98 protein-coding genes, 1 tRNA gene and 6 pseudogenes (2 of these 105 running past the window's edge) are annotated in these 115,343 nt (G+C 70.8%); 61 read left to right on the forward strand and 44 right to left on the reverse strand.

Going from position 1 to position 115,343, the window contains the following annotated elements:
- A protein-coding gene (locus tag ACIOHC_RS21580; RefSeq protein ID WP_401843568.1) for a MarR family winged helix-turn-helix transcriptional regulator crosses the window boundary here: on the forward strand, window positions 1–270 show its 3' portion. 228 nt of this gene lie to the left of the window's left edge; 270 of the gene's 498 nt are visible here — the last part of the coding sequence; the start codon falls outside the window, past its left edge; its stop codon occupies window positions 268–270.
- Between the two features lie 48 nt (window positions 271–318).
- Here the strand turns inward: ACIOHC_RS21580 and ACIOHC_RS21585 are convergent, their stop codons facing one another.
- Window positions 319–1,104 (reverse strand): hypothetical protein, encoded by a 786-nt coding sequence (locus ACIOHC_RS21585; protein WP_351077871.1) that lies wholly within the window; start codon window positions 1,102–1,104, stop codon window positions 319–321.
- A gap of 364 nt (window positions 1,105–1,468) precedes the next feature.
- Between ACIOHC_RS21585 and ACIOHC_RS21590 the strand changes: the two genes are divergently transcribed.
- The 6 genes from ACIOHC_RS21590 (at window position 1,469) to ACIOHC_RS21615 (ending at window position 7,662) form a co-directional block, all read left to right on the forward strand.
- Window positions 1,469–4,414 (forward strand): nitrate- and nitrite sensing domain-containing protein, encoded by a 2,946-nt coding sequence (locus ACIOHC_RS21590; RefSeq protein ID WP_401843570.1) that lies wholly within the window; start codon window positions 1,469–1,471, stop codon window positions 4,412–4,414.
- Window positions 4,411–4,890: a roadblock/LC7 domain-containing protein gene (locus ACIOHC_RS21595; protein ID WP_351077866.1), complete on the forward strand. Its 480-nt coding sequence runs from the start codon at window positions 4,411–4,413 to the stop codon at window positions 4,888–4,890. The genes ACIOHC_RS21590 and ACIOHC_RS21595 overlap by 4 nt, the downstream gene beginning before the upstream one ends.
- Window positions 4,887–5,300: a DUF742 domain-containing protein gene (locus ACIOHC_RS21600; protein ID WP_351077864.1), complete on the forward strand. Its 414-nt coding sequence runs from the start codon at window positions 4,887–4,889 to the stop codon at window positions 5,298–5,300. Before ACIOHC_RS21595 ends, ACIOHC_RS21600 begins: the two co-directional genes overlap by 4 nt.
- Complete coding sequence (locus tag ACIOHC_RS21605) at window positions 5,281–5,931, forward strand: ATP/GTP-binding protein (RefSeq protein ID WP_365690109.1); 651 nt, start codon at window positions 5,281–5,283, stop codon at window positions 5,929–5,931. The genes ACIOHC_RS21600 and ACIOHC_RS21605 overlap by 20 nt, the downstream gene beginning before the upstream one ends.
- A 130-nt stretch (window positions 5,932–6,061) precedes the next feature.
- Window positions 6,062–7,300: a styrene monooxygenase/indole monooxygenase family protein gene (locus ACIOHC_RS21610; protein WP_401843574.1), complete on the forward strand. Its 1,239-nt coding sequence runs from the start codon at window positions 6,062–6,064 to the stop codon at window positions 7,298–7,300.
- A gap of 209 nt (window positions 7,301–7,509) precedes the next feature.
- Entirely contained in the window at window positions 7,510–7,662 is a 153-nt protein-coding gene (locus tag ACIOHC_RS21615) for a hypothetical protein (RefSeq protein WP_351077858.1), read from the forward strand.
- An 88-nt stretch (window positions 7,663–7,750) separates the two neighbouring features.
- On the opposite strand, the gene ACIOHC_RS21620 is transcribed toward ACIOHC_RS21615, so the two are convergent.
- From ACIOHC_RS21620 to ACIOHC_RS21640, 5 genes are all read right to left on the reverse strand, one after another.
- Complete coding sequence (locus tag ACIOHC_RS21620; RefSeq protein WP_401843576.1) at window positions 7,751–8,929, reverse strand: NlpC/P60 family protein; 1,179 nt, start codon at window positions 8,927–8,929, stop codon at window positions 7,751–7,753.
- Between the two features lie 247 nt (window positions 8,930–9,176).
- The gene (locus ACIOHC_RS21625) at window positions 9,177–11,771 is read right to left on the reverse strand and encodes a PQQ-binding-like beta-propeller repeat protein (protein ID WP_401843579.1); all 2,595 of its coding nucleotides are present in this window, start codon (window positions 11,769–11,771) and stop codon (window positions 9,177–9,179) included.
- 93 nt (window positions 11,772–11,864) lie between these two features.
- A complete protein-coding gene (locus ACIOHC_RS21630; RefSeq protein ID WP_351077849.1) occupies window positions 11,865–12,131 on the reverse strand; it encodes a hypothetical protein in 267 nt (88 codons plus the stop codon).
- Between the two features lie 17 nt (window positions 12,132–12,148).
- Window positions 12,149–12,898: a TetR/AcrR family transcriptional regulator gene (locus ACIOHC_RS21635; protein WP_351077846.1), complete on the reverse strand. Its 750-nt coding sequence runs from the start codon at window positions 12,896–12,898 to the stop codon at window positions 12,149–12,151.
- A 94-nt stretch (window positions 12,899–12,992) separates the two neighbouring features.
- Window positions 12,993–13,928: a diiron oxygenase gene (locus ACIOHC_RS21640; RefSeq protein ID WP_351077844.1), complete on the reverse strand. Its 936-nt coding sequence runs from the start codon at window positions 13,926–13,928 to the stop codon at window positions 12,993–12,995.
- A gap of 178 nt (window positions 13,929–14,106) precedes the next feature.
- Between ACIOHC_RS21640 and ACIOHC_RS21645 the strand changes: the two genes are divergently transcribed.
- Window positions 14,107–15,228 carry a ferritin-like domain-containing protein gene (locus tag ACIOHC_RS21645; RefSeq protein WP_351077841.1) on the forward strand — a complete coding sequence of 374 codons (1,122 nt, stop codon included), beginning with the start codon at window positions 14,107–14,109 and terminating at the stop codon, window positions 15,226–15,228.
- Here ACIOHC_RS21645 and ACIOHC_RS21650 read toward each other — a convergent pair.
- The 10 genes and pseudogenes from ACIOHC_RS21650 to ligD form a co-directional block, all read right to left on the reverse strand.
- A pseudogene (locus tag ACIOHC_RS21650) lies at window positions 15,220–15,399 on the reverse strand (DUF3291 domain-containing protein); the annotation flags it as partial. The gene ACIOHC_RS21645 and the pseudogene ACIOHC_RS21650 overlap by 9 nt on opposite strands.
- 39 nt (window positions 15,400–15,438) lie before the next feature.
- Window positions 15,439–16,501: pseudogene (locus ACIOHC_RS21655) on the reverse strand (amidase).
- Window positions 16,502–16,505: 4 nt separating this feature from the next.
- Window positions 16,506–17,963, reverse strand: coding sequence for a penicillin-binding transpeptidase domain-containing protein (locus ACIOHC_RS21660; protein ID WP_351077837.1), 1,458 nt, complete (start codon window positions 17,961–17,963; stop codon window positions 16,506–16,508).
- Window positions 17,964–18,060: 97 nt separating this feature from the next.
- Window positions 18,061–19,440, reverse strand: a complete 1,380-nt coding sequence (locus ACIOHC_RS21665; protein ID WP_351077836.1) for an FtsW/RodA/SpoVE family cell cycle protein — start codon at window positions 19,438–19,440, stop codon at window positions 18,061–18,063.
- Between the two features lie 133 nt (window positions 19,441–19,573).
- Complete coding sequence (locus tag ACIOHC_RS21670) at window positions 19,574–20,887, reverse strand: HAMP domain-containing sensor histidine kinase (protein WP_351077915.1); 1,314 nt, start codon at window positions 20,885–20,887, stop codon at window positions 19,574–19,576.
- A 32-nt stretch (window positions 20,888–20,919) separates the two neighbouring features.
- A complete protein-coding gene (locus tag ACIOHC_RS21675; RefSeq protein WP_401843583.1) occupies window positions 20,920–21,669 on the reverse strand; it encodes a hypothetical protein in 750 nt (249 codons plus the stop codon).
- A gap of 179 nt (window positions 21,670–21,848) precedes the next feature.
- Window positions 21,849–22,190 (reverse strand): zinc-ribbon domain-containing protein, encoded by a 342-nt coding sequence (locus ACIOHC_RS21680; protein WP_351077830.1) that lies wholly within the window; start codon window positions 22,188–22,190, stop codon window positions 21,849–21,851.
- Complete coding sequence (locus tag ACIOHC_RS21685) at window positions 22,187–24,361, reverse strand: PBS lyase (protein ID WP_401843585.1); 2,175 nt, start codon at window positions 24,359–24,361, stop codon at window positions 22,187–22,189. The genes ACIOHC_RS21680 and ACIOHC_RS21685 overlap by 4 nt, the downstream gene beginning before the upstream one ends.
- A 220-nt stretch (window positions 24,362–24,581) precedes the next feature.
- Window positions 24,582–25,151 (reverse strand): WHG domain-containing protein, encoded by a 570-nt coding sequence (locus tag ACIOHC_RS21690; protein ID WP_351077825.1) that lies wholly within the window; start codon window positions 25,149–25,151, stop codon window positions 24,582–24,584.
- 238 nt (window positions 25,152–25,389) lie between these two features.
- Complete coding sequence (gene ligD, locus ACIOHC_RS21695) at window positions 25,390–26,286, reverse strand: non-homologous end-joining DNA ligase (RefSeq protein ID WP_351077822.1); 897 nt, start codon at window positions 26,284–26,286, stop codon at window positions 25,390–25,392.
- 61 nt (window positions 26,287–26,347) lie between these two features.
- On the opposite strand from ligD, the gene ACIOHC_RS21700 reads away from it, so the two are divergent.
- Window positions 26,348–27,430 carry a Ku protein gene (locus ACIOHC_RS21700; protein ID WP_351077819.1) on the forward strand — a complete coding sequence of 361 codons (1,083 nt, stop codon included), beginning with the start codon at window positions 26,348–26,350 and terminating at the stop codon, window positions 27,428–27,430.
- Window positions 27,431–27,535: 105 nt separating this feature from the next.
- On the opposite strand, the gene ACIOHC_RS21705 is transcribed toward ACIOHC_RS21700, so the two are convergent.
- The 4 genes from ACIOHC_RS21705 to ACIOHC_RS21720 all read right to left on the reverse strand — a co-directional run bounded on the left by ACIOHC_RS21705 (window position 27,536) and on the right by ACIOHC_RS21720 (window position 34,857).
- A complete protein-coding gene (locus tag ACIOHC_RS21705; protein WP_351077913.1) occupies window positions 27,536–29,794 on the reverse strand; it encodes an ATP-binding domain-containing protein in 2,259 nt (752 codons plus the stop codon).
- A gap of 185 nt (window positions 29,795–29,979) precedes the next feature.
- Window positions 29,980–30,891 carry a class I SAM-dependent methyltransferase gene (locus ACIOHC_RS21710; protein WP_389636464.1) on the reverse strand — a complete coding sequence of 304 codons (912 nt, stop codon included), beginning with the start codon at window positions 30,889–30,891 and terminating at the stop codon, window positions 29,980–29,982.
- Between the two features lie 334 nt (window positions 30,892–31,225).
- Window positions 31,226–33,175, reverse strand: coding sequence for a protease pro-enzyme activation domain-containing protein (locus tag ACIOHC_RS21715; RefSeq protein WP_401843588.1), 1,950 nt, complete (start codon window positions 33,173–33,175; stop codon window positions 31,226–31,228).
- A gap of 206 nt (window positions 33,176–33,381) precedes the next feature.
- On the reverse strand, window positions 33,382–34,857 hold the full coding sequence (locus ACIOHC_RS21720) for a hypothetical protein (protein WP_401843591.1): 1,476 nt from the start codon (window positions 34,855–34,857) through the stop codon (window positions 33,382–33,384).
- 438 nt (window positions 34,858–35,295) lie between these two features.
- On the opposite strand from ACIOHC_RS21720, the gene glyA (ACIOHC_RS21725) reads away from it, so the two are divergent.
- The 4 genes and pseudogenes from glyA (ACIOHC_RS21725) to ACIOHC_RS21740 all read left to right on the forward strand — a co-directional run.
- A complete protein-coding gene (glyA, locus tag ACIOHC_RS21725) occupies window positions 35,296–36,597 on the forward strand; it encodes a serine hydroxymethyltransferase (RefSeq protein WP_401843739.1) in 1,302 nt (433 codons plus the stop codon).
- Window positions 36,598–37,025: 428 nt separating this feature from the next.
- Complete coding sequence (locus tag ACIOHC_RS21730; RefSeq protein WP_351077805.1) at window positions 37,026–37,403, forward strand: hypothetical protein; 378 nt, start codon at window positions 37,026–37,028, stop codon at window positions 37,401–37,403.
- Between the two features lie 23 nt (window positions 37,404–37,426).
- Window positions 37,427–37,519 (forward strand): annotated as a pseudogene (locus ACIOHC_RS21735) (hypothetical protein); the annotation flags it as partial.
- Window positions 37,520–37,581: 62 nt separating this feature from the next.
- Window positions 37,582–37,958: pseudogene (locus tag ACIOHC_RS21740) on the forward strand (hypothetical protein); the annotation flags it as partial.
- 493 nt (window positions 37,959–38,451) lie between these two features.
- Here the strand turns inward: ACIOHC_RS21740 and ACIOHC_RS21745 are convergent.
- Window positions 38,452–38,523, reverse strand: a tRNA-Arg gene (locus tag ACIOHC_RS21745).
- A gap of 218 nt (window positions 38,524–38,741) precedes the next feature.
- On the opposite strand from ACIOHC_RS21745, the gene ACIOHC_RS21750 reads away from it, so the two are divergent.
- The 25 genes from ACIOHC_RS21750 (at window position 38,742) to ACIOHC_RS21870 (ending at window position 64,773) form a co-directional block, all read left to right on the forward strand.
- Window positions 38,742–39,176, forward strand: coding sequence for a response regulator (locus ACIOHC_RS21750; RefSeq protein ID WP_351077803.1), 435 nt, complete (start codon window positions 38,742–38,744; stop codon window positions 39,174–39,176).
- 55 nt (window positions 39,177–39,231) lie between these two features.
- Complete coding sequence (gene nrtL, locus ACIOHC_RS21755; protein ID WP_351077801.1) at window positions 39,232–40,230, forward strand: ArgS-related anticodon-binding protein NrtL; 999 nt, start codon at window positions 39,232–39,234, stop codon at window positions 40,228–40,230.
- 26 nt (window positions 40,231–40,256) lie between these two features.
- A complete protein-coding gene (gene lysA / locus ACIOHC_RS21760) occupies window positions 40,257–41,648 on the forward strand; it encodes a diaminopimelate decarboxylase (RefSeq protein ID WP_401843594.1) in 1,392 nt (463 codons plus the stop codon).
- 125 nt (window positions 41,649–41,773) lie between these two features.
- Entirely contained in the window at window positions 41,774–43,129 is a 1,356-nt protein-coding gene (locus tag ACIOHC_RS21765; protein ID WP_365690098.1) for a homoserine dehydrogenase, read from the forward strand.
- A gap of 6 nt (window positions 43,130–43,135) precedes the next feature.
- The gene (gene thrC, locus ACIOHC_RS21770; RefSeq protein WP_351077794.1) at window positions 43,136–44,206 is read left to right on the forward strand and encodes a threonine synthase; all 1,071 of its coding nucleotides are present in this window, start codon (window positions 43,136–43,138) and stop codon (window positions 44,204–44,206) included.
- A 374-nt stretch (window positions 44,207–44,580) separates the two neighbouring features.
- A complete protein-coding gene (gene thrB, locus ACIOHC_RS21775; RefSeq protein ID WP_351077792.1) occupies window positions 44,581–45,498 on the forward strand; it encodes a homoserine kinase in 918 nt (305 codons plus the stop codon).
- A 384-nt stretch (window positions 45,499–45,882) separates the two neighbouring features.
- A complete protein-coding gene (rho, locus tag ACIOHC_RS21780; RefSeq protein WP_401843598.1) occupies window positions 45,883–47,895 on the forward strand; it encodes a transcription termination factor Rho in 2,013 nt (670 codons plus the stop codon).
- Window positions 47,896–48,321: 426 nt separating this feature from the next.
- Window positions 48,322–49,425, forward strand: a complete 1,104-nt coding sequence (locus tag ACIOHC_RS21785; protein WP_351077787.1) for an LCP family protein — start codon at window positions 48,322–48,324, stop codon at window positions 49,423–49,425.
- Between the two features lie 142 nt (window positions 49,426–49,567).
- Window positions 49,568–49,792, forward strand: a complete 225-nt coding sequence (gene rpmE / locus ACIOHC_RS21790) for a 50S ribosomal protein L31 (protein ID WP_019764351.1) — start codon at window positions 49,568–49,570, stop codon at window positions 49,790–49,792.
- A gap of 150 nt (window positions 49,793–49,942) precedes the next feature.
- A complete protein-coding gene (gene prfA, locus ACIOHC_RS21795) occupies window positions 49,943–51,019 on the forward strand; it encodes a peptide chain release factor 1 (RefSeq protein ID WP_093894461.1) in 1,077 nt (358 codons plus the stop codon).
- A gap of 43 nt (window positions 51,020–51,062) precedes the next feature.
- Window positions 51,063–51,908, forward strand: a complete 846-nt coding sequence (gene prmC / locus ACIOHC_RS21800) for a peptide chain release factor N(5)-glutamine methyltransferase (RefSeq protein ID WP_365690095.1) — start codon at window positions 51,063–51,065, stop codon at window positions 51,906–51,908.
- Between the two features lie 64 nt (window positions 51,909–51,972).
- Window positions 51,973–52,620 carry an L-threonylcarbamoyladenylate synthase gene (locus ACIOHC_RS21805; RefSeq protein ID WP_351077780.1) on the forward strand — a complete coding sequence of 216 codons (648 nt, stop codon included), beginning with the start codon at window positions 51,973–51,975 and terminating at the stop codon, window positions 52,618–52,620.
- Window positions 52,617–53,258 (forward strand): protein-tyrosine-phosphatase, encoded by a 642-nt coding sequence (locus tag ACIOHC_RS21810; RefSeq protein WP_351077777.1) that lies wholly within the window; start codon window positions 52,617–52,619, stop codon window positions 53,256–53,258. Before ACIOHC_RS21805 ends, ACIOHC_RS21810 begins: the two co-directional genes overlap by 4 nt.
- A gap of 181 nt (window positions 53,259–53,439) precedes the next feature.
- The gene (gene glyA / locus ACIOHC_RS21815; RefSeq protein WP_351077775.1) at window positions 53,440–54,705 is read left to right on the forward strand and encodes a serine hydroxymethyltransferase; all 1,266 of its coding nucleotides are present in this window, start codon (window positions 53,440–53,442) and stop codon (window positions 54,703–54,705) included.
- Between the two features lie 92 nt (window positions 54,706–54,797).
- Window positions 54,798–56,183 carry an MraY family glycosyltransferase gene (locus tag ACIOHC_RS21820; RefSeq protein ID WP_351077772.1) on the forward strand — a complete coding sequence of 462 codons (1,386 nt, stop codon included), beginning with the start codon at window positions 54,798–54,800 and terminating at the stop codon, window positions 56,181–56,183.
- A gap of 262 nt (window positions 56,184–56,445) precedes the next feature.
- Window positions 56,446–56,889, forward strand: a complete 444-nt coding sequence (locus ACIOHC_RS21825) for a hypothetical protein (RefSeq protein ID WP_351077770.1) — start codon at window positions 56,446–56,448, stop codon at window positions 56,887–56,889.
- A gap of 210 nt (window positions 56,890–57,099) precedes the next feature.
- Window positions 57,100–57,936: a F0F1 ATP synthase subunit A gene (atpB, locus tag ACIOHC_RS21830; protein ID WP_351077911.1), complete on the forward strand. Its 837-nt coding sequence runs from the start codon at window positions 57,100–57,102 to the stop codon at window positions 57,934–57,936.
- A gap of 72 nt (window positions 57,937–58,008) precedes the next feature.
- On the forward strand, window positions 58,009–58,236 hold the full coding sequence (locus ACIOHC_RS21835; protein ID WP_351077768.1) for a F0F1 ATP synthase subunit C: 228 nt from the start codon (window positions 58,009–58,011) through the stop codon (window positions 58,234–58,236).
- 38 nt (window positions 58,237–58,274) lie between these two features.
- Window positions 58,275–58,820 (forward strand): F0F1 ATP synthase subunit B, encoded by a 546-nt coding sequence (locus ACIOHC_RS21840; RefSeq protein ID WP_266912128.1) that lies wholly within the window; start codon window positions 58,275–58,277, stop codon window positions 58,818–58,820.
- Window positions 58,817–59,632: a F0F1 ATP synthase subunit delta gene (locus ACIOHC_RS21845; RefSeq protein WP_351077766.1), complete on the forward strand. Its 816-nt coding sequence runs from the start codon at window positions 58,817–58,819 to the stop codon at window positions 59,630–59,632. Before ACIOHC_RS21840 ends, ACIOHC_RS21845 begins: the two co-directional genes overlap by 4 nt.
- 136 nt (window positions 59,633–59,768) lie before the next feature.
- A complete protein-coding gene (gene atpA / locus ACIOHC_RS21850) occupies window positions 59,769–61,340 on the forward strand; it encodes a F0F1 ATP synthase subunit alpha (protein ID WP_351077764.1) in 1,572 nt (523 codons plus the stop codon).
- Between the two features lie 3 nt (window positions 61,341–61,343).
- On the forward strand, window positions 61,344–62,258 hold the full coding sequence (locus ACIOHC_RS21855) for a F0F1 ATP synthase subunit gamma (RefSeq protein ID WP_351077762.1): 915 nt from the start codon (window positions 61,344–61,346) through the stop codon (window positions 62,256–62,258).
- Window positions 62,258–63,700, forward strand: a complete 1,443-nt coding sequence (gene atpD, locus ACIOHC_RS21860; RefSeq protein WP_351077760.1) for a F0F1 ATP synthase subunit beta — start codon at window positions 62,258–62,260, stop codon at window positions 63,698–63,700. Before ACIOHC_RS21855 ends, atpD begins: the two co-directional genes overlap by 1 nt.
- A 110-nt stretch (window positions 63,701–63,810) precedes the next feature.
- On the forward strand, window positions 63,811–64,185 hold the full coding sequence (locus tag ACIOHC_RS21865; RefSeq protein ID WP_351077758.1) for a F0F1 ATP synthase subunit epsilon: 375 nt from the start codon (window positions 63,811–63,813) through the stop codon (window positions 64,183–64,185).
- Between the two features lie 141 nt (window positions 64,186–64,326).
- Window positions 64,327–64,773, forward strand: coding sequence for a DUF2550 domain-containing protein (locus ACIOHC_RS21870; RefSeq protein WP_351077908.1), 447 nt, complete (start codon window positions 64,327–64,329; stop codon window positions 64,771–64,773).
- 201 nt (window positions 64,774–64,974) lie between these two features.
- Here ACIOHC_RS21870 and ACIOHC_RS21875 read toward each other — a convergent pair whose 3' ends face one another.
- The 3 genes from ACIOHC_RS21875 to ACIOHC_RS21885 all read right to left on the reverse strand — a co-directional run bounded on the left by ACIOHC_RS21875 (window position 64,975) and on the right by ACIOHC_RS21885 (window position 68,921).
- Window positions 64,975–66,852, reverse strand: coding sequence for a glycoside hydrolase family 18 chitinase (locus tag ACIOHC_RS21875; protein ID WP_351077756.1), 1,878 nt, complete (start codon window positions 66,850–66,852; stop codon window positions 64,975–64,977).
- Window positions 66,853–67,077: 225 nt separating this feature from the next.
- Window positions 67,078–67,728, reverse strand: coding sequence for a response regulator transcription factor (locus ACIOHC_RS21880; RefSeq protein ID WP_351077753.1), 651 nt, complete (start codon window positions 67,726–67,728; stop codon window positions 67,078–67,080).
- Window positions 67,725–68,921 (reverse strand): histidine kinase, encoded by a 1,197-nt coding sequence (locus ACIOHC_RS21885; protein ID WP_351077751.1) that lies wholly within the window; start codon window positions 68,919–68,921, stop codon window positions 67,725–67,727. Before ACIOHC_RS21885 ends, ACIOHC_RS21880 begins: the two co-directional genes overlap by 4 nt.
- Window positions 68,922–69,072: 151 nt before the next feature.
- Between ACIOHC_RS21885 and ACIOHC_RS21890 the strand changes: the two genes are divergently transcribed.
- A complete protein-coding gene (locus tag ACIOHC_RS21890) occupies window positions 69,073–69,615 on the forward strand; it encodes a hypothetical protein (RefSeq protein ID WP_351077749.1) in 543 nt (180 codons plus the stop codon).
- A gap of 53 nt (window positions 69,616–69,668) precedes the next feature.
- On the opposite strand, the gene ACIOHC_RS21895 is transcribed toward ACIOHC_RS21890, so the two are convergent.
- From ACIOHC_RS21895 to ACIOHC_RS21905, 3 genes and pseudogenes are all read right to left on the reverse strand, one after another.
- Complete coding sequence (locus ACIOHC_RS21895; protein ID WP_351077747.1) at window positions 69,669–70,241, reverse strand: cob(I)yrinic acid a,c-diamide adenosyltransferase; 573 nt, start codon at window positions 70,239–70,241, stop codon at window positions 69,669–69,671.
- A gap of 61 nt (window positions 70,242–70,302) precedes the next feature.
- A pseudogene (locus ACIOHC_RS21900) lies at window positions 70,303–71,052 on the reverse strand (ABC transporter permease).
- Window positions 71,053–71,126: 74 nt separating this feature from the next.
- Window positions 71,127–71,906 (reverse strand): annotated as a pseudogene (locus tag ACIOHC_RS21905) (ABC transporter ATP-binding protein); the annotation flags it as partial.
- Window positions 71,907–71,988: 82 nt separating this feature from the next.
- On the opposite strand from ACIOHC_RS21905, the gene ACIOHC_RS21910 reads away from it, so the two are divergent.
- The 4 genes from ACIOHC_RS21910 to ACIOHC_RS21925 all read left to right on the forward strand — a co-directional run bounded on the left by ACIOHC_RS21910 (window position 71,989) and on the right by ACIOHC_RS21925 (window position 76,957).
- Entirely contained in the window at window positions 71,989–72,630 is a 642-nt protein-coding gene (locus tag ACIOHC_RS21910; protein WP_351087232.1) for a TetR/AcrR family transcriptional regulator, read from the forward strand.
- 166 nt (window positions 72,631–72,796) lie between these two features.
- Window positions 72,797–73,645, forward strand: a complete 849-nt coding sequence (locus tag ACIOHC_RS21915; RefSeq protein WP_401843607.1) for a 3-hydroxyacyl-CoA dehydrogenase family protein — start codon at window positions 72,797–72,799, stop codon at window positions 73,643–73,645.
- Between the two features lie 236 nt (window positions 73,646–73,881).
- Window positions 73,882–74,205: an STAS domain-containing protein gene (locus tag ACIOHC_RS21920; protein WP_072486732.1), complete on the forward strand. Its 324-nt coding sequence runs from the start codon at window positions 73,882–73,884 to the stop codon at window positions 74,203–74,205.
- A 250-nt stretch (window positions 74,206–74,455) separates the two neighbouring features.
- Complete coding sequence (locus ACIOHC_RS21925) at window positions 74,456–76,957, forward strand: ATP-binding protein (protein WP_365690086.1); 2,502 nt, start codon at window positions 74,456–74,458, stop codon at window positions 76,955–76,957.
- A 66-nt stretch (window positions 76,958–77,023) separates the two neighbouring features.
- Here ACIOHC_RS21925 and nucS read toward each other — a convergent pair whose 3' ends face one another.
- A complete protein-coding gene (nucS, locus tag ACIOHC_RS21930) occupies window positions 77,024–77,695 on the reverse strand; it encodes an endonuclease NucS (protein ID WP_365690084.1) in 672 nt (223 codons plus the stop codon).
- A 263-nt stretch (window positions 77,696–77,958) separates the two neighbouring features.
- Between nucS and ACIOHC_RS21935 the strand changes: the two genes are divergently transcribed.
- Complete coding sequence (locus ACIOHC_RS21935) at window positions 77,959–78,351, forward strand: SCO5389 family protein (protein ID WP_030971516.1); 393 nt, start codon at window positions 77,959–77,961, stop codon at window positions 78,349–78,351.
- 306 nt (window positions 78,352–78,657) lie between these two features.
- Here ACIOHC_RS21935 and ACIOHC_RS21940 read toward each other — a convergent pair whose 3' ends face one another.
- Window positions 78,658–79,701 carry an LLM class flavin-dependent oxidoreductase gene (locus ACIOHC_RS21940; RefSeq protein ID WP_351084976.1) on the reverse strand — a complete coding sequence of 348 codons (1,044 nt, stop codon included), beginning with the start codon at window positions 79,699–79,701 and terminating at the stop codon, window positions 78,658–78,660.
- A gap of 211 nt (window positions 79,702–79,912) precedes the next feature.
- Here ACIOHC_RS21940 and ACIOHC_RS21945 point away from each other — a divergent pair, with 211 nt between their 5' ends.
- Window positions 79,913–80,242: an ATP/GTP-binding protein gene (locus tag ACIOHC_RS21945; protein ID WP_351084974.1), complete on the forward strand. Its 330-nt coding sequence runs from the start codon at window positions 79,913–79,915 to the stop codon at window positions 80,240–80,242.
- A gap of 33 nt (window positions 80,243–80,275) precedes the next feature.
- Here ACIOHC_RS21945 and ACIOHC_RS21950 read toward each other — a convergent pair whose 3' ends face one another.
- The 7 genes from ACIOHC_RS21950 to mce all read right to left on the reverse strand — a co-directional run bounded on the left by ACIOHC_RS21950 (window position 80,276) and on the right by mce (window position 90,001).
- Window positions 80,276–81,133 (reverse strand): ABC transporter permease subunit, encoded by an 858-nt coding sequence (locus tag ACIOHC_RS21950; protein WP_365690079.1) that lies wholly within the window; start codon window positions 81,131–81,133, stop codon window positions 80,276–80,278.
- A complete protein-coding gene (locus ACIOHC_RS21955) occupies window positions 81,130–82,308 on the reverse strand; it encodes an ABC transporter ATP-binding protein (protein WP_351084970.1) in 1,179 nt (392 codons plus the stop codon). Before ACIOHC_RS21955 ends, ACIOHC_RS21950 begins: the two co-directional genes overlap by 4 nt.
- A 203-nt stretch (window positions 82,309–82,511) precedes the next feature.
- Window positions 82,512–83,291 carry an ABC transporter permease subunit gene (locus ACIOHC_RS21960; protein ID WP_351084968.1) on the reverse strand — a complete coding sequence of 260 codons (780 nt, stop codon included), beginning with the start codon at window positions 83,289–83,291 and terminating at the stop codon, window positions 82,512–82,514.
- A 5-nt stretch (window positions 83,292–83,296) separates the two neighbouring features.
- A complete protein-coding gene (locus ACIOHC_RS21965; protein WP_401843611.1) occupies window positions 83,297–84,328 on the reverse strand; it encodes an ATP-binding cassette domain-containing protein in 1,032 nt (343 codons plus the stop codon).
- A 129-nt stretch (window positions 84,329–84,457) separates the two neighbouring features.
- Entirely contained in the window at window positions 84,458–85,396 is a 939-nt protein-coding gene (locus tag ACIOHC_RS21970; protein ID WP_351084964.1) for a cellulose-binding protein, read from the reverse strand.
- A gap of 184 nt (window positions 85,397–85,580) precedes the next feature.
- Window positions 85,581–89,408, reverse strand: coding sequence for a polarized growth protein Scy (gene scy, locus ACIOHC_RS21975; protein ID WP_365690074.1), 3,828 nt, complete (start codon window positions 89,406–89,408; stop codon window positions 85,581–85,583).
- A gap of 164 nt (window positions 89,409–89,572) precedes the next feature.
- On the reverse strand, window positions 89,573–90,001 hold the full coding sequence (mce, locus tag ACIOHC_RS21980) for a methylmalonyl-CoA epimerase (protein WP_351084960.1): 429 nt from the start codon (window positions 89,999–90,001) through the stop codon (window positions 89,573–89,575).
- Window positions 90,002–90,136: 135 nt separating this feature from the next.
- Here mce and ACIOHC_RS21985 point away from each other — a divergent pair, with 135 nt between their 5' ends.
- From ACIOHC_RS21985 to ACIOHC_RS22000, 4 genes are all read left to right on the forward strand, one after another.
- Window positions 90,137–91,336 carry an acetyl-CoA C-acetyltransferase gene (locus tag ACIOHC_RS21985; protein WP_389636471.1) on the forward strand — a complete coding sequence of 400 codons (1,200 nt, stop codon included), beginning with the start codon at window positions 90,137–90,139 and terminating at the stop codon, window positions 91,334–91,336.
- 73 nt (window positions 91,337–91,409) lie between these two features.
- On the forward strand, window positions 91,410–92,366 hold the full coding sequence (gene meaB, locus ACIOHC_RS21990) for a methylmalonyl Co-A mutase-associated GTPase MeaB (RefSeq protein WP_351084955.1): 957 nt from the start codon (window positions 91,410–91,412) through the stop codon (window positions 92,364–92,366).
- 252 nt (window positions 92,367–92,618) lie between these two features.
- A complete protein-coding gene (locus tag ACIOHC_RS21995) occupies window positions 92,619–95,090 on the forward strand; it encodes a protein kinase (RefSeq protein WP_401843615.1) in 2,472 nt (823 codons plus the stop codon).
- A gap of 31 nt (window positions 95,091–95,121) precedes the next feature.
- Complete coding sequence (locus tag ACIOHC_RS22000) at window positions 95,122–97,419, forward strand: protein kinase (RefSeq protein ID WP_401843618.1); 2,298 nt, start codon at window positions 95,122–95,124, stop codon at window positions 97,417–97,419.
- Between the two features lie 19 nt (window positions 97,420–97,438).
- On the opposite strand, the gene ACIOHC_RS22005 is transcribed toward ACIOHC_RS22000, so the two are convergent.
- Complete coding sequence (locus tag ACIOHC_RS22005; protein WP_351084949.1) at window positions 97,439–98,065, reverse strand: PepSY domain-containing protein; 627 nt, start codon at window positions 98,063–98,065, stop codon at window positions 97,439–97,441.
- A gap of 120 nt (window positions 98,066–98,185) precedes the next feature.
- Between ACIOHC_RS22005 and ACIOHC_RS22010 the strand changes: the two genes are divergently transcribed.
- Window positions 98,186–98,848, forward strand: coding sequence for a response regulator transcription factor (locus ACIOHC_RS22010; RefSeq protein WP_351084947.1), 663 nt, complete (start codon window positions 98,186–98,188; stop codon window positions 98,846–98,848).
- The gene (locus ACIOHC_RS22015; protein WP_401843620.1) at window positions 98,845–100,293 is read left to right on the forward strand and encodes an ATP-binding protein; all 1,449 of its coding nucleotides are present in this window, start codon (window positions 98,845–98,847) and stop codon (window positions 100,291–100,293) included. The genes ACIOHC_RS22010 and ACIOHC_RS22015 overlap by 4 nt, the downstream gene beginning before the upstream one ends.
- A 134-nt stretch (window positions 100,294–100,427) precedes the next feature.
- Here the strand turns inward: ACIOHC_RS22015 and ACIOHC_RS22020 are convergent, their stop codons facing one another.
- From ACIOHC_RS22020 to ACIOHC_RS22035, 4 genes are all read right to left on the reverse strand, one after another.
- The gene (locus ACIOHC_RS22020) at window positions 100,428–100,904 is read right to left on the reverse strand and encodes a MarR family transcriptional regulator (protein ID WP_351084943.1); all 477 of its coding nucleotides are present in this window, start codon (window positions 100,902–100,904) and stop codon (window positions 100,428–100,430) included.
- A gap of 125 nt (window positions 100,905–101,029) precedes the next feature.
- Window positions 101,030–101,794: an AIM24 family protein gene (locus tag ACIOHC_RS22025; protein WP_351084941.1), complete on the reverse strand. Its 765-nt coding sequence runs from the start codon at window positions 101,792–101,794 to the stop codon at window positions 101,030–101,032.
- Window positions 101,791–102,441, reverse strand: coding sequence for an AIM24 family protein (locus ACIOHC_RS22030; protein ID WP_351084939.1), 651 nt, complete (start codon window positions 102,439–102,441; stop codon window positions 101,791–101,793). Before ACIOHC_RS22030 ends, ACIOHC_RS22025 begins: the two co-directional genes overlap by 4 nt.
- Window positions 102,441–103,073: an AIM24 family protein gene (locus ACIOHC_RS22035; protein ID WP_351084978.1), complete on the reverse strand. Its 633-nt coding sequence runs from the start codon at window positions 103,071–103,073 to the stop codon at window positions 102,441–102,443. The genes ACIOHC_RS22030 and ACIOHC_RS22035 overlap by 1 nt, the downstream gene beginning before the upstream one ends.
- A 351-nt stretch (window positions 103,074–103,424) precedes the next feature.
- Between ACIOHC_RS22035 and ACIOHC_RS22040 the strand changes: the two genes are divergently transcribed.
- The gene (locus tag ACIOHC_RS22040) at window positions 103,425–103,775 is read left to right on the forward strand and encodes a DUF3817 domain-containing protein (RefSeq protein ID WP_351084937.1); all 351 of its coding nucleotides are present in this window, start codon (window positions 103,425–103,427) and stop codon (window positions 103,773–103,775) included.
- On the forward strand, window positions 103,772–104,065 hold the full coding sequence (locus ACIOHC_RS22045; RefSeq protein ID WP_014048385.1) for an MTH1187 family thiamine-binding protein: 294 nt from the start codon (window positions 103,772–103,774) through the stop codon (window positions 104,063–104,065). The genes ACIOHC_RS22040 and ACIOHC_RS22045 overlap by 4 nt, the downstream gene beginning before the upstream one ends.
- 93 nt (window positions 104,066–104,158) lie before the next feature.
- Here ACIOHC_RS22045 and ACIOHC_RS22050 read toward each other — a convergent pair whose 3' ends face one another.
- A complete protein-coding gene (locus ACIOHC_RS22050) occupies window positions 104,159–105,145 on the reverse strand; it encodes a DUF5937 family protein (RefSeq protein WP_351084933.1) in 987 nt (328 codons plus the stop codon).
- A 72-nt stretch (window positions 105,146–105,217) separates the two neighbouring features.
- Between ACIOHC_RS22050 and ACIOHC_RS22055 the strand changes: the two genes are divergently transcribed.
- The 4 genes from ACIOHC_RS22055 to ACIOHC_RS22070 all read left to right on the forward strand — a co-directional run bounded on the left by ACIOHC_RS22055 (window position 105,218) and on the right by ACIOHC_RS22070 (window position 109,611).
- Window positions 105,218–106,687 carry an MFS transporter gene (locus ACIOHC_RS22055; protein WP_351084931.1) on the forward strand — a complete coding sequence of 490 codons (1,470 nt, stop codon included), beginning with the start codon at window positions 105,218–105,220 and terminating at the stop codon, window positions 106,685–106,687.
- Between the two features lie 32 nt (window positions 106,688–106,719).
- A complete protein-coding gene (locus tag ACIOHC_RS22060; RefSeq protein ID WP_327278025.1) occupies window positions 106,720–107,229 on the forward strand; it encodes a MarR family transcriptional regulator in 510 nt (169 codons plus the stop codon).
- 76 nt (window positions 107,230–107,305) lie between these two features.
- Window positions 107,306–107,638 (forward strand): DUF3817 domain-containing protein, encoded by a 333-nt coding sequence (locus ACIOHC_RS22065; RefSeq protein ID WP_351084929.1) that lies wholly within the window; start codon window positions 107,306–107,308, stop codon window positions 107,636–107,638.
- 272 nt (window positions 107,639–107,910) lie between these two features.
- Entirely contained in the window at window positions 107,911–109,611 is a 1,701-nt protein-coding gene (locus ACIOHC_RS22070) for a methylmalonyl-CoA mutase family protein (protein WP_351074725.1), read from the forward strand.
- Between the two features lie 121 nt (window positions 109,612–109,732).
- Here the strand turns inward: ACIOHC_RS22070 and ACIOHC_RS22075 are convergent, their stop codons facing one another.
- Window positions 109,733–110,362, reverse strand: a complete 630-nt coding sequence (locus ACIOHC_RS22075) for a TetR/AcrR family transcriptional regulator (RefSeq protein WP_365690060.1) — start codon at window positions 110,360–110,362, stop codon at window positions 109,733–109,735.
- A gap of 318 nt (window positions 110,363–110,680) precedes the next feature.
- Between ACIOHC_RS22075 and ACIOHC_RS22080 the strand changes: the two genes are divergently transcribed.
- The 4 genes from ACIOHC_RS22080 (at window position 110,681) to ACIOHC_RS22095 (ending at window position 114,815) form a co-directional block, all read left to right on the forward strand.
- Complete coding sequence (locus ACIOHC_RS22080; RefSeq protein ID WP_401843624.1) at window positions 110,681–111,658, forward strand: tetratricopeptide repeat protein; 978 nt, start codon at window positions 110,681–110,683, stop codon at window positions 111,656–111,658.
- A 599-nt stretch (window positions 111,659–112,257) separates the two neighbouring features.
- Window positions 112,258–112,899 (forward strand): DUF6230 family protein, encoded by a 642-nt coding sequence (locus tag ACIOHC_RS22085; RefSeq protein WP_351074719.1) that lies wholly within the window; start codon window positions 112,258–112,260, stop codon window positions 112,897–112,899.
- Between the two features lie 97 nt (window positions 112,900–112,996).
- Window positions 112,997–113,563 carry a DUF6114 domain-containing protein gene (locus ACIOHC_RS22090; protein WP_351074717.1) on the forward strand — a complete coding sequence of 189 codons (567 nt, stop codon included), beginning with the start codon at window positions 112,997–112,999 and terminating at the stop codon, window positions 113,561–113,563.
- Window positions 113,553–114,815: a hypothetical protein gene (locus ACIOHC_RS22095; RefSeq protein ID WP_351074716.1), complete on the forward strand. Its 1,263-nt coding sequence runs from the start codon at window positions 113,553–113,555 to the stop codon at window positions 114,813–114,815. Before ACIOHC_RS22090 ends, ACIOHC_RS22095 begins: the two co-directional genes overlap by 11 nt.
- Window positions 114,816–114,989: 174 nt before the next feature.
- Here ACIOHC_RS22095 and pyk read toward each other — a convergent pair whose 3' ends face one another.
- Window positions 114,990–115,343: the 3' end of a pyruvate kinase gene (gene pyk / locus ACIOHC_RS22100; RefSeq protein WP_351074715.1), read on the reverse strand. It continues 1,077 nt past the right edge of the window; 354 of the gene's 1,431 nt are visible here — the last part of the coding sequence; its start codon lies off the right edge, out of view — the gene reads right to left on this strand; the stop codon is at window positions 114,990–114,992.

A 115,343-nucleotide genomic window follows, 5' to 3' on the forward strand; every position in this document is an offset into this window, starting at 1 on the left:
GATCTGGCCGCCTACTTCGGCGTCGGCAAGGCGACCATGAGTCGTCAACTCCGCGCCCTGGAAGACCTCGGACTGGTGGCGCGCGAGCCCGACCCGGCGGACGGCCGCGCCTATCTCGTCCACCTCACCGCCGAGGGGCTGGCCCGCTATCGCAGCGTCCGCGACGCCCGCCGCGAGCGCTATGTGCGCAAGCTCGCCGACTGGGACCGGGTCGAGGTGGCCGAACTGGCCCGGCTGTTGCATCACCTGAACGCCCGCGCCGAGGGCTGACATCCGCACCGGCCCGCTCCGGGCGGCACGCCCCGTCCCGGTACGGCGTCACAGCACCGCGTAGACCGCCGTCGCGTCGTCGTGGGTCTTGCTGCGGCGCAGGCGCGTGCGCTCCGTGTCCGCGTCCTCCAGGGCCCGGACGCGGTCGACCAACCCCTGCGTCCCCTCCTTGCGGAGCACCCCGAGGCAGTCCGCCCAGTCGCCTTCGCGGAACATCTCGGTCCAGCGAGCCGCCCCGTCGGTCAGTGCGGCGAGCGCCCGCACCCGGCCGATGGGGGTGCGCCCGGTGACCGCACGGGCCGCCACGGACGGGTCCGCGGCGGCGGTGAAGAAGCCGCCCTCCTTGTTCCGTGCCTGTGCGTCGGCGATCGCCTCGTCGGCGAGCGTGCCCGGTGGCAGGCGGTCCAGTCGGTCGTCGAGCAGGGGGCGCACGCTTCCGTCGGGAGCCTCGAACAGCAGGACGGAATCGGACAGTACGAGGTGCTCGATCTCGCGTTCGTCCCAGCGCGCCATGACGACCGTCGCCTGCGGTGTTCGCACGTGAGAAAGGTCACACAGGGAGCGGTGCGCGTCGGCGGTGCGTCGAATGGACTCGGCCAGGATCTCCTGGAGGGTCAGGCCTCGCCGCGAACCGGACAGTTCGACCAGCGCGCCGCCGAGCCGTGCGGTGAACCACGGCACCGAGTGCACACAACCGTCGTCGCTCCTCGGCGGGGTCACCCCGTCGAGCAGGACCAGCGCCCCGCCCTGGCCCGAAGCGGGGACTGTCGTGGCCGCCCAGTCCTCGTTCGGGCGGTCGGGGCTGCCGGCGGCGGTGGCGAGTTCGATGCGCATGCGGTCAGTCTGCACGATGTCTTCACGGGCCCTGCATGGATCAGAATTGGCCTGTACCACCAGGTCAGGCGGGTGTCCCGAGCGGAAGGAATGGCTCCGGGCGGCGTGCGGGCGGGCATCCTGCCAAAGCCGGGGCGGAAGTTCCAGCCGAAGCTCCAGGTGTGCCGCACGCGCCTCGGGGGGAGACTTGTTCGTCAACTCCGGAGTGATGTTCACTCGTTCAGGTGGCGGAGTGGTTGATGCGCGCCCCCCTCTCAAAAGCACTGGAATGGTCAGAAGCCGTACAGGGGTCGGGGCGCTCGTTCACATGTGATCGTGCGTCACCTCTGCTTCAAGGGCGGACGAGTCAAGATTGCGAGCACCGGTGCAGAAGAAGCGGCCTCGGAGCAAGGGCAGCAAGCACAGCGGTTCCGGGGTGACGCCACCGGTACCCGCCGAGAGCGAGGGCACCCGGCGCACCGTGCGCGTACGCAGCCGGCTGGTCGCCGGTGTCGCGGTGGTCGGTATCACCGTCATCGCCGCGGGCGCGCCCGCGGCCCTCAGCGCCTCCTCGGACCTGAACGAGTCGCAGCGGCTGGTCACCCTCGCCGAGCTGAACCAGCAGGCCATCGCACTCGCCCACGCCCTCGCGGACGAGCGTGACGAGGTCACCGCCTACATCGCGGCCGGCCGTGACGAGCAGTCCGGCCCGGCGGCGAAGGGCAAGGGCGACTCCGGCAGCCGGAGCGCCCGCGTCGATCAGCAGGTGGACGAGATCAGGGACGCGGCCCCGGCCGCGCTGCGCCGCGATCTCTCGACCATCCCCTCGCTGCGCCGCGACGCGCTCAGCGGCAAGGGCTCGGCACTGCAGGCCCATCAGGCGTACACCGAGGTCATCACCAAGCTCCACGACCTCGCCGACGAACTCGCCGAGAAGACCCCGCCACGCGCCGCCGGGGCCACCCGCGCGCCGCTCGCGCTCGGCCGGGCCACCGAGCAGGCCTCCGCCACCCGCGGGCTGCTGCTCGCCGCGCTCTCCGTGCCCCGTCCCGTCACGACCCCGCAGATCGACCCGATCACCGGACTGCCCGTCCAAACCCAGGACCAGGGCAGCAGCAAGGACGACCGCACCCGTGACGAGCTGAGCGCCGCCGCCCAGCAGGCCCGCGTCGGCGAACTCGCCTCGCTCGCCGACTTCGACCAGGCCGCGGGCACCACCGCCCGCGACAAGCTGTCGTCCACCGTCACCGGCCCCGAGGTCGACAGCGCGGAGAAGTACCTCAACTCCCTCACCGACCGCCCCGAGCTGTCCGCATCCGACCAGCAGACCAACAGCAAGAAGGTCGCGGCGGCGCTCTCCGCCCGGATCGACCGGATGCGGGGCGTCGAGTCCGCCCTCGGCACCGCACAGGTCCAGCGCCTGGAGGAACTGCGCGACGACGACGTCACCGCGCTCGAACTGCGGATCGCGCTGCTCGGCGGCTGTCTGCTGATCGCCGTCGGCGTCTCCACCGCCGTGGCCCGCACCCTCACGCAGCCGCTCGCCGTCCTGCGGATCGGTGCCGCCCGCCTCGTCGCCGAGCCCGACAACGCCGAACCGATCCGCTACACCGGCCGCAACGACGAGTTCGCCCAGGTCGTGCGGTCCATCAACGCCCTGCACGGCAAGCTGCACGGCCTGCTCCACCAGTTCAACGGCCGCTTCGAGAGCCTGCAGAACGAGCGCGCCGAGCTGATCGCCGGACGCGAGGCCCTCACCGTCCAGCGCGCCGAGCTCCAGGTCCTGACCGCCGACCTGACGGCCCAGCTGGAGCGGCTGAAGAACACGGTCCACCACACCTTCGTCAACCTCTCCCTGCGCACCCTCGGCCTCGTCGAGCGTCAGCTCGGCGTCATCGAGAGCCTGGAGGAGAAGGAGCACGACCCGGACCGGCTGGCCACGCTCTTCAAGCTCGACCACATGGCCACGGTCATGCGCCGGCACAGCGAGAACATGCTGGTACTCGCGGGCGCCGAGCACGGACACGGGCACGCGGGTCCGATCCCGCTGGTCGATGTGGCGCGCGCGGCCGTTTCCGAGATCGAGCGGTACGAGCGGGTCACCATCCAGTCCCTGCCGCCGCACGCCCAGATCGCCGGTTTCGCCGCCGACGACCTCAGCCACCTCATCGCCGAACTCCTGGAGAACGCCACCTCCTTCTCGCCGCCGGACTCCCATGTCCAGCTCTCCGGCTGGCTGCTGGAGACGGGTGAGGTGATGCTCTCCGTCCAGGACGAGGGCATCGGGATGTCGGCCGTACGGATGGGCGAGCTCAACGCCCGGCTCGGCGACCCGACGCTCTTCGACATGGGTGAGGGGGACGACAAGGGGGCGCCCGGGGCCGGACTCGGCCTCCAGGTCACCTCGCTGCTGGCCGCGCGCCACGGCGTACGGGTCCAGCTGCGCGACCACAAGGGCAGCGGGGTCACGGCCGTCGTCGTCCTGCCCAAGGTCCTGCTGCCGAAGGCACCCCCGGCCGCCACACCGCCGCCGGTGACGGTACCCGGGGAAGCGCCCGCGCTGAATCTGCCGGGGTCGGTCGCCGAAGCCAACTCCAACGCCCTGCCGACGCGTACGCTCGCCCTGCCCGGCGACCCGCTGATCGCTGCGGCCGAGCAGACGATCCGCGAGTCCGGGGCCGCTGTCGAGCCCGAGGCCGGGCCCCAGCCCGGACAGGCGGCGGACGCCGTGCCCGCTCCGGCCGCCGCCGAGACCGAGGCCGAGACCACGATGCAGGTCCGGCTCCCGGTGGCGCCGGAAATCGCGGACGGCCCCGAGCCCACGACGCCGGTCCCGTACGTCATCGGTCCCGACCGCCATGAGCGCACCGTCGACGAGTCCGCGGAGCCCCGTACCGCCCCGGAGCCCGCGGCACACACCGCACCGGTCCCCGCGCCCGGCCCGGAGCCGTACACCGCTCCGGCCCCCGCGCCCGTCGCCGACGCCCTGCCGGGCCCCCGGCAGCCGGAGCAGCAGGAGCGCATCACGGACAAGGGGCTGCCCAAGCGCACTCCCAAGGTCGTGAAGCCCGCCACGGCACCCGCCTCCGAGCGCAAGGGCAGCCTGGACAAGGAGGCCCTGCGCCGTCGGCTCGGCGGCTTCCACCAGGGAGCGAAGGACGGCCGCCGGGACGTCGAGGCGGAAATCGCCGAGATGACGGCGACCCAACCGTTCCCCGGAACCGCCGTACACGCCGGACGCCCCGCACATACCGACCACAGTGACCCGGCCGACCGCAATGACGGCCGAACCGATGAGACGGGGGACACAGTCGAGGAGGCACGCAGTTGACTGCGCCCAGCACATTCGGGCTGAGTACCGAGGCCCGGAACCTTCACTGGTTGCTCAGCAATTTGGTGGAGGAGGTGCCAGGGGTCCACTCGGTCACCGTCGTCTCGTCCGACGGACTGATGCTGCTCTCCTCCGACCCCGGCCACCAGACCGCCCGCGTCACCGGTCGGCAGGACGGTCCCAGGGGCTCCAGCGCCGACCTGGCGACCATCGTCTCCGGCATCGGCAGCCTCACCTCCGGCGCCGCCAAGCTGATGGACGGCGGTGGCGTCAAGCAGACCATGGTCGCCATGGACGAGGGCAGCGTCTTCGTCATGTCGATCAGCGACGGCTCGCTGCTCGGTGTGCACGCCACCCCGGACTGCGACATGAGCGTCATCGCGTACCACATGGCGCTCTTCGTCGGCCGAGCCGGACACGTACTCACCCCCGAACTCCGCAGTGAACTGCGCAAATCGATGGAGAGCACCCAGTGACGTCCGCTGCTGAACCCGCCCGCAGGCTGCCCGTCCGCGGGTCCGACCGAAGGCCCGCACGGGTCCGCCCGTACTCCCTCACCGGCGGCCGTACCCGCTTCGGCCACGTCCTGCTCGTCGAGACGTTCGTCGCCGCGCTCGAAGCACCCGAGGAACGCCGTGAACTGACCAACGGCAACCTGGCCACCCGCGTCATGCCGGAGCTCCAGGCCATCGTCGAACTCTGCCGCCGGATGCGTACGGTCGCGGAGATCTCCGCCCTGTTGAAGATGCCGCTCGGTGTGGTCCGGGTGCTGCTCAGCGACTTGGCCGACCAGGGAAAGATCCGCGTGTACGGGACCGGTCACGGCACCGGCCAGCCCGACCGCGCACTGCTCGAAAGGGTGCTCAATGGACTCCGCCGTCTCTGAGTCGCCACTCTTCGCCCCGCGCCAGCCCGGGGCCAAGGACCAGGCCGAAGAATCGCTGCAGGCCTGGCAGTTGGATCACACCAGGGCTCCCATCGCCACGAAGATCGTGGTCGCGGGCGGGTTCGGCGTGGGCAAGACGACCTTCGTGGGGTCGGTCTCCGAGATCACTCCGCTGCAGACCGAAGCGATGATGACGCAGGCCAGCGAGGAGACCGACGATCTCACCGCGACGCCCGACAAGGTCACCACGACCGTCGCGATGGACTTCGGCAGGCTCACGCTCGACGACGACCTCGTGCTGTACGTGTTCGGCACACCGGGCCAGCAGCGTTTCTGGTTCATGTGGGACGACCTGGTGCGCGGCGCCATCGGCGCGGTCGTGCTCGCCGACACCCGGCGGCTCGCGGACTGCTTCCCCGCGCTCGACTACTTCGAGAGCTGCGGACTGCCGTACATCGTCGCCGTCAACCACTTCGAGGGCACACCGGGGTACGAGGCCGAGGACGTCCGGGAGGCCCTGACCGTACCTCCGCACGTACCAATTGTGATCATGGACGCGCGTAACAGGATCACTGTCGTCGAGTCGCTGTTGGCCCTCGTCGGTCACGCCCTCGACGCCACCCCGGCCTAAGGGCCTTTCGTTCGGATCGGGCCGGACCGGTGAGCGGTGCACACGAGCCCGGCGTGATCCAATCGAGAGGCCCTGGGAGCGCGCCGAAGCGCCCTCCCGGCTCGCACGTCACACGTAACGGAGAACCGCGATGCGGAAGATACTCATAGTCGGAGCCGGCCAGTCCGGTCTCCAGCTCGCCCTCGGACTGCAGTCCAGAGGCTACGAAGTCACCCTCATGTCCAACCGGACCGCCGACGAGATCCGCTCCGGCCGGGTCATGTCGACGCAGTGCATGTTCCACACGGCGCTGCAGTACGAGCGCGACTACCAGCTCAACTTCTGGGAGTCCCAGGCCCCGCGCATCGAGGGCCTCGGCGTCTCGGTCGCCGCGCCGGACTCCTCGCGCGCCGTCGACTGGGTCGGCAAGCTCGACGGCTTCGCCCAGTCCATCGACCAGCGCGTGAAGATGGCCGGCTGGATGGAGACGTTCGCCCAGCGCGGCGGACAGCTCGTCATCCACGGCGCCGCCGTCTCGGACCTGGACTACTTCTCCCGCACCTACGACCTGGTGATGGTCTCGGCGGGCAAGGGTGAGCTGGTCTCGATGTTCGGCCGGGACGCGTCCCGTTCGCCGTTCGACGCCCCGCAGCGCGCACTGGCCGTCGCGTACGTCCACGGAATGGGTCCGCGCCCCGAGCACCCCGAGTTCGACGCGGTCCGCTGCAACCTGGTCCCCGGCGTCGGCGAGCTCTTCGTGATGCCGACACTGACCACCTCCGGCCGCGCCGACATCCTGTTCTGGGAGGGCATCCCGGGTGGCCCGATCGACGCGTTCCGGGACATCAAGGACCCCTCCGAGCACCTCGCCAAGACGCTGGAACTCATGGAGCGTTTCCTGCCCTGGGAGTACGCCCGTGCCACCAAGGTCGAACTGACGGACGCCAACGGCACCCTGGCGGGCCGTTACGCCCCGACCGTCCGCAAGCCGATCGGCCGGCTGCCCGGCGGCGGTCTGGTCCTCGGCGTGGGCGACGTGGTCGTCGCCAACGACCCGATCACCGGCCAGGGCTCCAACACGGCCTCCAAGTGCGCGAACTCCTATCTGAACTCGATCATCGAGCACGGCGACCGTGAGTTCGACGCCGAGTGGATGCAGGCCACGTTCGACCGGCACTGGGGGAACACGCAGCACGTCGTGAAGTGGACCAACGCGATGCTCGGTGTACCGCCGGAGCACGTGCTGAACCTGATCGGCGCCGCCGGCCAGCTCCAGCCGGTCGCCGACCGCTTCGCCAACGGCTTCAACAACCCGGCGGACTTCGAGAACTTCTTCTTCGACCCGGAGAAGACGAACGCGTACCTCGCGGAGGTGTCGGGCGCCGCGTAAGCGTCCGAGCTGCCAAGCGGCGGTCGACGTCGGTGAACGTCGGTGTCCGTGGGCCGCCTTCGGACGGCCCACGGACGGCCCGCTCGTCGGGCGGACCGCCACCCGCCGCGAGGCGGGACCCGGCGAGGGCGTCACGGACCGGGGCTCATGCGGGGCGTTACGGCATCGCCGCGCACCGTGCAGCCCTCCCGGAAATATCACCGCTCAACATGACCAGGACAACCACAGTCAAGGTGGGCGGCATGCAGGAGATCAGGGTTCACATCCTGACCCTGATGCTGGTGTGGGCCACCGTGAGGCAGAAGCCGGGCCCGCCCCGTCCGGCGCAGTGGATCGCCGTGTACGACGGCTTCAGGCAGTGAGCGGCCCACTGAACGTCAGGAGCCCCTCGTCTGTCGAGGGTTCGCAGGTGGGGCGCACGCGATCCCGGCGTGATGCACACGAAAGACCCTAGGTCTGGGGCGCCGACGACGAGCTGTATCCCGAGTCCGATCCGGCGGACGCGCTCTGCGGGAGCTGCGGCAGCTGGTAGGCGGAGAGCGGCTCGCTCTGCGGATCCGGCCGTACGGCGCCCAGCAGCGGATTTGACGCCACGGGCGAGACCTTCACCTGGGAGCCGGGCCGTGGTGCCTGGACCACCAGCCCGTTGCCGATGTACAGCGCCACATGAGTGGCCTTCGGGAAGTAGATCACCAGGTCACCGGGGCGCAGCGCGTTCAGCGGCACCTTCGGCAGCTGCCCCCACTGTTCCTGCGAGGTCCGCGGGATTGCCCGGCCCGCCTTCGCCCAGGCCTGCGAGGTGAGTCCCGAGCAGTCGAACGAGTCCGGCCCCTCCGCGCCCCACACGTACGGCTTCCCGATCTGCCCGATCGCGTACCTCACCGCCGCGCCGCCCGCCTCGGACGGTGGCCTGGTCGAGGACAGGGCGCCCGAGGTGACCAGGGCGCCCTGAGCCTTCGCCATGCCCTGCTGCTCCAGCCGGGACAGCTCGGCGAGCTGCGCGGCGGAGAGCGTGGCCAGCTTCGCCTCGACGGATCTGAGCCGCGACCGTACGTCGTCCCGCTGCTTCCTCTGCCTCGCGGCCAGGACCTGCTGCCGGTCCAGTACCTTGCGGGATTCGGTTGCCAGGTCGTGGGCGCGTTCCTCGGCGCCGGTGAGCCGCTTCACGGTCGCCGCCCGCTCGGCCGCCGCACGCCGCAGCACATGCTCCTGGTCCAGGAGGTGCTCGGGATCGCGGGCGAGCAGCAGCTGCAGGTACGAGGAGAAGCCGGACCGCCCCTGGTACTGCTCCCGGGCCAGCTGCCCCGCCTGGTCGTGGCTGTCGGACAGCGCGCTCCGGGCGGCGGCCAGGGAGGCGTTGAGCCGCTTCGCCTCCGTCGTGCGCTTCTTCAGCTCCGCCGCGGTCCCGTTGTACGTCTCGGTCGCCTCCTCGGTCTGCTGGTACAGCTTCTGAAGCTGGGTCAGCAGCTGGGCGACGCTCGTGTTCCCGGCCGTCGGGGCAGGGGCGGACGGCTTCGAGCTGCCGCTCCTCACGGGGTCCGGGACCACCGGCGCGGCAGCTGCCTGCGGGGTTACGAGGAGCGTGGCCAGGGCCGCGGTGCAGACCGCACACAGGACTCTGCCTGACACGACATCACCTCCGTTGACGGGGCGAATCACAGGGATACCCCAAAAGTGAGCGCAACGGAACAATACGGTCACTCGGTGTCGGGAGATGCAAGAACCCCGCGGTGTGGCGGCCCGGGGTTCGCCCGGAAGGCGGCGGGCGGATGCGTTCCCAGGGGCTTCGGGCAGGGGCTGCCCTTCTTCCGGAACGGACCGGACCGGACCGGGTCACGTTCGGACCGAGCCGGACCGGATCGGACCAGGGCAGCCGTCAGGCCACCGGGAACGCGTAGAAGATCCGGTCGCGCCGGACGACGACCGTTCTCCCGGTCGCCAGCACCCGGTACGGCGCGGTGACCGTGGGTCCCTTCGGGTCCTGGGACCCGATGTCCTGGAACTTCCACAGCCGCCGCCCGTCCTCCGCCGCGAACGCCGTGACCTGGGCCGTGTCCGCGGCCAGCAGCGTCTTTCCGGACGTGCTGAGCGTCACCGCGGGGGCGGCGGGGCCCGGTGCCGCCTCCGTCGAGCGCCGCCAGCGCAGCCGCCCCGACTCCCGCTCGACCGCCCCCACTTCCTGGTTGCGGTTGGTGGTGTGCAGCAGGGTCCCGGAGGCGACGGAGGTCCCGTACGCGGTCCCGGCGGTGCCGTTCACCGTCCACTTCGGCTTGCCCTCCGGGAGTTCGAACGCCTGGAGGTCGTCGCCCACCGCCGCGTACACGACGCCACGGTCGTCGCCCATCGCCGCGGCGTCGGGTGCGACCGCGCCGAACGACCTGCTCCACAGCAGCTTCCCGGTCTTCCGGTCGAAGCCCCGGAACACGGCTTTCCCCTTGGCGGACTTCACGTCGCCGGAGGTGAGGGTGGCCGGGCTCTGACGTACGACGAGGTCGTCCCGCCCGACCGCGATCAGCCGGTGGACGGGGGCGGCGGGGCCGCGCCCGGTGGGTACGACGGTCCGCCACAGCTCCTTGCGCCGCAGGATGTCGTAGGCGAAGAGATAGGACCTGACCACCTTCTGGTCCTTGCCGCGCTTCTTGCCCTTCTTCGGGGGCGGGGCCTTGACGGTGACTTCGTTCGAGCCGGTGAACCAGACCACCGGTCCAAAGCCGCCGACGATCTCCGCCATCGCGAGATTCGGCACCCCGCTGAACTGGTCCGCGTAGCCGACCCGGTGGGCCACCTTGCCGTCCTTCGGCGACAGCCACAGGAACTCGGACGGGCCGGCGACGAAGCAGAGTTCCTTCCCGGCCGGCAGTGCGGCCTGCCCCTTGGCGGCGTCGGCGCTCTCCCAGACTCGGCGCCCGGTGCGCAGATCGACGCCGGCGGCCCCGTTCTCGCCGGTCAGCACGAGCAACCGGTCGTTCCAGAGGGCGGCGGTGAGCGGTGACGGTTCGGCCGCCGGGTGCGTGTACACCCAGCGCGGCTGCGGGGGCAGCCCCGCGACGGCGGGGCCGCTGCGGCTCGGCACGGGCTTGGGGTCGTCCGTCGTGCCGCCGTCCCCGGACCCGAACGCGAGCACCCCGCCTCCGCCGACGACCAGCCCCGCGGCCCCGGCGGCGAGCCCGATGAACAGACCGCGCCGGTCGACGGCGGGGGAGGGGGAGGGCGTGGGACGAACGGGGACCGGCAGCGGCACCGGCGGGAGTACGGCGGGGAGCGCGACGGGGGGGTCGGCGGGCGTCCCCGCGCCGGGTCCGGTGAGCTCGCGCGGAACGGACAGCTGGGTCGTGGGCCGGTCGGTCCTCGACGCCCGGCGCCCGATGTCCCCGAGCTGCGCGGTACGGGTGTCCTGGGCGGGGAGGGGCTCCACGGCCGGGGCGGGTCCATGGGCGGCCGGGCCGACCGTCCCGTCCGAGGGCGTGGTGACGGGAGTGTCGGCCGACTCACCGGCCGGTGCGGCATCCTCGGGTCCGTCGACGGCTCCGTCGGCCGGTCCGCGCACCTGCGCATCGACCGGATGACCGGTAGCGGCCAACTCCTCTACTCGTACGCCCTGTTCCTTCACCGCGGCCGCCACCTGCCCGGGCAGCCAGCCGCCCTTCGCCGAACCCGCCGCTCCCTCCAGGGCGAGTTCCGCCGCGACCGTTCCCGCAGTCGGCCGGTCGGCCGGGTCCTTCGCCAGACAGCGCGCGATCAGACCGCGCAACTGCGCCGGTACGGCGCCGAGTTCGGGATCGGTGCGGGCGATCCGCTCGGCGCCCTGTGCGGCCGGACCGTCGGCGAGCGGGGTCGTGCCGGTCGCCGCGTACGCCAGCAGCAGGCCCAGTACGAAGAGATCGGAGGCCGGCCCGGGTTCCTCGCCCTCGACCTGTTCCGGGGTGAGATAGCCGAGTCGTACGGACAACTGCCCACCGGACCGGGCCTCGGCGGCTGCCGCGGCGCCCAGCGGGCCGAACGCGGTGAGCCGCGGCCCGTCCTCGGCCAGCAGCACCGTCCGGGGGGCGAGGCCCTGGAGCACGGCTCCGGTGGCGTGCACCCGGGAGAGCGTCTCGGCGATGCCCGCGCCCAGTATCCGTACGGCACGCTCGGGGAGCGGACCCGTGACCTCGATCGCCTCGGCGAGCGTCAGAGCGGGGGTGTAGGGGACGGCCGTCCACGGCGGGACGTCGTCCGCGTCTTCGGGACCGCCCAGCGGCGGCTGGACCCAGCCGCCCGCCAGCCGCTCCGCGGTGCGGGCCTCCGCCTGGAAGCGGCGCCGGAAGGCGGGCAGCGCGGCGAGCCGGGGACGGGCGGCGGTCACCACCACGGGTCTGTCGTCGGCCGGGTCGTGTGCGAGGTACTGCACGGCGCTCGCGGTCTCGCGGAACCGCGCCAGTACGGCGTACGGACCGATGCGGCGTGGATCGTCCTGACGCAGCGCCTCCATGGCGCACCCCCTTGCTGACCGTGCCCGGCACCAGAGCGTCGATCTTAGACCGGCCGGTCCGAGCGGCCTCGCGGCCGCGCGGGCCCGCTTTCCTCAGTCCGGCTTCGACCAGGGCCACTTGGGGCTGTGCCGCTCACGGCCCTCGGGGGCGTACTCGTACACCCAGCCGCGCGGGATCCCCAGCCGCTTGGAGTGACCGGCCGGGACCCTGCGGTACGTGTACACGGTGGCGGGTCCGCCGTCGGCGGCCGGTACCGGGACCTCGTACCACTTGGGCGGATGGCCGGTCGGGCCGACGAGGACGGGCAGGACCCGCCCGTCCAGGGGGCCGCCGGTGAAGGGGGTGTTCTCGCTTCGCACCGTCCCAGTCTGACCGATCAGTTCTCGGGCAGCAGATGGGCCGCTCCGCCGACCACCGGGATCAGCCGCTCCGCCAGCCGTCCGGCCGGGCCCGCGGCGGTCTCCAGCGGCAGCAGCTCCGTGACCGTCGAGGCGGTCTCCGGGTCCGTCGCCGCCGTGGCGGCCAGCAGCACGATCAGCTGGTCGACCAGCCAGTCGCGCAGATCGGACGCGGCGGGCCGCTTCCCCTCGTCCAGCCAGATGAGTGACGCCGCCTCGACGGCCGCGATCCAGGTGCGCACCATCATCCGCAGCCGGGGCCCTGGAGCCGTGCCGTCCCGGCCCAGGTGCAGCAGGATCTGCTCGGCCGCCGCCCGCCGCACCTCGTCGACGATCGCCGTCGTACGGGAGGTCCCGACGACACTGCCGCCGCGCAGCAGTGCGCTGAACCCGGCGTCGTGCTCGTCGACGAAGGCGAGATAGCGGTCGAGCACCCGCTGCACACGCTCGGTCGGCGGTCCCGCGGGCGGCTCGCTGAAGCACAGGATCAGCTTCTCCGCGGCGGAACGGAGCGCGGCCTCGTACAACTGCTGCCGCCCGCCCGGGAAGTAGCGGTAGACGAGGGGGCGGGAGACCCCGGCGACCGCCGCCACCTCGTCGAGCGAGACCTCGTCGGGGGCCCGGTGGGCGAAGAGGGTGAGCGCCGCACCGAGGAGCTGGGTGCGGCGTTCCTCGACGCTGAGCCTTCGGTAGGCGCGGGTCGGCGGGGTTGTGGCGGCGGAGGTCATATGTCGAAGCCTAAGGGCCGTCCCGTCACCCCCGGCGGGTGCACGACGACGGCTACGGCACAGGCCATCCGATCCGAGGTCACCCGACAGGCTCTCAGGCCAGCAGGCCCGAGCTCTTCCACAGCCTGCGTCCCACTCCGTTGAGCACCCCGATGTCGTCGAGGAAGTCCGTCAGCCGCTTCGCGCCGCTCTGCATCACCTCCGCCCGGTGGCCGCTCGCCTTCACCTGGGCGACGGCCTCGCGCCGGTCCAGGCCGACGTTCTCGTAGGCCTGTGGATTGATGAAGCAGACGCTGAAGACCCGGGCCGCTTCGCCGCAGCTCACCCGGGTGAGCTCGCGCTCCCAGCGAGGGGCGGTCACCATCTGGCGGCGCAGCTCCTCGCGGGCGTACCGGACGTGCCGGGCCTCCTCGACTACATGGATGCGGGTCACTCCGCGCACCAGCGTCTGGACGCGCTCGTCCGGGAACGTCAGCCGTTGCATCCAGTCGAGGATCTCCTCGCCGAGCAGGGTCGCCGCGAACGAACCGGGCGTGGTGGAGATGGTCTTCAGTACGCGTGCGAGGTTGTGATAGACGCGCGGCACGGGGTAGTCGGGCGTCCGGCTCCACTTGATCATGCGGCCGAACATCATCGAGTGCCGGCACTCGTCGGCTATCTCGGTGAGCGCGTATCGGACGTGGTTGCTGGTCGGCGGCCTGTCGTAGATGTGCCGGACCAGCAGCTGCATGAGGATGATCTCGAACCAGATGCCCAGCGAGGCCAGTGATGCCGCCTCGTGCCTGGACAGGTCCATCCGCTGCTCCTCGGACATCTTCCGCCACAGCGGGGTGTCGTAGAGCGAGACGAGCTCGGGCGGCCAGAACCATTTGCCGTCCTCGGTCGGCGCGTCCCAGTCGAGTTCCTTGTCCGGGTCGAACGAGTGCTTGGCCGAGGATTCGAGCAGCCGCTCGGCGATCTGTTCGCGGTCCCGGAGCGGGCCGAGTGCGTCGCGGAGCAATCGCACGTCGCGTTCGGACACTGTCGTCATGGCTGGGGGCACCTCACATGTGGGTTACCTACGGTCACTTCTTATGAGACTGCTCGTCAGCAAGGCCGTCAATCCCTTGCGCGTCACTTGTTGACCCGGTGTCTAGCAACGTGTGAACCTGCCAACTGAGGCAACCGCCGCGGAACTTATCGGAGCACGCAAGGCGAAGGAGCCGTCCGTGTCGACACACGACCTCTACACCACCGCCCCCGACACGCCGCTGTGGCAGGTGCCCGCCTCCGGCGCCGCCCGCTTCAGCTGGGACTACGACGACGGCCGCGAACGCCTGCTCGCCCTCTACCAGAAGGGCAAGGACAAGCAGTGGGACGGCAACAAGCGCATCGACTGGTCCCTTGAGGTCGACCCCGCCGACCCGCTCGGCACCCCCGACGAGGCCCTCACCCTGTACGGCACCCCGCACTGGGTGAAGATGACCGAGAAGGACCGGGGCGAGCTGCGCAAGCACTACACCGCCTGGCAGTTCAGCCAGTTCCTCCACGGTGAGCAGGGCGCCATGGTCTGTGCGGCCAGGATCGTGGAGTCCGTGCCCGACCTGGACGCGAAGTTCTACTCCGCGACCCAGACCATGGACGAGGCCCGGCACGCGGAGATATACGGCCGGTTCCTGCACGAGAAGGTCGGGATGCTCTACCCGATCAACGACAACCTCCAGGGGCTGCTCGGCGACACCCTGCGCGACTCGCGCTGGGACATGCCGTACCTCGGCATGCAGGTCCTCATCGAAGGGCTCGCCCTGGCGGCGTTCGGGATGATCCGCGACACGACGAACAAGCCGCTGCCCAAGCAGATCCTGGCGTACGTCATGCAGGACGAGGCCCGGCACGTCGCCTTCGGGAGGATGGCGCTGCGGGACTACTACAAGCAGTTGAGCGACGCCGAACTGCGCGAACGCGAGGAGTTCGTCATCGAGGGCTGCTACCTGATGCGGGACCGGCTCCGGGGCGTCGAGGTGCTGGAGAACTTCGGCATCGGCAGGCAGGAGGCCGACGCCCTCGCGGAGCAGTCGCCGTTCCTGCAGCTCTTCCGCAAGCTGCTGTTCAGCCGGATAGTGCCGTGCGTCAAGGACATCGGCCTGTGGGGCGAACGGCTTCAGAAGGCCTACGTCGACATGGGCGTCCTCGAACTCGGCGACTCCAGCCTGGACCTGCTCATGGCCGAGGACGAGGAGACCGCCGAGCGACTCGACCGCGACCGGTTCGCGGCCGAGGAGCAGGCCAGGGTCGCCGAGGTCGAAGAGGCGATGGCGCAGGGCGCCGCGGCGGACCCTTCGGCGCCATGAGGCGGCGGGCGCGGCCACCGGGGGGCCGCCTTCGTCGGCGATCGCGTTCACCGGGTCGAGGGCGTCGACGAAGTCCTTCGGCTCGGGGGAGTCCAGGGGGAACCCGAGGTGGGCTGTGTTCACCTGGGCCAGTTCATGGCCGGTGCCGGTCCGGCGGTCGCCGAATGTCATGGCCGCGCGCCGACGGCCTGGTGCACGACAGAGAGTGGTTCAGGCCGTGATCAGCGCGCTCTCCACCGCACGGGCCATTCCGAGCAGCGAGACGTCCGCCCCGCGCTCCGCGACCAACTGGAGGCCGACCGGGCAGCCGTCCGCCGTGAATCCCGCGGGCACGCTCGCGGCGGGATGCCCGCTGAGGTTGAACGCCCAGGTCAGCGCGGTCGAGTAGAGCTCGCCCGGACCGTCGTGCCCATGCGGGCGGTTGGGGGTGGTCGGGGGTGAGCAGCAGGGGCGTACGGGCGAACAGGGCGTCGAGCCGCAGGTCGTTCTCGCGTCGGAGCTCCGAGGCGGCCGGGGTCGGCTCCCCGCTGCGGACCGCCTGCCACGCCTCTCGCGGATCGAGCAGCCCGCACGTACGGTCCACGAGCCGCACCACTTCGGCCGTCACGAGCCGCCGCACCGCCCGCCGGACGACGGCCCCGACCTCCGGGTCGACCTGCGCGTACCCCAGGTCGGGGCTGAACACGGCAGGGACGGGAAGAGCCGCGGTGGCCGGTTCGTAGTCGTCCAGCACACAGCGCAGGAACGTCTGGGCGTGCACCGCCGAACGGGCCAGCACCCCGGCGGACGCGAGCCCGGACCGGTCGGGCGACGGCAGCAGGCCGTTCGTCGTCTTCAGGCCGAACACCCCGCACCACGCCGCCGGAATCCGGACCGACCCCGCCCCGTCGCTGCCGGTCGCCAGGTCCACCAGATCCGCCGCGACCGCCACCGCCGAACCGGCCGAGGAGCCGCCCGGGGTGCGGTCGGGACGCCATGGGTTGACCGTACGGCCGTGCGCGCCCAGCCCCCACGTCTGCCAGGGCGTACCGGGGCCGGGCACCGAGGTCGCGCCGACCGGGAGGCCACCGGCGGCGATCAGCCGCCGAGCCGTGTACGAACGGATGCCGACAGGGCCCTTGACCGCGAACGGCATTCCGCCCAGCGGGAGCCGGCGCGCACATTCGGCCCCGGCGGCCACCCTCTCGTGCCACACCTCGATGAACGCGCACAGGCGCGGATCCTCCCGATCGATCCGCTCCAGTGCCGAGGCCGCCCCACCCGCATCCCTCACATGCTCAGCCTCCCAGAGCCGCCCGCATGACGGAACGGGCGATCGGGGCCGCGCTGCCACCGCCGCTGATGTCGGCCCGGTCGGCGGCGGCGTCCTCGACCACCACGGCGACCGCGACGGCCGGCTGCCCCGAATCCGGCGCCTGCGCCCAGGAGATGAACCAGGCGTACGGCCTGCCCGAGTTGTCGATGCCGTGCTGCGCGGTGCCGGTCTTGCCGCCGACCGTCACCCCGTCGATGGCCGCGTTGGACCCGGTGCCCTGCTCCACGACGTCGACCATCATCCTCCGCAGCTGCGAGGCCGTCCGCGGGTCCATGGCCCGGTGGTAGGTGTGCGAGCCTTCGCGACGGACGGTCGAGCCGCCTCTCGTGGTCGTACGGTCGACCAGATACGGGTACTTGAGGTCGCCGCCGTTCGCCACGGCCGAGGCCACCATCGCCATCTGGAGCGGTGTCGCCGTCGTGTCGAACTGGCCGATCGACGAGAGCGCCAGTTGGTCGTCCGACATGTGTGTGTCGAAGTTGCTCTTCGCCACCCCCGACGGGATCTTCAGCCCGGTGTCGTTGAAGCCGAACTTCCGCACCGCGTCCACCATGCCCTTCAGTCCGACCCGTACCCCCAGTTCCGCCATCACCGTGTTGCAGGAGACCCGGATCGCCTCGGCGAGCGGGGCGTTCTCGCAGCCTTCCGCCTCGTTGGGCAGTGTGGTCGTCGTGCCCGGCAGCACATAGGGGGACGGGGTGTCGGTCTCGGTGTCGGGATCGGTGACGACGCCCGCGTCGAGCGCCGCCGCCGCGGTCACGATCTTGAAGGTGGAGCCCGGCGGATAGGTCTGCCGGATCGCCCGGTTCAGCATGGGCTGGCTCCTGTCCGCGTTCAACCGCCGCCAGGCGTCGGTCACGGAGGAACCGGTGCCGGAGAGCAGCCCGGGATCGTACGAGGGGGACGAGACCAGCGCCAGGATCCGGCCGGTCGACGGTTCGACGGCGGCGACCGCGCCCCGCCGTCCGCCGAGCCCGTCGTAGGCGGCGCGCTGCACCGCGTCCTTGATGGTCGTGACGACGTTGCCGCCGGGCTGCCGGCCGCGGGTGATCTCGTTCCACAGCGGGAGTGGGGCGAGCATCGGGTCGGTGCCGGAGAGGATCTCGTCCTCGGCGTGCTCGATCAGGGTCGTGCCGTACGTCTGCGAGGCGTAGCCGGTCACCGGCGCGTACAGCGGGCCGTCCTTGTACGTGCGCTCGTAGGCGAGCTGCTCACCGGTGTTCTCGGAACCGGTCACGGACTTGCCGCCGACCAGGATGTTGCCGCGCGGCTGGTGGTAACGGGCGATCGTGAGACGGCGGTTGGCCGGATTGTCGTCCAGACTGTCGGCCTCGAAGACCTGGATGCGCGCGGCGTTCAGCAGCAGCGCGACGAGCAGCAGCAGAAGGAGCGCGGCGGCCCGGCGGATGTAGCGGATCACGGCCTGACCTCCGGGGCCGGCGGCGGGTGGGGGGTCTCGGCTCGCGGGTGCGGCGGCACCGCCCGCTGGTGCGTGCGGACGGCTCGCGGGCACGGGGTCACGGCTCGTCCTCCGCCATCGGTGCGACGATTCCGGTCTCCACATGTTCGGGGTGAGGTCTGCGGGCCTGGTCGCTGACCCGGATCAGCAGCGCCACGATGATCCAGTTGGTGACGACGGACGAACCGCCCTGGGCGAGGAACGGCATCGCCATGCCGGTCAGCGGGATCAGCCCCATCACCCCGCCCGCGATCACGAACACCTGGAGGGCCAGGATCGAGGCGAGACCGATCGAGAGAAGTCGCCCGAAGGGGTCGCGCAGGGCGAGGCCGGCCCGGTAGCCGCGGGCGACGAGCAGCGCGTACAGCAGGAAGACCGCGGTCAGCCCGGTCAGCCCGAGCTCCTCGCCCGCGGTCGCCAGAATGAAGTCGGACTTGGCGGCGAAGCCGATGAGGATGGAGTGCCCGAGCCCGAGCCCGGTGCCGAGCATCCCGCCCGCGGCGAACGCGAACAGCGACTGGGCCAGCTGACTGGGTCCCTGGCCCGCCTTGATGGTGGCGAACGGGTCGAGCCAGTCCTGGACCCGGCTGTGCACATGCGGTTCGAAGGAGCCGACCACGAACGCGCCGACGGCGGCGAGCAGCAGGCCGACCGCGATCCAGCCGGTCCGGCCGGTCGCCACGTACAGCATGATCACGAAGAGGCCGAAGAACAGCAGTGACGTGCCCAGATCGCGCTCCAGGACCAGCACACCGACGCTGAGCAGCCAGATAGCCACGATCGGGCCGAGCACCCGCCCGGTGGGGAGCTGGAGCTTCCAGATCCTGCGGCCGGTGTGGGCGAGGGCGTTGCGGTTCGCGGCGAGATACGCGGCGAAGAACACGGCGAGCAGGATCTTGGCGAACTCGCCCGGCTGGAAGGAGAATCCGCCGACCCGGATCCAGATCTTGGCACCGTTCACCGCGGGGAAGAAGATCGGCACGATCATCAGGGCCAGGGCGGCGGCGACCGAGAGATAGGCGTACCGCTGGAGCACCCGGTGGTCGCGGAGGAAGACGACCACCACGATGAAGAGCGCCACCCCGAGCGTGGACCAGATCAGCTGGGTGGGGGCCGCGTGGTCCTTCGGAGTCTCCAGATCGAGCCGGTAGATCAGCACCAGACCGAGTCCGTTGAGCAGTACGGCGATGGGCAGCAGCAGCGGATCGGCGTACGGGGCCCGGAAGCGGACCGCGAGATGGGCCAGAAGGGCGAGCAGCCCCAGGCCCGCGCCGTATCCGGCCACATCGGGCGGGACCGCGCCGTTCCTGGCCAGGCCGACGGCGGCGTAGCCGTAGACGGGGACGAGGACGGCCCCGATGAGGAGCAGGAGCTCGACCCCGCGCCGCTTGGGCAGGCGTGGGTCGGGCGGGGGTGCGTCCGCCGTCGTTGCGGTCATGTTCCGCAACGTAGCAAGAGGTGGTGTCTATTTCTCTTATGTCATAGCGGGTATGTCTGGATATCCGTAAAGATGTGCTCGGTGTCCGGTATCGGTGCGGTGCGGTGCGGTGCGGTGCGGCGCCGAAGCGCCGTCACTGCTCGTGACGCGGAGAGGAGTCGGGATCGTCGCGGCTCCGGGCGCCCCCGTCGTCGAGCGGTACGTACTCGGGGAGCGTCAGCCGCGCCACCGCTCCGCCGTCCGGGGCGTTGGAGAAGTCCAGACCGGCGCCGATCGCCGCCGCCTGCCCGACGGCGATGGTCAGCCCGAGACCGTGTCCCCTGCCGCCCTCGGTACGGAACCGCTGCGGACCGTCCTCCAGCAGGTAGTCCGGAAAGCCCGGCCCGTGATCGCTTACGGTCACCGTCGGCCCGTCGACCGTGAGTACCACCGGGGGCCGGCCGTGCCTGTGCGCGTTGGTGATCAGATTGCCCAGCACCCGCTCCAGGCGGCGCTTGTCGGTCTCGACCCGCACGGGCACGTGCGGGCCTTCCCGGCCGCCCTCCATGGAACGGACCGTGGTCTTCGTCCCGGAAGCGCGCACCACGCGCTCGACGAGCGGTGCCAGTTCGTGAACGTCGAGATCGACCTGTTCCGTACGGGCGTCGAGCCGGGAGATCTCCAGCAGGTCCTCCGTCAGTGCCCGCATCGCTTGGACCCGGTCCCGCACCAGCTCCGACGGCCGCCCCGGCGGCAGCAGTTCGGCGGCGGCCGAGAGGCCGGTCAGCGGAGTGCGGAGCTCATGCGCCACATCGGCGGTGAACCGCTGCTCCGTCTGCAGCTTGCGCTGGAGCGTGGACGCCATCGTGTCCAGCGCGCCCGCGACGACCGCCACCTCGTCCTGGGGGCGCGAGGGGTCCGCCGTGCGCGGGTCGTCGACGCGGGCGTCGAGGTCGCCCGCGCTGATCCGGCCGGCCACCCGGGCCGTCTGGTGCAGCCTCCGGGTGACCCGGGTGACGGCGAACGCGCCGACCAGCAGCGTGGCCCCGGTGGCCAGCAGGGAGGAACCGACGATCGCCCCGTCGAGATCGTTGATCGTGCGGGCGCTCTGGCTGTAGTCCACCGCCGTGGCCAGCGCGCGGCCGTCGGCCGGAGCCGCTGCCCACATGGCCGGACGCCCGTCGTGATAGGCGACGAGCGTGCCGCGTCGACCGCCCTCGGCCAGTGTGCGCAGGGAGTCGGGCAGCCCCGGCGGATCGATGCCGGAACCCGGGGGGAGCGCCTCGCCCGTCTCGTACGCGACGGTGACGTCCGCCAGTCGCGACAGCGCCTTCTCGCGGGCCTGGCTGACGGTCTGATGCGTCACCTCGCCGTGGACCAGCACGCTCAGCAGTGCGGCGAGGGCGCAGCACATCACGGTGATGAAGACGGCCGACTTCCAGGTGAGTGTCGCGGTCCAGGAAGGCATGCGCGGCCCGCGCCGCGCCGTCCTGTGGCGGCTCACCGGCGCTCCGCGGAAACGCCGGCGGACGGCTTGGCGGTCGGCGGGGCGGTCGTGGTGTGCGGTCGAGGGGCCGGGGACGGAGGCGTCCGCAGGATCTCGTCCCGGGTGGGCAGCATCGCGCGCTGCCGGCTGTCCCAGGACCAGGCGGTGCGGTACTCGTAGCCGGTGATGGCCGACGGGGCCCGCATGATCAGGTCCCGCCCGGCCAGCTGGACGCTGATCACGGCGTCCGAGGTGGACAGGATCCGGGTCAGGCCGCCCCCCTCCGGCATGTAGACCCGTACGGAGAGCTGGTGGTCCGGCAGCCGGATGCCGACCACCAACTCGTCCTTGCCGTCGCCCGTCAGATCACGGAAGTAGGGCCGCAGCACGGGGCAGGAAGCCGGATCGGAACGGCACGCGCCGATGAGGCGGACCGTTTCGGCCGGCAGTTCGGCCGCGCCGCTGGAGCGGTCGGGCCGGGCCTTCAGGCCGGCCTGCACCACCGCCACCGGATCCAGCCGGTGCACATCGTCGTCCGGCACCTTGATCCCAGGGATGCGCGCGGTCTCGCCCTCGCCGTAGTCGTACGGCGCGGCGGAGGCGGGCGGCAGCTCGGGCCAGAGCAGGGCGGGCCCGACGGCGGCCGGAGCCCGCCCGGCGCTCTGCAGCCCGCCGCCGACACCGCAACCGGCCAGCAGTGCCGCGCCGACGGCGACCCCGACGGCCGCCGCGGCGCGGCTTCGCACCCGGCGCTCCCGACGCATGACACCCTCCCTTCCCGTGGTCCATACCTCATAGACCTTATTCGGAAGGAAGTCCTTTATGCCTATTTAGTGCTGAGAAGCTACCGGGAGCGGCCGTCCGAACGGTGCCGGGAACGGCTGTCCGGCCGGTGCGCGGCACCGGGAGCGACCGCCCGCGGCACCGGTGCGGAAGTAACGGTTCAGCGCTGGTAAGGGTTCTGGCCCTGTCCGCCCGGCGCGTATCCCGGCTGTCCCTGGCCCTGCCCCTGAGCCTGCGCCTGCCCGAACGGATTGCCGTCCTGCGAGGCCGCGTGCTGCGCCAGCAACTGCTCGGCCTGCTCCTTCGCGATCTGCTGCTCCCCGCCGCAGAACGTGCACTGGGTCGCGAACTTCGTCGAGAACGGGAACAGCGGCACGAAGAACAGCGTGAACTTGGTGACCCGCTTGCGGAGCGTGTGCGCGGCCGGATTGCCGCACCAGCCGCAGACCAACGTCATGATGGCCAGCTGGTACAGATATCCCCGCGTACCGAAAATGATCACGTGGTGGGTCCCTTCCCCGTCTTTCCCTGGAGTGCCTGCCGGCAGAACGCCAGCAGCCTTTCGTCGTCGTATGTGTCGTGACTGCCGAATCCGCCGTCCATCGCGTTGTGGCGGCGTACGGAGGCGAGCTCGGCGCGCAGCGCGTGTGCCGCGTCCGACCCTGCACCAGCGACACCCTTGCGCGCCAGGCATTCCGCCACCCGGACCCGGACATGGCGGTTCTGCTCCCAGGCCGTCAGGAGCACCGGCACGGACTCCGCGGCCCGCCCCGACACGTCCCACAGCGCGATCGCCGCGTCCACCCGGAGCCACGGCTCCTCGTGCCGGAGCAGTGCGCGCAGCCGGGGAGCCGTCACCGCCGCCCGCGGCCCGAGCCCGCCCAGCGCGTTCAGCGCGGAGCGCCGCTCGTGGTCGCGCTCCGCCTGCAGGCCCTCGATCAGCACCGGCAGCACGGCGTCGGCGTCGCCGTCGACCGCCCACAGGGCCTGGGCCGCCTCCGTCGCCGAGGCGGCTCCCGGACGGTGCAGCAGTGTGCGCAGTTCCGGTGCCGCGGTGTGCGCCGCGGGCCCGAACGATGCGAGCGCCCGCAGCGCCGCCGTACGCAGCCACCCGCCCCGGTGGTCCGGCGCGCCGCGCAGCACCCGCAGCACCTCGGGCACCGCCTCGTCCGCCCGCAGCGCGGTCAGCCCCGCGAGCAGCGGACCGGCCCGGTCGTACGCCCGCTCGTCGAGCCGGACCTCACCGAGCCTGCGGCGCAGCACGGCGGTCAGCGGGACGGCCGCCGCTCCCATGTGGTCGATGGCGGAGCCCACGTCGTGCGGCACCTCGGGCCGCTCCAGCGCCGCGGCCAGCGCGGGCACGGCACGGGCGTCGCCCAGCCGGGCCAGCGCCTTCACGGCGCTGCCGAGCCCCGGAGGCCCGCTCGGCCAGTCCTGCACCCAGGCGCCGGGGTCGGCCGCCACCCGCGCCGCCAGCGCGTCGGCGGCGGGCGCGGCGAGCCCGAACAGTTCCTCCAGCACATGGGCGGCGGCCTCGGCCAGTCGTGGCTCGGGGGTGGCGAGCTGCTCACCGACCAGCCGGACCAGCTCCTCGTACGAGCCGCGCCAGGCCCTGATCAGCCCGCTGCTCATCCGGAGGGCGTCGATCCGCTGCCGGTGGTCGGGGCTGCGCAGCTGATGGGTCAGCAGCGCCGTCCGCTCGGCGACCCGGTCGTCGAGCCCGACGTGCAGGGTCCGCAGCAGATCCGCCGTCCAGGGAGCGGTGCGCCCGGACGCCGTCTCCTCGTCGGACAGTGCCCGCAACTGTCCCACCATCGTCACCGGCGCGGTCCGCTCCTCACCGGTCGGCTCACCGGTCCCGGACGCCTCGGCGTGCGCGTCGACGGCCACGACCGCTTCGGCCGGACCGGCCTGCGCATCGGCCTCGGGGGCCGCGCCGGAGCGGCGCCGGGGCGCGGGGTGCAGCTGACGCAGCAGCCCCGTCACCACCCGTACGACATCGCCCGGCAGCGCGTCCGGCGCGCACCGGGCCAGCTGCGCCAGCGCGGCGAGCCGCAGTCCCGGCGGGAAGCCCTCACCGGCCAGCCGGGTCAGCCAGTCGGCCGCCTGTCCCGCCAGCCCGCGATGGCGCAGCGCGACCCGGCCGGCTGCCTCGACCAACGCGAGCCGCACCTCCTCGGCGGGCTCCACCGGGAGCCGCTCCCGCAGCAGCGCGAGCACTCGCGCCGGGTGGCTGTGGAGCGCGGCGAGTGCCAGGGGTGCGGCGAGCCGTACCCCTGGGTCCTCGTCGGCCATCAGCTCACAGAACACCCCGGAACCCGCCGCGACGGCGGCCGCCGCCATCGCGTAGTTGGCCGCTCCCTCGATCTCCTCCTCGTCCAGATCGTCCTCGTCCAGATCGATGCCACCTATGCTGGTGAGCAGCTCGACGATGCTGCCCCGGTCCGCAATCCCCGGGTCCACGGCCAGCTCGAAGAGAAAAGGAATGCAGGCCAGCGTGCAGGCATACACATCACCCTGGTGGTGAACGGCCCCGTACATGCCGTCCAGCGCCACCTCGCGCTCCACCGGATCGGCGGACGCCAGACCCCGCAGCATCGTCGGCACATCATCGGCAGGCCCGTAGGCATGCTCCATAGAGGTCCAGTCGACCTCGTCGATTCCTGCGAACACGCCATCGCCTCCCCACGCACTTCCACGAAGCAGTGTCTGCGAGGAGTCTGCACCACCGCTCGGACGATCCGCCCGCCACATGCGGTCATTTCCTTACGGACATGACAAAGATCCATGTCATGCGCTATTGGCGTGCCGAACCGGAACGTCCTCTTCCGACGACGACGGCGCGGCCGTCGGTGCGGAGGTGGTCACGACCTCGGGCCGCCGCGGGCCGCGGTCACGGCGCCGGCCAGTTCCGCAGCAGGGCGTCGAGAGCGTCCAGGGTCCTCGACCAGCTTTCCTGTGAGTCCGGAGCACTGTGGCTGAACCCGCCCGCCAGCTCCAGGCTGACGTAGCCGTGAAAGACGCTGCCCAGCAGCCGGACCGCGTGCGTCTGGTCCGGCTCCGTCAGGTCGTATCCCCGCAGGATCGCCCGCGTCATCTGCGCGTGCCTGCCGCCGGCACTGGCGGCGGCCGCCGCCGGGTCGAGCCTCAGCCGCGCCGCGGCGTAGCGGCCGGGGTGCTCGCGGGCGTAGTCGCGGTAGACGTTCGCGAAGGCGACCAGGGCGTCCTTGCCGGCCCGCCCGGCCAGCGCGGCGGCGCCGCGGTCGGCGAGCTCCTCCAGCGCGAGCAGGGCGATCCCGGTCTTGAGGTCCTGGGAGTTCTTCACGTGCGAGTAGAGACTCGCCACCTTGACATCGAACTGCCTGGCCAGCGCCGAGACCGTCACCTGGTCGAAGCCGACCTCGTCCGCGAGTTCCGCGCCCGCCCGGACCAGACGTTCCGTGCTCAGCCCCACGCGTCCCATGCCCGCCCCTTCTCTCGGCAGATTCAATTGTGCATATGCCTAAAGGTTATAGGTAAATTGGTCTACTCTTTAAAAAGTCGCCGAATCGGCACGAGAGGACGTCCGCCCGGCGGTCCGAACCCCTCCTTCCGGGGAAGCGGACCCGGCCGGGGGCGGGAGAGCAGGGAGACGGGCCCGGTGCCGTGGCCGGAAAGATCTGCCGGGTGTCGTGAGCCGCTGAACCTGTCGGGCCGCGGTACTAGCGTGCGACCGGCAGCGGCCGCGCCCGGTCCGGATCGACGAGCGGCCCGAGCAGGTCCCCGTACCGCTCCAGGCGTCCCCCCATGTCACCGGCGAGGAAGGTCAGTTCCTCCGGCGTCCGGCACTCCTCGATCTCCGGCCAGGTGACGGGCGCGGAGACGGTCGGTTCGGGGCGGGCGCGCAGCGTGTAGGGGGTGGCGGTCGTCTTCGACGCCGCGTTCTGGCTGAAGTCGACGAAGACCTTCCCCGGTCGCAGCGCCCGCGTCATCCGGTGCACGACCAGCTTCGGAAGCTCCTGCTCCGCCTCGACGGCCAGCCCCTTGGCGTAGGCCGACACCCGATCGGCGGGGGCCGGCTCCAGCGGTACGAGCAGATGCAGCCCCTTCGACCCGGAGGTCTTCGCGTACGCGGACAGCCCGTCCGCCGCCAGCCGCTCGCGCAGCCACACGGCCACCGCGCAGCACTCCACCACGGTCGCGGGCGCTCCGGGGTCCAGGTCGAACACCATCCGGTCGGCCGTCCCGGGCGCATCGGTCCGCCACTGCGGGGTGTGGAACTCCACCACCAGGTTGGCCGCCCACATCAGTGAGGCCAGATCCTGTACGACCACCTGGCGGGCCGACTTGTCCTCGCTGCGCGGCACCGGGGTGGTCCGGACCCAGGACGGCGTGCCCGGCGGCGGGTTCTTGGTGAAGAAGCGCTGACCGTCCGGTCCGTCCGGATAGCGCAGGAAGGACACCGGCCGGTCGCGCAGATGTGTCAGCAGGGCCACCGCGGCGGTGGCCGCGTAGTAGTGGAGCACCTCGCCCTTGGTGGTCCCGGTGGCCGGGTACAGGACCTTGTCGAGGTTGCTGAGCGCCAGCCGCCGCCCCTCTACCTCTGTGATCGGCGTCATACGATAAGAATCACATGCATTTCGGATCTACAGGTATTCATGCGGATGCAAGGGGTGAACAGTGAGGTCCATCTGGAACGGTGCCATCTCCTTCGGGCTGGTCAGCATCCCGATCAAGCTGGTCAACGCCACCGAGAACCACTCGATTTCCTTCCGCCAGATCCATCTCACCGACGGTGGCCGGATCCGCTACCGAAAGGTCTGCGAGATCGACGAGGAGGAGGTCGCCGGGACCGAGATCGGCAAGGCGTACGAGGACGCCGACGGCTCGATGATCCCGATCACCGACGAGGACCTCGGCTCCCTCCCGCTTCCCACCGCCAGGACGATCGAGATCGTCGCCTTCGTGCCGGCCGCCTCGATCGACCCGCTCCAGATGGACGCGGCGTACTACCTCTCCGCCAACGGGGGCCCGGCGGTCAAGCCGTACACCCTGCTGCGTGAGGCGCTGAAGCGGAGCCGGAAGGTCGCGGTGGCGAAGTACGCCCTGCGCGGCCGGGAACGGCTCGGCATGCTGCGGGTGGTCGACGACGTGATCGCCATGCACGGCCTGCTCTGGCCGGACGAGGTCCGCAGCCCCGAGGGCGTCGCGCCGGAGGTCGAGGTCACGGTCCGCGAAGCCGAGCTCGACCTGGCGGACGCATTGATGGCCACGCTCGGAGAGGTCGACATGGACTCGCTCCACGACGACTACCGGGAGGCGGTCGAGGAACTCGTCGCGGCGAAGGCGGAAGGCCGCGCCCTGGAACCGGTGGAGGCGGAAGTGCCCGGCGGTGGCAAGGTCATCGACCTGATGGCGGCCCTGGAGAACAGCGTCCGGGCCGCGAAGCAGGCCCGTGGCGAGAAGTCGGAGGAAGTGTCCGGTGGGAAGCGGGAGGCGGCGAACGCCCCTGTCGCCAAGGTCACTTCACTCGCCGGCCGCAAGAAGTCCGGTGGAACCGGGGCGAAGAAGAAGGCGGCCCCGTCCGCCGAGAAGACCGCTGCGAAGAAGGCCACGCCGAGCAGGGCGCCCGCCAAGAAGACCACGGCACGGTCGACGGCGAAGAAGTCGGCCACCAAGTCCACGGCGAAGAAGACCACCGCGAAGTCGAACACGAAGTCGACGGCGAAGAAGGCGGCCCCGCGCAAGCGCGCCTCCGCCTGACCGGCGCCCGGTGTGCGGTGATGCCCGCGGCTGTCCGTCCTGCCGTGCGGCGACGCCCGCAGCTGTCCGTCCTGCCGGGCGCCTGCCGCGCGGCGACGCCCGCAGCTACCCCTCCTCCGCTTCCGTCGGTGCCGGTGCGAAGCCGATCAGTCCGAGCCGCCGGGTGGCGCGGGTCAGCGCCACGTACAGGTCGTTGACGCCGCGCGGCGAGCCGGTTCTGATCCGCTCCGGCGCCACGACGATCACCGAGTCGAACTCCAGCCCCTTGGACTGCCGCGCGTCCAGCAGGACGACGGGGCCGGTCAGGTCCGGTTTCGGGCCGTGCGACGCATCCGGCATCGCGTCGGCGAGCGCGGCGTGCAGTTCCGGCGGTGCGATCACCGCGACCTTCCCCTCGGCGCAGCACTCCTTGGCGACGGCTTCCGACGTGGCATGGACCAGCTGTTCCGGTTCGACCACCATGGTCCACGGTCCGACACCGGTCGAGCGCACCGACCGGGGCGGCTCGAAGGCGGGGTCGGCATCCCTGCGGACCTCGGCGGCGACCTCCATGATCTCCGCCGGGGTGCGGTAGTTGACGCCGAGACGGGCGTGCTGCCAGCGGTCACCGACGTACGGGCCGAGGATCTGCTCCCACGAGTCGGCACCGGCGGCGGAGCCGGTCTGCGCCGGGTCGCCGACCAGCGTCATGGAGCGCGTGGGGCAGCGGCGCATCAGCAGCCGCCAGGACATCGCGGAGAGCTCCTGCGCCTCATCGACGACTATGTGGCCGAAGGCCCAGGTCCGGTCGGCCGCGGCCCGCTCGGCGGCGCTGCGGTGGTCCGTCTCCTCCTGGCGTTCGGCGAAGCGTTCGGCGTCGATGATGTCGTGGGCGGAGAGCACTTCCGCGTCGTCCTCGCTGTCGAAGTCGGTGCTGCGCGAGCCGAGGGAGAGGTCGAGGACGCCCTGGGCGTAGGCGATCCGCTCCCGGCGCTCGGCCTCCTCGGCGGCGCGCAGGGCACTGTCGTCCTCGCCCAGCAGCTCGGCGGCCTCATCGAGCAGCGGCACGTCGGCGGCCGTCCACTCGGTACGGTCCGTCAGGGCGGTGGGGTCGACGCCGGGGCGGCGGATCAACGCGGCCTCCGCGGGGGGCAGATGGGCGGGCCGGGCGAGGAAGTCGGCGACCAGCCCCTGAGGGGTGAGCCGAGGCCACAGACTGTCGATCGCGGCGTGCACCTCGTGGTTGGCGGCCACTTCCTTGCGGAGCTGCTCGATGTCGGAGGCGTCGAGCAGGTTGGGGCCGCCGAGCGGGTCGGCGCCGATGAGGTCGGTGAGCTGCTCCGTCAGCGCGTCGATGATCCGGGCGACGAAGTGGCGGTGGGCGAGGTTGTGGGGCAGTCCGGTGTCACGGGCACCGGCCCGGGCGCGGGCCGCCGTCGCGCGGTCGAGGACCAGCTTCTCCCGGCCGTGACCGACCTCGATGGCGGGATCGGGCAGTTGCTGCCGCTCGGCCACAGCCGTGCGCAGGATGCCTGCCATCCGGGCGTCACCCTTGACGGCGGCGGCCTCCGGGCTGTCCGTTCCGGTGGCCTGTACGCCGGGAAAGAGCTCGCCCACGGTCGCCAGCAGTACGCCCGTCTCACCGAGAGAGGGCAGCACATTGCCGATGTAGCCGAGGAAAGCTGGGTTGGGGCCGACGATCAGCACCGCGCGACGGGCCAGCTGCTCGCGGTGGGCGTACAGGAGGTAGGCGGCACGGTGCAGGGCGACCGCCGTCTTGCCGGTGCCGGGGCCGCCCTCGACGACGAGGACACCTCGGTGCGGGGCGCGGATGATGTGGTCCTGCTCGGCCTGAATGGTGCGCACGATGTCGGTCATCCGCCCGGTGCGGGTCGCGTTCACGGCGGCGAGCAGGACGGCGTCGTCGTTGGGGTCCTCGAAGCCGGTGCGGAGGCCGGGCTCGGTCTCCTGGAGATCCAGGATCTCGTCGTGCAGAGCGGTGACCCGGCGCCCGCGCGTGGTCAGGTGCCTGCGGCGGCGGAGGCCCATCGGCGTGTGGCCGGTCGCCAGATAGAACGGGCGGGCCACCGGTGCGCGCCAGTCGATGAGCAGCGGCGTGTGCTCCTCGTCGCTGATTCCCAGACGGCCGATGTGATGGTGCTCGCCGTTCCGCAGATCGATCCTGCCGAAGCAGAGCCCGGCCTCCACGGCGTTCAGCGCGGCGAGGCGGTCGGACTGCTCCGCGACCGCGATATCCCGCTCCAGCCGGGCCTGCCGCCCTTCGGCGGCCTGGCCCAATGAGGCCCGGACGGCTCCTTCGGCCCGTTCCCGGAGTACGTCGACACGCATGTGGAGCAGGGTGATGAATTCCTGTTCCCGCGCCATTTCTTCGCTTGACAATTGCACTCCAGACCCGATAGTATGCGGATATTGAATAGCTCTGCGATCCCATTGTGCAAGCCATATAAATATTCAATATACGCAGACAGGTGACCCGGACGTCAATTTCGTCCGGGATTTTTTTATGAGCTCTGCTGCGGGCTGTCCCGTAATCCCTGGCGAGCGCAGCCTCAGGGTGCCCAGCCCTTACGGGCCGGGCAGGGTCCGGCGTGGTGCTCCGAGCGCTGTCCGCGCACCCGCGCGTGGACGACACGGGACAGATCGATCGGCGCGAGTGCGTCCTGGCGGTCCCACAGGGCGGCGTCGAGCATCTCGTGCTGGCGGACGCTCTCCACGACGTCGAAGCCGCAGTCGGACAGCAGAGCGGCAAGGCCGCCCGGCGTGAAGAACGTCCGCCACGGCTCGCCCTGCTCGGCGGCGAAGAGCGCGACGGCGTCGACGTACTGCTGGGCGGCGGCGTCACGCATTTCCGCGGGGAGCAGGTAGTCCATGACGAGCTCCGTGCCGATGGCGAACGCGCCCGTGGCCGCCAGTGTCCCGGCCACGGCGTCGGCACCGAGGTACATGCTGACGCCCAGCCACAGGACGACCGACGGCTCGGCGTCGTCGAAGCCGTGGGCCTGCAGACCCTCGGCCAGAGCGTCCCGCTCGAAGTCGAGCGGGACGTACGTCACGCGGCCGGGAACCGGGATGCCGGCAGCGGCCGGCCGTTCCCTCTTCGTTCGCTGCGCGTCGGGGCGGTCGACCTCGAAGAAGCGGACGTGCTCGGCGGAGCCGGAACGATGGGCGAACGTGTCCAGGCCGGCTCCGAGAACGACGCACTGGCGAATGCCGGAATCGAAAGCGCGCAGGGCGCGGTCCTCGGCGTATCGGCTGCGGCTGATGGTCTGCGCCCGGGCGGCGGCCAGTACCGGTTGGTCTCCGTGGAGACGGTGGTGGCCCAGGAGCTCGCCGGCTTCACTGCCCAGCGGGAGTTTCGCCAGCGGGTCGGAGAAAATCAGTGGCGGCCGGTCGACGACGAGGTGGGCGGCACGTGCGGCGGCGGCCATCAGGGCGGTGTCGTTCGAGTTCTTCGCATTCACCTGGGCAGCATATCCGCGACAGCTGACATTGTATCAGAAACAGTGAATTTTGTAAATGCTTCGGCGATTGCGATGTGATTTCAATCGGCGATGGCGATTGTTGATTCTCCGGCGTGAAATGGGCGTCGGAAGTCGCCTTTCGGCCGCACGTCTCCCACGGGCGCCCGGCAGCCCTCGCGATCCCCGCGGGGAGGCGGCATCGCGGGGGAGGGGCGGGGGTGGGGGCGCGAAGGCGGGGCGTGCGGGAGTCCGGCGGGCCCTGCACACGGGACCGCCCCGGAGCGGCAGCCCCGGGGCGGTCCTCATATCGTGGCGATATGCCGTGGTCCGGACGTCAGTGCCACCTGTACGAGTTCACGTAACCGGCCGCCGGAGTCCCGACCCCCGTCACGTCGTCGTACCCCTTGACCGCCTTGAGGGAGGCGTCCTTGCCGAGGCTGCGCAACGAGGTCAGTACGCCGTCCGCGGCATCGACGCCGTTGGCGAAGTCGACCCGGGCCACCGCGAGATCGCGGTTCGGGCCCAGCGGGTGGTCGGTGACGTCGTGGTACGCCTTCGAGCCGTACCGGGCGTAGATCGCCGGGTTGGCGAAGCCGATCGGCAGACCGTGCCGGGCCTGCTGCGCGAGCGCCTGCACGCCGGCGATGACCGGCGCGGCCAGTGACGTGCCGCCGATGCGGTACTCGTCGTAGCCGAGCGAGCCGTCCGGCAGCGTCTGGGTCTGGCCGACCAGGAAGCCGGTGTTCGGGTCGGCGACGGCCGCGATGTCCGGGGCCGTGCGCATCCGCTGCTTGCCGTTCGCCCGCGCGAGCGAGTCCGGGACGATGCCCCGCTGGTAGAACGGCTGCTTCACGGACGAGCTGGTGCCGCCGCCCGCGCCGGAGGTGTACGCGCCCGGGAAGCCGGTCCAGCTCCTGCCGTCGTCGGAGAGACCCGCCTTCAGCGTGCCCCAGCCGGTCTCCCACTGGTACGTGTCGTTCTTGCCGACGGCCAGTGCGGTACCGCCGACCGAGGTCACCCAGGTGGAGTTGGATGGGACGTCGATCTGCTTCGTCCCCGTGGACGCGACGTTGTCGCCGTCGTCGCCGGAGGAGAAGTAGAAGCCGATGCCCTCGACCGCGCCCATCTTGAAGACCTGGTCGTACGCGGCCGCGATGTCCGGGGTCTCGTTGGCCTCGATGTCGCCCCAGGAGTTGGAGACGATGTCCGCGAGCCGGTGGTCGACGACCTTGTTCAGCGAGTCCAGCAAATCGGCGTCGTAGCAGGAGGCGCCGCCCACGTACACGATGTCGGCGGCGGGCGCGACCGCGTGCACGGCCTCGACGTCGAGGGTCTCCTCGCCGTACCAGCCGGAGGCCCCGCACTCCTCGGTCTTCGTGTAGTCGGCCGGCAGCACCTGGCTGAGCTGCCCGCGACGGTACGGGGCGTCGCCGTTGCGCTTGGCGTACTCGGCGGCGTCCTTCGCGATGGTCGGCGAGGCGTACGCGTCGGTGATCGCGACGGTGACGCCCTTGCCGGTCCAGTCACCCGCACCGTACGCGGCGCGCAGCTGCTTGCCCGTGTACCCCTTGACGGCGTACGGCACCTTGGATCCGTAGGCGCTCGGCAGCGACGACGCGGTCCTCGAGCCGTAGTACGAGGAGAAGGGGCCGGAGTTGCGGAACACGGCGTCCGGCGGCGGCAGCGTCTCGTCGTGGCTCGACCTGTGCGGCGCGTTGTCCAGGCCGGACACGGCGAGGACGGCATCGCTCAGCCCCGCGGGCACGGAGGCGGTGGAGGCAGGGGCGCGGTAGGTCCGGTCGCCCTTGCGGTAGTTGCGCAGCTGGGTGCCGAACGCCTTCTCGGCGGTGGCGACATCACCGGTGGCCGAGACGTAGTGCCGGTTGGCGCCGGTGACGGTCAGCCCGCTCGACCTGAGCCACTGGCTGACCTGGTCGATCTGCTTCTGACTCGCCCCGAACCGGGCCTGTGCCTGCTCGGCGCTCAGGTACTTCCCGTACGAGGCGGACCGCGGGTCGGACACGGCGGCGGCGTAGTCGGCCAGCCCCTTCGCGTCCCGTCCGGCCAGATGCACCCGGACGCTGACCTTGCCGCTGTCGGCCGTGGCCCCCCGGTCGGCCGCGGCGGTCGCCCAGGCGGGCTTGGAGCCCTGCAGTGCGTCCCGCCCGCTCGGCGCGGAGTCCGCGCTGGCGTCCGGTATCCCGAGGGCGAGCGCGCCGGCAAGCAGCGGGAGCGTCGCCGCCATGCTCAGCGCGGCGCGAGTTCTCGCGCGGCTGGTTCTCATATAACCCCCTGCGATGTGGGTCTTCGCGTGTGGAGCATGTGCCGGATGATGTGCACATGTAATGCGCCACTCTGGCGAGGAACGCCTCATGTAGGGGGCATGCATTCACCAAGAATCGACCAAGTGAACGCATGTGAACGGTAGTTCGTGGAGAAGGTGCCCAATTGCGCCTGCCCGCCGATGGGTGGGCGGCTCGCGCTCCCGCCTCAGGTGCCCTTCGGTTCGTAGCCGAGTCCGGGAGACCTGCTCACGTACGTACAGCCGGTGTACCGGTATCCGGGCTGGATCCTCGAACCGTCCGCGTAGCTCGTCACGCCTGTGCCGGACGAGGCCCCTCGGTGCTTGTACAGGAAGTGGTACTCACCCGCGGGCAGCCAGAGCGTCACCTTCGGGTAGCTCTTCCCCTTGGCCTTGCAGGCCGCGGCGGCCCCGCTCACCCAGGAGTACGAGGAGCAACCGCCGCACCCCTTGATGCCGGTCCTTCCCGTCACCGGCCCGGTGTACAGGATCTCGACCCCGTCGGGGGCGTCGTTGCTGATGACGAGCTCTATCCGCCCCCCGCCCGGCGGGCCCGAGGGCGGCAGGTGCTTTCCGGCGGCCGGCCGTTTTTCGGCGATCTCGGCGGCGATGACGATGTCCCGGGCCCGAGCGCGGCGCTTGTCCTTCTTGTACGTGGCGGCGAACTCCGTCAGCGTCTGCCGCGCCTGGTCGAACCGCCCGGCGTTGAACCGGGCGACACCGCAGGCGTATGCGCCGTTCCGGATGCCGCCGTCGGTCTTCGGGGCCAGCGCGGAGACGGACTTGTCCGGCAGCGCGAGGGCGGTCGTACGGAGCCGCTGCAACGTGTCCCTGGCGGCGCAGGGGTCGCTGCCGCGCACGGCCCGGTTCTGCTCCGAGATCTTCCTGGAGACCGCGGGCCCCACCTTCCCGGCCTCGGCCGAGTCGGGGAACGTACGCAGCAGCTCGCCCAGTTCGTCGCTGTCCCTGGTGCCGGTCGGCACGGCACCCAGCTTCGACACCCCGCATGCGTACAGCGAGGCGGCGAGCGGACCGTCGGGGTAGCCGGCGAGATCGCCCAGCAGCTTCGGGCCGATCGACCGGGGCAGGGTCCGCAGATAGGTCAGCGGCTCGATGGCCTCGCAGAACTTCTTCTGCCGGTACGGCGCCGAGACCGCCTTGTAGTACGCGTCGAGCCGCTGCGGCACGAGCTTCCCGGCCCTCGATCCGGAGTGCTCCTCACCGAGCCCCCGATAGATGGTGAGTGCCGCCTGGTAGTCGCCCCGTGCGGCGGCGAAGGGCTTGCCGGAGGCGGCCTCGACGCTCCGGTCGCCGCGGTCCAGCCGGTCGAGCAGCATCTGCTCGACCGCCTCGTCCTTCGCGGAGCCGTAGAACACCACGCCCCCCGCGGGCACCGCCAGCAGCACCAGGCCGGTCCCCGCCGCCACCATCGGTCGCCACGACCCGCCGACGGCGCGACGCCGTGCGGTCCTCGCCCCGTCCGCGGCCGCCACGACCAGCACGACGAGATACGCGACGACCAGCCCCCCGGCGATCCCGTCGGCATCGGCGGGGAGGGCGACCAGCAGCAGCGCACCGGTCGCCGTCCAGCACAGAACCGTCCTGAACCAGCACCGCATCAGCGCATAGCCGAGCCCGAACCCGCTCAGGTTGAGCAGTCCCACGGACACGGAGCGGAGAAGGCCTCCCGGTGGCGGTGGCCCGACGGTGGGAGGTCGGCTCGGGGGAGGGGGCGCGGAAGGCGAGTCGGACGGTGGCGAAGGACTCGCCCCTGCCCCGAAATGCTGACCATCCCAACTCACTTCGGCCCCCCAATTGTTGAGCTATACGGGCCTCGCTCCACGCCCGGTCGAATTACCTTCCACGACGGCCCGAACAGTGTCAATCCGGACCGGTCGCCAGGCCGGTCGACGGTCGACGAATCGACCCACATCGAAGCGGCCCGGCCCCGCACCCGGTAAAATTCCCGGTGCCGCAACTGGCGCGTGCCCCGGCAGGGGTGCTCCGTGGAATCGACCACGAGGAAGCGGCACACCCCGGGCCCGCCCGGGGGCGTCATCGCCGGAGAGCCGTCCGCCTGGGCATCCGGGTCCACCGCAGCAATGCGACCGACCCGGGAGGACCCCGTGACCGCACCCTCGCACCCCCGCCACCCCGCCCTGGCGGCAGCCGATCCGGAACTCGCCGCACTGGTGGCGGCCGAGGAACAGCTCCAGGCCGACACCCTGCGCCTGATCCCCAGTGAGAACTACGTCTCCGCCGCCGTGCTCGAAGCGTCCGGCACCGTGCTCCAGAACAAGTACTCCGAGGGCTACCCGGGCAAGCGGTACTACGAGGGCCAGCAGAACATCGACCAGGTCGAGACGCTCGCCGCCGAACGGGCCGAGGCACTCTTCGGGATGGACCACGCCAATGTGCAGCCGTACTCCGGCTCACCCGCCAACCTTGCCGTGTACCTGGCGTTCCTGAAGCCCGGCGACACCGTGCTCGGCATGTCACTGCCGATGGGCGGCCATCTCACGCACGGCTGGGGCGTCTCGGCCACCGGTACCTGGTTCCGCGGGGTGCAGTACGGCGTAAGCCGCGACACCGGCCGCATCGACCTGGACGAGGTACGCGACCTGGCCCTGGCCGAACGCCCGAAGGTGATCTTCTGCGGCGGTACGGCCGTGCCCCGCACGATCGACTTCGCGGGCTTCGCCGGGATCGCCCGGGAGGTCGGTGCGGTCCTGGTCGCCGATGTCGCCCACATCGCCGGCCTGATCGCGGGAGGCGCCCACCCGTCGCCCGCCCCGTACGCCGACGTGGTCTCCACCACCACCCACAAGACCCTGCGCGGCCCGCGCGGCGCGATGCTGCTGAGCAGGGCGGAACACGCACGCGCCATCGACCGCGCCGTCTTCCCCGGCCTCCAGGGCGGCCCCCACAACCAGACCACGGCGGCGATCGCGGTAGCGCTGAAGGAGGCAGCCCGCCCCGAGTTCAGCGCGTACGCCCACCGGGTGGTCGCCAACGCCCGAAGCCTGGGCGAGGAGTTGGCGTCCCGAGGCTTCGACCTGGTCTCCGGCGGCACGGACAACCACCTCCTGCTGATCGACCTGACCTCCCGCGGCGTCCCGGGCAAGATCGCCGCGAAGGCCCTGGACCGGGCCGGAATCGTCGTCAACCACAACACCGTCCCCTATGACCCCCGCAAGCCCTTCGACCCCTCCGGCATCCGGATCGGCACCCCGGCCCTGACCTCCCGAGGCGTCCCGGCCTCGGAGATGGCCACGGTCGCGGAGTGGATCAGCCGCGTGGTCGAGGCGGCGCGCACCGACGACGAGGCCACGGTCGAGAAGGTCCGCACGGAGGTGAAGGCACTGATGGACGGCTACCCGGCACCGGGGCTGCCGGTGGGCTGACGGACGCGGCTGGACCGGCCGGGACCGGCGGCCTCGGCCCCGGGCCCCGGCCACCACCGACGACGGTCCATCGGCCGCCCACGCACACCGTGAGGATGTGCGCACCGCACGGACGCCGACACGTCTGCAGCCGCGTCGCCGGTCAGCATCCTGACAGGAACGGACGAGGGGGATGCGTTGTCCTTCGAGCAAGAGCGGGCGGAGCCGCAGCAGGCCGCGCAGACCTGTCTGAACAGCGCGGATCCCATTCCGGGCAGTGGTCCGAGGACGTGAGGGCGGAGGCGGACCAGGTGGCCGGCGTGGGCGCGGACGAGGAGTCGGGTGCCAAGGCACAGGCACAGGCAGAGGGCATGGTCCGCCCGAACCGACGGCGTCGGGAAACGCCGACTGATCACCGACTGCACGGCTCCCAGGCCTATGCTCACCGCATGGAGCAGAGCGAAGTGGTGAAGCGTGTGGTGGGCATCCTCACGGAGGCGGGCGAGATCCGCCGGCTCCTCGAAGAGAACGTCGACCGTGACGACGTGCAAACGGATTCGAGCGTGGTGACCGCGCTCCTGAACGAGACGATGCCCCGGATCACGATCCCCGAGGACGCCTCGATCGAAGAGGTCGCGGCGGTCGTCGGCCGGGAGGTCGGGGGCGCGGTGGAGCAGTTGGTCGGCGCGTTCACCCTGGCCTTCGCGATGCTGGCCCAGGTGCACGACTCCGGGCAGACGGACGTGTCCTCCGCCGATGTGCTGCAGGACCTGGCGTTGCGGGCCGAACAGATCGGTTCCGGCGGCCCGGAGGACGAGGGTCCGTGATCAAGGTGCTCGTCGTGGAGGACATGCAGGTCGTCAGGGCCGGCCTGGTCGCACTCCTCGACGGCGAGTTCGGCATCGAGGTCGTGGGCCGGGCACCGGACGCGAGGGCGGCCCCGGACATCGCGCAGCGCTCCGAGCCGGACGTCGCGCTTCTCGACATCGACCTGCCGGGAACGGAACCGAGTCCATCCACGGCCAGGTCGCCGGGCACACCGGCTGGTCCGACCAGACGTACCGGTACGACGCCACGGGACGGCTCACCACCGTCGATGACACTTCCGAGACGGTCCGCACCGCCGCTCGTACACCTTTGACGTGCGCATCAATCGCAAATCCCTCACCAGCGCGACCGGTTCACCCGGCGCCGTTTGCCCCACCGGCGGAGGCATCACCACCAGCTCCGCCTACGACAGCGGTGACGGGCTCGTCGACGGCGACTACACCTACGACGCGTTCGGCCGTACCACCGCCCTGCCGGGCGGCGGCACCGTCGGCTACTACGCCAACGACCTGGCGCATCAGCAGACCGCCGACGGCAAGCGGCAGACCCGGCAGCCGGGCCGTACTCGCGCTGGCCGCGGGCGGCGGAGGCGCCTTCGTGGGCACCAGGATCAGGAATCGGAAGAACTCCACGAAGTAACGCCTGAACGATCCGGTACACCTGGGGCCGCCGCGGCGGATCCCGGCCCCGGCAGGTTCGGGGACGTATCCGGAGAACGAGGGCGTGCCGTCGCGACAGGCGGCGGCACGCCCTCGGCCGTGCCCGCGCCGAAAGCACCGGATCGAAGGACCGCCGACCGTACGTCGGCGTCCCTGTCCGCGGACGTGCTGCTCGTCGGACGGACCCGGACCGCACGGATCGATGTGCGCGGCCGGGCTTCCTCGCCCCGCCGTCCTTGCTCTCGCCGCTCGCGGCGGGTGGCGGCGACGGCGCAGACGTCGTCGACCGCTACCGGTCCGGCACCCGCGGTGAGCGCACCGAGATCTCACCTCCATGAAAAAGACCTCCTGTTCAGCGTTTCCACTGATCAGAAGGTCTGTCCGGAAGTGCCCTCGGCAGGATTCGAACCTGCGCACACGGCTCCGGAGGCCGATGCTCTATCCCCTGAGCTACGAGGGCGCATCGCTGTGGTGCTCGGCGACGGGTGAAACACTACCAGCTTCGGCGGGGTGTCCGTGAACAGGTATTTCCGGGCTGTCGGAGGTGGCGGCGCGGGCCCCGTGGAAGGGGCGTGCGGTGCGGTTGGGGCGCATCCGGCCACCGCTCGCACCACTCGTCCGGGGTCGGAAATAGGCAAAACCCGGACGCAGCCCCTACGTCCCGCCTACTCTCGGAGTGTGTCAGGGGCGTGTGGCCGCGTGCTTGTTGTCGACGACAACGAGGTCATCCGGCAGTTGATCAGGGTCAATCTCGAGCTTGAGGGCTTCGAGGTCGTGACTGCGGCCGATGGTGCCGAGTGTCTGGATCTGGTTCATCGGGTCCGCCCCGATGTGATCACGCTCGATGTCGTCATGCCCAGGCTGGACGGTCTGCAGACGGCCACCAGATTGCGCTCCGATCCGCAGACCAGACATCTGCCCGTGGCGATCATCAGCGCCTGCACTCCCTTCGAGGCGGACAGTGCCGTCGCCGCAGGGGTCGACGCCTTCCTGGCGAAGCCCTTCGAGCCGAGCGAGCTCGTGCGGCTCGTACGGCAGTTGATGGACCGGGAGGACCCGCCGCCGCTCGACGGCAGACACGGCGCCGGGAAGGCGGAGAGCACCGCAGGGTGACCGCATGGCGAAACCGGGTCGCGGGATGCCCCCCTTTCTCCCATACGCTTGTCCTGTGACCCCCGCCGATCTCTCCAGGGCCGTGCTGCACGCCGTGCGCCGCGCGGTCGACGAGGACGCCTTGCACGCGCCCGTGCCCGCGCGCGTGCGGGTGGAGCGGACCCGGCCCGGCGGGCGTGGGGACTACGCCTGTGCCGTCGCCCTCCAGCTGGCCCGGCCCGCCGCGCTGCCGGCCAGGGAAGTGGCCGAGATCCTCCGGGCGCGGGTGCAGGGGGCGCCGGGGATCGGCGGCGTCGAGGTCACCGGACCCGGGTTCCTGAACTTCACCCTGCTCGACGGCGCCGACCGGCTGGGCGCGCTCGTCCTGGCCGTCGACGAGCGCGGCGCGGAGTACGGGCACGGGGACGACCTCGTCGGTACCACCGTCTGCTTCGCGCCCGTCGACGAGCCGCGCGCCCGTGTCGTCACCGGGACCGTGGAGCGGCTGCTCCGGGCCCAGGGCGCGGAGGTCCGGGAGCGTACGGCCGGCGGCGAGGCGCTGCATGTGGTGGCCGTGCCCGCCTCCGACCGCGATCTCTTCGAGCGGCTCGGGAACGATGCCGCGCGCTGGGCACTGCTGCGGGCCGCCCCGCACGACCGGCCCCGGTGCACGGGGAGCGACGATCTTCTCGTGCAGGGGGAGAGCAATCCGCTGTTCCGGGTGCGGTACGCCCACGCCCGGACCCGCGCCCTGAGCCGGAACGCCGAGCAGCTCGGTTTCCGTGCCGCGTACGAGGAGGGCGTGGACGCGCCCGTGCTCGGGGCGCTCCTCGCCGACCATCCCGGTGTGCTCGCCGCAGCCGCCCGCCACCGCGAGCCCGACCGGGTCGCCCGGCAGCTGGAAGCGGTCGCGCAGGCCTTCTTCGACTTCCACGACGACGCCCGGCCGCTGCCCGTCGGTGACGAGAAACCCTCGGCCGCCCACCGTTCCCGGCTCGCCCTCGCCGAAGCCGTCGGGACGGTGCTGGCAGGCGGCCTGTCCCTGCTCGGCATCAGCGCACCCGAAGTCCTCTGAGAGACCCGAGAGAACAGAGCAACACGATGAGCCGATCCGCACACCCCGCCGGGCCCCGCCACGCCGATGTCATGACGGAAGGGCACTACACGGCCCCGCCCGCCGATCTCAATGTCCTGGACGAGAAGGTCTGGGCCCGTACGGTCGTCCGTGACGAGCACGGCACGGTCACCGTCGGCGGGATCGAAGTGACGCGACTGGCCGAGGAGTTCGGTACTCCGGCCTACTTCCTCGACGAGAGCGACTTCCGGGCCCGCTGCCGGGCCTGGGCCGACGCCTTCGGACGGGACGCCGATGTGTTCTACGCCGGAAAGGCGTTCCTGTCGCGGGCCGTCGTGCGCTGGCTCAAGGAGGAGGGGCTCAACCTCGACGTCTGCTCCGGGGGAGAGCTGACCTGCGCGCTGGACGCCGGGATGCCGGCCGAGCGCATCGCCTTCCACGGCAACAACAAGACCGTCGAGGAGATCGAGCGGGCGGTCACCGTCGGCGTCGGGCGGATCGTGCTCGACTCCTTCCAGGAGATCGCCCGGGTCGCGCACGTCGCGCAGCGGCTCGGCAAGCGGCAGCGCGTACAGATCCGGGTGACCGTCGGTGTCGAGGCGCACACCCACGAGTTCATCGCCACCGCGCACGAGGACCAGAAGTTCGGGATCGCGCTGGCCGACGGCCAGGCCGCCGAGGCGGTGCGCCGGGCGCTCACCCTCGACGGGCTCGATCTGATCGGCATCCACTCGCACATCGGCTCGCAGATCTTCGACATGGCCGGTTTCGAGGTCTCCGCCCGGCGCGTGGTGCAGCTGCTCGCCGAGGTGCGTGACGAGCACGGGGTCGAGCTGCCCGAGATCGACCTGGGCGGCGGACTGGGGATCGCCTACACCTCAGCGGACGACCCGCGCGAGCCGCACGAGATCGCCAAGGCGCTCGGCGACATCGTGACCCGCGAATGCGAGGCGGCCGGGCTCGCCACCCCGCGGATCTCCGTCGAGCCGGGCCGCGCCATCGTCGGCCCGACCGCGTTCACGCTGTACGAGGTCGGCACGATCAAGCCCCTGGAGGGGCTGCGTACGTACGTCAGCGTCGACGGCGGCATGTCGGACAACATCCGCACCGCGCTGTACGACGCCGAGTACAGCGTCGCGCTCGTCTCGCGCACCTCCGACGCCGAGCCGATGCTCGCCCGCGTCGTCGGCAAGCACTGCGAGAGCGGCGACATCGTGGTCAAGGACGCCTTCCTGCCGTCGGACCTGGCCCCGGGCGACCTGATCGCCGTCCCCGCCACCGGTGCCTACTGCCGCTCGATGGCGAGCAACTACAACCATGCCCTGCGCCCGCCCGTCGTCGCCGTGCGCGACGGAGAGGCGCGTGTCATCGTCAGGCGCGAGACGGAGGAAGATCTCCTGCGTCTCGATGTCGGCTGATGCCGATTTTCCCGGGGGACACCCCCGGACCCCCGTAGATGTCTCAGGATCCGGACGGGCGGCAGGAACGCTCGTCCGGTGAGTGAGACTGGTCCATACAACAGATGTAAAGGAAACGAGGTCGGATGATGCGTACGCGTCCGCTGAAGGTGGCGCTGCTGGGCTGTGGAGTGGTCGGCTCAGAGGTGGCGCGCATCATGACGACGCAGGCGGCCGACCTCGCCGCGCGCATCGGCGCGCCGGTCGAGCTCGCGGGTGTCGCCGTGCGCCGGCCTTCCAAAGTGCGCGAGGGCATCGATCCCGCACTGATCACCACCGATGCGACAGCCCTGGTCAAACGGGGCGACATCGACGTCGTCATCGAGGTCATCGGGGGCATCGAGCCCGCCCGCACGCTCATCACCACCGCCTTCGAGCACGGCGCGAGCGTCGTCTCCGCCAACAAGGCGCTGTTGGCCGAGGACGGCGCCGCACTGCACGGCGCCGCCGAGCAGCACGGCCGGGACCTCTACTACGAGGCCGCCGTGGCCGGTGCCATCCCGCTCGTACGGCCGCTGCGCGAGTCCCTCGCCGGTGACAAGGTCAACCGGGTCCTCGGCATCGTGAACGGCACCACCAACTTCATCCTCGACCGGATGGACACGAGCGGAGCCGGATACTCCGAGGCGCTCGACGAGGCCACCGCCCTCGGATACGCCGAGGCCGACCCGACCGCCGACGTCGAGGGCTTCGACGCCGCCGCGAAGGCCGCGATCCTCGCCGGGATCGCCTTCCACACCCGGGTCAGGATCGGTGATGTACACCGCGAGGGCATCACCGAGGTCACCGCCGCCGACATCGTCTCCGCCCGCCGCATGGGCTGCACCGTCAAGCTTCTCGCCATCTGCGAGCGCGCCGCCGACGGGCAGTCCGTCACCGCGCGCGTGCACCCCGCGATGATTCCGCTGAACCACCCCCTGGCCTCGGTCCGCGAGGCGTACAACGCGGTCTTCGTCGAGGCCGAGGCGGCCGGACAGCTGATGTTCTACGGCCCCGGCGCCGGTGGCTCGCCGACCGCGTCCGCGGTCCTCGGCGACCTGGTCGCGGTCTGCCGCAACAAACTCAACGAGGCCACCGGCCCCGGCGAGTCCGCGTACACGCGCCTGCCGGTCAGCCCCATGGGCGAGGTCGTCACGCGGTACCACATCAGCCTCGACGTGGCCGACAAGCCCGGCGTGCTCGCCCAGGTCGCGACGGTCTTCGCCGAACAGGGCGTATCGATCGACACCGTCCGCCAGCAAGGCAGAAACTCAGGCAGCGGCGACGAAGTCGCCATCGAGCAGGGTGGCGGCGGGCGATGGACGGACGGAGGCGGCGAGGCATCTCTCGTCGTCGTCACCCACCGCGCGCCCGACGCCGCCCTCTCGGCGACCGTCGAGGCGCTGCGCAAGCTCGACACCGTGCGCGGTGTCGCCAGCATCATGCGTGTTGAAGGGGAGTAAGGACCCATGACCAGCAAGGGCACCCACCAGTGGCGCGGCATCATCGAGGAGTACCGGGACCGCCTTCCGGTCACGAGCACGACGCCTGTCGTCACGCTCCGTGAGGGCGGTACGCCGCTCGTCCCCGCTCAGGTCCTCTCCGAGCGCACAGGCTGCGAGGTGCACCTCAAGGTCGAGGGCGCCAACCCCACCGGTTCCTTCAAGGACCGCGGTATGACGATGGCGATCACCCGGGCCAAGGAGGAGGGCGCACAGGCCGTCATCTGCGCCTCCACCGGCAACACCTCCGCCTCCGCCGCCGCGTACGCGGTGCGGGCCGGCATGGTGTGCGCCGTCCTCGTGCCGCAGGGCAAGATCGCGCTCGGCAAGATGGGTCAGGCGCTCGTGCACGGCGCCAAGATCCTCCAGGTCGACGGCAATTTCGACGACTGTCTGACCCTGGCCCGCTCGCTCTCGGACAACTACCCGGTGGCGCTGGTCAATTCGGTCAACCCGGTCCGTATCGAGGGCCAGAAGACCGCCGCTTTCGAGATCGTCGACGCGCTCGGCGACGCGCCGGACATCCACGTCCTCCCGGTCGGCAACGCGGGCAACATCACCGCGTACTGGAAGGGTTACAAGGAGTACGCGGGGGACGGCATGTCCACACACACCCCACGCATGTGGGGCTTCCAGGCCTCCGGCTCCGCGCCCATCGTCCGCGGCGAGATCGTCAAGGACCCGTCGACCATCGCCACCGCGATCCGGATCGGCAACCCGGCCTCCTGGCAGTACGCGCTGAACGCCCGGGACGAATCGGGCGGTCTCATCGACGAGGTGACGGACCGCCAGATTCTGGCCGCCTACCGGCTGTTGGCCTCCCGGGAGGGTGTCTTCGTCGAGCCCGCCTCGGCCGCGTCCGTCGCCGGTCTGCTGAAGGCCGCCGAAGAGGGCAAGGTCGACCCCGGCCAGAAGATCGTGTGCACGGTCACCGGCAATGGGCTCAAGGACCCCGACTGGGCCGTCGCGGGCGCTCCGCAGCCGGTCACGGTCCCGGTCGACGCGGCCACCGCTGCCGAGAAGCTGGGTCTCGGGTAAGAGGAGCTCACAGCTCCGGCCTCCACGGCGCAACCCGGTTCAGCTGTCGGCGGGAGCCCGGCCCGCCCCGCCGGGCGCCCGGCTCACCGTCGGCGGGGATCCCGGTAAGAACCCAGCTCAACCGTCCTTTTTCGGGGCGGAGAGCGCATAGGAGGCGGGCGACACGCATCGTGCGCCTCCTGTGCGCCCTATGTCGCCACAGAACCTTCCTTCGATAAGCTGTACCCAACCCGCCCCGCCGCATATGCCGCGGTGCATGGGCCGTTGTGGCCGTCGGTTTCCCCGGAATCCCACTCCCTGTCGCCACGACCACCGCCACTGTCGAGAAAACGCACCACCACCCCCGCTGCCTCACAAGGAGAGTCGTCCAACCGATGGCCGGTCCCGCCTTCCGAGCCGCCGCCGTCCGGGTGCGCGTCCCCGCGACCAGCGCCAACCTGGGCCCCGGTTTCGACGCCTTCGGCCTCTCGCTGGGGCTGTACGACGACGTCGTCGTCCGCGTAGCCGACTCCGGACTGCACATCGATATCGCCGGTGAGGGCGCGGACACGCTGCCCCGCGACGAGAGTCACCTTCTCGTACGCTCCCTTCGCACCGCCTTCGACCTGCTCGGCGGGCAGCCCCGCGGCCTGGAGATCGTCTGCGCCAACCGCATCCCGCACGGGCGCGGCCTGGGATCCTCCTCCGCCGCCATCTGTGCCGGCATCGTCGCCGCCCGAGCCGTGACGACCGGTGGCGACGCCCGGCTCGACGACGCCGCGCTGCTGGAACTCGCCACCGAGATCGAGGGCCACCCCGACAATGTCGCGGCCTGCCTGCTCGGCGGCTTCACACTCGCCTGGATGGACGGCGGATCGGCCCACGCGATCAGGATGGATCCCGCAGATTCCATCGTTCCGGTGGTTTTCGTCCCCGGTAAGCCGGTCCTGACCGAGACCGCCCGCGGGCTGCTGCCGCGCTCGGTCCCGCATGTCGACGCGGCCTTCAACGCCGGCCGTGCCGCGCTTCTCGTCGAGGCCGTGACCAGGCGCCCCGACCTGCTGCTCACCGCCACCGAGGACCGACTGCACCAGGAGTACCGCGCCCCGGCGATGCCGCAGAGCGTGGAACTCGTGAACCGACTGCGTGCCGACGGCGTGCCCGCGGTCATCTCCGGTGCCGGGCCGACCGTGCTCGCACTGGCCGAGGACGGTGCGGCCGACAAGGTCGCACGACTGGCGGGCGAGGGATGGGCGGCCAATCGGCTCACGCTCGACGCCCCGGGTGCGAGTGTGCTGCCGCTCGCCCCGTAGCCGAGAAGTGATTGCCGGTGAGTGAGAGGGGGAATGTTTGTTGGAGCCGGTAGTGTTAACCTCAAGTCTGCAACCGACGTCTATGTGGCGCGTTGCTTCGTGTCCCTTTCCGGGACCACATTTCTTCCGGGAGCCTCCCCAACTGCCTGAGCAGCCTGCCTGAGCAGTTTCGTGCACGCTCCGGAACCGGCACGACACCCCTCGCTTGTCCAGGAGTGGGCCGAGCAGGGGGATGCTCGCGCCGGACCCAAGCACACCTTCATCTCTCCGCCGTACCCGGCGGACCACCGCCCCGGCACGGTCCGCAAGAAAAAGACCGCAGTCGGACAGCACAACCGGTCGCCGAGCCAGAAGGCCGACGTCCGCTCCAGGGAAGGACCCTTCGTGAGCGACACCACCGATCTGATGGGCGTGACTGCCGACAAGAGTGTCGACAGCGCCGCGCCCGCCGAAGGTGCTGCCACTGGCACCACCGCACGGCGCCGCCGCTCCGGCACCGGCCTTGACGGCATGGTCCTGGCCGAGCTGCAGCAGGTCGCGTCCGGCCTCGGCATCAAGGGCACTGCGCGGATGCGCAAGGGCCAGCTGATCGAGGTCATCAAGGAGGCGCAGGCCGGTAGCACCGCCGCGCCCAAGGCCGCCGCGCCCGCCGCGGATGCCGAGACCAAGCCGAAGCGCCGTGCCACCTCCAAGGCGCGCACCGGGGACGAGCCCGCGGCCGCCGCGCCCGCCGAGAAGGCCGCGGCCCAGCAGCAGATCGACATCCCCGGCCAGCCGGCCAGCGACGACCAGCCCACGGGCGAGCGCCGTCGGCGCCGTGCGACCGCTCAGGCGGGCAGCCCGGACGGCAAGGCGGAGAGCAAGCCGGCCACCGAGGCCAAGGCGGAGGCGCAGACCGAGCCGAAGAGCGACGAGCGCGCCGACGCGAAGGCCGAAGCGGCCGTGGACACGGCCGAGGGCCGCCGTGGCGACCGTCAGGACCGCGGACAGCGCGGCGACCGTGGCGACCGTCAGGAGCGCGGTGAGCGCGGGGAGCGCCGCGACCGCCAGCGCGACCGCCGTGGCAAGGGTGACGAGCAGGGCCAGCAGGGCGGCCAGCGCCAGCAGCGCCAGGGCCAGCAGGGCGGCGGACCGCAGGACGACGGTTACGACGACGAGGCGGGCGGCCGTCGTGGTCGCCGCGGCCGCTACCGCGACCGCCGTGGCCGTCGTGGCCGCGAGGACTTCGCCAACGAGGTTCCCGTCTCCGACGACGACGTCCTGATCCCCGTCGCGGGCATCCTGGACATCCTCGACAACTACGCGTTCATCCGGACCTCCGGCTACCTGCCGGGCCCGAACGACGTGTACGTCTCGCTCGCCCAGGTCCGCAAGAACGGCCTGCGCAAGGGTGACCACGTCACCGGTGCGGTGCGCCAGCCCAAGGACGGCGAGCGGCGCGAGAAGTTCAACGCCCTGGTCCGCCTCGACTCGGTCAACGGCATGGCGCCCGAAACCGGACGCGGCCGCCCGGAGTTCCAGAAGCTGACCCCGCTCTACCCGCAGGACCGGCTCCGCCTGGAGACCGACTCCAACGTCCTGACGACGCGGATCATCGACCTGGTGGCACCGATCGGCAAGGGCCAGCGAGGCCTGATCGTGGCTCCGCCGAAGACCGGCAAGACCATGATCCTGCAGGCGATCGCCAACGCCATCACGGTCAACAGCCCCGAGTGCCACCTGATGGTCGTCCTGGTCGACGAGCGTCCGGAAGAGGTCACCGACATGCAGCGGTCGGTGAAGGGCGAGGTCATCTCCTCGACCTTCGACCGTCCCGCCGAGGACCACACCACCGTCGCCGAGCTGGCCATCGAGCGTGCCAAGCGTCTCGTCGAGCTGGGTCACGACGTGGTCGTCCTGCTGGACTCCATCACCCGTCTGGGCCGTGCGTACAACCTCGCGGCCCCGGCCTCCGGACGCATCCTGTCCGGTGGTGTCGACTCGACCGCGCTCTACCCGCCGAAGCGCTTCTTCGGTGCCGCGCGCAACATCGAGGACGGCGGTTCGCTGACGATCCTGGCCACCGCGCTGGTCGAGACCGGTTCGCGGATGGACGAGGTGATCTTCGAGGAGTTCAAGGGCACCGGCAACATGGAGCTCAAGCTCGACCGGAAGCTCTCGGACAAGCGCATCTTCCCGGCGGTGGACGTCGACGCGTCCAGCACCCGCAAGGAAGAAATCCTGCTCGGCAGCGACGAGTTGGCGATCGTCTGGAAGCTGCGCCGGGTGCTGCACGCGCTCGACCAGCAGCAGGCGATCGAGCTCCTCCTGGACCGGATGAAGAAGACGCAGTCCAACGCGGAGTTCCTGCTCCAGATCCAGAAGACGACGCCGGCCCCGGGCAACGGCAACGACTGACGTCGCACCCGGACCGGCCGAACGACAGAGGCCGGACAGCAGGGCCGAACAACAGGGCCGAACAACAGGGCCGCCCCCGTCACCCAGGTGACGGGGGCGGCCCTGTGTCGTGATGTCCGCGCATGTGACGCAACCGATCCGACCTTTTCGGCCGATCCGAGACCTTCGCCACACGACGGTCGCGACAAGGGCTGCCGCAGTGATGTCTGTACAGGGCAAGAAACCGCAGGTGAGCGCGGGATCACCAGCTGTTCATCAAGGCTCCGCGCCCCTTTTGTCCTCACATGGAGGTGACAGGCCGCTGTGCAACCCTTCCTCGTACCGCGACGTCGTACGAAGTGGCGACAAGTCGCCCAAGGCGACGACTCGGGGCCCGAACACCGCTGCAGGGGGTAGCCGGGAGAAGCTGACGACCGAAGGAGACGGATGACCGAGCAGAGCGGGAGTGGCGGCCGAATACGCCCCACCGGCAAACGCCGGAGGAAGCCGTCCCGACGCCACCGGGCGAAGGTGGCGGCGATCTGGACCCTGGCAGCCGCCGTGATCGTCGTCGGCGGCGGGCTCGGATACGCCTACTTCACACTCAACGGCAACCTCAAGGCCGTCGACATCAACGCGGCGCTCGGCAAGGACCGCCCCGACAACGTCGACAACGGCTCCGAGGACATCCTCGTGCTCGGCTCCGACTCCCGCTCCGGCGCGAACTCCGAGTACGGCGCCGACGAGGGCACGGCCCGCTCCGACACCGCGATGGTCGTGCACGTCAACAAGGGCCACAGAGCGGCCTCGGTCGTCTCCATCCCGCGCGACACCCTCGTCACCCGCCCGGAATGCACGAGTGACACGACGGGGAAGCCCGTCGCGGGGCAGCAGCGCGCGATGTTCAACACGGCGTACGAGGTCGGCGGACCGGCCTGCGCGGTCAAGACCGTCGAGTCCATGTCCGGTATCCGCATGGACCACTACCTCGAAGTCGACTTCACCGGCTTCAAGAAGCTCATCGACCAGCTGGGCGGCGTGAAGATCACCACCACCCGTGCGATCCACGACTCCAAGAGCCATCTCGACCTGGAGCCCGGCACCCACACCCTCGACGGCGAGCAGTCGCTGGGGCTCGTCCGTACCCGCAAGAGCGTCGGCGACGGCAGCGACCTCGGCCGCATCCAGCTCCAGCAGGCATTCATCAAGGCGCTCATGGAACAGGTCAGGAGCGTCGGGGTGTTCTCGAACCCGAAGACCCTCTTCGACCTCGCGGACACGGCGACCAAGGCCATCACCACCGACTCCGACCTGGGCTCGGTCCAGCAGCTCACCGGCTTCGCCAACGGCCTCAAGGGGCTCGGCGCGAAGAACGTCCACATGGTCACCCTGCCCGTGCAGTACGACCCGGCCGACCCGAACCGCGTCGTACCGCTGGAGGAGTCCGCGCAGCAGGTCTGGACGGCACTGAAGCAGGACAAGGCGATCCCCGCCTCCGCCACCGAGAAGTCGGCGGGCGACAAGGGTGTCGCGGGCAGCGTCGTGCGGTGACCGGGCGGGCCGGGAATAGTTGCGGCCCGCCCCCGGTTTTGGGAGATACGGCCGGTCCTGGCAGACTGGTACGTCGGCCCCGGTTCACGGACGCGCAATCCGCGCGGACGACCCGGTGCCCTCCCGAACCTAGGAGAAACCCTTGAAGCGCGACATCCACCCCGAGTACGTCGAGACGCAGGTCAGCTGCACCTGTGGCGCGTCGTTCACGACCCGGAGCACCATCGACGGCGGCACCATCCGCGCCGACGTCTGCTCCGAGTGCCACCCGTTCTACACGGGCAAGCAGAAGATCCTCGACACCGGTGGCCGCGTGGCCCGCTTCGAGGCCCGCTTCGGCAAGGCTGCCGGCTCCGCCAGCAAGTAGCGAGCCACTGCGCCGGTTCTCGGCGCCCTCTTCCCGGGGGCGTCGGAACCGGCGTTTTTTCCGGCCGGGGGTGCGCGGCCCGTATCCCCGCCCGGCCGGCATCACGCCGTCCAGCAGGCACGTTTGAGTGAAGAAACCAGGAGCCCGAAGATGTTCGAGGCGGTCGAGGAACTGATCGGCGAACAGGCCGATCTCGAGAAGAAGCTCGCGGACCCGGCGGTCCACGCCGACCAGGCCAACGCGCGCAGGCTCAACAAGCGCTACGCCGAGCTGACCCCGATCGTCGGCACGTACCGCTCCTGGAAGCAGGCCGGGGACGACATCGAGACGGCCCGTGAACTCGCCGCCGACGACCCCGACTTCGCCGCCGAGGTGAAGGATCTGGAGAAGCAGCGCGAAGAGCTCACCGAGAAGCTCCGCCTCCTCCTGGTCCCGCGCGACCCCAGCGACGACAAGGACGTGCTCCTGGAGATCAAGGCGGGCGCGGGCGGCGACGAGTCCGCCCTGTTCGCCGGTGACCTGCTGCGGATGTATCTGCGCTACGCCGAGCGCGTCGGCTGGAAGACCGAGATCATCGACTCCACCGAGTCGGAGCTCGGCGGCTACAAGGACGTCCAGGTCGCAGTGAAGACCAAGGGCGGCAACGGTGCCACCGAGCCCGGCCAGGGTGTGTGGGCCCGGCTGAAGTACGAGGGCGGGGTGCACCGCGTGCAGCGGGTGCCGTCCACCGAGTCCCAGGGCCGCATCCACACCTCCGCCGCCGGCGTGCTCGTCACGCCCGAGGCCGAGGAGGTCGACGTCGAGATCCACGCCAACGATCTCCGCATCGACGTCTACCGCTCCTCGGGTCCCGGCGGCCAGTCCGTCAACACCACGGACTCGGCGGTCCGCATCACCCACCTGCCGACCGGAGTCGTCGCGTCCTGCCAGAACGAGAAGAGCCAGCTCCAGAACAAGGAGCAGGCCATGCGCATCCTGCGTTCGCGTCTGCTCGCGGCCGCGCAGGAGGCCGCCGAGCAGGAGGCTTCGGACGTACGGCGCAGTCAGGTGCGCACGGTCGACCGTTCCGAGAAGATCCGTACGTACAACTTCCCGGAAAACCGGATCTCGGACCACCGCGTCGGCTTCAAGGCGTACAACTTGGACCAGGTGCTCGACGGCGACCTGGATTCCGTGATCCAGGCCTGTGTCGACGCCGACTCCGCCGCCAAGCTCGCCGCCGCATAAGTGCAAGACCCGCCCCGCCCGTAACCCCGTACGGAGAACCGCGATGAACCTGCTGCTCGCCGAGGTGGCCCAGGCCACCCAGCGGCTGGCCGACGCCGGTGTGCCTTCACCGCGATTCGACGCGGAGGAACTCGCCGCGTTCGTGCACGGTGTCAAGCGGGGCGAGCTGCACCGTGTGCCGGACTCGGACTTCGACGCCCGCTACTGGGAGGCCATCGCCCGCCGCGAGGCCCGCGAACCGCTGCAGCACATCACCGGACGCGCCTTCTTCCGCTACCTGGAGCTCCAGGTGGGTCCCGGCGTCTTCGTGCCCCGGCCGGAGACCGAATCGGTCGTCGGCTGGGCGATAGACGCGGTGCGCGCGATGGACGTCGTCGAGCCGGTCGTCGTCGACCTCTGCAGCGGATCGGGCGCCATCGCCCTGGCCATGGCCCAGGAGGTGCCGCGCTCCCGGGTGCACGCCGTGGAGCTCTCCGACGACGCCCTCAGGTGGACCAGGAAGAATGCCGAGGGGTCCAGGGTCACCGTCCACCACGGAGACGCGCTCACGGCCCTTCCCGAGCTCGACGGCCAGGTCGACCTGGTCATCTCCAACCCGCCGTACATCCCGCTCACCGAATGGGAGTACGTGGCACCCGAGGCCCGCGACCACGACCCGGAGATGGCCCTGTTCTCCGGCGAGGACGGCCTCGACACCATCCGCGGCATCGAACGCACCGCACACCGTCTGCTGCGCCCCGGCGGCCTCGTCGTCATCGAGCACGCCGACACCCAGGGCGGCCAGGTGCCGTGGATCTTCACCGAGGAACGTGGCTGGGCCGACGCGGCCGACCACCCCGACCTGAACAACCGGCCGCGGTTCGCCACGGCCCGCAAGGCCATGCCGTGACCGGCGGCCACCACCCGCACGACCCGTACCCGCCATACCCGTACACGCTTGAGGAGGCCGGCTGATGGCACGGCGATACGACTGCAACGACGCGACCGACCGTACGACGGGTCTGCGTGAGGCCGCGTCGGCCGTCCGCCGCGGCGAACTGGTCGTGCTGCCCACCGACACCGTGTACGGGATCGGCGCGGACGCCTTCAGTTCCGAGGGCGTCGCCGACCTGCTGGAGGCCAAGGGGCGCGGCCGCAACATGCCCACGCCCGTCCTGATCGGCTCGCCGAACACGCTGCACGGGCTGGTCACGGACTTCTCCGAACAGGCCTGGGAGCTCGTCGACGCCTTCTGGCCCGGCGCCCTCACGCTCGTCGCCAAGCACCAGCCGTCGCTGCAGTGGGACCTCGGTGACACCCGCGGAACCGTCGCCATCCGGATGCCGCTGCACCCGGTCGCCATCGAGCTGCTCACCGAGGTCGGCCCGATGGCCGTCTCCAGCGCCAACCTCACCGGACACCCGGCCCCCGAGGACTGCGACGCGGCCCAGGAGATGCTCGGCGACTCCGTCTCCGTCTACCTCGACGGCGGCCCGACGCCCGGCATCGTGCCGTCGTCGATCGTCGACGTGACCGGCAGGATCCCCGTGCTGCTGCGCGCCGGCGCGCTCTCCGTGGAGGAGCTCCGCAAGGTGGTACCCGACCTTGAGGTGGCCAATTGACCGCCCCTGAGGGGCGTGGCATAGCGGGGCAGTCCGACACCTTCCGCATCCTCCACGTCAGCACCGGCAACGTCTGCCGCTCACCGATCACCGAGCGGCTGACCCGGCACGCCCTGGTGGACCGCCTCGGGGATCCGCGTCAGGGCGGGCTGATCGTGGAGAGTGCGGGCACCTGGGGCCACGAAGGCGCCCCCATGGAAGCCAACGCGGAGATCGTCCTCGCCGACTTCGGCGCCGACACCACCGGCTTCGTCGGCCGGGAACTGCTCGATGAACACGTGATCCGCGCCGACCTGGTGCTCACCGCCACCCGCGACCACCGGGCACAGGTGATCTCGATGGGTCACTCGGCCGGGCTGCGGACCTTCACCCTCAAGGAATTCACCCGGCTGGTCCGGGCCATAGACCCCGCCACGCTGCCCGACCCGCGCGACGAAGGCGTGGTCGAGCGCGCCCGCGCACTGGTCCGCGCCGCGGCCGCGCTGCGCGGCTGGCTGCTGGCCCCCACCGCCGAGGCCGACGAGGTGTACGACCCGTACGGCGCCCCGATCACGTTCTTCCGGTCCATCGGCGACGAGATCAACCAGGCCCTCGACCCGGTCGTCACGGCCCTGACCGGGGTGCCGGCCCCGCACTGAACGGGGTGCCGGCCCCGCACTGACGGGCGCGCGCCCACGCCACTCTGACGGCCGTACACGTCGGCCGGGTACCCCAGGGCCCAACGGGTGTACGACGTCGCCGCACAGCGGGCAGGAGGCCCGTCACGGGCCTACATTGGAGCTGACGCCAGCGCACCCTCCCCAGGCCCGGAGTTCATCGATGCCGGTCACCACTCCCGCCGCACCCCCCTCCGCCGCCGGGGCCGCCCTGCCGCAGGACTTCGGTGCCCTGCTCCGGGAGGACCCGGAGATCGCCGCCGTGCTGCTGAAGGAGCTGCACCGGCAGTCCAGCACCCTGCAGCTGATCGCCGCCGAGAACTTCACCTCGCCCGCGGTCCTTGCCGCACTCGGCTCGCCGCTCGCCAACAAATACGCCGAGGGCTACCCCGGCGCCCGCCACCACGGCGGCTGCGACCAGGCCGACGCCGCCGAACGCATCGCCTGCCGAAGGGCCACCGCGCTCTTCGGCGCCGAACACGCCAACGTCCAGGCGCACTCCGGTTCCTCCGCCGTCCTCGCCGCCTACGCGGCCCTGCTGCGCCCCGGCGACACGGTGCTGGCGATGGGACTCCCGTACGGCGGACATCTCACGCACGGTTCGCCCGCCAACTTCTCCGGCCGCTGGTTCGAGTTCATCGGTTACGGGGTGGACTCCGAGAGCGGCCTGATCGACTACGAGCAGGTGCGCACCCTGGCGCGGGCGCACCGCCCGAAGGCGATCGTCAGCGGCTCGATCTCGTACCCCCGCCACCCCGACTACGAGCTGTTCCGGGAGATCGCCGACGAGGTGGGCGCGTACCTGATCGCCGATGCCGCGCACCCGATGGGACTGATCGCCGGGGGAGCGGCGCCGAGCCCCGTCCCGTACGCCGACGTGGTCTGCGCGACCACGCACAAGGTGCTGCGCGGTCCGCGCGGCGGGATGATCCTGTGCGGCGCGGAGCTGGCCGAGCGGATCGACCGGGCGGTGTTCCCCTTCACCCAGGGCGGCGCGCAGATGCACACGGTGGCCGCGAAGGCCGTCGCGTTCGGGGAGGCGGCCACTCCGGCGTTCACGGCGTACGCCCATCGGGTGGTGGCCCATGCCCGGGTGCTGGCCGCCGGCCTGGAGGCCGAGGGCTTCGACGTCACCACGGGCGGCACGGACACCCATCTGATCGTCGCGGACCCGGCCCCGCTGGGCGTCGACGGCCCCGTCGCCCGCGCCCGGCTGGTGGCGGCCGGCCTGGTGCTGGACACCTGCGCGCTTCCGTACGGGGACGCGCGGGGCATCAGGCTCGGCACCGCGGCCGTCACCACCCAGGGCATGGGCGACGCCGACATGGCGCGGCTGGCGGTGCTCTTCGGGGCGGCCGTGCGTGAGGAGGGCGACATCCGCGCCGAGGTCCGGGAACTGGCCCGGAAATATCCGCCCTATCCCGGGTAGACGTGTCCCATGCAACCATCGGCCCGGCCGCAGTGTCCTCGACCATGAGCCCGACGTAGCTAAGGTGAGGGCTGAGATGGCCGGCGAATTCTGTGGGGCAGCCCGTGCGTGATTACCTGCTGACGCTCTGTGTCACGGCCGCGGTGACCTATCTGCTGACCGGCCCGGTGCGCAAGTTCGCCATCGCGGTCGGGGCGATGCCCGCGATCCGTGCGCGCGACGTCCACCGAGAACCGACACCGAGGCTCGGTGGCATCGCCATGTTCGGCGGGCTGTGCGCCGGACTGATCGTCGCGGCGCATCTGTACAACCTCGACTGGGTCTTCAAACTCTCCAACGAGCCGCGGGCGCTGCTCTCCGGCGCCGCGCTGATCTGGCTGATCGGCGTTCTGGACGACAAGTTCGAGATCGACGCCCTGATCAAGCTCGGCGGGCAGATGATCGCCGCCGCGGTCATGGTGATCCAGGGCCTGACGATCCTGTGGCTGCCGATCCCCGGCGTCGGCACCGTCGCGCTCACCCAGTGGCAGGGCACGCTGCTCACGGTCGCCCTGGTCGTCATCACCATCAACGCGGTCAACTTCGTCGACGGTCTGGACGGTCTCGCGGCGGGCATGGTCTGCATCGCGTCCGCGGCGTTCTTCCTGTACACGTACCGGCTCTGGTACGGGCACATGATCGAGGCGGCGGCGCCGGCGACACTCTTCACGGCCATCCTGATGGGCATGTGTCTGGGCTTCCTGCCGCACAACATGCATCCCGCCCGGATCTTCATGGGCGACTCGGGCTCGATGCTGATCGGCCTGGTGCTGGCGGCCGGGGCGATCTCGGTCACCGGGCAGGTCGACCCGGACACGATGAAGCTCTTCGCGGGCAGCGAGCGCGAGGCCACCCACGCGATGCTGCCGGTCTTCATCCCACTGCTGCTGCCGCTGACCATCATCGCGATCCCGGCCGCCGACCTGCTGCTGGCGATCGTGCGGCGCACCTGGAACGGTCAGTCGCCGTTCGCCGCGGACCGCGGGCATCTGCACCACCGGCTGCTGGAGATCGGCCATTCGCACAGCAGGTCCGTGCTGATCATGTACTTCTGGTCGGCCCTGATCGCCTTCGGCGCGGTCGGCTACTCCGTGCACTCGGCCTCCCTGTGGATCGTGATGGTGATCATGGGGCTGAGCGCGCTGGGACTCGTACTGCTGCTGATGCCCCGTTTCACCCCACAGGCGCCGTACTGGGCGGAACGCTTCGTACCGCCCAGGTATCGTCGTCACCGCGGCCGGGGCGGGGTGACCGAGACGGCGCGCTCATCGGTGGACGGAGCCCAACAGCGGCCCCTGAACACACAGATGGGGCAGGAGGAGCACGAGGGGCAGGAGCGCACACCGGTCGTCGTGGGAGTCTCCGGCGTCAACGGGGCGACTGCCATCGGCCCCCGTTCGCGTTTTTCGGACAGAGATAAGGCTGATTCCACGCACTGACGATTCGGTCATCGAGGGGCAATACCAGGCAAGATATTGAGTTGTCTTGCTCACACGCGCACGTTCACTCTCACGTGTGACAGCAAGCACACTTTCTTGGTAAAGACCTCATCAAATAGTTTGTGATACCGTTCACGAAGCCCGGTGACGGAGTTGAAGGACCTGAGTACTACGGTCCATCGGCCCGAGGCATCGACTCGGACCGGGCCTACGCTCGTCCATGACGACACACTGCCCACCCCCAGCAAGCGGAGCTGCCGCCATGCCGTCCAACGACGTCCGGACTCTCCTCCAAGCCGCCGTACCCACCGCTGTCGCCGGCGCAGTCGCTGCCGCCGTCAGCGGTGGCGTCGCAGGCGGCAAGGGAGCCCTGGGCGCAGCCGTTGCGGCGATCGTGGTGATCCTCTTCATGGGGATCGGACTCATGGTCCTGCAGCGGACCGCGCGGTCCCTCCCCCACCTGTTCCAGGCGATGGGGCTGATGCTGTATACGGCTCAGCTTCTCCTGTTGTTCATTTTCGTCGCCGCATTCAAGAACACCACGATGTTCAACCCGAAGGCCTTCGCGATCACGCTGGTCGCGACGACCCTCGTGTGGATCGGCGCGCAGACGCGTGCGCACATGAAGGCCAAGATCCTTTACGTCGAACCCGAATCCGGCAAGGACAAGGGTGAGAAGCCCAAGAACACCGGGTCCAAGACGTGAAGGGTAGGGGCGGAATAAGTGCAAGTCCGGGACCCTGCTATCGTCCGGTTCCAACTGCGGCACTGCGGGCGCGGGCATGTGAGCTGACGCCTGCTCGATCGCGAGGCTCAATGCCTGACTGCCGCTCACACATCCGTAACACCAGTCCAGTGCCGAACCGCGGCTGCGCGCCGCGCCGACACAACGAGGTTGCCGTACCTATGCGCCACGCTGAAGGAGCCCGCGGTGAGTGCTGACCCGACACAGGTGCTCGCCTTCGAGACCGATTGCCACATCTTCTCCGGTTGTGGTTTCCCGGGTCCTGGCTTGCACTCTTTCCTGTTCGAGCCGATCTTCGGTGACGCGGACAGCAACATCTACTTCAACAAGACGATGCTGCTGGCGCTCCTCGGTACGGTCATCATCGTCGGCTTCTTCTGGGCCGCCTTCCGTAAGCCGAAGGTCGTTCCGGGCAAGCTGCAGATGGTCGCCGAGGCCGGATACGACTTCGTGCGCCGCGGCATCGTCTACGAGACGCTCGGCAAGCGCGAGGGCGAGAAGTACGTCCCGCTGATGGTCTCGATCTTCTTCTTCGTGTGGATGATGAACCTCTGGTCGATCATCCCGCTCGCCCAGTTCCCGGTGACGTCGGTCATCGCGTACCCGGCCGGCCTGGCCGCGATCGTCTACGTCCTCTGGATGAGCATCACGTTCAAGCGCCACGGCTTCGTCGGCGGCTTCAAGAACCTGACGGGCTACGACAAGTCGCTCGGCCCGGTCCTGCCGCTGGTCATGGTCATCGAGTTCTTCTCGAACGTCCTGGTCCGCCCCTTCACGCACGCGGTCCGACTCTTCGCGAACATGTTCGCGGGTCACACGCTGCTCCTGCTCTTCACCATCGCCAGCTGGTACCTGCTCAACGGCATCGGTATCGCCTACGCGGGTGTCTCGTTCGTGATGGTCATCGTGATGACGGCCTTCGAGCTCTTCATCCAGGCTGTTCAGGCGTACGTCTTCGTGCTCCTGGCGTGCAGCTTCATCCAGGGCGCTGTCGCCGAGCACCACTGATCGCGCCTCCCCTACCCCCAGTCGTCCGGTGGCCAACCCCCGCCGGTCCGTGAAAGAGAAGGAAGAACTGGCATGTCCCAGACCCTTGCCGCCGTCACCGGTTCCCTCAGCTCCATCGGTTATGGCCTGTCCGCCATCGGCCCGGGCGTCGGCGTCGGCATCATCTTCGGAAACGGCACGCAGGCTCTCGCCCGTCAGCCCGAGGCTGCCGGTCTGATCCGCGCCAACCAGATCCTCGGCTTCGCCTTCTGTGAGGCGCTCGCCCTGATCGGTCTGGTCATGCCGTTCGTCTACAGCTGACGAACCGCGACTAGTCCGTTCCGACGAAAGGCACTGATGTGAACCCCCTGGTTCAGCTCGCGGCGGAAAAACCGGAGAACCCGCTCTTCCCGCCGATCCCTGAGCTCGTCATCGGTCTGATCGCCTTCGTCATCGTCTTCGGCTTCCTCGCCAAGAAGCTCCTCCCGAACATCAACAAGGTTCTGGAAGAGCGCCGCGAGGCCATCGAAGGCGGTATCGAGAAGGCCGATGCGGCCCAGACCGAGGCCCAGAGCGTTCTTGAGCAGTACAAGGCTCAGCTCGCCGAGGCTCGTCACGAGGCCGCGCGCCTGCGCCAGGAGGCGCAGGAGCAGGGCGCCGTGATCCTTCAGGAGATGCGGGCGGAAGGCCAGCGGCAGCGCGAGGAGATCATCGCTGCCGGCCACGCCCAGATCGAGGCCGACCGCAAGGCCGCGGCTTCCGCGCTGCGCCAGGACGTGGGCAAGCTCGCCACCGACCTGGCCGGCAAGCTCGTCGGCGAGTCCCTTGAGGACCACGCCCGGCAGAGCGGCACCGTCGACCGTTTCCTCGACGAGCTCGAGGCGAAGGCCGAGGCTGTCCGATGAACGGCGCGAGCCGCGAGGCGCTGGCTGCCGCACGTGAGCGTCTCGACGCGCTGACCGACAACACGTCGGTCGACGCGGCGAAGCTCGCCGAGGAGCTGGCCGCCGTGACGGCGCTGCTCCAGCGCGAGGTCTCACTGCGACGGGTCCTCACCGACCCGTCGCAGCCCGGCGAGGCCAAGGCCGAGCTGGCCGGACGACTGCTGCGCGGCCAGGTGGGCGGCGAGACCGTCGACCTGATCTCCGGCATGGTCCGCTCCCGCTGGTCGCAGTCGCGTGACCTGGTCGACTCGGTCGAGGAACTGGCGAACACCGCGGACCTCACCGCCGCCCAGCGCAGCGGAGACCTCGACGACGTCGAGGACGAGCTGTTCCGGTTCGGCCGGATCGTGGCTTCCGACAAGGAGCTGCGCGCCGCGCTCACCGACCGGTCCGCGTCCTCCGCTGCCAAGGCTGGGCTGCTGCACAGCCTGCTCGGCGGCAAGGCGCGGCCCGCCACCGAGCGCGTCGTCGTGCGGCTTGTCACCCAGCCGCGTGGACGTAGCCTGGAAGCGGGACTCGAGTCCCTCTCCAAGCTTGCCGCGGAGCGCCGGGACCGGATGGTCGCCGTGGTCACCTCGGCAGTGCCGCTGAGCGATCAGCAGAAGCAGCGTCTCGGCGCCGCACTGGCGAAGATCTACGGCCGTCCGATGCACCTGAACCTCGATGTGGACCCCACGGTCCTCGGCGGGATCGCGGTGCGGGTCGGTGACGAGGTCATCAACGGCACCATCGCGGAGCGCCTCGACGAGGCGACCCGTCGCATGGCCGGCTGACGAGCACAGCGCAGCAACAACAGAGCAAGACCAGCGGCCCGGTTGGGCCGTGCAGAAATTGCAGAAGATTCCTGGGGGTCGGCCCCCAGACCCCCTTAAGAAACTTCGGGCCCAACAAGGAGAGCAGGGAACCCAGATGGCGGAGCTCACGATCCGGCCGGAGGAGATCCGGGACGCGCTGGAGAACTTTGTCCAGTCGTACAAGCCGGACGCGGCCTCGCGCGAGGAGGTCGGTACGGTCAGCGTTGCCGGCGACGGCATCGCGAAGGTCGAGGGTCTTCCCTCGGCCATGGCGAACGAGCTGCTGAAGTTCGAGGACGGCACCCTCGGTCTCGCCCTCAACCTTGAGGAGCGCGAGATCGGTGCGATCGTCCTCGGCGAGTTCAGCGGCATCGAAGAGGGCCAGCCGGTGCAGCGCACCGGTGAGGTGCTCTCCGTCGGCGTCGGCGAGGGCTACCTCGGCCGCGTCGTCGACCCGCTCGGCAACCCGATCGACGGTCTCGGCGAGATCGCGACCGACAGCCGCCGCGCCCTCGAGCTGCAGGCCCCTGGCGTCATGGTCCGTAAGTCGGTGCACGAGCCGATGCAGACCGGCTACAAGGCCGTCGACGCCATGGTGCCGATCGGCCGCGGCCAGCGTCAGCTGATCATTGGTGACCGTCAGACGGGTAAGACCGCTCTGGCCGTCGACACGATCATCAACCAGCGCGACAACTGGCGCTCGGGCGACGTGAACAAGCAGGTGCGCTGCATCTACGTCGCCATCGGTCAGAAGGGTTCCACCATCGCCTCCGTGCGTGGTGCCCTGGAAGAGGCCGGCGCACTCGAGTACACGACCATCGTCGCCGCCCCGGCGTCCGACCCGGCCGGCTTCAAGTACCTGGCGCCGTACACCGGTTCGGCCATCGGTCAGCACTGGATGTACCAGGGCAAGCACGTCCTGATCATCTTCGACGACCTCTCGAAGCAGGCCGACGCCTACCGCGCCGTGTCGCTTCTGCTGCGCCGTCCGCCGGGCCGCGAGGCCTACCCGGGCGACGTCTTCTACCTCCACTCGCGTCTGCTGGAGCGCTGCGCGAAGCTCTCCGACGAGATGGGTGCCGGTTCGATGACGGGTCTCCCGATCGTCGAGACCAAGGCGAACGACGTGTCGGCGTTCATCCCGACCAACGTCATCTCCATCACCGACGGCCAGTGCTTCCTGGAGTCCGACCTGTTCAACGCCGGTCAGCGTCCGGCCCTGAACGTCGGTATCTCGGTCTCCCGTGTCGGTGGCTCCGCCCAGCACAAGGCCATGCGCCAGGTCTCCGGCCGACTCCGTGTCGACCTCGCCCAGTACCGCGAGCTGGAGGCGTTCGCCGCCTTCGGTTCCGACCTGGACGCGGCTTCGAAGGCGTCGCTGGAGCGCGGTAAGCGCATGGTCGAGCTGCTGAAGCAGCCGCAGTACCAGCCGTACCCGGTCGAGGAGCAGGTCGTCTCCATCTGGGCCGGCACCAACGGCAAGATGGACGACGTCCCGGTCGAGGACATCCGTCGCTTCGAGACCGAGCTGCTGGAGTACCTGCGCCGTGAGCGCAAGGACCTCCTGACCAGCATCGCCGAGGGCGCCAAGATGTCCGACGACACGCTGCAGGCGATTGCCGACGCGGTCGCCGCCTTCAAGCAGCAGTTCGAGACCTCGGACGGCAAGCTCCTGGGCGAGGGCTGATCGATGGGCGCTCAGCTTCGCGTTTACAAGCGCCGCATTCGCTCCGTCACCGCCACGAAGAAGATCACCAAGGCGATGGAGATGATCGCCGCTTCGCGCATCGTCAAGGCGCAGCGTCAGGTGGCGGCGTCGACGCCGTACGCGACCGAGCTCACCCGCGCGGTGACCGCGGTCGCGACCGGCTCCACCACCAAGCACCCGCTGACCACCGAGGCCGACGCTCCGGCGCGGGCCGCGGTCCTGCTCATCACGAGCGACCGCGGTCTGGCCGGCGGTTACTCCTCCAACGCCATCAAGGCCGCGGAGCGACTGACCGAGCGGCTGCGCGGTGAGGGCAAGGAGGTCGTCACGTATGTGATCGGCCGCAAGGGTGTCGCCTACTACGGATTCCGCGAGCGCAAGATCGAGGAATCGTGGACGGGCTTCACCGACAGCCCGACGTACGCGGATGCGAAGCGGGCCGCGGCCCCGCTGATCGAAGCGGTCACCAAGGAGACCGCCGAGGGCGGCGTGGACGAGCTGCACATCGTCTTCACGGAGTTCGTGTCGATGATGACGCAGAACCCGGTGGACAACCGGATGCTGCCGCTCAGCCTGGACGCCGCGAAGGAGGAGGACGGCAAGGGCGAGATCCTGCCGCTCTTCGACTTCGAGCCGTCGGCGGAGGACGTCCTCGACGCCCTGCTTCCGCGCTACGTCGAGAGCCGGATCTACAACGCGCTGCTGCAGGCCGCTGCTTCCGAGCACGCCGCCCGCCGCCGTGCGATGAAGTCGGCCACCGACAACGCCGGTGAGCTCATCAAGAGCCTCTCCCGGCTTGCCAATGCGGCCCGCCAGGCCGAAATCACCCAGGAAATCAGCGAGATCGTCGGTGGTGCCAGTGCGCTGGCCGACGCGACCGCGGGGAGTGACAAGTAATGACGACGACAGTTGAGACGGCCGTTGCCACGGGCCGCGTCGCCCGGGTCATCGGCCCGGTCGTCGACGTGGAGTTCCCCGTCGACGCGATGCCGGAGATCTACAACGCGCTGACCGTCGAGGTGGCCGACCCGGCCGAGGACGGCAAGCTCAAGACGCTGACGCTCGAGGTCGCCCAGCACCTCGGCGACGGTGTGATCCGCGCGATCTCGATGCAGCCCACCGACGGTCTGGTCCGCCAGGCCCCGGTGACCGACACGGGCACCGGCATCACGGTCCCGGTCGGCGACATCACCAAGGGCAAGGTGTTCAACACCCTTGGTCAGATCCTGAACAAGCCCGAGGCCGAGGCCGAGGTCACCGAGCGCTGGCCGATCCACCGCAAGGCGCCCAACTTCGACCAGCTCGAGTCCAAGACCGAGATGTTCGAGACCGGTGTCAAGGTCATCGACCTGCTCACCCCGTACGTCAAGGGTGGAAAGATCGGTCTGTTCGGTGGTGCCGGTGTCGGCAAGACCGTTCTGATCCAGGAAATGATCTACCGCGTCGCCAACAACCACGACGGTGTGTCGGTGTTCGCGGGCGTCGGTGAGCGTACCCGTGAGGGCAACGACCTCATCGAGGAGATGGCCGACTCCGGCGTCATCGACAAGACGGCGCTCGTCTTCGGTCAGATGGACGAGCCGCCGGGCACGCGTCTTCGTGTGGCGCTGGCCGGTCTGACCATGGCGGAGTACTTCCGCGATGTGCAGAAGCAGGACGTGCTCTTCTTCATCGACAACATCTTCCGGTACACCCAGGCCGGCTCCGAGGTGTCCACCCTGCTCGGCCGTATGCCGTCCGCGGTGGGTTACCAGCCGAACCTGGCCGACGAGATGGGTCTGCTGCAGGAGCGCATCACGTCGACCCGCGGTCACTCGATCACCTCGATGCAGGCGATCTACGTCCCCGCGGACGACCTGACCGACCCGGCCCCGGCCACCACCTTCGCCCACCTCGACGCGACGACGGTTCTCTCCCGTCCGATCTCCGAGAAGGGCATCTACCCGGCCGTGGACCCGCTGGACTCCACGTCCCGGATCCTGGACCCGCGCTACATCGCGCAGGACCACTACGACACCGCCATGCGGGTCAAGGGAATCCTGCAGAAGTACAAGGACCTCCAGGACATCATCGCCATTCTCGGTATGGACGAGCTCGGCGAGGAGGACAAGCTCACGGTCTTCCGCGCCCGTCGCATCGAGCGCTTCCTGTCCCAGAACACCCACGTCGCCAAGCAGTTCACCGGCGTGGACGGTTCGGACGTCCCGCTCGACGAGTCGATCGCCGCGTTCAACGCGATCGCCGACGGTGAGTACGACCACTTCCCGGAGCAGGCGTTCTTCATGTGCGGTGGCCTGGAGGACCTCAAGGCCAACGCCAAGGAGCTCGGCGTCTCCTGAGCCCGAGGCTCACCGAGGGGGACGGGTGCGTCCCGTCCCCCTCACCACGCCCCGTAGAATTGACCCAACACCCGGCTCGAACGGCCGGGTGGTGACCCGAGGAGCCACCCTTGGCTGCTGAGCTGCACGTCGAGCTGGTCGCCGCGGACCGCAGTGTCTGGTCCGGCGAGGCCACCCTGGTCGTCGCGCGCACCACGTCCGGCGACATCGGCGTCATGCCCGGTCACCAGCCGCTTCTGGGTGTGCTGGAATCGGGCCCGGTGACGATCCGTACGAGCGACGGCGCGACGGTGATCGCCGCTGTGCACGGCGGTTTCATCTCGTTCGCGGACGACAAGCTCTCGCTGCTCGCGGAGATCGCGGAGCTGGCGGACGAGATCGATGTCCAGCGCGCCGAGCGTGCGCTGGAGCGTGCGAAGTCGGACACGGACGCCGCTTCCGAGCGGCGCGCCGAAGTGCGACTGCGTGCGGTGGCGGTGCGCTAGCGCTCCGCGACAACGTAGCTTTACCCTCAGCCGCGGCCCGAGCTGGAGACCACTCCAGACCGTGCCGCGGCTGAGGCGATGCAGGTGCAGGTGCGGTTCTGGCGGTATCCGTTACTCGACGACGCGAGGAGGTCGGTGGAGATGTTCCTCGCGCTGTGGGTGGGCGGGCTGGTCGTCGCACTGGTCGCGGTTGGTCTCTTCGTCTTCGGTCTGCGCCGGCGGCTGATTCAGCGCTCCGGCGGGACCTTCGACTGCAGCCTGCGATGGAATGTGCCGGAGGAGCCCGATTACTCGGGCAAGGGCTGGGTGTACGGGGTCGCCCGGTACAGCGGCGACCGGATCAACTGGTTCCGGGTCTTCTCGTACGCTCTCCGCCCGCGCCGGGTCCTGGAGCGTTCGGCGATCGAGGTGATCGCCCGTCGGCTGCCCGAGGGCGAGGAGGAGCTGGCGCTCCTGTCCGACGCCGTGGTGCTCGGCTGTCTCCACCGTGAGACCCGCCTGGAGCTGGCCATGAGCGAGGACGCGCTGACCGGATTCCTCGCCTGGCTGGAGGCGGCCCCGCCCGGCCAGCGGGTGAACGTGGCATAGCCAGGGGCTCGCCGGAAGGCAGCACCCCACCTCCCGGACGAGGGCGAGGACGAGGTCCGGGGAGGGTGTACGCGGCCTGACGGCCCCGTACGACGTCGGCCCGCGAGATCCGGCACGTCGACGCACGAAGAACCGGGGAGACGGGGGGCGGACCCGCCTCCCCGGTCGCTTTCCGGGGTGGTGCGCGCTACCGCGCGGGGCTTACTTCAGACCGTTGTTGATCGCGCTGACGAGTTCACCGTTGGTGGTGTCACCGCTGAACTCCCAGAAGAACGCGCCTCCCAGGCCCTGGCCCTTCGCCCAGGTCATCTTGGACGCGATGGTGGCCGGGGTGTCGTAGCTCCACCAGTTGGTGCCGCAGTGCGCGTACGCCGTGCCGGCGATCGTGCCGGTGGCGGGGCAGCTGGTCTTCAGGACCTTGTAGTCCTCGATGCCCGCCTCGTAGGTACCCGGTGCGGCGCCGGTCGCGGTGCCGCCGGGCGCGTCCTGGGTGACCCCGGTCCAGCCGCGCCCGTAGAAGCCGATGCCGAGCAGCAGCTTCGAGGCGGGGACGCCCTGGGCCTTCAGCTTGGCGATGGCGTCGGCGGAGTCGAAACCGGCCTGGGGGATGCCGCTGTAGGAGGTGAGCGGGGAGTGCGGGGCGGTCGGGCCCTTCGCGTCCCAGGCGCCGAAGAAGTCGTACGTCATCACGTTGTACCAGTCCAACGACTGGGCGGCGCCCGCGTAGTCGGTGGCGTCGATCTTGCCGCCGGTGGAGGCGTCGGCGGTGATGGCGGCCGTCACCAGGTTCTTGGTTCCGAACTTCGCGCGCAGGGCCGAGGTGATGCCCTTCAGCGCGGCCGGGCCGCTGGTGTCGCAGGTCAGACCGCAGGCGTTGGGGTACTCCCAGTCGATGTCGATGCCGTCGAAGACATCGGCCCAGCGGGGGTCCTCCACCAGGTTGTAGCAGGACTCGGCGAAGGCGGCCGGGTTCTTCGCGGCCTCGCCGAAGCCGCCGGACCAGGTCCAGCCGCCGAAGGACCACAGGACCTTGATGTTCGGGTACTTCGCCTTGAGCTTGCGCAACTGGTTGAAGCTGCCGCGGAGCGGCTGGTCCCAGGTGTCGGCGACGCCGTCGACGGACTTGTCGGCGGTGTACGCCATGTCGTAGTCGGCGTAGGAGTCACCGATCGCGCACTTGCCGCCGGTCACGTTGCCGAAGGCGTAGTTGATGTGCGTGATCTTCGCGGCGGAACCCGAGGTGTCCAGGTTCTTGACGTGGTAGTTCCGGCCGTAGACGCCCCAGTCGGTGAAGTAGCCGAGGTTGACCTTGCCGCCGGTGCCGGGGTCGGGGTTGCCGCCGCCACCGGTGGTGTGGACCTTGACCGCGCCGCTGACCGGACCGGTCTGGCCGGCGGTGTCACGGGCCTGCACGGTGTACGAGTAGTCGGTTCCGGCCTTGAGGCCGGAGTCGGTGTACGTCGTACCGGTGACCGTCGAGACGACGGCGCCGTCGCGCAGGACGTCGTAGTTCTTGATGCCGTTGTCGTCGGTCGCGGCGGTCCAGCTGAGCTTCACCGAGGTGTCGGTGACGGCGCTCGCGGTGGGGGTGCCGGGCGCCGAGGGGGCGTTGTCACCGGGGACGCTGCCGCCGTCGCAGGAGGCGCCGTTCAGCTTGCAGCCGGTGGGGGCGCCGGAGCCGGTGCCGTTGAAGCCGAAGGAGACGCTGGCGCCCGGCGCGACCGAGCCGTTCCAGCCGACGTTCTTGGCGGTCCAGTGGTTTCCGGAGCTGGTGACGGTGGCGTCCCAGGCGGAGCCCACCGCGGTGCCCGAGGGGAAGTCCCACTCGATGGTCCAGGAGGAGAGGGCGGTGGTGCCGGTGTTCTTCACCGTCCACTGTCCCTCGAAGCCATTGCCCCAGTCGGACTTCTTGAGGTACGTGGCGGTTGCCGAGGTGGCGGCTTCGGCGGGGGAGGCCAGGCCGACCATCGCGGCGAGCGGAAGAAGCAGCGCGGTGAGTCCCGCGACCGCTCTGGATCTGGTGGCTCTTCCGGTCCCGAGTCTGAATCGGGTCCGGCGTAGGGGGGTTTCAGTGCTCAACGGTGCTCCTCGGGTGAGGTCCGGACAAACGGGGGGTGGTCCGTGGACTGCAAACCCTGCGCCGCCCTGAGCACGCCTTGTCATGGCGCACTCACCGCAGTGTGCTCGGTGAGATTAGGAAGGTCTGGACCAATCGTCAAGAGGTCCAGACCAAAGATCGTGGTCAGAGGGTGGGGCGGTCCGCCCCCGCGACACCGCCTCCGGCATTGCCACACCCCTCGGACGTCAGATGCCCAACTCCTGTGCCAGTACGGCCGCCTGGACCCGGCTGCGCAGCTCCAGCTTGCCCAGCAATCGGCTGACATGCGTCTTCACCGTCGCCTCGGCCATCGAGAGCCGGACCGCGATCTCGGCATTCGACAGTCCGGCGCCGAGGCAGCCGAGCACCTCCCGCTCCCGCCGGGTGAGGGTGTCGAGGACCGCCGGATCGGGTGCGTTCGCCACCCGTACGGGGGTGGTCCCGGCGAACTCCGCGATCAGACGGCGTGTCACGGCCGGGGCGATCAGCCCCTCGCCGCGCGCCACGGTGCGTACCGCTTCGAGCAGATCGCGCGCTTCGGTGTTCTTCAGCAGGAAGCCCGCCGCCCCCGCCCGCAGTGCCCCGAAGACGTACTCGTCCAGATCGAACGTCGTCAGCACCAGCACGTCCGCGAGTCGCTCGGCCACCACCTGCCCGGTCGCCGCCACCCCGTCCAGGCGCGGCATCGACACATCCATCAGCACCACGTCCGGGCGCAGTTCGCGGGCCAGACGCACCGCCTCCTCGCCGTCCCCGGCCTCGCCGACGACGTCGATGTCCGACGCGCTGCGCAGAATGAGCACCAGCCCGGCCCGGACGGCCGACTGGTCCTCGGCGACCACGACCCGAATCGTCATGTTTCCAACATCCCTTCTTCCGCCGGCAGTTCGGCCCGCACCCGCCAGGTCTTGGTGCCGGCGCCGAGGCCGGCCGGACCCGCCTCGATCGCACCGCCCAGCAGCGCCACCCGCTCGCGCATCCCCACCAGGCCGGCCCCCGATCCGGGTGCGCGCGGCCCGGTACGGTCCCCGAGCACGCTGCTGACCTCCACGGTGAGCAGCGGCCCGTCCCGGCCCAGACGTACCACGACCGGGCCGGGGGCGGCGTGCTTGAGCGCGTTGGTCAGGGACTCCTGGACGATCCGGTACGCGGCAAGCTCGACCGGCGCGGGCAGCGGTCCCCGCTCGCCACGGGTGTCCTCGAAGGTGCAGGTCAGTCCGCTCGACGCGGCGTTCGTACGGGTCTGCTCGACCAGTGCGTCCAGCGAGGCGAGCGTCGGCGAGGCGCTCGGTTCGGCTGCCGTGCCGCCGGTGCGCAGCAGTCCGATCAGCCGGCGCATCTCGGCGAGCCCGTCGACGCTGTTCTCCCGGATCACCCCGAGCGCTTCGCGCGAGGTCTCCGGCTCGTCGATGGAGAGCGCGGCGGTGGAGTGGATGGCGATGGCGGAGAGATGGTTGGCCACCATGTCGTGCAACTCGCGGGCCATCCGGGCACGTTCGGCGGCCACCGCCTGGGTGCGGTCCATCTCGGCCAGCAGCGCGGTCTGGTCGGCGCGCAACCGGGCGGCCTCGGCGGCGTCCCGGTGGTTGCGGACGCTGACCCCGGTGATGGCGGGCAGGAACGAGACCATGCCGGTGACGACGCCGATGAGCAGTGCCTGGGGATCGCGGAACCACGCCAGGAATCCGATGGTGACCGCGACCGTGATCAGGATCGTGGTCACCGGAATACGGCGGGCGGCGGACGGTGTCCCGTACAGCACGGCCGCGTACATGAGGTCGGTGAACATCATCACCGTCGCCAGGTTCCCGATCGTGAACTGGTCCGCGACCAGTGCGAGCGTACCGACGACCAGTGCCGTCCGAGGAGCGGTCCTGCGTACCAGTTCGAGGCCCGAGACGACGGCGAGCGGCAGCAGGGAGACCCAGGGCGCGACGAAGGCCCGGTCGCCCTGCGTGTGCAGCCCGAGCAGCCACAGGAACAGGCCACCGAACAGGCCGATGGCGGCGATGAGCACGTCGTGGCGGTGCGGGCGGGCGAGGGAGAGCACCCTCCCATCCAACACGGCGGCCCGGCCCCGGACCTCCCCATGGGGGGCGAGGTATGAGTACATCGAAGGATGCAGTCGCGGTTCGTCACTGGTGACGACGATTCCGGGCCCCCCGGCCGGAAGGCTGGAGGGGACGGGAAGGAGAAGTGCCGTGATCGTCACGCTGATCGTGCTCTGTGAAGTCGGCTTCTGGGTGTTGCTGGCCGTGGGGCTCGCGCTGCGGTACCCGGCGAGGAAACCGCGACTGGGTGCGGCCGTGCTGCTGTGCGAGCCACTGCTGGAGGTCGTGCTGCTGGTGGTGACGGCCATCGACCTGAAGAACGGGGCGGAGCCCGACTGGAAGCACGGACTCGCGGCGGTCTACATCGGCTTCACGGTGGGGCTCGGCCACTCCACGATCCGCTGGGTCGACGCCCGGGTCGCCCACCGCTTCGCGGGCGGTCCGCCGCCGGTGAAACCGCCCAAGTACGGGATGGAGCGCGCGGCGCACGAGTGGCGGACCGCGGCGCGCTGGACGGTCGCGGCGGTGGTGGCGCTGGCGCTGCTGCAGGCGGCGATCTGGTACGTGGGCGGGGACGGTGACGTGTCGTCGCTTCAGGCGTGGCAGCAGAAGATGCTGTTCGTGATCGGGCTCAATGTGGTGATCGCGGGGAGCTACACGCTGTTCCCGAAACGGGAGGGCGCGCGGCGCTGACGGCCGGACGGGCTCTGTGGACCAGGCCCGTCCGGCGTCTTCGGCACGTATGGCTACCGCTCGCCGCCCGGTACCCACAGCACGTCGCCGACCTCCTTGTTCGCCGTCCTCGCGAGGATGAACAGCAGGTCGGAGAGCCGGTTGAGGTACGTCGCCGTCAGTGCGTTCATCACCTCGCCGTGCACCTCCAGCGCCGCCCAGGTGGACCGCTCCGCGCGCCGGACCACGGTGCACGCCTGGTGCAACAGCGCCGCCCCCGGCGTACCGCCCGGCAGGATGAAGCTGCGCAGCTTCTCCAGCTCCTCAAGGAAGTGGTCGCAGTCCGCCTCCAGCTTGTCGACGTAACTCTGCTCGACCCGCAACGGCGGGTACTGGGGGTTCTCGACGACCGGGGTCGACAGATCGGCGCCCACGTCGAACAGGTCGTTCTGCACACGGACGAGGACCTTCACGACGTCCTCGGGGAGTTGCCCGAGCGCGATCGCCGTACCGATGACGGCGTTGGCCTCGTTGGTGTCGGCGTACGCCGAGATCCGCAGATCGGTCTTGGCGGTCCGGCTCATGTCGCCGAGGGCGGTGGTGCCCTGATCGCCGGTGCGGGTGTAGATACGTGTCAGGTTGACCATGCGACCAGCCTAGGGTCTCTCGTCCGGATCGGGCCCGGCACGATCGGGACGAGAGGCCTGGTCACCCCCCGGCCCGGCGGAAGACGCGTGTGCCCACCGTGACGGCGAGTGCCGCGAAGCCGAGCGCCACCAGGACGCCCTACAGCATGTGCGTGGTGGCGTACGAGCCCACGTACGCGTCCCGTACCGCGTCCACGAGGTAGCGGAACGGGGTGAGGTGGGAGAGCACGTCCAGCCAGCCGGGGCCCAGCGTCATCGGCAGCATCAGACCGGAGAGCAGCATGGCCGGCATGGTGACCGAGTTGATCACCGGTCCGAACTCCTGCGGCGTGCGGACCTTCATGGCCAGGGCGTAGGACAGGGAGGCCAGCGAGACCGTCAGCAGTCCGACGAACGCGAAACCGATCAGTACCCCCCACAGCGGGGCGCGCAACCCCATGACCAGGGCGGCGAGGACCAGCAGCACCGCCTGGAACATGAACAGCAGCGCATCCCGCAGGACCCGGCCCAGCAGCAGAGCGGTCCGGCTGACCGGGGTCACCCGCATCCGCTCCACAACCCCGTTCGAGTTGTCGATGATGACGGCGAACCCGGCGAACGAGGCGCCGAACAGGCCGAGTTGGAGCAGCAGTCCGGGGACCAGGATCTGCCAGGAGTCACCGGCCGGACCGAGCGGCAGTCCGGTGAGCAGCGGGCCGAAGAAGAGCAGGTACAGCAGCGGCATGAGGATGCCGAAGAGGATCTGGAACCTGGAGCGCAGGGTCTGCCGGGCGTACCGGCCGAAGACGAGCGCGGTGTCGTGGAGAAGCATCGGATTCCTTTGGGACGGCCGGTCCGGGGCCTCTCGTCCGGATCAGGCCGGGCTGATCCGGACGAAAGACCCTGGACGGCGACGGGAGTGGCATCGGCGGGCACGGCCGAGCGCCCGGTGATCGCGAGGAAGGCGTCCTGGAGCGAGGCGTCGGCCGAGCCCGCGTACCGGGTCTTCAGTGCGGCGGGCGTGTCCTCCGCCGCCACCCGGCCGCCGTCGACCACGACCAGCCGGTCGGCGAGTGCGTCCGCCTCGTCGAGGTAGTGGGTGGTGAGCACGACGGTCGTGCCGGATTCGTCGCGCAGTCGGCGGACCAGCGCCCACAGATCGGCGCGGCTGCCCGGGTCGAGTCCGGTGGTCGGCTCGTCGAGGAAGAGCACGGCGGGGCGGTGGGTGAGCCCCATCGCGATGTCGAGCCGCCGCCGCTGGCCCCCGGAGAGCGTGGCCGTCTTCCGGTCGAGCAGCTCCGTCAGGCCCAGGCCGGCGGCGAGTTCTCCGGCACGGGCCACCGCGGCGGACTTGCCGAGCCGGTACATCCGGCCCTGGGTGACCAGCTCCTCCCGCACGGTGATGTGGGGATCGACGCCGCCGGACTGGGCGACGTAGCCGCACTTCTCCCGTACGCCCACCGGATCCGTGAGCAGGTCGCAGCCGGCGACGGTGGCCGCGCCGCCGGTGGGGGCGAGCAGCGTGGTGAGCATGCGGAGGGTGGTGGTCTTGCCCGCTCCGTTGGGGCCGAGGAGGCCGACGATCTCACCGCTCGCGACCTTCAGATCGATGGAGCGTACGGCCGTCACCGGGCCGCTCCTGGTGTCGAAGGTCCGGGCGAGGCCGGCCGCGCTGATGATTGGCATAGCGACTACAAAAACAGAGTCGCTGAAAAAATACAATGACTCCAAATATTCATGGGCCCCATGCGAGCCCTACGATGAGCCCATGGCTGAGGGACTCAGGGAGCGCAAGAAGCGCCAGACCAGGCAGCACCTCTCGGACGTGGCGACCGGTCTGTTCCTGGAGCGGGGCTTCGACGCGGTCACGATCGCCGAGATCGCCCGCGCCGCCGACGTCTCGGTGAACACGGTCTACAACTACTTCCCGACCAAGGAGGACCTCTTCCTGGACCGCAGCCGCAGCATCGTCGACCGCCTCTCCCGCTACGTCCGGGGCCGCGACAAGGGCGAGTCCGCGGCCGACGCCGTCCTGCGTGAACTGCGCGTCCAGGTGGAGGGCGTGTCGCCCGTCGTCGGTCTGATCGAGGGGTACGCGCACTTCGCGCGGGTCGTCGAGGGCGCCGACGGTCTCAAGGCCCGCCTCTGGCACGTGCAGCAGGAGGCCCTGCTGCATCTGGAGACGACGCTCCAGGAGGAATCCGGGGCCGGGGCCGACGACCCGGCCCCGGTCCTGGTGGCCGGTCAGCTCTCCTGGGTGCAGAGCACGCTGATGGGGTACATCGGTCGTGAGATGGTCGCGGGCCGCAGAGCCGCCGAGGTGTCCCGGGACGCGCTCGTCCTGCTCGACGAGATCGAGGACCTCCTCGGCGAGAAGGTCCTCAACTACGCCCGGCGCGCCGCCGAATGACGCTTGCCGGTGTGATGTCCGTCATGTGAGACGTGACGCGCATCTCTTCACGGTCACAGGGCCCCTCACGGGTACTAATCTCCGCCGGAGAGCATGCGAACAACCATCAGGACCGGGCCGTGCAGGGATCAGCTGCAGGGGCGAACAGAAACCAAGGGGTGCACACGTGGCCAGGAAGCTCGCCGTCATCGGAGCCGGACTCATGGGATCCGGCATCGCGCAGGTCTCCGCCCAGGCGGGCTGGGACGTCGTGCTGCGGGACGTCACCGACGAGGCCCTGACCCGTGGTCGTGACGGCATCAAGGCCTCGTACGACAAGTTCGTCTCCAAGGGGAAGCTGGAGGCGGCCGACGCCGACGCCGCGCTGACCCGCATCACCACCACCACCGACCTCGACGCGGTCGCCGACGCGGATGTCGTCGTCGAGGCAGTCTTCGAGAAGCTGGAGGTGAAGCACGAGATCTTCCGGGCCCTCGACAAGATCGTCCGGGACGACACCGTCCTCGCGTCCAACACCTCCGCCATCCCGATCACCAAGATCGCGGCCGTGACGGAGCGTCCCGAGCGCGTCGTCGGTGTGCATTTCTTCTCGCCGGTCCCGATGATGCAGCTCTGCGAACTGGTCCGCGGCTACAAGACCAGCGACGAAACCCTCGCCACCGCACGGGAGTTCGCCGAGTCCGTCGGCAAGACCTGCATCGTCGTCAACCGGGACGTGGCCGGCTTCGTCACCACCCGGCTGATCTCGGCGCTCGTCGTCGAGGCCGCCAAGCTGTACGAGTCGGGCGTCGCCTCGGCCGAGGACATCGACATCGCGTGCAAGCTGGGCTTCGGCCACGCCATGGGGCCCCTCGCCACGGCGGACCTGACCGGCGTCGACATCCTGCTGCACGCCACGAGCAACATCTACACCGAGTCGCAGGACGAGAAGTTCGCCGCCCCGGAGCTGATGCGCCGGATGGTGGACGCAGGTGACATCGGCCGCAAGAGCGGGCAGGGCTTTTACACGTACTGATCGTTTTCGGTCCTCCGGTTGCCCGATCCGCCGTCGGTCGGGCCCGGAGGCCCGGGGGGCGTCTTTCGGATTCGGTGGGCCCGCTCGGGTCCTTGCCGGTCCTTGGTCACTCCACGGAGTGAATTCGGTATCGGTTCGCTTACAGACGGCAACCTCCCTGTCTCCATCACAGTCAGTTGTGGGAGAGACAGAACAGACGGACGAACCTTTCTACGGAGTATTCCCGGGGAGCGCATATGCACATCAGGGGCGACCACGCCGAGCTGGTCGTCGGGGGCCGCCTCGACGTCCGAAGCGCGGCGGACGCCCGTACGGCCCTGCACTCGGCCCTCGACGACGGAGTCGGCGACCTGGTGCTCGACCTGACCGAGCTGGATTCCTGGGACGCCACCGGGCTCGGTGTCATCATGGGCGCGCACCGCCGGGCCGGACGGGCCGGACGACGACTGGTGCTCCGTGGTGTGCCGCCGCAGATGCAGCGCCTGCTCGTGGCGACCCGGCTGCACCGCATCCTGGCGATCGAGGGTGGAATCGCCGCGGACTCCCTGCCGCGCGTCTGAGGGACTGCCCGACCCGGTCCGGCGGACCGGCCCCGGCCGTACGGTCGGCCGAAGGTGCACATTCCGCACGAGAACGTGCGCTTCGGGCGGCGTGGACCCCCGACTGTGCGCGGAGACGGTACGACCGTCTAGGGTTCGGCCGTCCGCCGATTGACGGGAACCCACCGGGCGGACACCGGACCGGAGGCGACAGCGGGGCGTGCGAGGCCGGGAGGGGCAATCGTGCGCGACGCGTCTGGGGGCTTTGGTGATGGACCCGACACATCGGGGGCCGGAAGAGTACGGCCGGGACAACGACGGCTTCGGCGAGGAGGCCGACCGGCGACGACCTTCCGCGAGCTCTCCGCTCCGTCCGAGCAGGGGAGGCCCCATGAGTCCGGATTTCGGTCAGCAAACGCCGCAACAGGCGCGGGTCGTCCGGCTCATATCGGGTGCCCACCTCCTCACCGTCAACCCGGTCGACGGCAGTGAGGTCGAGCTGTGCCCGCCGGGGGAGGAGCCCGAGCCTCCGGCCCGGCGCACCGCCGCCCAGCGCGCCGAGCGCGAACGCGCCACCGCACCGCCCGTGCCGCCGGGGCCGCCCGCCCCCCGGCTGCCGCTCCTCGAACGTGCCGAGGAACGCGAACGGCTCGTGCGCCTGCTGGCCCGCGGCCGCTCGGTACGGCTCACCGGACCAGCCGGATCCGGCCGTACGACGCTGCTGAACGCCGTCGCCGACGACTGCGCGGACCTGGCGCCCGACGGAGTCGTACGGCTCTCCGGCTACAAGCGGACCGTCACCGACCTCCTGTACGGGCTCTACGAAGCCGTCCATGACGCACCGCTGCACCGGCCCGACCGCCCCGGTCTCCTCGACGGGGTCCGGAGCATCGGCGCCGTCGTCGTACTCGACGACCTGGAGGTCGGCGGAGCCGCCCTGGAGGAGCTGCTCGACGCCACACCGGAGTGCGCGTACCTGTTCGCGACGGATCCGGATGTCGCCGCTCCCACCGCCGACTCGTACCTCGAAGAGGTCTTCCTCGCGGGCCTGGGCCGCAGCTCCTCGATCGAGCTGCTGGAACGGGTCGTCGAGCGTCCGCTCACCGACGAGGAGGCGAACTGGGCGGGAGACCTCTGGTTCGAGTCCGAGGGGCTGCCGCTGCGCTTCGTCCAGGCCGGCGCCCTGCTGCGCCAGCGCGACATGCTGCGCACCGACCCGGAGGCATACGAGGGCTTCGACGGCCGGAGCACCGACGTGCCCTTCGGGCACGACGAGGCCGTCGACGGCGTCCACATCCCGCTGCCCAGCCTCGGCGAGGGCGCGGCGCCCGCCGCGCTGCTCGCCTCACGGCTGAGCGGCCCCGCCCGCGACACCCTGCGCTTCGCGGTCGCACTCGGCGGCGAGGTACCGCACCAGGCACATCTGCCGGCGCTCGTGGGGGACACCCACGCCGACGCCGCGCTCGGTGAACTGGCCGGCTGCGGGCTGCTCTCCCCGGTCGGCCCGCGCTACCGGCTGGCCGCCGGAGTCGTCGCCCAGCTGGAGGCCGCCGGATACGGAGAGGACAGCACCGACCGGGCACGGACGGCGGCCCAGCACTACGCCTGGTGGGCCGGCCACCCCTCGGTCACCCCCGCACGGGCGACCGCCGAGGCCGACGCCGTCATCGCGGCCATGACGCGGCTCGTCCCCGGCGACGGGGCGGGGCAGACCAGCGCGGCGGTGCTGCTGGCCCGCAGCGCGTCCCCGGCCTTCGCGGCAGGACTGCACTGGGGCGCCTGGGAGAGGGCGCTGAGGATCGGTCAGGAGGCGGCCAGGATCGCCGGCGAGGTCGCCGAAGAGGCGTACTTCCACCACGAGTTGGGTGTCCTGGCGCTCTGTGACGGCAACCCGGACCGGGCCAGGGCGGAGCTGGAGACATCGATCAGCATGCGCGGGGTGCTCGCCGACAAGTCGGGCGCGGTGGCCGGACGACGCGCGCTCGCGCTGGTCGCCGACCTCTCCGGCGGCCCGCTGCCCGGCGGCCGTACCCCGGGCGTCGAGGACACAGCGGTCACGCCGTACGAGGTGACCGTGCCGCCCGTCGCCGGTCCCGCGACGGCCGTGACACAGGCGTTGTCACGGCCGTACGAGGACGTCACCGCGGTGATGTCCCGGCAGAGCGCCCCCGCGGCCTCCGGGGGCGCGCGGCGCGGACGGTTCGCGGCGCTGCGCGGGGCCCGGCGCAATCTGGCCGCGGCGGGCGCGGGCGTGCTCCTCGTCGGCCTGCTCGGCACGGTGGTGGCGCTGGGGATGGCGGACGACCGTGACACCCCGGGGAATCCCCGTGTCACGACCGAGGAATCGGTGGGCCGGGACGACACCGGGAACGGAGCCCCGGCCGACGGCTCCACGGACGGCCCCGCCCCCGCGGACGCGGCGACCGGTGACAGCGTGGGGACGCCGGGCCCCTCGGACGTTCGGACGACGCCGAGCGGGAGCGCCACGCCGTCCACGGACCCGACGGGGCCGGACGACACCCCGTCGTCGTCCACGCCGTCCAGTGACAAGCCGTCGTCGGGCAAGCCGACCAGGTCGTCCGGACCGACGAAGTCGCCCACGCCGACGAAGCCGGGGAACCCGAGCCCCAGCCCGTCGGACCCCGACTCCCCGGACCCGACGGAATCGGTCAGCGAGCCCCCGCCGACCTCGCCGGACACCTCCGACTCGGCGAGCGGGCCCGCCGCCTCGTCCCCGGCGGCGGGCACGGACAGCGGTCCGACGGTGGCCTGAACCGCCCCCGGAGACGCCGGACGCCGGACGGGTCACGCCCGTCCGGCGTCGACAGGGACCGGAAGGTCAGAACAGGCGCAGCTTGTCGTCCTCGATGCCGCGCAACGCGTCGTAGTCGAGCACCACGCAGCCGATCCCGCGGTCCGTCGCCAGCACCCGGGCCTGCGGCTTGATCTCCTGCGCCGCGAAGATGCCCTTCACGGGAGCGAGATGGGGATCGCGGTTGAGCAGTTCCAGATAGCGGGTCAGCTGCTCCACGCCGTCGATGTCGCCGCGCCGCTTCAATTCCACGGCCACGGTCTGCCCGTCGGCGTCCCGGCACAGGATGTCGACCGGTCCGATGGCGGTGAAGTACTCGCGGCGGATCAGGGTGTAGCCCTCGCCGAGTGTCTCGATCCGGTCAGCGAGTAGCTCCTGCAGATGCGCCTCGACGCCGTCCTTGATCAGGCCCGGGTCGACGCCCAGCTCATGGGACGAGTCATGGAGGATCTCCTCCATCGTGATGATCAGTTTCTCGCCCGCCTTGTTCACCACGGTCCACACACCGGCGGTGTCGTCCGTGCCCTCCTTGAGCGTGCAGGGCGGTGACATCCAGTTGAGCGGTTTGTACGCCCTGTCGTCGGCGTGGATCGAAACACTCCCGTCCGCCTTCACCAGGATCAGACGGGGAGCGGAGGGCAGGTGGGCCGTGAGCCGGCCGGCGTAGTCCACGGAGCAGCGGGCGATGACGAGACGCATGGTCGGCAACGCTACTCGACGACGGGGGCTCCACGCGATTCTCCCTCCGTCGCCCGCCACCGCCACCGGACCGGGGCGTTCCGGGCTTGCCCCTCTTTGCTCCCCTTCGTTATTGGCCGGTTGTGTTCCCAATCTCCTGGTGCGGCCAGGACTGCGCCCTTACCGTGTAAGCGGGAGGTCGCCGTGTGTGCACGCTGCGTCGCCGTCCTCCTTCCATGTCCGTAAGGCCCCGGCTCGTCGTCGGGGTCGCGAGAGGAGAACCCATGTCGCTCGACGTCTCACCGGCGCTGTTGGAACAGGCCGAGCGAGGCGAGGTCGACGAAGCCGACTTCGTCGACTGCGTCCGGACCTCCCTGCCCTACGCATGGGAGATGATCAGCTCTCTGGTGGCTCAGCTGAAGGTCGACGGCGGAGAGTTCGCCGACAACCAGACGCCGCCGCCGGACGAGCAGGCACGTGGTCAGCTGCTGCGTGCGCTCGCGAGTGATGCGATACGCGGCGCGCTGCAGCGGCACTTCGGGGTGCGCCTGGCATTCCAGAACTGCCACCGCGTCGCGGTGTTCCCGCTGGACGCCTCGGTCGACGAGCGTCTGGCCCGTTTCACCTCGGTGAGGGGCCAGTTGCTCAACCAGTCGCCCGAACTTCGGGACTGCTAGGCCGTGTCGTCCTAGGGGGCGTTCCCGCGCCTGTCCGGCGGATCAGGGTCGGACAGGGCGCGGCGTCCCGCGCGGTGCATCGCGCGATGCCGGAACGTCCCGGACGGACCCGCCCCTGCTCGAACGAGGTCGTGAGTGCGGACAGGGTGCCGTTCGGATGTTCCGGCAAGGCCGCGAGATGCCGTGCCGGGCGTCGCGCCCCCGGCCATGAGCCGCCGGACACGCGCTGAACGTTTCTGCCGCAGTTCCGGGCCGTTGGAGGCGCGACCGGCTCGGGGCGGCAGCCCCTGTACCCCTGACGAGTTCTCATGTGAGCAGTGGCAGTACTTCGGTGCCCAGCCGCGCTACGTTCTCCTCCGTGGCCGCCAGATCTCCCGAACCCTCCGTCAGGAGCGCGAAGCGGGTGATGCCCGTCCGCTCGGCCGTGGCGGCGAGCCGGTCGGCCGCCAGCCGGGCCGGGCCCACCGGATGAAGGCCGCAGAGCAACTCCGTGTAGGCGACCGGGTCGCGCATCACCCGGTGCCGGCCGTCGACCGTCACATGGGCGTCCAGGCCCTGCCGCAGCCAGCCGGGCATCGCCTTCACGAGCGTCTCCACGGCGTCCTCGGAACGGTCGGCGATCTGGGCCACCCCCGCGGACACATGTCCGGCCTCGCGGACGCTCTCGGGCGAACGGCCCGCGGCGAGAGCCGCGGAGCGCCACAGAGCGACCATCTCGGCCTTCTCCTCGTCACCGCAGTGCATCCCGAGCAGCATCGGCAAGCCGTTCTCCGCGGCGAGCCGTACCGTCTTCGGGGAGGTGCACGCGACGACGACCTCGGGGCCTTTGACGCTTTCACCGCCGTCCCGGTCGAGCAGTTCGTCGGCCCGGGGGACCACCGCCACCTCGCGGAAGCCGTAGCGCTCGCCGTTGCCCGCGACCCGTGCTTCGCTGAGCCAGTCCAGCAACAGCTCCAGGGCCTCCGGGAAGCCCTTCTCGTACGCCTCCAGGCCTCCTCCGAACACCTCCAGGTCCACCCAGGGGCCGCCCCGGCCGACGCCGAGCGTGAATCTGCCGCCGCTGGTGAGATGGAGCAGCGCGGCCTGTTCGCCCAGCGTGACCGGGTGCTGGGTCGGCAGCACGCTCACCGCCGTGCCCACCCGGATCCTCCGGGTGCGGCCGAGCAGCAGCGCGGCCAGTGTGACGGCGGACGGACAGACCCCGTACGGCACGAAATGATGTTCCGCCAGCCAGACCGAGTCGAGGCCGGATTCCTCCGCGACCTCGGTGGACCGGATCGCGCGATGCAGCGCTTCTGCCGGTCCCTGCCCCGGAAACTGGGCTGCCAGTACGAACGTTCCCACACGCATGGCCAATTGCCTCCTTACGGCCGACGCGGCTCTCCGCTACTGGCAACAACGTCTGACACGTGCCAAAGGCACGGTCCGGTGGCAGGTTGTTGCGATTTTCCGGTAACCCACCCCTCCGGGAAGCCGTCCCGGACGGCACGGGACGCCCGCATCGGCCAAATGGCCCTACGCTGGACGGGAACTGCCCAGCCCGCCCCGTGTGAGGTGTCACGTGTCCCCGCGCCGCAACCGCCCCCGAGGCGGCGAGAGTCCCCACGACAGCGCAGTGGAGCCGGGCGCCCGGTACGGGGGAGGCGGGCGGACGGAGGAGTGGCAGGGCGAGGAGTGGTCGGTCCGCCCGGTGAGTGGCGCGAGCGCGGCCGGAAAGCGCTACCGCTGTCCCGGCTGCGACCAGGAGATCCCGTCCGGCGTCCCGCATCTGGTGGCCTGGTCCGAGTACGGCGGGATCGACGACCGCAGGCACTGGCACAAGGCCTGCTGGAACGCGAAGGACCGCCGCACCACACAGGTGCAGCGGTCCAGGAACGCGCCTCGCTACTGAGGTCCGGCGGCCGGCCCGGTCGGCCGAGACCGGTCACACGTCGCGCTGGTCCAGCGTCGCGTAGGCGGCGACCATGGCCACGGCCGTCAGCCCGAGCATGATCCACAGCGGATCCCAGCCGGACGGCCCCGACCCGGTGACCGAAGTGTCGTAGAACGCGCTGAGCTGGCTGGGGATCGAGTACTCGAAGAGTGCCTGGCGCAGATCGGCCAGCGAGTCCGCGAACATGAACATGGCCAGCACGATCGGCAGCAGCACCACCCCGATCATGATCGTGATCGCGCCCGCGGAATGCCGGATGAGCGCACCGATCGCCAGCGAGAGCAGGCCCAGCAGCGCGATGTAGAGGCCGACGCCGACCGTGGCGCGCAGCCAGTCGTCGCCGCTGGGCTCCTTGCCGTCCAGCAGGGCCACCTGTACCGCGCCGACCACGGCGGTCACCACGGTCGTGAGGGTGAAGGTGAGCAGGAAGAAGACGATCGCCTTGGCGGTGAGCACCCGGCTCCGGCTGGGGCAGGCCGTCAGCGTCGTGCGGATCAGGCCCGTGCTGTACTCCGAGGCGATGGTCAGCACGCCGAGCGTGATCACACAGATCGAGCCCAGGAGCACGCCGAAGAAGCCGAAGCTGAGCTCCGGGACATCGCCGATGACGGCGTCGGTCATGCTCAGCAGGAGTGCCGCCATGATGCCGAAACCGAGGAGCAGCACGACCAGGACGCCGAGCGTCCACATCGTCGAGCGCACGGAACGGATCTTGGTCCACTCGGAGGCGAGCGCGTCGCCGAGGGTGGCGGGGCGCACCGGGATCGGGGACGCGTAGAGCCCGTGCGCGTTCTGCTGCGGGGCGGGGGGCTGCTGGTACGGCGCCTGCGGGGTCGGCGGTGTGGTCATCGGGCGTCCTCGCTGGTCTCGCTCTTGGTCAGGTCTGCGGGGGCTGCGGCGGCCTCGGGGGAGGCCGGGGCGGTCTCGGACGGGGCCGGGGCGGGGAGAGCCGCCGGGGCCCCCGCGTGCGGGTTCTGCCCGGGCGGCGGCGGGGCGTACCAGCCCTGCTGCGGCATCTCCGGGACCGGCTGCTGGGCCGGCGCCCCGTAACCGGGCTGCGGTCCGTGGCCGCCGTGCACCGGCTGCTGCAGCCCGGCCTTCTGGTCCTCCGTCGAGCGGTAGTCCACGGCGCCCTGCGTCATCCGCATGTACGCCTCCTCCAGCGAGGCCTGGTGCGGTGAGAGCTCCCACAGCCGGACATCCGACTCGTGGGCCAGATCGCTGATCCGCGGCAGGGCGAGCCCCGTGATCCGCAGCGCCCCGTCCGGCTCCGGCATGACCCGGCCACCCGCCTCGGTGAGCGAGGCGGTCAGCTTCTCCCGCTGCTCCGGAACACCGTCCGCGACCCGCACCCGGGCGAAGTCCGCCGAATTGGCGGAAATGAAGTCCTTGACGCTCATGTCGGCGAGCAGCTGTCCGCGGCCGATCACGATCAGATGGTCGGCGGTGAGCGCCATCTCGCTCATCAGATGGCTGGAGACGAAGACCGTACGGCCCTCGGACGCCAGCGTCTTCATCAGGTTGCGGACCCAGAGGATGCCCTCGGGGTCGAGGCCGTTGACGGGCTCGTCGAAGAGCAGCACCTGCGGGTCGCCGAGCAGCGCCGCCGCGATGCCGAGCCGCTGGCCCATGCCGAGCGAGAAGCCCTTGGAGCGCTTCCGCGCGACCTCGTGCAGACCGACGACACCGAGCACCTCGTCGACCCGGGCGGCCGGGATGCCGGCGAGCTGGGCGAGCGAGAGGAGGTGGTTGCGGGCACTGCGGCCGCCGTGCACCGCCTTCGCGTCCAGCAGCGCACCCACCTGTCGCGGAGCGTTCGGCAGACTGCGGAAGGGGTGGCCACCGATCGTGACATGGCCGGCCGTCGGTTGGTCCAGGCCCAGCATCATGCGCATGGTGGTGGACTTGCCCGACCCGTTGGGACCGAGGAATCCGGTGACGGCACCCGGCCGCACCTGGAAGGAAAGGTTGTACACGGCCGTCTTCGCGCCATAACGCTTGGTCAGGCCGACTGCCTCGATCATGCTTCAGCCCCATCGACTCTTGTCCGTCGTCGGGGCCGAGGCCGTCCGGCCGCATGCCCCCCGTAAGAGTTACGAGGATATCCAGGCCTTGACGGTTCCGGCCAAGTCGTTACAGGAGCGCATCGTTCCGCGTCGGAGCGGACGGGACGCTTCCGGTCGGGGCGTGCGGGGCGCTCACCGGCGGTGCGTCCCGCCCGCACCCGTCACGCGTCCCGCTTCTTCAGCACGAGGTAGCCGCCGACCAGTGCGGCCGCCACCCAGGCGAGCAGAATGCCGAACCCGCCCCACGGTCCGTACGGGGCCGGATTGCTGTTCATGGCGTCGGGTACCACCTGCATGATCTTGGACCCGGCCTGGTCGGGGAAGTAGCGGGCGACCTTCTTCGCGCCCGGTACCGCCGACAGGATCTGGGAGACCAGGAAGAAGAACGGCATCAGAATGCCGAGCGACAGCATGGAGCTGCGCAGCATCGTCGCCACGCCCATGGAGAAGATCCCGATCAGGCCCATGTAGAGGCCACCGCCGACGACCGCGCGCAACACGTGTTCCGCACCGATGTCCGTGCGGTGATCGCCGAGGAGCGCCTGCCCGAGAAAGAACGAGACGAAGCTGGTGACGATGCCGACCACCAGGGCCAGCACCCCGGCCACGGCGACCTTGCTGAAGAGGAACGACCCGCGCTGGGGCACGGCGGCCAACGAGGTACGGATCATGCCCGAGCTGTACTCCGTACCGACCACCAGCACGCCGAAGACGACCATGGCCAGCTGGCCGAGGACCATCCCGGAGGAGCTGATGAGCGTCGGGTCGAAGGTGGCCCTCTCCACCGGGGGAAGGTCCTTGAACTGTGCGTTCATCAGGGCACAGAGCGCCGCACTCATCGCGACGGTGACGACGAACGCGGAGATCAGGGTCCAGACGGTCGAGGAGACCGTGCGGATCTTGGTCCATTCGGAGGCGAGGACCGCGGGTACCGATGCCATCGTCGTCACACCCCCTTGCCGATGCCGGAGGCGCCGGGTGCGCCGGGTGCGATGTGCCCGGCACCTCCGGTGGCCGTCCGCCGGTCGTACTGATCGCCCCAGTGCGGGCCCACGGGCGGTGCCTCGCCGAGGTCCGAGTGCGCGTGGTACTCCACGGAATCCGCCGTCATCTGCATGAACGCTTCCTCCAGCGACGCCCGCTGGGAGCTCAGCTCGTGGAGCACGATCTGATGCCGGGCGGCGAGCTCGCCCAGCGCCTCGGTGGTGGCGCCGTCGATCTCCAACGTGCCGCCGCCCGCCTCGACCACGACCATGCCCTCCTCGTGCAGCACATCGCGCAGCCGCTCCTGCTGCGGGGAGCGCAGCCGTACGTAACTGCGCGAGTTCTGGTGGATGAAATCGGCCATCGAGGTGTCGGCGAGCAGCCGTCCCTGACCGATCACGATCAAGTGGTCCGCTGTGAGTGCCATTTCGCTCATCAGATGCGAGGAGACGAAGATCGTCCGGCCCTCCGCGGCGAGCGCCTTCATCAGATTGCGGATCCAGTGGATGCCCTCGGGGTCGAGGCCGTTGACGGGCTCGTCGAAGAGCAGCACCTGCGGGTCGCCCAGCAGCGCGGCCGCGATGCCGAGCCGCTGGCCCATGCCGAGCGAGAAGCCCTTGGACTTCTTCCTCGCCACCGCGCTCAGACCCACGGTGTCCAGCACCTCCGCGACCCGGCTCTCCGGGATGCGGTTGCTCTGCGCGAGGCAGAGCAGATTGTTGTACGCGCTGCGCCCGCCGTGCATCGACTTGGCGTCCAGCAGCGCACCGATGTACTTGAGAGGTTCCGTCAGGTCGCGGTAGTGCTTGCCGTCGATGCGCACCGAACCACTGGTCGGGTTGTCGAGACCGAGCATCATCCGCATCGTCGTGGATTTGCCCGCCCCGTTGGGGCCCAGAAAGCCCGTCACCATTCCTGGCCTGACCCGGCATGAGAGCCGGTCGACGGCGACCTTGTTGCCGAAGCGCTTGGTGAGACCATCGAGCTCGATCATGCGTTCACGCTAGAACGGCCGCGCGCCCGGCGCCACCACAAGGGCGGAACCGGGCGCGCAAGGAGTACAAGTGCGGTACTGCGGAGTCGGCCGGACTGCTGAGCGGTCAGCGAGTCCGTGCCGGGAAGCTCAGCGGGTCTGCTGAGCCGGGACGCCGCGGGTGGCCGGCTCGTCGTCGGCCGGGGCGCCGGCGGCGGCCACCGCCGCACCGGTCAGCGTCGCCAGCATCTCGCGGACGTTGGTCAGCTGGGCGTTGATCGAGTCACGGCGGTTGGTGAGCGCCGCCAGCTCGCGCTCCGACTCGCTGCGGATCCGGTCGGCCTTCGCGTTCGCGTCCGCCACGATGTCCTCGGACTGGCGCTGCGCGGTCTCCACCGTCTGACGGGCGCGGCGCTCGGCGTCCGTACGGAGCTTCTCGGCCTCCAGGCGGAGCTGCTCGGCGCGGTGCTCGATCTCGGCGAGGCGCTTCTCGGCCTTGGCCTGACGGGACGCGAGGTCGCGCTCCGACTGGTCGCGGCGCTTGGCCAGGTTGGTCTCGAAGTCCGCGGCGGCCTGGGCGGCCTTGGCACGGGTCTCCTCGAAGAGGGCGTCCGCCTCCTCGCGCTTCTGCGCGGCGTCCTTCTGGGCCTCCGTACGCAGCGCGCCGGCCTCACCCTTGGCCTTCTCGACGATGCGCACGCCCTCGTCCTCGGCCTTCGCCTTGCGCTCGGCGGCGAACGACTCGGCGTCGTTGCGCACCTGCTGGGCGGCCGACTCGGCGAGCTCACGGTGCTGCTCGGCGGCGCGACGGGCCTCCTCGCGCAGGTCCTTCGCCTCCTCCTCGGCCAGGCGGAGAATCTTCTCCACGCGTGCGCCGAGGCCGGCGTACGACGGCTCCGCGTCGTTCACCTGGGCCTGGGCGTTCTGCGTCTCGAGGTGGAGCTCCTCGATGCGCTTTTCCAGAGACGTGATGCGGGTGAGAGCACTATCACGATCGGCGACGAGCTTGGTAATGCGGTCATCCACCTGACCGCGGTCGTATCCACGTCGCACGAGCTCGAAGCCGAAGGGGGAGGAAGGGTCGCTCATGAGGTTCCTGTCGAATGAGACCGGTGAGGTGTTAGGGGGAATCCTAGGGGCCCGGACGGCGTGTCATCGAGTGGATGCCCGTTTGATCTGGAGAATGACACCCCTTTTGAGTGGCTGACCCCCGCAACTCTTGCCACTCTCGGGGTTGAACGTCCTTGACGAAGCACGGCAGATGACAGGACGACTACCCCTCGGACGACTTGCCACTCGAACGAGTACCGGCCGCGGCCCCGGCTTTGACGCCACCCGCGGCGCCGTTGCCCGAGCCCTTGCCGCCCGTCGGCGTCTCGAACGACTCCAACGCCTCCAGTACGTCCTGGACTCGGGAGATCTCGGTGTTGATGTCCTCGCGCCGACGCACCAGCAGATCGAGCTCGCGCTTGCCCTCGTCGACCGTGCGCTTCGCCTCCGCCTCGGCGTCGGCCCGCAGCTTCTCGGCCTCGCGGACCAGCGTGGCCTTCTTCTGCTCGGCCTCCTTCAGCAGTGACTCGGCCCGCTTCACGGCCGCGATCCGGACCTTGCTCGCCTCCGAATTCGCGTCCGCCAGCAGCTCCTTGGCCTTGGCCGCCGCCTCGTCGCGCTGCTCGGTCGCCGCCTTCATCAGGTTGTCGACGCGCTCGCCCGCCGTCTTCATCTGCTCGGAGGTCTCCCGCCGGGCCCGGTCGTGCAGCTCCTCGATCTCGCCCTCGATCCGGGTCCTGAGCTCCTCGGCCCGTTCCCGGATGGCCGTGGCGTCCCGGCGCGCGCCGACCAGCAACTCGTCCGCGTCCGTACGGGCGCGCTCCACCAGGGAGTTGCCCTCGACGGTCGCCTCCGAGGTGATCCGCACGGCCTCCTTGCGGGCCGCGCCGACCATCGTGTCGGCCTGCTCCTCGGCCTCGGTGGCAGCGCGCAGCGCCTCCTCCTGGGCCTTGTTGACGAGCTGGTCGGCCTGCTCGGCGGCATCGGCACGGCGCTTCGCCGCGGCCTCCCGCGCCTCGTCGAGCAGCCGGTCCGCCTCCTGACGGGCCTCGGCCAGCATCTGCTCGGCCGCCGCCTCCGCCTCGGCACGCACCCGTTCCGACTCCTCGCGGGTACGGGCCGCGTGCTCCTGCGCCGAACCGACGGTGGCCGCCGCCTCCGCGCGCATCCGCTCGGCGTCGTCCGCGGCCTCGTCCGCCACCCGGGCCGCCTGCTGCTTCGCCTTCTCGACGAGCTGGTCGGCCTGCTGCGTCGACTCCGTGCGGATCCGCTCGGCCTCGCTCGTCGCCTCGCCCACCAGCCGGTCGGCCTGGGCCGCCGCGTCGGAACGCATCCGGTTGGCGTCCTCGCGCGCCTCGGCCCGGCTGCGCGCCGCGTCCTGCTCGGCCGAGGCCAGTGCGTCGGACGCCTCGGTGCGCATCCGCTGGCTGTACTCCGCGGTGTCCGCGCGCAGCCGCTCCGACTCGCTGATCGCGTCGGCGACGGTCCGCTCGGCCATCGCCTTCGCGGCCTCGGACTCCTCCTGCGCCTCCCGGCGGACCCGGGCCGCGTCCTCGCCGGCCCGCTCCCGCTCCGCGTGCGCGTCGGCGCGGACCCGGTCCGCCTCCTCCTGCGCCTCGGACTTCGTCCGCTCCGCGACGTGCTCGGCGGCGGAGCGCAGCCCGGCGATCTCCTCCTCGGCCTGCTCCTGCAGCCCGCTGACCGAATCCCGTACCTGCTGGGCGGTCTGCTCGGCCGTGGAGACCAGCTCCGTCGCCCGGCCGTCCGCCTCCTCGACCAGGCGCTGCGCCTCGGCCTGCGCCTCCTCGACCCGCTTGCGGGCGGAGGCGAGGAGCTCCTCGCTCTGTTCGCGGGCGCGCTCGCGCTCCTGGTTCGCCTCGGTGCGTGCTCCGTCGAGGGTCTCCTCGGCCTCCCGGCGGCGGCGGTTGGCCTCCTCCTGGGCGGCGGCCAATGCCTCGGCGGCCTCCGCGCCCACGCGCTCCGCGGCCGCGGCGGCCTCGGACCGCACCCGGTCGGCGCTCTCCTGCGCCTCGGACTTGAGCCGCTCCGCCTCGGCGGCCGCCTCGCCGCGCAGCCGTACGGCGGTGGACTCGCCCTCCGCCCGCGACTGCGACGCGTCCGCCGCGGCCTCGTCGCGCAGCCGCTCCGCCTCGGTCTCGGCCTGCTCCCGCAGCGCCCGCAGCCGCTCCGCGGCCTCCGCGCGCAGCCGCTCGGACTCCTCGTTCGTCTCACGCCGGATGCGCTCCGCCTCGGCGCGCGCGTCGGTGAGCGTCTGCTCGGCGGTGGTGACCCTGCTCTCGGCCTCGGTATGCAGCCGGGTCAGTTCCTCGGCCGCCTCCGCCTGCCGGGCCGCGACCGCACGCTCGGTCTCCTCGCGCAGCTCCTCGGCGGCCTGCTCGGCCCCGGCGGTGGTGGACCGGGCCTGCTCCTCGGACTCGCTGCGCAGCTGCTCGGCCTCGGCACGGGCGCGTTCCAGCGCCTCCTCGGCCTGCTTGCGCAGCGCGCCCGCCCGCTCGGCCGCCTCGTTGCGGACCCGCTCGCTCTCGGTGGACGCGGCGCCGCGCAGCTCTTCCGCGTCCGTCTTCGCCTTGGACAGCAGCTCCTCGGCGGACTTCGCGCCCTCCTCGATCTGCTGCACGGCCTCGCGACGGGCCTCGCCGCGGATCCGCTCGCCCTCGGCGACGGCCTCGGAGCGCAGCTGCTCGGCCTCGCCGCGCAGCCTGCGCGCCTCCTCCTGCAGCTCGACCGTCTTGGCCCGGTACTCCTTGGTGTCGTCCTTGGCCGCGCCCTTGAGCTGATCGGCCTGCTCGGCGGCCTCGCCGCGCAGCCGGTCCGCCTCGGCCTCCGCCTCACGGCGGATCCGGTCGGCCTCCTCGCTCGCCGCGCCGGTGGTGGACTTCGCGTCCTCGGACGCCTTGGTCAGCACCTCCTCGGCGGCCCTGGCGGCCTTGGCGAGCTGAGCCGCGGCGTCCTCGGCGGCAGCCGTGCGGGCCTTCTCGGCCGCCTCGGACTTCAGCCGGTCCGCCTCGGCGCGGGCATCGGCGAGCGCCTGCTCGGCCTCCGCCTTGAGGTTCTCGGTGTCCTTGGTGGCCTCGCCGACCAGCCGGGCGATCTCCGACTTGGCGGTACGGGTGCGCTGCTCGTTCTGCGACTCGGCGGCGGCCAGCCGCTTGGCGGCAGCCTCCTTCGCCTCGGCGGTGACCTTCTCGGCCTCCAGCCGGGCCTCCCGCAGCCGGGTCTCGGCCTCCTGCATGCGCTGCTCGGCGGCCCGGTTCAGCTCGGCGGTCTGCTGCCGGGTCTGCTCGGTCTCGGCCGTCGTCGACGAACGCAGCCGCTCGGCGTGGCTGGTGGCCTCCTGCGCCTGGCTGGAGGCGGCGCTCAGCAACCGCTCGGCGTCCTTGCGGGCGCGCAGCAGGATCGACTCCGCCTCGGCACGGGCGGACTCCGCCTCGGAGCCCAGCCGCTGCCGGGTCTCGTCGGCCAGCCGGCTTGCCTCGGCGCGCGCGGCCGTCAGGGACTGCTCGGCCTCGGCCCTGGACTCCTCCAGCAGCCGGCGCGCCTGGGACTCCGTCCGGGCCCTGAGCTGCTCGGCCCAGGCGACGTTCTCGTTGACATGGGACTCGACGGTCTGGCGGCGCTCGGCCAGCTCCTGGTCGAGCTGCTGGCGCCGCTGCACGGCCTCGTTGTGCAGCTCGGCCTGGAGCCGCGCCTGGTGCTCGGCGTGCTCCTGCAGGATCCGCTGCGTCTGCGCACGGGCGTCGCGGAGCTCCCGCTCGGCGTCGGTCCGCAGCTGCTCGGCCTGGATCTGGGCATTACGGAGCAGCTGTTCGGCCTGGTAGCCGATGTCCGCGCTGTCGTAGGCGGGACGGGTCGCGAGATTGCGCCGAGCCTCGTGCAGCTTGGCGCGCAAGACCTCGACCTGGTAACCGAGGTCCTCGGCGTGCTGGACGGCCTTCTCCCGGTCGGTCTTCAGCCGGTCCATCTCGGCCTCGAACCGCGAGAGATGGTCGTCTTCAGCTCGGTGGCTCTCCTGGCGTTCGTAGCCCCGCACTGCGCGGTCCCATCCGTCCCCTGGTCGCAACTCTCCAACGAGTACCGTTCGCCGGCGAACGGTCCCCCGGGGAATGGTGACAGATCAACGGCTGGGGACGCGGCGCGGCCCCGACCCGGCCCCGGCCCGGAACGGCCCACTCTACCGGGCCGGGTATCCGGAGGTCAGTGCTCAGCTGCGGACGTGACCAGTTCGGTCAGGACGCCGTGGCAGTCCTTGGGGTGCAGAAAGGTGATACGTGACCCCATGGACCCGGTCCTGGGCTCGTCGTAGAGCACCCTGACCCCCTTCTCCCGGATGTCCGCCGCGTCGGCGTCGACGTCGGCGGTGCCGAAGGCGATGTGATGGACGCCCTCCCCGTTCTTCGCCAGCCACTTGCCCACGGCCGAGTCCTCCCGCGTCGGCTCCAGGAGCTGGAGGTAGGAAGCGCCGCCGTCGGACGTATCGTTGATCTTGAGCATGGCCTCCCGCACGCCCTGCTCCTCGTTGATCTCGGAATGGAACACCTCGAACCCGTAGGTCGAGCGGTAGAACTCGACGGTCGCGTCGAGGTCGGAACAGGCGATCCCGATGTGGTCGATTCGCGTCAGCATGCAACCAGTGCAGCGCTCCGCCGATGGTTACGCAACGTGCGCGCGATCACACCCGCTGCCGGATGACGGGTGAGGTACCGCTCAGTACATTCATGTAAACCCTCGTTCACTCCTCATCCCAAGGGGCTGCCCCTCATGTCAGGAACGACAGGTACCACCTCAGTGATCGTCGCGGGCGCGCGTACGCCCATGGGCCGCCTCCTGGGCTCGCTGAAGAGCTTCTCCGGGGCCGACCTCGGCGGTATCGCCATCAAGGCCGCGCTGGACCGGGCCGGTATCGGCGGCGACCAGGTCGAGTACGTGATCATGGGCCAGGTGCTGCAGGCCGGTGCGGGCCAGATCCCGGCCCGCCAGGCCGCGGTCAAGGCGGGCATTCCGATGAACGTCCCCGCGCTCACCGTCAACAAGGTGTGTCTGTCCGGGCTCGACGCGATCGCGCTCGCCGACCAGTTGATCCGTGCGGGTGAGTTCGACGTCGTCGTCGCCGGCGGCCAGGAGTCCATGACGAACGCCCCGCACCTGCTCCCGAAGTCCCGTGAGGGCTACAAGTACGGCGCGATCGAGATGCTCGACTCCATGGCGTACGACGGTCTGACCGACGCCTACGAGAACATCCCGATGGGTGAGTCCACCGAGAACCACAACACCCGCCTGGGCCTGTCCCGCGCCGATCAGGACGAGATCGGCGCCCTCTCCCACCAGCGCGCCGCCGCCGCCCAGAAGAACGGGCTCTTCGAGGCCGAGATCACCCCGGTCGAGATTCCGCAGCGCAAGGGCGACCCGGTCCTCTTCTCCAAGGACGAGGGCATCCGCCCGGAGACGACCGCGGAGTCCCTCGGCAAGCTGCGCCCGGCCTTCACCAAGGACGGCACGATCACCGCGGGCACCTCCTCGCAGATCTCCGACGGAGCCGCCGCGGTCGTCGTCATGAGCAAGGCCAAGGCCGAGGAGCTGGGCCTGGACTGGATCGCCGAGATCGGCGCCCACGGCAATGTGGCGGGCCCGGACAACTCGCTCCAGTCGCAGCCGTCCAACGCCATCAAGCACGCCCTGAAGAAGGACGGCCTGGAGGTGGCGGACCTCGACCTCATCGAGATCAACGAGGCGTTCGCGGCGGTCGCCGTCCAGTCGATGAAGGACCTCGGCGTCACCCCGGACAAGGTGAACGTCAACGGTGGCGCCATCGCACTGGGTCACCCGATCGGCATGTCCGGTGCCCGGGTGGTGCTGCACCTGGCGCTGGAGCTGAAGCGGCGCGGCGGCGGCACCGGTGCGGCGGCACTGTGCGGCGGCGGCGGGCAGGGCGACGCGCTGATCATCCGCGTCCCCAAGTAGGCAGGAACGGCCGCGGCAGGCCGTACGTAGTACGTAGTGCACGTGGAACACGCAGCGAGCGAACGGAGCGGTGATGGTGGACGTCCCCACCCTGGTCGAGCAGGCCCGTGCGGGCAGGCCGCGGGCCGTGGCCCGGCTCATCTCCCTGGTGGAGGGGGCGTCGCCGCAGCTGCGCGAGGTGATGGCGGCCCTGGCGCCGCTGACGGGCAACGCCTATGTCGTCGGCCTCACCGGTTCACCGGGTGTCGGCAAGTCGACATCGACGTCGGCTCTGGTCTCCGCCTACCGCAGGGCGGGCAAGCGGGTCGGTGTCCTGGCCGTCGACCCGTCCTCCCCGTTCTCCGGCGGGGCGCTCCTCGGTGACCGGGTCCGGATGTCGGAGCACGCCTCCGACCCCGGCGTCTACATCCGCTCGATGGCGACGCGCGGGCATCTGGGCGGCCTGGCCTGGTCGGCACCGCAGGCGATCCGGGTACTGGACGCGGCGGGCTGCGAGGTCGTCCTGGTGGAGACGGTCGGTGTCGGTCAGTCGGAGGTGGAGATCGCCTCGCAGGCCGACACCTCCGTCGTCCTGCTGGCGCCCGGCATGGGTGACGGCATCCAGGCGGCGAAGGCCGGAATCCTGGAGATCGGCGACGTGTACGTCGTCAACAAGGCCGACCGGGACGGCGCGGACGCCACCGCGCGCGAACTCAACCACATGCTGGGCCTCGGTGAGTCCCGGGGGCCCGGCGACTGGCGGCCGCCGATCGTGAAGACGGTCGCCGCCCGGGGCGAGGGCATCGACGAGGTCGTCGAGGCCCTGGAGAAGCACCGGGCGTGGATGGAGGAGCACGGGGTGCTCGCCGAGCGGCGCACGGCGCGTGCGGCCCGCGAGGTCGAGACGATCGCCGTCACCCGCCTGCGCGAGCGGATCGGTGATCTGCACGGCGACCGCCACATCGGCGCACTCGCCGAACGCATCGTGGCGGGGAGCCTCGACCCGTACGCGGCGGCGGACGAACTGGTGGCGGGACTCACCGAGGCCTGACGGCGGCGACCGGGCGGTTCCGGGGGCGGCGTGCGGGCCGCCTCCCGGACCGCCCGGACGCGTGCGCCCGCTGCCGCGGAACCGGGGCGTCACTCCTCCCCGCCCTCCGCCATCGACGTATCGGCAGGTGTGGTCCCGGCGTGCGCGTTCCGTTACGGCCGGCGCTGCAGCTCACGTGTCCGTGGCAGGATTGCGGCCGGATGCGCGCACGGGGTGTCAGCGTTCCATGCGTACCGACGGGGGGAGTGGCGCATGCTGGGTCCGCTGCGGGAGGACTCGCCCGGACGGATCGGGCCCTACGCGATACGGGCCCGGCTCGGCGCGGGCGGCATGGGGGAGGTCTTCCTCGGCTCCCCGGAGGGCGGCGGCGACCCGGTCGCCGTCAAGACGGTCCGCCGTGACGTGGCCCGGGACCCCGGCTTCCGCGACCGCTTCCGCCGCGAGATCACCGTCGCCCGGTCCGTCGACGGCCCCCATCTGGCCCCGCTCCTCGACGGGGACGCGGACGCCGAGGTGCCCTGGCTCGCCACCGGATACGTGGCCGGACCGACCCTGTCCGCCGCCGTGCGCGGGGCGGGCGCGATGGACGAGGCCGAGGTGCGGATGCTCGGCGCCGGGCTCGCCCGCGCGTTGACGGCCGTCCACGCGGCCGGGATCGTCCACCGCGATGTGAAGCCCGGCAACGTGATGCTCGCCGCGGACGGGCCGCGCCTCATCGACTTCGGGATCGCCCGCGACGCCGGTGCCACCCCGCTCACCACCACCGGCCGCATGGTCGGCAGCCCCGCCTTCATGTCCCCGGAACACGTGGCGGGCAGCGGACGCGTCGTCCCCACGTCCGACGTGTTCTCTCTCGCGTCCGTGCTCTGCTACGCCGTCACCGGACGCGACCCCTTCGGGGACGGCCCCGTCGCGGCCGTGCTCTACCGGGTCAAGTACGTCGAGGCCGATCTGGACGGGGTGCCCGAGGCGCTGCGTGCCGTGCTGGCGGACTGTCTGACCGTCGACCCCGCCGCCCGCCCCACCGCCGCGGAACTCACCCGGCGGCTCGCCCCCGGCGCGGCCGGGCGGTGGCCGAAGGAGGTGGCGCGGCACATCGCCGAGCACGAGCGCGAACTGGACCGGGTCGTCGCGCTGGACGGCCCGCTGCTGCCGGGCTACACACCGACCGAGGTGGCCGCCGGGCGTCACGTCGAACCCCACCAACTGCCCACTCAGGGAACCGACTTCACTCCGGGCCTGCACATCGCCCCCACCCAGGGCCCCGTCCTCGCCCGGCCCCCGCGCCGCTCCCGGCGCGCCCTGGGGGCGGCCCTCGCCGCGCTGATCCTGCTGGGGGCGGCCACCGGGGGCATTCTGGCCTGGCGCAACAACCACCGCACCCCCGACGCGGCTTCCCCCCGAGGCGGTTCGTCCACGCCTGCCCGGATCGTGGCGGGCGTGGACGAGAACGGCGGCCCGGACGGCTCGGGCACGGTCCCGTACGGCCGAGACGTCCGCCCGACGGGGTGGTCGAAGCCGTGGAAGGGCAGGTTCAGCGGATCCCCGGTCGGCTGCTCCGCGGGTCGCGACGTCGTGGTCTGCCGGAAGACGGACGGCACGTACGAGGCGCTGTCGGCGGCGGACGGTCACCGGCTGTGGACGCTGGACGCGGGGGAGACCACCCGCTCGGCGGGCTGGGGACCCCGGGGCCAGTTCTTCATGCCGGCCGGGGCCACCCGTCCCACCGTGTACGACGACACCGTCCTGCTCGCCGCGGGCGACCGGCTGCAGTCGCTGGACGCCCGTACCGGGACGGTCCGCTGGACAGCCCGGTCCGGCGGGGCGCACGACCTGGACAGTGCGCCACTCGTCGTCGGCGACATGGTCTTCGCCTCCACCACACCGACGCCCGGGGGTGCGGCCCTCGCCGCGTACGACCTGAGGACCGGCGCCGAGCAATGGCGCAAGCCGCTGGCCCCCCAGGCCGTCTCCAACGCCCAGCAGGGCAACTTCTGGCCGGTCGCCACCGATGGCGAGGCGGTGTACGCGGTCGGTGAGGACGCGCCGAAGGCGTTCCGGCCGAAGGACGGCACGCTGCTGGGCACCGCCGGCGGCGAGGCCGTGCAGGAGGCCGTCGAGCGCAACACGGGCTGCGGGGGCCTGCGGGTACGTGACGGATCCGCCTTCTGTGCGACGTACGTCTCCAGCGGCGACCCTTCGGGCTCCGGCGACGACATGCACCTGCTGCGGTTCTCGGCGGGGACCCTCAAGACGCTGGGCCGGGTCCCGGTGGACCCCGCGCTCGTCGCCGAGGCGACGCTCACCGCGCTCGACGACCGGGTGATCACATTCCGCAGGAGCGGCGAAGGGGTGCCCGACGAGCTCGTCGTCGTGAGCCGTGACGGGGGCCGGACCCTCGGCAGGTTCCCGCTCGGCGGGAAACAGGCGCGAGGCATGAGCAACCCGGTGTCCGACCCGCTGATCGTCGAGAACACGCTGGTCTGGGCCGACAGCACGGCCTTGTACACGGTCCCGATCCGCCGGGACGGCACCTTGGGGTCCCTGGCGCGGACCCGGATTCCCGGCGCCCCGGGCCCGAGCCGGACACCGACGTACGACTCCGTCACCGAGGGCGTCGACCTGGAGCAGGAACTGCTCGACCCGCAGGTGCTGCCGGTCGGCGGCGTCGTCCATGTCGTGTACGACGACGGCACCGCCGTCTCCGTACCGCTGCCCAAGTGAACCGTCCGACGATCTGCGGAGGAGCCGCGCGGTGATCGAGCCGCTTCCACCCGGCCGGGCCCGGCTGATCGGCCCGTACCAGCTTCTCGGACTGCTGGGCGCGGGCGGCATGGGCGAGGTGTACCTGGCCCGGCCGGCCGGTGCGCGGGACCCGCTCGGCGGGCTGGTCGCGCTGAAGACCGTACGCCCGGATCTCGATCTGGACGACGGCTTCCGGATCCGCTTCCGCCGCGAGATCGACGCGGCGGGTGCCGTCCGCAGTCCGCACACCGCGGCCCTCGTCGGCGGCGACGCGACCGGCCGGCTGCCCTGGCTGGCGACGGAGTACGTCCCGGGCCCCTCGCTCGCCGAGGCGGTGACCCGCGGCGGACCGCTGCCCGAGCAGCTGGTGCGCGAGATGGGCGCGGGTCTCGCCCGCGCGCTCGCCGACATGCACGCCGTACGCGTCCTGCACCGCGACCTCAAGCCGGGGAACGTGCTGCTCGGCGCCGACGGTCCGAAGGTGATCGACTTCGGGATCGCCCAGGCCTTCGACGCCACCCGGCTGACCCGGACGGGTGTCGTGGTGGGCAGCCCCGGCTACATCTCACCCGAGCACGTCAACGGCTCACGCGCGCTCGTACCGGCGTCCGACGTGTTCTGCCTCGGCGCGGTGCTCGCCTTCGCGGCGACCGGCCGGGGGCCCTTCGACGACTCCGACATGGCGGCCGTCATCTTCCGGATCTCCCGAGGAGAATCCGAACTGTCCGGCGTGCCACCGCGGTTGCGAGCGGTGATCGCGGCATGCCTGCGTACGGACGCCGAGGCCAGACCGACCCCTCGGCAGCTCGTCGGCATGCTGCTGCCGCAGGGCGGTCCGGCGGCCGGAACATTCCCCTGGACGGAAGCGGTACGGGGTCAGCTCGCCGCGCACGCGGCCGGGGCCCGTGCCTGCGCGGAGGCGGCCGCGCCGTCGGCCGCCGCACCGGCGGTGCCGTTCCACTCCCCGGGCCCCGTCGGGCCCGCCCTGGCACCGACGCCCGTCGTGCCCGTGGCGGTACCGGGTGACGGACGGGGGAACAGGGGGCTGTGGATCGGGCTCGCGGCAGCGGCCACGGCGGTGTGCGCGGTGCTGGGGACGGTACTGCTGCCGGGTCTCTTCGGCGGCGGTGGCGGCGACGACGGCGCGGGCGGAACCGGCGGTGGAGGCGCGGGGCCGACCGTCTCCGCCTCCGAGGCGGCGCGGACCGCGGCGGGGCCCGCTGTCGTTCCCGGCGCGGACACGGGTCACACCGGCGATTTCGGGACAGCCGCCGCCGATGCCTCCACCAGACCCGCGGGCTGGCAGCCCTGGCACGTCAGGATCGCGGCCGGCCGGGTGCGGTGCCTGCTCGCGGACACCTCCCTGGTCTGCGGCGGCCCGGAGCGCATCACGGTGCTGGACGCCGCGAACGGCAAGCGGCGCTGGCAGACCCGGCCGGGGAGGGCGGGCAGCGGACCCGCCTCGGTGGCCGCGGTGATCGGTACCACCGTGTACGCCTTCGAGGACGGCGCACTGGTCGCGCTGGACCTTGCCGACGGCGCCGAGAAGTGGCGGGATCCGCAGGCCGGCGGCGCACGGGTGGCCGACTCCCTCCAGTCCGGCGGCGTCCTCTACTACGCCACGAAGTCCGCGGGCACCGGTACCGGCCGGATCGTCGCCCATCGGCTCACCGGCACGCACGCCCGCCTGTGGGAGAAGCCGTGGGACGACCCGGCCGCCGAAGCGGAACTGGCCTTCGCCGACGGCCGGCTGGTCGTGGCCGGCGACGGCATCACCGTCCTGAAAGGCGCGGACGGCGCCGGGCTGGGGGCTGTCGCGGCAGGCGACGTGACCTGCCGCACGCCGGTTCTGAAGGGGGCGCAGCTGCTCTGCTCGGGCCCGGACGGACTGACGGTCGTCGAGGTGACGGCCCCGCACAACCGCCGGACGATCGCCGATGGTCTCGACGTCGCCTACCGGCCCGCCGTCACCCGGGACGGCACGGTCGTGGTGAGCACCCGGCACCGGGTGTACGCGTTCGGGCTCGCCGACGGACGGCAGATCTGGGCGACGCCCGATGCGGTCGACTACTCGGGCGCGCCGGTCGTCGTCGGCGACCGCGCCTGCCTCGTCACCCCCGACTATCTGGAGTCCTACGACTTGGCCCCCGAGGGGCAGGACGGCCCGGTCAACACCAAGCGATATGACGGCTGGCCGGAACAGCGCGCCCCCGAGGCGGACCCCCGGGCCGTCTCCCTTCTGGTGAAGGGAGACGTGGTGTTCGTGGGCCTGGACGAGGGCACCGTCCTCTCCGGGTACGCGCCCTGACGACCCCCGTGGAGCGGGATCAGTCGTCGTGGCCGTCCCGCTCGTCGTCCCCGTGGTCCTCGTCCCGGCCGTGGTCGTCGTCCGCCCGGTCCGCCGTCACCTTGCCCGTCCTCGCGTCGACGTTCAGCTCGTGCTGCTTGCCGTCCTCGCCCCGGACGTCGACCTCCCAGTGCAGCGCCCCGTCGCCTTGGTCGTCCCCGCCGTCCAGGTCGACCGACGCCACCGTCCCGGGCGTCGCCTTCAGCGCGGCGCCGACCGCCGCGTTCAGCGAGACGGGGGCCGAACGGGGGGCCCGCCGGTCATGGTCGTCGTCCTTGTCGTCGGAGACGTGCCGGCCGAGCACCTTGCCGTTGCCCGCGTCCACCGTCACGTCGTGCCAGGCCTTGTCGGAGCCGTACACGTCGAGCTCCCAGACCGGCCCGCCGTCCTCGTCGTCCAGTTCGGCCTCGGTGACCGTGCCCGGGACGGCCCCGACGGCGGCCGCGACCGCGTCCCCGACAGCGACGCGGGCGATGCCGCCGCTCGCCGCGCTGCTCCTGGCCCCGCGGTCGTGGCCGTCGTCGTCCGCGAAGGCGACGGCCGTGGCGGCTGTGCCGCCGACGAGCACGGCGGCGGTGACGGCGGCGATGACGATCTTGCGCTTCATGAGGGTTCCTCCCCGGATCGGGTGGCCGGTTACGACGTGGTCCACACTGCCGGGGTGATGCTGAACGCAGCCTGAAGCCGCCTGAAGCCGTCTTCAGGTTCGGTTTGCGACCCTGTGCGTATGCGCCTGTTGATCGTGGAGGACGAGAAGCGGCTGGCGATGTCCCTGGCCGGGGGGCTCACCGCCGAGGGCTTCGCCGTGGACGTCGTGCACGACGGTCTCGAAGGGCTGCACCGGGCCGCCGAAGGGGCGTACGACCTCGTCGTCCTCGACATCATGCTGCCCGGGATGAACGGCTACCGGGTCTGCGCCGCCCTGCGGGCCGCCGGCCACGAGATGCCGATCCTGATGCTGACGGCGAAGGACGGGGAGTACGACGAGGCGGAGGGCCTGGACACCGGGGCCGACGACTACCTGACCAAGCCCTTCTCGTACGTCGTCCTGGTGGCCAGGATCCGGGCGCTGCTGCGCCGCCGGGGCGGCGGTTGCGCCTCGCCGGTGGTCACCGTCGGCGCCCTGCGCATGGACACCGCCGCCCGCCGCGTCCACCTCGGCACGGCCGAGATCACCCTCACCGCCAAGGAGTTCGCGGTGCTGGAGCAGCTCGCGCTGCGGCCCGGACACGTGGTCAGCAAGGCGGACATCCTGGAACACGTCTGGGACTTCGCCTACGACGGCGACCCGAACATCGTCGAGGTGTACGTCAGCGCGCTGCGGCGCAAGCTCGGCGCGCCCGCCATCCGCACGGTGCGCGGCGCCGGATACCGGCTGGAGGCGCTGTGAGGTCGGTACGGGCCAGGGCCGCGCTCGGTGCCACCGTGGTCGTCGCCCTCGCTCTCGTCGGCGCCGGGCTCGCCGTACTCCTCGTGCTGCGGGCCAACCTCACCGACCAGGCCGGTCTGCAGGCCGAGGTGGTGGCCCGTGAAGTGGCCGGGCAGTTGGCCCTCGATGTGCCGTACGACCGGCTGGAGATGCGCGCGGAGGAGGACCATCCGGTCCAGGTGACCGACGAGGACGGGCGCGTGGTGGCCGTCTCCAAGGACCTGCAGGCGATCTCCGGCACCGGTACGGGGCAGGTCGCTCCGGCCCCGTCACCGGCCGCGGGGATCTCCACCGGTTCCGACGACGACGGCGACGACGACGAAAGCGACGACGGGCGGCACAGCGCCCCCGGCCGGGGCGAAGTCGACTCCGCAGAACCGGACTTCGGCAACGGCACCGCGACCGTCGACGGCGAGACCGCCGACTACCGCTTCGCCACCGTCCGGGCGACCACCTCCGCCGGGGTGACCCTGACCGTCCACGCGGGCGCCCCGCTGGCCGCCGAGCAGGAGGCGGTGGGCAGCGTGCGCGGCGCGATGCTGATCGGGCTGCCGGTGCTGCTGCTCGTCGTCGCCGGGGTGACCTGGCTGGTGACCCGGCGGGCGCTGCGTCCGGTCGAGGGCATCCGGCGCGAGATGGCCGTGATCACGGCGTCCGAGGACCTGAGCCGGCGGGTGCCGGAGCCCGGTTCCGGTGACGAGATCGCCCGGCTGGCCCGTACCACCAACGAGACCCTGACGGCACTGGAGGCGTCGGTGGACCGGCAGCGGCGCTTCGTGGCCGACGCCTCGCACGAACTGCGCAGCCCGATCGCCTCGTTGCGTACCCAGTTGGAGGTGGGCGCCGCGCATCCGGAGCTGCTGGACGTACCGGGCGCGGTCGCCGACACCGTACGACTGCAGGCGCTGGCGGCCGATCTGCTGCTGCTGGCCCGGCTGGACGCGGGGGAGCGGCCGGGACGCACCACGCTGGACCTGGGCGCGCTCGCCCACGAGGAGGTCTCGCAGCGCACGGGCGACCGGATTGCGGCGGCGGTGTCGGTGCCCGAATCCGGTGGGTTCGAAGTGACCGGGTCCCGTGGGCAGTTGGCGCGGGTGATCGGCAATCTGCTGGACAACGCCGAACGTCACGCGGAGCGCGCGGTGTCGATCTCGGTACGCGTGGAACGCGGTGGCGTCGTCGTCGCGGTCACCGACGACGGGGCGGGGGTCCCGCCGGACGAGCGCGAGCGGATCTTCGAGCGTTTCGTACGACTCGACGACGCCCGCACGCGGGACGAGGGCGGCGCCGGTCTGGGCCTCGCCATCGCCCGCGACGTCGCGTCCCGGCACGGGGGCCGGCTGACGGTGGAGGGCGTGCGGGAGGGCGGTGCACGGTTCGAGCTGTGGCTGCCGAGCGCCGGCTGAACGCCGTCTCGTGGCGGTTCATGTCCCGAGCGGCGCGCGGCCACCGTTTCGCCGCGGGTCACCTTCCGGGCAGCGCGGGGCCGCCTCGTCGCCGTCTCGTTCCGAGTCGTGCGAGACCGCCGCCCCGCCGTGCGTCACACCTTGCCGCGTCGCCCCCGCAGATGATCGGCGACCGGTGTCAGCGCCGCGTGCAGGTTCGCCAGCGACTCCGGCGTCAAGAGGTCCATGAAGTGTTTGCGTACCGACGCCACGTGGTGCGGAGCCACCTTCCGCATCGTCTCGGCGCCGTCCTCGGTGAGGACCGCGTACAGACCGCGCCGGTCGGACTCGCAGTTCTCCCTGCGGACCAGGCCGGCGTTCTCCATACGCGTGATCTGGTGCGAGAGCCTGCTCTTGGACTGCAGCGTCGCGGCGGCGAGGTCGCTCATCCGCATGCGCTGGTCGTCCGACTCCGAGAGGTTGACCAGGATCTCGTAGTCGTTGTTGGTCAGGCCGAACGGCTGGAGGTCCTTCTCCAGTTGGTGCATCAGCAGCCTGCTGACGTCCAGGTGGGTGCGCCAGGCGCACTGCTCCGCGTCGTTCAGCCAGCGGGTGGCCGTCTCGGTCTCCATATATGGATTCTACCTAAGAAGTTGAAAGCCGGACGAAGTGGGAGAGTGTGACGCCCGGCACCCGCTCGGAGCCGGGCTCGGGTGCGAGGTGCAGACGTTCGACGTCACACTCCGCAGACTACCGTTCACCAACCGAAGCGACGCTGGAGGTCCCCGAGCTGACCGGCCGGACGGTGCGAGGAGCCGGGTTGACCCGGAAGGCCGGGCACCCCGGCCTGTGCCGGTGTCGCCCCCGTCGGCCGCTCGGGCATCAGCGCCTCGGTCGACTGGAGCAGCACCGTACCCGCGCCGACGAACTCGAACTGGTGCTCCTCGCCGGAGGTGCCGCCGAACCCCGTCATCGACCGCAGCCCGCCCAGCACGCCCGTCATGTAGCCGTGGTCGTAGTGGTGGCACGGCGAGGGGCAGTCCGCCCAGCCCACCAGGGCCTGCGGGTCGACCCGCAGCGGCGGCTCCATGAAGACCACCGGGCCGTTGGAGGCCGCCACGAACTTCCCGGTGCCGATCAGGGTCAGAAAGCCCGGCACGATCGACTGCTTGAGAGCCAGCGTCGGCTGGTACGCCAGCAGGTTGCCGGACCGGATCGTCAGGTTTCCGTCGTCCAGGTCGTACGAGTTCACGTCGAAGGCGCGGTCCGCGAGCAGCATCTTGCCGCTGCCCTCGGCCACCACCCAGTCGCTCGCGTGCAGCGGCGAGTGGAAGCTCGTACGGAGCAGCCGCTCGAAGCGGCCATGGCCGATGCCGTCGAACTCGATGTGCCCGTAGTAGGCGATCATCTTGCCCTTCTGCAGGAACCACTGGCTCCCCTTGAGTTCCACGCAGAAGGTGTACGCGTTGACGTTGTCGTCCGACGGCAGTGTCATCGGGTCGAAGACCACGGGCGTGCTCACAGCTTCTCCTCCGAGGCCTGGACGTACACCGCGCCACTGCCGCTCAGCTCCAGCTGGAACGCCTCGCCGGAGCCGCGCCCCACCATGTCGCGCCAACCGAGCGCGGTGGAGAGCTTGTTGCGCACGTCGCCGTGGTGCGCGACATACGCCTGCGGGTCCACGTGCACCTCGCGGCCCGGGGTGATCGGCAGCTCGATCACCCCACCGTGCGCCATCACGGCGACCGCGCCATGCCCCTGGAGAGTGGTGGTGAACAGCCCCTGCCCGGTCACCTGGCCCCGCACCATGCCCATCACCCCGCCCTGCGAACCCATGAACATGGTGCCCTGCCGGAGCGTCCCGTCGAAGGCGAGCAGCCGGTCGGCCTCCACATGGAGGGTGTCGCCGGACAGGTTGATCACCTGGATGTGGTGGCCGCCGTGGCCGAACATCACCGTGCCGTTGCCCTCCACCGTCATCAGCGGGGTCGCCTCGTTGGCCACCCGACGGCCGATCATCGACATCACGCCGCCCTGGCCGCCCTGGATGTTCGGCGTGAACGAGACCTCGCCGCGACAGGCCAGCATCGCTCCGCGCTGGCTGTACATCTTCTGGCCGGGAAGCACGGTCGCCTCGACCATCTTCGAATTGATCTCACGGAACGGCATCAGACATCGCCCCCGATGGTGTTCCGCTCGCTCGGCTGGACGTAGACGACGCCCTCGCCCTCGAACCGGATCTGGAAGGACTCCCCGGAGCCCTCGCCGATCAGCGTCCGGAAGTTCACCCCCGACTGGAAGTGCTGCTGGAGGCTGCCCTGGTGGGCGATGTAGGCGCCGGGGTCGACGAACAGCGGGTACTGGGCCGAGACCCGCAGCGCCACCGCCGAGCCGTCCGACATGATCGCCACCTGGCCGGTGCCCTCGACGGTGGTGGTGAACAGGCCGTTGCCCGTCGCTCCGCCGCGCAGGCCGGTGAAGGTGGTGCCGGTGCGCAGCCCGGCCTCGGTGCACAGCAGATTACTCGCCTCGACGAAGAGCTTGTCGCCGCGCAGCGAGACGAGGCTGATCTCGCTCGCGCGGTCGGCGAAGTAGCAGGTGCCCTGCCCCTTCACCTCCATCACGGACATCTGTTCGCCGGTCAGCCGACGGGTCACCATGCCGCGCAGGCCGTCACCGCCGCCGGTCATCTTCTTGAACGTCATCCGGCCGTCGTACGCGACCATCGAACCGTTCTTCGCCTTGACGGCGTCGCCGGTCAGGTCGACGGCGAGCGTTCTGCTGCCTTGGAGTCGGAACATTGCCACGGAGCCGACGGTAGCGGCCGGGCACCGGCCGGGACAGGGTCGCAGGGCGGAACCGGCGCCCTGAACCGCCCCTGATACGCATCCGGTACGGGACCCGGACGTGATCGGGACGTATCCCGTACGGAGCGACGACGGACCGGGACGCGGCCCGGCGATGAGCGACGGGGAGCGGCGGTGGCCCCATGGTCCGGACGCGACGGCGGCCCCTCGCCCGGACGCGACGGCGGAACGTGACCGGAGACATACGGCCCCCGGCGCCGAGTTCCGCCCGTGCCGATGCCACAATGGGGTGCGCTTGTGCCTCCATTCACAAGCTGTCACGACCCTCCCACCGAAGGTGCCCTCGTGGACATCAAGACCGCTACCGCCCTGCACCGGCTGCGCCTCATCTCGATTCCCGAGGCGCTCTCCTTCCCCGCGCTGATCATCTTCGGCTCGATCCTCAGCCGGGTCTCCGACATCGACTTCCTGATGATGCCGCTCGGCATCCTGCACGGCGTGCTCTTCGTGATCTACGCCGTCCTGCTCCTCGACGTCTGGTCCAAGACCAAGTGGCCGCTGAAGCGCGTCGCGTTCTTCTTCCTCCTCGCGCTGCTGCCGTTCGGCGGCCTGTACGGCGACAAGGTGCTCAAGCGCTACGAGGCCGACGGTGTCATCGCCGCCCGCGCCCGCCGGGAAGGCGTGGTCAGCGCATGATCGTCGCGTTCTCGGTCAGCCCGCTGGGCGTCGGTGAGGATGTCGGCGAGTACGTCGCCGACGCCGTCCGGGTCGTGCGGGAGTCCGGGCTGCCCAACCGTACGGACGCCATGTTCACCTCCGTCGAGGGCGAGTGGGACGAGGTCATGGACGTCGTCAAGCGGGCCGTCGCCGCCGTCGAGGCCCGTGCCGGACGCGTCTCCCTGGTCCTGAAGGCCGATATCCGCCCCGGTGTCACCGACGGCCTGACGTCCAAGGTCGAGACCGTCGAGCGGTACCTGGCGGACTGAGAACCCGTCCGCCCGTTCCGCGCCCCGACGAGCCCCCGCGCCACCCGGCCGGGGGCTCGTCCCGTTCCCGCGCACTGCACCGGTGTGCGGTGCTCAGGGAGCTCCCGCCGCCATCGCGATGCCCAGCGGTGTGCGTTCGTACAGCACCTGGTGGCCGTACCGGCGCGAGGTGAGGAGGCCCGCGGCGCGCAGTACCGACAGATGCTCCGACACCGACGAGGGCGCGAGGGAGAGCCGGTGTGCCAGCGTCGTCGTCCCGGCGGGTTCGTCGAGCGCGCACAGGATGTCGGCCCTGGCCCGTCCGAGCAGCCGGGCCAGCACGTCCGGGGTGTGGTCCGCGGACTCCGTCCACAGCCCGCCGATACCGCGCGCCGGGTAGATCACGGCCGGCTGCCAGGGCGGCTCGTACCCGCCGACCACCTCCGGCCAGACGAAGACGCTGGGCATCAGGACCAGCCCTTCGCCGCCGAGCACCCGGGAATGGTCGCCGCGTGTGCCGGTGACCGTGAGCGTCGAACCGGTCCAGCGCAGCTGCGGACTCAGCTCGCCGAGCAGCCGCTCGAAGCCGAGTTCGGCGAGGCGCCGTGAGTGGTAGGCGATGTCGGCCTCCAGCAGGGCACGCAGACGCGGCCAGTGCGGCTCGACCATCACCCGCCAGGCCTGTTCCAGCAGATCGGTCAGCTCCCGGACCGTCCGCGCGGGATCGGCCATCATCCGCCGCGCGGCGGGCGAACCGAGGCCGCCGGGCATGCCGGCGAGGGCCTGTGCCATGTCGTCCCGGGCCACCAGCGGATCGACCGCGCGGACGGCGGCGATCTCCTCCTCGAAGGTGGCCAGGGGGCCGAGCGGGGGCGGGCAGATGAAGTCGGGGTTGTGCCCGCCGTCGGGCATCAGCCGCCACAGCGGCGTGAGGTCCAGTCCGGCGGCGGCCTCGCCGATCCGGCGCAGCCAGGGCAGGTGGTAACCGTGCCGGCCCGGCCGGTCGAGCGTGCGTACCGCCTCCTGCGTCTCCCAGAGCGGGGAGAGCGCGAAGCGGCAGCGGAGCAGGTCGCTCTCGTCGAAGTGGAGATGGAACGGCACACAGGCTCCGGCAGGATTCGGTGTCAGCCGAAAGTCTACGGGCGGGCCGCACCGTTCGGCCAGGCTGCGTCCATGCCGAACGACGACCGTACGCAGGCGGGCACACCCCGCACCGCCCCCGCCCCCGACGCGCCGTTCCCGGTATGCGCCCCGGAGCCCCGCGACCCGCACGACCCGAGCAGCGGACAGGGACTTCGGGGCGGGGCCGACGGCGACGGCGGGCCTCCCGGCGCGGCCGGAGCAGCCGGTGCCGACGTCCCCGGCGGCGCGCCCGGCCCCGGTGCCGCGGCCGACGGCGGAGCGGGACCGGGTACGGAGGGCGGCTACCGGGCCGTGTTCCGGGTGCGGGAGTTCCGGGCGGTGTTCGCGGCGCACCTGCTCTCGCTGCTGGGCGTGGTCGTCAGCGAACTAGCCCTCACCGTCCTCGTCTACGACCTCACCGGCTCGCCGCTGCTCTCCGCCCTCACCTTCGCGCTGGGCTTCCTCCCCTACCTCGTCGGCGGCACGCTCTTCGCCGGGGTCGCCGACCGCTGTCCCGCACGCCGCGTCCTCGTCGTCTGCGATCTGGTCTGCGCCTGCTGCGTCGCCGTCATGGTGCTGCCGGGCACCCCCGTCGGAGGGCTCCTCGCGCTGCGGTGCGCCGTGGCGGCGGTCGCGCCCGTGTTCACCGGGACGCGGACCGCCGCGCTCACCGACATCCTCGGCGAGGGCGACCTCTACGTCCTGGGCCGTTCGCTGCTGCGGATCGTCTCGCAGAGCGCCCTGCTCGCCGGATTCGGCGCCGGCGGGGTGCTGCTGGCGGCGCTGTCGCCGCGCGGCGCGATCACGGTCACCGTCGGCACGTTCTGCTGCTCGGCGCTGCTGCTCCGCTTCGGCACCCGCGCCAGGCCCGCCCGCCTCGCCGAGGCGGGGGAGAGCGGCGGCGGACGGCTGGTGAGCGACTCCCTCGCCGGAGCCCGGAGCGTCTTCGCCGACCGCGGGATCCGGGCGCTGCTGCTGCTCTTCTGGGTGCCCGCCTTCTTCGTGGTCGCGCCGGAGGCCCTGGCCGCCCCCTACGCCGACGCGGTCGGCCTGGGGCCCGCGGCGCTGGGCCTGCTGATGTGCGCGATGGCCGTCGGACACATCGGGGCGGAGCTCTGGGCGGGGTCCGCCCTCGGCCCCCGTACCCGCTCCAGGATCGTGCTGCCCACGGCCGCTCTCGGGTTGCTTCCCCTGGCGCTGTACGCCACCCGGCCCGGCATGCCGCTCACCATCGTCGCCCTGGTGCTGGCCGGGGCAGGGGGCGCGTACATCATCGGGCTCGACCAGTGGTTCGTCGACGCGGTGCCGGAGGTGCTGCGGGGCAGGGCGATGACCCTGCTCACCGCCGGACTGATGACGGTCCAGGGGCTCGGCATGGCCCTCGCGGGGCTGGCCGCGGAGTTCTTCCCGGTCCACCAGGTGGTCGCCGCCTCCGGGGTGATCGGCACCCTGTGCACGCTGCTGGTCGTCCGGGAGGTCCGGAGAACGGGAGTCCGGTACCGAAGTTCGAGACGGGGCTGACCAGCATATGACCAGTGGGTAAGGTCGATGCCGTGCCGAAGCCGCTCAGTCTCCCCTTCGATCCCATCGCCCGCGCCGACGAACTCTGGCAGCAGCGCTGGGGACCGGTGCCCTCGATGGGGGCGATCACCTCGATCATGCGCGCGCAGCAGATCCTGCTCGCCGAGGTCGACGCGGTCGTCAAGCCGTACGGCCTGACCTTCGCGCGGTACGAGGCTCTGGTGCTGCTCACCTTCTCCAAGGCCGGTGAGCTGCCGATGTCCAAGATCGGTGAGCGGCTCATGGTCCACCCCACCTCCGTCACGAACACGGTGGACCGGCTGGTGCGCTCGGGTCTGGTCGCCAAGCGCCCCAACCCGAACGACGGCCGCGGGACCCTCGCCTCCATCACCGACAAGGGCCGTGAGGTCGTCGAGGCGGCGACCAAGGACCTGGTCGACATGGAGTTCGGGCTAGGGGTGTACGACGCCGAGGAGTGCGCGGAGATCTTCGCCATGCTGCGGCCGCTGCGCATCGCGGCCCACGACTTCGAGGAGTCGTAGGAACAGGCGCAGGAAGACATTCCGAGGGCCCGGCCCGCTGCAAGATCGCCCCGGGCGTCCGGTTACGCTCGATGCCATGAAACGCAGTGTGCTGACCCGGTACCGGGTGATGGCCTACGTCACCGCAGTCATGTTGCTGGTGCTCTGCACCTGCATGGTCTTCAAGTACGGCTTCGACATGGGCAAGGACCTGACGCTCGTCGTCTCCCAGATCCATGGCGTGCTGTACATCATCTACCTGATCTTCGCCTTCGATCTGGGCTCCAAGGCGAAGATGCCGGTGGGCAAGCTGCTCTGGGTGCTGATCTCCGGCACCATCCCGACGGCCGCGTTCTTCGTCGAGCGCAAGGTCGTCCGCGAGATCGAGCCGCTGGTCGCCGACGCTTCCCCCGTGACCGTCAAGGCCTGAGAGCCTGTCGGGTGACCTCGGACCGGGCGGTCGCGCCCTGGCACGCACGCTTCCCGGGTTGTCGTCGGTCGCCGACGCTCCGCGTCGACTCCCTCCTGCGCCTTGGAATCGCACGCACCGGACCGCGTCCGCCAGCCGGTCCGAGGTCACCCGACAGGCTCTGAGCCGCGGGCCGGGCTCCCGGCCGCGCCGCACCACCCGAACCGCCCCGTGCAAAGCGCCGGGCGGTTTGCCATCGACATTTACTAGGACGTCCTAGTAAATTCGATGGTATGGACGCTGACGCGATCGAGGAGGGCCGCCGCCGCTGGCAGGCCCGTTACGACAAGGCCCGCAAGCGTGACGCGGACTTCACCACGCTCTCCGGAGACCCCGTGGAGCCCGTGTACGGCCCCCGCCCGGGGGACACGTACGAGGGATTCGAGCGGATCGGCTGGCCCGGCGAGTACCCCTTCACCCGGGGGCTCCACCCGACCGGCTACCGCGGCCGGACCTGGACCATCCGCCAGTTCGCCGGCTTCGGCAACGCCGAGCAGACCAACGAGCGCTACAAGATGATCCTCGCCGCGGGCGGCGGCGGGCTCAGCGTCGCCTTCGACATGCCGACGCTGATGGGCCGCGACTCCGACGACCCCCGCTCGCTCGGCGAGGTCGGGCACTGCGGTGTGGCCATCGACTCCGCCGCCGACATGGAGGTCCTCTTCAAGGACATCCCGCTCGGCGACGTCACGACGTCCATGACGATCAGCGGACCCGCCGTCCCCGTCTTCTGCATGTACCTGGTCGCCGCCGAGCGCCAGGGCGTCGACCCGGGTGTGCTCAACGGCACGCTCCAGACCGACATCTTCAAGGAGTACATCGCGCAGAAGGAGTGGCTCTTCCAGCCCGAGCCCCATCTGCGCCTCATCGGTGACCTGATGGAGCACTGCGCCCGCGACATCCCCGCGTACAAGCCGCTCTCCGTCTCCGGTTACCACATCCGCGAGGCCGGGGCGACGGCCGCGCAGGAGCTCGCGTACACGCTCGCCGACGGCTTCGGCTACGTGGAGCTCGGCCTCTCCCGCGGGCTGGACGTCGACACCTTCGCGCCCGGCCTCTCCTTCTTCTTCGACGCGCACCTCGACTTCTTCGAGGAGATCGCCAAGTTCCGCGCGGCCCGCCGGATCTGGGCCCGCTGGATGAAGGAGACGTACGGCGCCAGGACCGACAAGGCGCAGTGGCTCCGCTTCCACACCCAGACCGCCGGTGTCTCGCTCACCGCCCAGCAGCCGTACAACAACGTCGTACGGACGGCGGTCGAGGCACTCTCCGCGGTCCTGGGCGGCACCAACTCGCTGCACACCAACGCCCTCGACGAGACGCTCGCGCTCCCCTCCGAGCAGGCCGCCGAGATCGCGCTGCGCACCCAGCAGGTGCTGATGGAGGAGACCGGCGTCGCCAACGTGGCCGACCCGCTGGGCGGTTCCTGGTACGTGGAGCAGCTCACCGACCGGATCGAGGCCGACGCCGAGAAGATCTTCGACCAGATCAAGGAGCGCGGCACCCGGGCCCACCCGGACGGGCAGCACCCCGTCGGGCCCATCACCTCCGGCATCCTGCGCGGCATCGAGGACGGCTGGTTCACCGGCGAGATCGCCGAGTCCGCGTTCCGGTACCAGCAGTCGCTGGAGAAGGGCGACAAGCGCGTCGTCGGCGTCAACGTCCACCACGGCTCGGTCACCGGAGACCTGGAGATCCTGCGGGTCAGCCACGAGGTGGAGCGCGAGCAGGTCCGGGTGCTCGGCGGCCGCAAGGACGCCCGTGACGACGCCCGGGTGAAGTCGGCGCTGGACGCGATGCTGGCGTCCGCCCGCGACGGCTCCAACATGATCGGCCCGATGCTCGACGCGGTACGGGCCGAGGCGACGCTCGGTGAGATCTGCGGGGTCCTGCGCGAGGAGTGGGGCACCTACACGGAGCCGCCCGGCTTCTGACGGGCGGGCGGCGGCGATCGGTGTCGCCTCCGGGCGGGCGAGTGCGGTCGCGAGGCCCGTACCGCCTCCGGAGGCGGTACGGGAGCGTCACCGTGCCCGGCCCCGTCGCGGCCCGCCCGGCTCACGCCGAGGCCGCCGCGCCCAGCCCTGCGAGCAGCAGTACGGTGAAGCGCCGGGCCCAGTCCGCGTCGACGGGCTCGGCGCTCACCAGGGTCCGGTGCACGACCGCGCCGGCGATCACATCGAAGATCAGATCGGCGGTCGTCGCCGCCACGGCCTCGTCCTGTTCGACGGGCAACTCCCCGCGTTCCTGGGCCCGTTGGCGTCCCTGGAGCACCAGCCGCTTCTGCCGGTCCACGATCGAGTCGCGGATCCGGGCCCGCAGGGCCTCGTCACGGGTCGACTCCGCGACCACCGCCATCAGCGCCGTCCGGGTCTCCGGCCGCTCCAGCAGAGCGGCGAACTGCAGAACCACCGCCTGCACATCGGCCGACAGGCTGCCCAGGTCGGGTAGTTCCAACTCGTCGAACAGGACTGCGACGGCGTCGACGACCAGCTCGTTCTTGCCCGCCCACCGCCGGTACAGCGTCGTCTTCGCGACTCCGGCCCGCGTCGCCACGTCGCCCATCGTCAGCTTCGACCAGCCGAGGTCGACCAGGGAGGCTCTGGTCGCCTCCAGGATCGCTTCATCGGCCGCGGCGCTGCGCGGACGCCCCGTTCGAACGGGTTTGGGGTGGCCGTGGCTCAGCATGCCGCGACCATACCGGTCAGTAAGTAGAACCGACCGGCCTCGTTCACCGTGAGACAGATCACCGAACACGCTTGTGCGCGAGGCGTGCCCGGCAGTTACGCTACGGGTCGTAGCGTAAGGACGACGGTCGTGCCGTCGTGACGCCACGACCGAACGACAGCCACAGGCACCGGGTGGGGACCCGGCGCCGGAACGGGCCATTCAGGGGCCCTCGGGCCGTGTCTGTCCGTGCGCCCCGCACTCCGGTGGGGACCCGCGGACGGGTGCGGTTCCCGGATCGCTTTCCGTATCGGTGCGCCGAGGGGGGAGGATGTACGTATGCAGCCTAGGAACATGTCCATGAGCGGCGTCGTCGACCTCGCCGCGGTGAAGGCGGCCGGCGAGGCCAAGGTGAAGGCGGAGCAGGCCCGTGCCGAGGCCGCCCGGCAGGGTGGTGGCGGTGCCGTGTCGCCGTCCGCCCTGGTGATCGACGTCGATGAAGCGGGCTTCGAGAGCGATGTCCTGCAGCGCTCCGCCGAGGTCCCGGTCGTCATCGACTTCTGGGCCGAGTGGTGCGAACCGTGCAAGCAGCTGGGCCCGCTCCTGGAGCGTCTGGCCCGTGAGTACAACGGCCGCTTCGTGCTGGCCAAGGTCGATGTCGACGCCAACCAGATGCTGATGCAGCAGTTCGGCATCCAGGGCATCCCGGCGGTCTTCGCCGTCGTCGCCGGACAGGCCCTCCCGCTCTTCCAGGGCGCGGCCCCCGAGGCCCAGATCCGGCAGACGCTCGACCAATTGATCCAGGTCGGCGAGGAGCGGTTCGGTCTCACCGGGATCGTGGTCGACCAGGACGCCGCCGTCGAGGGAGCCGACCAGGCTCCGGCCGAAGCGCCCGCAGGGCCGTACGACGCCCTGCTCGAAGCGGCCGTACAGGCCCTGGATGCCAGCGACTTCGCCGGTGCCGTCCGGGCGTACAAGAACGTCCTGTCCGAGGACCCGGCCAACACGGAGGCCAAGCTCGGTCTCGCCCAGGCCGAACTGCTCGCCCGGGTCAAGGACGTGGACCCGCAGCAGGTCCGCAAGGACGCCGCGGACAACCCCGCCGATGTCGCGGCACAGCTCGCGGCCGCCGACCTGGACCTCGTCGGCGGGCACGTCGAGGACGCCTTCGGCCGGCTCGTCGAGACGGTGCGCCGTCACTTCGGCGACGAGCGGGACACGGCGCGGCTGCGGCTGCTGGAGCTGTTCGAGGTGATCGGCCCCGACGATCCGCGGGTCGGCGCCGCGCGCACGGCGCTGGCGCGGGTCTTGTTCTGATGTGACAACGCGGCCGTGACGCCCCCCGGGGTGTCACGGCCGTTTTCGCGACCGGGCGATAAGAGACGGCCCCGCTTTACCAAATCTTGACAAAGGTACGGCCTGTTACTCGCAGTAAATCGCCCCCCTGGATCTGTCCGCATAAGGGCCCCGATTTCCCCTTTCGTCCTTCCGTTCGGCACCACCCTGTGTGGCCGGGCGATGCCACCCGGTCGCGCATCGGTTATCGGGCCGTTACTAGCGAGTAACGAACCCCCTTGTGCCACAGGCGGGAATGCACGACGATCGGCCACGCTCGGTCCAATAACGCCAGCCCGGCTGCCAGTCGGCGCGGCGGCCCTGTTGGGTCCCCACCGAGTGGGTCGGCGGCAGTGGAGCCGACTCCGGACAGGGGGGTTCCTGCCGTCCGGCAGGGCCTGTCCGAACAGGTTGCGCGTTCGCGCGGCCAGTGGTTGTCGCTCGGGGGTGATCGCCGGTGATTCGGACGCGGTTCCTGCCTCCGTGCGCGGCGCTCTCTTTCCGAGGACGTAGCACTTCTCCCATCCCAGGACGGGCCGAGGCCCGGACCGGAGATGTACGTCCGAGAAGGAGGAAAATTTATGAGTTCCCAGGTTCGTGGCGGCACCAGATGGAAGCGTTTCGCTCTGGTCATGGTGCCGAGCGTCGTCGCGACCGCCGCAGTGGGTGTCGGTCTCGCACAGGGCGCCCTCGCGGCGTCCTTCAGCGTGTCCGGCCAGAGCTTCAAGGTGCACGCCGACAAGCTCGTCGGCCACAACTTCGTGCAGTACGGCAGCGTGGCCACCGGCACGGACCCCGAAGGCAAGAACGGGGCGCACGCCGTGGCCGTGTCCGGCTTCAGTGACGCCACGATCACCAACATGTGCCAGTCGGTGGTGACTCCGAACCTTCCGTTCGGCCTCGGCACTGTCACGCTGCAGCTGAACGCGGGTACGAACCCGAAGAAGCCGGTCAAGGCGACCAACCTGTACCTGGACGTCGCCGAGCTCGACGCCGACGCGTACTTCGAGAACATCGACATCGGTGTGGCGGCCGGTTCCGTCGGCAAGCCTGGCATCCAGTCCGGTACCGAGAAGGCCGTCAACCCGAACGGCTTCGCGCAGCGCGCCCAGACGGCCGTGCTGAAGGACGTGAAGCAGGAGGCGTGGGCGACCACCGCAGGCACCTTCAAGCTCAGCAACCTGAGCTTGCGGCTGAAGTCCGGCAACCAGCCTTGCTACTAGGGCACTTGCCCAGGGTGGCCGGGGTGCCCGCCGCGGACCTCCGGCCGCCCGCCCTTTCTCTTCTCACAGCAGTACCGGTTCCAGGGAGCTGTTTTCCATGAGCCCCGAGTCCACAGGGCAGAACGAGCACTACCTCCGCGTCTTCCGGCGGAGATTCCGCACCTGGCGGGGTAACCGGCCGTTCTGGGCGGGCCTGTTCACCATGGTGGGTGGTCTACCCATCGCGTACTTCCCGTACGCCAACATGCACCTCGGCAACATCACGCTGGCGATGTCCACGACCGCCGGTGCCGGATCGCTGATCATCGGGGTCCTGCTGATCACGCTGGGCCTGACGATGTGGTTCCACCACATCGTGAGGGTGTTCGCCGGAGTTGCCGCGATCCTGCTGGCGCTGATCTCCATACCGGTCGCCAACATCGGCGGGTTCCTGGTCGGTTTCCTGTTCGCCCTGCTCGGTGGAGCGCTCTCCGTCTCCTGGGCCCCGGGCGAGCCGAAGCCCGACCCCATGGACGCCGGCGCCCAGGGGCCGACGGCCGAGGACGCCGCTCCCGGGACGCGGGAGCCCGAACCCGAGTTCCACAGCACGGCGGCGGTGCCCCAGCAGCCGGAGCAGCACGACACGACAGTTGAGGTCGACGGCGGGAGGCATCGTGCGGGGTGACGAGACGCAGCTGAACTCGACCGGGGAGGACCTCCGGGCGAGAAGCGGGCCGCGCCACGCGGCCCCCCGGAAGTCGTTGCTGACGAAGCTGCACATACCCGCAGGCAAGGCCTTCGCGCTCGCCGCGATGCCGACGGCCGTCTTCGTGGGCATGGGGCTCACCCCCAAGCTCGCGCTGGCCGACGACAGCACGGACATTCCCTTCGCGCCCGGCCCCTGCGTGACCCGCTCCGACGAGCCGAGCGAGTCCCCGTCCCCTTCCGCGTCGGAGACGAAGTCGCCGTCCCCGTCCCCGTCCGCCACCGATTCCGTCGGCAAGGGCGACACGGCGACACCGAAGTCCTCGGCGACCCCGTCGGCGAGCGACGCGGCGAAGCCGGAGGCGAAGGCCGCCGACGCGCCCGCCGCCGCTGCGCCGAGCGCCTCGCCCACCCCCACGAAGTCGACCAACCCGCTCGACCCGCTGGGCGTCGGTGACGCGCTGAAGGACCTCTTCGACGGACCGGACAAGGCCGCGGCGAGCCCGTCCCCGAGCGCGAGCACCGCGTCCCCGAAGCCGTCGCAGAGCGACACCGCCAAGCCGGCGGAGAAGGCGACGGAGAAGGTCACGGGCGCCGCGAAGGAGACCGCCGACAAGACCGCCGCCGCCATCCGTGACGCCGCGGACAAGGCCGGCCAGCCGGTCAAGGAGCTCGACGACAGCGTCAAGGGACTCGACGCCAAGAAGGACGAGGACATCCCGGACGGCGCCAAGGAGCGCTTCCCGTGTCCGACGCCCGACCCCGAGGCGCTGGCCGCAGCCGACCTCGAAACGGGCGTCCCGCTGCTCCCCACCGACCCGTGGATCCTGGACAGTTCGCTGCTCACCCTCAACGGGCTCGACTACAAGGGCATCGTCGAGGTGAAGACGCAGGACGGCACCATCAAGAAGGTGCTCAAGTTCACCGCGAGCTCCGTCGACATCAAGGACCTCCACCAGCTGACGGTCGGCCCGAACGGCACCACGGCCCACGTCCAGGCGCGCAAGGGCTCCACGTCCACCATCCGCAACGGCACCGTGACGATGTACACCGAGGAGCTGAAGGGCAATCTCTTCGGCCTCATCCCGGTGACGTTCAGCCCGAAGACGCCACCGCCGCTGAACGTTCCCTTCGCCTTCTTCACCAAGGTCAAGGTGACCCAGGCAGGGCAGTTCGGCGGCTCGCTCACGGTGCCGGGACTGCACAACTACTTCACCGGCGGCAACAGCTAGGGTCTTCCGTCCGGATCAGGTCGGATCGGCGAGCGGGGCACGCGAGCCCGGCATGATCCGAACGAGAGGCCCTGGCCGGTGCCGACCCGTGCGGGAGCCGTACGGAAAGGCCTGTGGGCCGCACTCCGGAAGGAGCGCGGCCCACAGGCCTTTCCCGCAGGGGTACGGGTCGCGTCAGTCGCGCGCCCCGCCTCCCACGTGGTGCACCCGCACCATGTTCGTCGTGCCCGGGATGCCGGGGGGCGAGCCGGCCGTGATGACCATCGTGTCGCCCTCGTTGTAGCGGTCCAGCTTGAGGAGTTCCGCGTCGACCAGGTCGACCATCGCGTCCGTGTTGTCCACGTGCGGGACGACGTGGGCCTCGACGCCCCAGCTCAGGGCGAGCTGGTTGCGGGTGGACTCGTCCGTGGTGAAGGCGAGGATGGGCTGCGCGGCGCGGTAGCGGGAGAGCCGGCGGGCCGTGTCGCCGGACTTGGTGAAGGCGACCAGCGCCTTGCCGTTCAGGAAGTCCGCGATCTCGCAGGCGGC

This window comes from Streptomyces sp. NPDC088252 (assembly GCF_044740965.1).
Taxonomy (GTDB): domain Bacteria; phylum Actinomycetota; class Actinomycetes; order Streptomycetales; family Streptomycetaceae; genus Streptomyces.

Bases quoted from the DNA above. Each gene is read 5' to 3' on its own strand.
- ACIOHC_RS21920 (WP_072486732.1), top strand. From the start codon at position 73,882: ATGCACATCAGGGGCGACCACGCCGAGCTGGTCGTCGGGGGCCGCCTC.
- ACIOHC_RS21675 (WP_401843583.1), bottom strand. From the start codon at position 21,669: ATGCGTCGGGAGCGCCGGGTGCGAAGCCGCGCCGCGGCGGCCGTCGGG.
- ACIOHC_RS21690 (WP_351077825.1), bottom strand. From the start codon at position 25,151: ATGGGACGCGTGGGGCTGAGCACGGAACGTCTGGTCCGGGCGGGCGCG.
- glyA (WP_351077775.1), top strand. From the start codon at position 53,440: ATGCCGGTCACCACTCCCGCCGCACCCCCCTCCGCCGCCGGGGCCGCC.
- ACIOHC_RS21955 (WP_351084970.1), bottom strand. From the start codon at position 82,308: ATGATCGAGGCAGTCGGCCTGACCAAGCGTTATGGCGCGAAGACGGCC.
- atpD (WP_351077760.1), top strand. From the start codon at position 62,258: ATGACGACGACAGTTGAGACGGCCGTTGCCACGGGCCGCGTCGCCCGG.
- ACIOHC_RS22010 (WP_351084947.1), top strand. From the start codon at position 98,186: ATGCGCCTGTTGATCGTGGAGGACGAGAAGCGGCTGGCGATGTCCCTG.
- ACIOHC_RS21855 (WP_351077762.1), top strand. From the start codon at position 61,344: ATGGGCGCTCAGCTTCGCGTTTACAAGCGCCGCATTCGCTCCGTCACC.
- ACIOHC_RS22030 (WP_351084939.1), bottom strand. From the start codon at position 102,441: ATGCCGTTCCGTGAGATCAATTCGAAGATGGTCGAGGCGACCGTGCTT.
- ACIOHC_RS22035 (WP_351084978.1), bottom strand. From the start codon at position 103,073: ATGTTCCGACTCCAAGGCAGCAGAACGCTCGCCGTCGACCTGACCGGC.
- ACIOHC_RS21765 (WP_365690098.1), top strand. From the start codon at position 41,774: ATGATGCGTACGCGTCCGCTGAAGGTGGCGCTGCTGGGCTGTGGAGTG.
- ACIOHC_RS21670 (WP_351077915.1), bottom strand. From the start codon at position 20,887: ATGCCTTCCTGGACCGCGACACTCACCTGGAAGTCGGCCGTCTTCATC.
- ACIOHC_RS21730 (WP_351077805.1), top strand. From the start codon at position 37,026: ATGGAGCAGAGCGAAGTGGTGAAGCGTGTGGTGGGCATCCTCACGGAG.
- ligD (WP_351077822.1), bottom strand. From the start codon at position 26,286: ATGACGCCGATCACAGAGGTAGAGGGGCGGCGGCTGGCGCTCAGCAAC.
- ACIOHC_RS21910 (WP_351087232.1), top strand. From the start codon at position 71,989: ATGGCTGAGGGACTCAGGGAGCGCAAGAAGCGCCAGACCAGGCAGCAC.
- ACIOHC_RS22045 (WP_014048385.1), top strand. From the start codon at position 103,772: ATGATCGTCGCGTTCTCGGTCAGCCCGCTGGGCGTCGGTGAGGATGTC.
- meaB (WP_351084955.1), top strand. From the start codon at position 91,410: ATGGTGGACGTCCCCACCCTGGTCGAGCAGGCCCGTGCGGGCAGGCCG.
- ACIOHC_RS21995 (WP_401843615.1), top strand. From the start codon at position 92,619: ATGCTGGGTCCGCTGCGGGAGGACTCGCCCGGACGGATCGGGCCCTAC.
- ACIOHC_RS21825 (WP_351077770.1), top strand. From the start codon at position 56,446: ATGCCGTCCAACGACGTCCGGACTCTCCTCCAAGCCGCCGTACCCACC.
- ACIOHC_RS21705 (WP_351077913.1), bottom strand. From the start codon at position 29,794: ATGGCGCGGGAACAGGAATTCATCACCCTGCTCCACATGCGTGTCGAC.
- ACIOHC_RS21925 (WP_365690086.1), top strand. From the start codon at position 74,456: ATGGACCCGACACATCGGGGGCCGGAAGAGTACGGCCGGGACAACGAC.
- ACIOHC_RS21635 (WP_351077846.1), bottom strand. From the start codon at position 12,898: ATGACCTCCGCCGCCACAACCCCGCCGACCCGCGCCTACCGAAGGCTC.
- ACIOHC_RS21625 (WP_401843579.1), bottom strand. From the start codon at position 11,771: ATGGAGGCGCTGCGTCAGGACGATCCACGCCGCATCGGTCCGTACGCC.
- thrC (WP_351077794.1), top strand. From the start codon at position 43,136: ATGACCAGCAAGGGCACCCACCAGTGGCGCGGCATCATCGAGGAGTAC.
- glyA (WP_401843739.1), top strand. From the start codon at position 35,296: ATGCGACCGACCCGGGAGGACCCCGTGACCGCACCCTCGCACCCCCGC.
- ACIOHC_RS22080 (WP_401843624.1), top strand. From the start codon at position 110,681: ATGCAGCCTAGGAACATGTCCATGAGCGGCGTCGTCGACCTCGCCGCG.
- ACIOHC_RS21585 (WP_351077871.1), bottom strand. From the start codon at position 1,104: ATGCGCATCGAACTCGCCACCGCCGCCGGCAGCCCCGACCGCCCGAAC.
- ACIOHC_RS22065 (WP_351084929.1), top strand. From the start codon at position 107,306: ATGAAACGCAGTGTGCTGACCCGGTACCGGGTGATGGCCTACGTCACC.
- prmC (WP_365690095.1), top strand. From the start codon at position 51,063: ATGAACCTGCTGCTCGCCGAGGTGGCCCAGGCCACCCAGCGGCTGGCC.
- ACIOHC_RS21665 (WP_351077836.1), bottom strand. From the start codon at position 19,440: ATGACCGCAACGACGGCGGACGCACCCCCGCCCGACCCACGCCTGCCC.
- ACIOHC_RS21785 (WP_351077787.1), top strand. From the start codon at position 48,322: ATGACCGAGCAGAGCGGGAGTGGCGGCCGAATACGCCCCACCGGCAAA.
- ACIOHC_RS21895 (WP_351077747.1), bottom strand. From the start codon at position 70,241: ATGGTCAACCTGACACGTATCTACACCCGCACCGGCGATCAGGGCACC.
- ACIOHC_RS21965 (WP_401843611.1), bottom strand. From the start codon at position 84,328: ATGATCGAGCTCGATGGTCTCACCAAGCGCTTCGGCAACAAGGTCGCC.
- ACIOHC_RS21605 (WP_365690109.1), top strand. From the start codon at position 5,281: ATGGACTCCGCCGTCTCTGAGTCGCCACTCTTCGCCCCGCGCCAGCCC.
- ACIOHC_RS21845 (WP_351077766.1), top strand. From the start codon at position 58,817: ATGAACGGCGCGAGCCGCGAGGCGCTGGCTGCCGCACGTGAGCGTCTC.
- prfA (WP_093894461.1), top strand. From the start codon at position 49,943: ATGTTCGAGGCGGTCGAGGAACTGATCGGCGAACAGGCCGATCTCGAG.
- ACIOHC_RS21715 (WP_401843588.1), bottom strand. From the start codon at position 33,175: ATGAGAACCAGCCGCGCGAGAACTCGCGCCGCGCTGAGCATGGCGGCG.
- ACIOHC_RS21950 (WP_365690079.1), bottom strand. From the start codon at position 81,133: ATGACCACACCGCCGACCCCGCAGGCGCCGTACCAGCAGCCCCCCGCC.
- mce (WP_351084960.1), bottom strand. From the start codon at position 90,001: ATGCTGACGCGAATCGACCACATCGGGATCGCCTGTTCCGACCTCGAC.
- ACIOHC_RS22020 (WP_351084943.1), bottom strand. From the start codon at position 100,904: ATGGAGACCGAGACGGCCACCCGCTGGCTGAACGACGCGGAGCAGTGC.
- ACIOHC_RS21985 (WP_389636471.1), top strand. From the start codon at position 90,137: ATGTCAGGAACGACAGGTACCACCTCAGTGATCGTCGCGGGCGCGCGT.
- ACIOHC_RS22085 (WP_351074719.1), top strand. From the start codon at position 112,258: ATGAGTTCCCAGGTTCGTGGCGGCACCAGATGGAAGCGTTTCGCTCTG.
- ACIOHC_RS21835 (WP_351077768.1), top strand. From the start codon at position 58,009: ATGTCCCAGACCCTTGCCGCCGTCACCGGTTCCCTCAGCTCCATCGGT.
- ACIOHC_RS21940 (WP_351084976.1), bottom strand. From the start codon at position 79,701: ATGCGTGTGGGAACGTTCGTACTGGCAGCCCAGTTTCCGGGGCAGGGA.
- ACIOHC_RS21880 (WP_351077753.1), bottom strand. From the start codon at position 67,728: ATGACGATTCGGGTCGTGGTCGCCGAGGACCAGTCGGCCGTCCGGGCC.
- thrB (WP_351077792.1), top strand. From the start codon at position 44,581: ATGGCCGGTCCCGCCTTCCGAGCCGCCGCCGTCCGGGTGCGCGTCCCC.
- ACIOHC_RS21960 (WP_351084968.1), bottom strand. From the start codon at position 83,291: ATGGCATCGGTACCCGCGGTCCTCGCCTCCGAATGGACCAAGATCCGC.
- lysA (WP_401843594.1), top strand. From the start codon at position 40,257: ATGAGCCGATCCGCACACCCCGCCGGGCCCCGCCACGCCGATGTCATG.
- ACIOHC_RS22070 (WP_351074725.1), top strand. From the start codon at position 107,911: ATGGACGCTGACGCGATCGAGGAGGGCCGCCGCCGCTGGCAGGCCCGT.
- ACIOHC_RS21610 (WP_401843574.1), top strand. From the start codon at position 6,062: ATGCGGAAGATACTCATAGTCGGAGCCGGCCAGTCCGGTCTCCAGCTC.
- atpA (WP_351077764.1), top strand. From the start codon at position 59,769: ATGGCGGAGCTCACGATCCGGCCGGAGGAGATCCGGGACGCGCTGGAG.
- ACIOHC_RS21805 (WP_351077780.1), top strand. From the start codon at position 51,973: ATGGCACGGCGATACGACTGCAACGACGCGACCGACCGTACGACGGGT.
- ACIOHC_RS22005 (WP_351084949.1), bottom strand. From the start codon at position 98,065: ATGAAGCGCAAGATCGTCATCGCCGCCGTCACCGCCGCCGTGCTCGTC.
- ACIOHC_RS21870 (WP_351077908.1), top strand. From the start codon at position 64,327: ATGTTCCTCGCGCTGTGGGTGGGCGGGCTGGTCGTCGCACTGGTCGCG.
- nucS (WP_365690084.1), bottom strand. From the start codon at position 77,695: ATGCGTCTCGTCATCGCCCGCTGCTCCGTGGACTACGCCGGCCGGCTC.
- ACIOHC_RS21970 (WP_351084964.1), bottom strand. From the start codon at position 85,396: ATGAGCGACCCTTCCTCCCCCTTCGGCTTCGAGCTCGTGCGACGTGGA.
- ACIOHC_RS21640 (WP_351077844.1), bottom strand. From the start codon at position 13,928: ATGACGACAGTGTCCGAACGCGACGTGCGATTGCTCCGCGACGCACTC.
- ACIOHC_RS22075 (WP_365690060.1), bottom strand. From the start codon at position 110,362: ATGCTGAGCCACGGCCACCCCAAACCCGTTCGAACGGGGCGTCCGCGC.
- ACIOHC_RS22055 (WP_351084931.1), top strand. From the start codon at position 105,218: ATGCCGAACGACGACCGTACGCAGGCGGGCACACCCCGCACCGCCCCC.
- ACIOHC_RS22090 (WP_351074717.1), top strand. From the start codon at position 112,997: ATGAGCCCCGAGTCCACAGGGCAGAACGAGCACTACCTCCGCGTCTTC.
- ACIOHC_RS21935 (WP_030971516.1), top strand. From the start codon at position 77,959: ATGTCGCTCGACGTCTCACCGGCGCTGTTGGAACAGGCCGAGCGAGGC.
- ACIOHC_RS21615 (WP_351077858.1), top strand. From the start codon at position 7,510: ATGACCAGGACAACCACAGTCAAGGTGGGCGGCATGCAGGAGATCAGG.